Origin of the sequence: Azomonas macrocytogenes, assembly GCF_014191985.1 — a bacterium.
Lineage (GTDB): Bacteria > Pseudomonadota > Gammaproteobacteria > Pseudomonadales > Pseudomonadaceae > Azomonas > Azomonas macrocytogenes.
In genome coordinates this window covers 57,672-172,504 of sequence record NZ_JACHXI010000004.1, presented here as the reverse complement: position 1 = coordinate 172,504, position 114,833 = coordinate 57,672, and the positions used below count along the sequence as shown (strand labels likewise).

The 114,833-nt window shown below is 58.7% G+C and carries 107 protein-coding genes, 4 tRNA genes and 2 pseudogenes (2 of these 113 cut by a window edge); 42 read left to right on the top strand and 71 right to left on the bottom strand.

Translation table 11 applies throughout. The features are described from left to right. The 39 genes from rpsH to murJ form a co-directional block, all read right to left on the bottom strand. Window positions 1–135 carry the start of a 30S ribosomal protein S8 gene (gene rpsH / locus FHR87_RS06090; protein ID WP_183165823.1) on the bottom strand. 258 nt of this gene lie to the left of the window's left edge, so 135 of the gene's 393 nt are visible here — the first part of the coding sequence; its start codon is at window positions 133–135; its stop codon lies off the left edge, out of view. A 158-nt stretch (window positions 136–293) separates the two neighbouring features. Continuing rightward, window positions 294–599 carry a 30S ribosomal protein S14 gene (gene rpsN, locus FHR87_RS06085; protein WP_183165822.1) on the bottom strand — a complete coding sequence of 102 codons (306 nt, stop codon included), beginning with the start codon at window positions 597–599 and terminating at the stop codon, window positions 294–296. A gap of 13 nt (window positions 600–612) precedes the next feature. Continuing rightward, the gene (rplE, locus tag FHR87_RS06080; protein WP_183165821.1) at window positions 613–1,152 is read right to left on the bottom strand and encodes a 50S ribosomal protein L5; all 540 of its coding nucleotides are present in this window, start codon (window positions 1,150–1,152) and stop codon (window positions 613–615) included. Window positions 1,153–1,171: 19 nt separating this feature from the next. Next, entirely contained in the window at window positions 1,172–1,486 is a 315-nt protein-coding gene (gene rplX / locus FHR87_RS06075) for a 50S ribosomal protein L24 (RefSeq protein WP_183165820.1), read from the bottom strand. Between the two features lie 11 nt (window positions 1,487–1,497). Further along, window positions 1,498–1,866: a 50S ribosomal protein L14 gene (rplN, locus tag FHR87_RS06070; protein WP_120997520.1), complete on the bottom strand. Its 369-nt coding sequence runs from the start codon at window positions 1,864–1,866 to the stop codon at window positions 1,498–1,500. A gap of 22 nt (window positions 1,867–1,888) precedes the next feature. After that, the gene (gene rpsQ / locus FHR87_RS06065) at window positions 1,889–2,155 is read right to left on the bottom strand and encodes a 30S ribosomal protein S17 (RefSeq protein WP_183165819.1); all 267 of its coding nucleotides are present in this window, start codon (window positions 2,153–2,155) and stop codon (window positions 1,889–1,891) included. Between the two features lie 2 nt (window positions 2,156–2,157). Further along, complete coding sequence (gene rpmC / locus FHR87_RS06060; protein ID WP_183165818.1) at window positions 2,158–2,349, bottom strand: 50S ribosomal protein L29; 192 nt, start codon at window positions 2,347–2,349, stop codon at window positions 2,158–2,160. Further along, on the bottom strand, window positions 2,349–2,762 hold the full coding sequence (gene rplP / locus FHR87_RS06055; protein ID WP_183165817.1) for a 50S ribosomal protein L16: 414 nt from the start codon (window positions 2,760–2,762) through the stop codon (window positions 2,349–2,351). Before rplP ends, rpmC begins: the two co-directional genes overlap by 1 nt. 12 nt (window positions 2,763–2,774) lie before the next feature. Continuing rightward, complete coding sequence (gene rpsC, locus FHR87_RS06050) at window positions 2,775–3,461, bottom strand: 30S ribosomal protein S3 (RefSeq protein ID WP_183165816.1); 687 nt, start codon at window positions 3,459–3,461, stop codon at window positions 2,775–2,777. A 13-nt stretch (window positions 3,462–3,474) separates the two neighbouring features. Then, window positions 3,475–3,807, bottom strand: a complete 333-nt coding sequence (gene rplV, locus FHR87_RS06045) for a 50S ribosomal protein L22 (RefSeq protein WP_183165815.1) — start codon at window positions 3,805–3,807, stop codon at window positions 3,475–3,477. 11 nt (window positions 3,808–3,818) lie between these two features. Beyond that, window positions 3,819–4,094, bottom strand: a complete 276-nt coding sequence (rpsS, locus tag FHR87_RS06040; protein ID WP_003293029.1) for a 30S ribosomal protein S19 — start codon at window positions 4,092–4,094, stop codon at window positions 3,819–3,821. Window positions 4,095–4,110: 16 nt separating this feature from the next. Beyond that, window positions 4,111–4,932: a 50S ribosomal protein L2 gene (rplB, locus tag FHR87_RS06035; protein ID WP_183165814.1), complete on the bottom strand. Its 822-nt coding sequence runs from the start codon at window positions 4,930–4,932 to the stop codon at window positions 4,111–4,113. An 11-nt stretch (window positions 4,933–4,943) separates the two neighbouring features. Next, the gene (rplW, locus tag FHR87_RS06030; RefSeq protein ID WP_183165813.1) at window positions 4,944–5,246 is read right to left on the bottom strand and encodes a 50S ribosomal protein L23; all 303 of its coding nucleotides are present in this window, start codon (window positions 5,244–5,246) and stop codon (window positions 4,944–4,946) included. Further along, window positions 5,243–5,845 (bottom strand): 50S ribosomal protein L4, encoded by a 603-nt coding sequence (rplD, locus tag FHR87_RS06025; protein WP_183165812.1) that lies wholly within the window; start codon window positions 5,843–5,845, stop codon window positions 5,243–5,245. Before rplD ends, rplW begins: the two co-directional genes overlap by 4 nt. A gap of 14 nt (window positions 5,846–5,859) precedes the next feature. Further along, on the bottom strand, window positions 5,860–6,495 hold the full coding sequence (rplC, locus tag FHR87_RS06020; protein ID WP_183165811.1) for a 50S ribosomal protein L3: 636 nt from the start codon (window positions 6,493–6,495) through the stop codon (window positions 5,860–5,862). An 80-nt stretch (window positions 6,496–6,575) separates the two neighbouring features. Further along, window positions 6,576–6,887: a 30S ribosomal protein S10 gene (gene rpsJ, locus FHR87_RS06015; RefSeq protein ID WP_144573052.1), complete on the bottom strand. Its 312-nt coding sequence runs from the start codon at window positions 6,885–6,887 to the stop codon at window positions 6,576–6,578. A 149-nt stretch (window positions 6,888–7,036) separates the two neighbouring features. Then, window positions 7,037–8,230, bottom strand: coding sequence for an elongation factor Tu (tuf, locus tag FHR87_RS06010; RefSeq protein WP_183165799.1), 1,194 nt, complete (start codon window positions 8,228–8,230; stop codon window positions 7,037–7,039). A gap of 33 nt (window positions 8,231–8,263) precedes the next feature. Beyond that, window positions 8,264–10,366, bottom strand: coding sequence for an elongation factor G (gene fusA, locus FHR87_RS06005; RefSeq protein ID WP_183165810.1), 2,103 nt, complete (start codon window positions 10,364–10,366; stop codon window positions 8,264–8,266). Window positions 10,367–10,399: 33 nt separating this feature from the next. Then, window positions 10,400–10,870, bottom strand: coding sequence for a 30S ribosomal protein S7 (gene rpsG / locus FHR87_RS06000; protein ID WP_183165809.1), 471 nt, complete (start codon window positions 10,868–10,870; stop codon window positions 10,400–10,402). A 102-nt stretch (window positions 10,871–10,972) separates the two neighbouring features. Then, window positions 10,973–11,344 (bottom strand): 30S ribosomal protein S12, encoded by a 372-nt coding sequence (rpsL, locus tag FHR87_RS05995; RefSeq protein ID WP_183165808.1) that lies wholly within the window; start codon window positions 11,342–11,344, stop codon window positions 10,973–10,975. A gap of 141 nt (window positions 11,345–11,485) precedes the next feature. Further along, window positions 11,486–15,685 carry a DNA-directed RNA polymerase subunit beta' gene (rpoC, locus tag FHR87_RS05990; RefSeq protein WP_183165807.1) on the bottom strand — a complete coding sequence of 1,400 codons (4,200 nt, stop codon included), beginning with the start codon at window positions 15,683–15,685 and terminating at the stop codon, window positions 11,486–11,488. Between the two features lie 60 nt (window positions 15,686–15,745). Next, window positions 15,746–19,819, bottom strand: a complete 4,074-nt coding sequence (rpoB, locus tag FHR87_RS05985; RefSeq protein WP_183165806.1) for a DNA-directed RNA polymerase subunit beta — start codon at window positions 19,817–19,819, stop codon at window positions 15,746–15,748. 212 nt (window positions 19,820–20,031) lie between these two features. Next, entirely contained in the window at window positions 20,032–20,400 is a 369-nt protein-coding gene (rplL, locus tag FHR87_RS05980) for a 50S ribosomal protein L7/L12 (RefSeq protein ID WP_183165805.1), read from the bottom strand. A gap of 78 nt (window positions 20,401–20,478) precedes the next feature. After that, window positions 20,479–20,979, bottom strand: a complete 501-nt coding sequence (rplJ, locus tag FHR87_RS05975) for a 50S ribosomal protein L10 (protein WP_183165804.1) — start codon at window positions 20,977–20,979, stop codon at window positions 20,479–20,481. 198 nt (window positions 20,980–21,177) lie between these two features. Then, window positions 21,178–21,873 (bottom strand): 50S ribosomal protein L1, encoded by a 696-nt coding sequence (gene rplA / locus FHR87_RS05970; RefSeq protein ID WP_183165803.1) that lies wholly within the window; start codon window positions 21,871–21,873, stop codon window positions 21,178–21,180. Next, complete coding sequence (gene rplK / locus FHR87_RS05965) at window positions 21,873–22,304, bottom strand: 50S ribosomal protein L11 (protein WP_183165802.1); 432 nt, start codon at window positions 22,302–22,304, stop codon at window positions 21,873–21,875. The genes rplA and rplK overlap by 1 nt, the downstream gene beginning before the upstream one ends. 105 nt (window positions 22,305–22,409) lie before the next feature. Continuing rightward, window positions 22,410–22,943, bottom strand: a complete 534-nt coding sequence (nusG, locus tag FHR87_RS05960) for a transcription termination/antitermination protein NusG (RefSeq protein WP_183165801.1) — start codon at window positions 22,941–22,943, stop codon at window positions 22,410–22,412. 15 nt (window positions 22,944–22,958) lie between these two features. Then, on the bottom strand, window positions 22,959–23,327 hold the full coding sequence (gene secE, locus FHR87_RS05955) for a preprotein translocase subunit SecE (protein ID WP_183165800.1): 369 nt from the start codon (window positions 23,325–23,327) through the stop codon (window positions 22,959–22,961). A gap of 37 nt (window positions 23,328–23,364) precedes the next feature. Next, window positions 23,365–23,440: transfer RNA gene (locus FHR87_RS05950), tRNA-Trp, on the bottom strand. 52 nt (window positions 23,441–23,492) lie between these two features. Continuing rightward, entirely contained in the window at window positions 23,493–24,686 is a 1,194-nt protein-coding gene (tuf, locus tag FHR87_RS05945; protein ID WP_183165799.1) for an elongation factor Tu, read from the bottom strand. Window positions 24,687–24,774: 88 nt separating this feature from the next. Beyond that, a tRNA-Thr gene (locus FHR87_RS05940) sits at window positions 24,775–24,850 on the bottom strand. Window positions 24,851–24,859: 9 nt separating this feature from the next. Further along, window positions 24,860–24,933, bottom strand: a tRNA-Gly gene (locus FHR87_RS05935). Between the two features lie 23 nt (window positions 24,934–24,956). Then, window positions 24,957–25,041, bottom strand: a tRNA-Tyr gene (locus FHR87_RS05930). A gap of 437 nt (window positions 25,042–25,478) precedes the next feature. Next, entirely contained in the window at window positions 25,479–26,423 is a 945-nt protein-coding gene (ispH, locus tag FHR87_RS05925) for a 4-hydroxy-3-methylbut-2-enyl diphosphate reductase (protein WP_183165798.1), read from the bottom strand. Between the two features lie 140 nt (window positions 26,424–26,563). Next, the gene (fkpB, locus tag FHR87_RS05920) at window positions 26,564–27,001 is read right to left on the bottom strand and encodes an FKBP-type peptidyl-prolyl cis-trans isomerase (protein WP_183165797.1); all 438 of its coding nucleotides are present in this window, start codon (window positions 26,999–27,001) and stop codon (window positions 26,564–26,566) included. Further along, entirely contained in the window at window positions 26,998–27,498 is a 501-nt protein-coding gene (gene lspA / locus FHR87_RS05915) for a signal peptidase II (protein ID WP_183165796.1), read from the bottom strand. The genes fkpB and lspA overlap by 4 nt, the downstream gene beginning before the upstream one ends. A gap of 42 nt (window positions 27,499–27,540) precedes the next feature. Continuing rightward, the gene (gene ileS, locus FHR87_RS05910; RefSeq protein WP_183165795.1) at window positions 27,541–30,372 is read right to left on the bottom strand and encodes an isoleucine--tRNA ligase; all 2,832 of its coding nucleotides are present in this window, start codon (window positions 30,370–30,372) and stop codon (window positions 27,541–27,543) included. A 15-nt stretch (window positions 30,373–30,387) separates the two neighbouring features. Further along, the gene (gene ribF, locus FHR87_RS05905) at window positions 30,388–31,323 is read right to left on the bottom strand and encodes a bifunctional riboflavin kinase/FAD synthetase (protein WP_183165794.1); all 936 of its coding nucleotides are present in this window, start codon (window positions 31,321–31,323) and stop codon (window positions 30,388–30,390) included. 73 nt (window positions 31,324–31,396) lie between these two features. Then, window positions 31,397–32,944, bottom strand: coding sequence for a murein biosynthesis integral membrane protein MurJ (gene murJ, locus FHR87_RS05900; protein WP_183165793.1), 1,548 nt, complete (start codon window positions 32,942–32,944; stop codon window positions 31,397–31,399). Between the two features lie 316 nt (window positions 32,945–33,260). On the opposite strand from murJ, the gene rpsT reads away from it, so the two are divergent. Then, on the top strand, window positions 33,261–33,539 hold the full coding sequence (gene rpsT / locus FHR87_RS05895; protein WP_183165792.1) for a 30S ribosomal protein S20: 279 nt from the start codon (window positions 33,261–33,263) through the stop codon (window positions 33,537–33,539). A 118-nt stretch (window positions 33,540–33,657) separates the two neighbouring features. Here the strand turns inward: rpsT and FHR87_RS05890 are convergent, their stop codons facing one another. The 5 genes from FHR87_RS05890 to rplU form a co-directional block, all read right to left on the bottom strand. Further along, window positions 33,658–34,119: a CreA family protein gene (locus FHR87_RS05890; RefSeq protein WP_183165921.1), complete on the bottom strand. Its 462-nt coding sequence runs from the start codon at window positions 34,117–34,119 to the stop codon at window positions 33,658–33,660. A gap of 7 nt (window positions 34,120–34,126) precedes the next feature. Next, on the bottom strand, window positions 34,127–35,242 hold the full coding sequence (gene proB, locus FHR87_RS05885; RefSeq protein ID WP_183165791.1) for a glutamate 5-kinase: 1,116 nt from the start codon (window positions 35,240–35,242) through the stop codon (window positions 34,127–34,129). Between the two features lie 62 nt (window positions 35,243–35,304). Beyond that, a complete protein-coding gene (gene cgtA, locus FHR87_RS05880) occupies window positions 35,305–36,522 on the bottom strand; it encodes an Obg family GTPase CgtA (protein WP_183165790.1) in 1,218 nt (405 codons plus the stop codon). Window positions 36,523–36,723: 201 nt separating this feature from the next. After that, a complete protein-coding gene (gene rpmA / locus FHR87_RS05875; RefSeq protein WP_183165789.1) occupies window positions 36,724–36,981 on the bottom strand; it encodes a 50S ribosomal protein L27 in 258 nt (85 codons plus the stop codon). Between the two features lie 33 nt (window positions 36,982–37,014). Further along, entirely contained in the window at window positions 37,015–37,326 is a 312-nt protein-coding gene (gene rplU / locus FHR87_RS05870; RefSeq protein WP_183165920.1) for a 50S ribosomal protein L21, read from the bottom strand. A gap of 241 nt (window positions 37,327–37,567) precedes the next feature. Between rplU and FHR87_RS05865 the strand changes: the two genes are divergently transcribed. After that, window positions 37,568–38,536, top strand: coding sequence for a polyprenyl synthetase family protein (locus FHR87_RS05865; protein ID WP_183165788.1), 969 nt, complete (start codon window positions 37,568–37,570; stop codon window positions 38,534–38,536). A gap of 123 nt (window positions 38,537–38,659) precedes the next feature. Then, window positions 38,660–38,884, top strand: coding sequence for a PA4570 family protein (locus FHR87_RS05860; protein ID WP_183165787.1), 225 nt, complete (start codon window positions 38,660–38,662; stop codon window positions 38,882–38,884). A 28-nt stretch (window positions 38,885–38,912) separates the two neighbouring features. Here the strand turns inward: FHR87_RS05860 and FHR87_RS05855 are convergent, their stop codons facing one another. After that, on the bottom strand, window positions 38,913–39,530 hold the full coding sequence (locus tag FHR87_RS05855) for a BamJ family beta-barrel-assembly machinery protein (protein WP_183165786.1): 618 nt from the start codon (window positions 39,528–39,530) through the stop codon (window positions 38,913–38,915). A gap of 402 nt (window positions 39,531–39,932) precedes the next feature. Between FHR87_RS05855 and modA the strand changes: the two genes are divergently transcribed. The 3 genes from modA to modC all read left to right on the top strand — a co-directional run bounded on the left by modA (window position 39,933) and on the right by modC (window position 42,650). Then, the gene (modA, locus tag FHR87_RS05850) at window positions 39,933–40,700 is read left to right on the top strand and encodes a molybdate ABC transporter substrate-binding protein (protein ID WP_183165785.1); all 768 of its coding nucleotides are present in this window, start codon (window positions 39,933–39,935) and stop codon (window positions 40,698–40,700) included. 144 nt (window positions 40,701–40,844) lie between these two features. Beyond that, the gene (gene modB, locus FHR87_RS05845) at window positions 40,845–41,534 is read left to right on the top strand and encodes a molybdate ABC transporter permease subunit (protein ID WP_183165784.1); all 690 of its coding nucleotides are present in this window, start codon (window positions 40,845–40,847) and stop codon (window positions 41,532–41,534) included. A 48-nt stretch (window positions 41,535–41,582) separates the two neighbouring features. Then, the gene (gene modC, locus FHR87_RS05840) at window positions 41,583–42,650 is read left to right on the top strand and encodes a molybdenum ABC transporter ATP-binding protein (RefSeq protein WP_338021224.1); all 1,068 of its coding nucleotides are present in this window, start codon (window positions 41,583–41,585) and stop codon (window positions 42,648–42,650) included. A gap of 19 nt (window positions 42,651–42,669) precedes the next feature. On the opposite strand, the gene FHR87_RS05835 is transcribed toward modC, so the two are convergent. The 3 genes from FHR87_RS05835 to mscL all read right to left on the bottom strand — a co-directional run bounded on the left by FHR87_RS05835 (window position 42,670) and on the right by mscL (window position 46,358). Next, window positions 42,670–42,993 carry a PA4575 family protein gene (locus tag FHR87_RS05835; RefSeq protein WP_183165782.1) on the bottom strand — a complete coding sequence of 108 codons (324 nt, stop codon included), beginning with the start codon at window positions 42,991–42,993 and terminating at the stop codon, window positions 42,670–42,672. A 171-nt stretch (window positions 42,994–43,164) separates the two neighbouring features. Continuing rightward, complete coding sequence (locus FHR87_RS05830) at window positions 43,165–45,609, bottom strand: Lon protease family protein (protein WP_183165781.1); 2,445 nt, start codon at window positions 45,607–45,609, stop codon at window positions 43,165–43,167. Window positions 45,610–45,947: 338 nt separating this feature from the next. Continuing rightward, complete coding sequence (gene mscL, locus FHR87_RS05825) at window positions 45,948–46,358, bottom strand: large-conductance mechanosensitive channel protein MscL (RefSeq protein ID WP_183165780.1); 411 nt, start codon at window positions 46,356–46,358, stop codon at window positions 45,948–45,950. Window positions 46,359–46,560: 202 nt separating this feature from the next. Between mscL and radA the strand changes: the two genes are divergently transcribed. Continuing rightward, window positions 46,561–47,922, top strand: coding sequence for a DNA repair protein RadA (radA, locus tag FHR87_RS05820; protein ID WP_183165779.1), 1,362 nt, complete (start codon window positions 46,561–46,563; stop codon window positions 47,920–47,922). 76 nt (window positions 47,923–47,998) lie between these two features. On the opposite strand, the gene FHR87_RS05815 is transcribed toward radA, so the two are convergent. Continuing rightward, complete coding sequence (locus FHR87_RS05815; protein WP_183165778.1) at window positions 47,999–48,625, bottom strand: response regulator; 627 nt, start codon at window positions 48,623–48,625, stop codon at window positions 47,999–48,001. Next, the gene (locus tag FHR87_RS05810) at window positions 48,622–50,007 is read right to left on the bottom strand and encodes a cache domain-containing protein (protein WP_183165777.1); all 1,386 of its coding nucleotides are present in this window, start codon (window positions 50,005–50,007) and stop codon (window positions 48,622–48,624) included. The genes FHR87_RS05815 and FHR87_RS05810 overlap by 4 nt, the downstream gene beginning before the upstream one ends. Window positions 50,008–50,368: 361 nt before the next feature. On the opposite strand from FHR87_RS05810, the gene FHR87_RS05805 reads away from it, so the two are divergent. The 3 genes from FHR87_RS05805 to yjiA are packed head-to-tail and all read left to right on the top strand — an operon-like array spanning window position 50,369 to window position 53,756. After that, window positions 50,369–52,426 (top strand): carbon starvation CstA family protein, encoded by a 2,058-nt coding sequence (locus FHR87_RS05805; RefSeq protein ID WP_183165776.1) that lies wholly within the window; start codon window positions 50,369–50,371, stop codon window positions 52,424–52,426. Window positions 52,427–52,478: 52 nt separating this feature from the next. Beyond that, window positions 52,479–52,682 carry a YbdD/YjiX family protein gene (locus FHR87_RS05800; protein WP_183165775.1) on the top strand — a complete coding sequence of 68 codons (204 nt, stop codon included), beginning with the start codon at window positions 52,479–52,481 and terminating at the stop codon, window positions 52,680–52,682. A 54-nt stretch (window positions 52,683–52,736) separates the two neighbouring features. Next, window positions 52,737–53,756 (top strand): GTPase, encoded by a 1,020-nt coding sequence (yjiA, locus tag FHR87_RS05795; protein ID WP_183165774.1) that lies wholly within the window; start codon window positions 52,737–52,739, stop codon window positions 53,754–53,756. 12 nt (window positions 53,757–53,768) lie between these two features. Here the strand turns inward: yjiA and FHR87_RS05790 are convergent, their stop codons facing one another. Both FHR87_RS05790 and glyA read right to left on the bottom strand, forming a co-directional pair. After that, a complete protein-coding gene (locus FHR87_RS05790) occupies window positions 53,769–54,137 on the bottom strand; it encodes a PilZ domain-containing protein (protein WP_183165773.1) in 369 nt (122 codons plus the stop codon). 112 nt (window positions 54,138–54,249) lie between these two features. Continuing rightward, window positions 54,250–55,503, bottom strand: a complete 1,254-nt coding sequence (gene glyA, locus FHR87_RS05785; protein WP_183165772.1) for a serine hydroxymethyltransferase — start codon at window positions 55,501–55,503, stop codon at window positions 54,250–54,252. Window positions 55,504–55,840: 337 nt separating this feature from the next. Between glyA and ettA the strand changes: the two genes are divergently transcribed. After that, on the top strand, window positions 55,841–57,505 hold the full coding sequence (gene ettA, locus FHR87_RS05780) for an energy-dependent translational throttle protein EttA (protein ID WP_183165771.1): 1,665 nt from the start codon (window positions 55,841–55,843) through the stop codon (window positions 57,503–57,505). 242 nt (window positions 57,506–57,747) lie between these two features. Here the strand turns inward: ettA and FHR87_RS05775 are convergent, their stop codons facing one another. Continuing rightward, window positions 57,748–58,386: a superoxide dismutase gene (locus tag FHR87_RS05775; RefSeq protein ID WP_183165919.1), complete on the bottom strand. Its 639-nt coding sequence runs from the start codon at window positions 58,384–58,386 to the stop codon at window positions 57,748–57,750. 343 nt (window positions 58,387–58,729) lie between these two features. On the opposite strand from FHR87_RS05775, the pseudogene FHR87_RS19140 reads away from it, so the two are divergent. Further along, a pseudogene (locus FHR87_RS19140) lies at window positions 58,730–58,900 on the top strand (NADP oxidoreductase); the annotation flags it as partial. 299 nt (window positions 58,901–59,199) lie between these two features. Next, window positions 59,200–60,039 (top strand): DUF6683 family protein, encoded by an 840-nt coding sequence (locus tag FHR87_RS05770; RefSeq protein ID WP_183165770.1) that lies wholly within the window; start codon window positions 59,200–59,202, stop codon window positions 60,037–60,039. A 56-nt stretch (window positions 60,040–60,095) separates the two neighbouring features. On the opposite strand, the gene FHR87_RS05765 is transcribed toward FHR87_RS05770, so the two are convergent. Then, window positions 60,096–60,896 (bottom strand): DUF6683 family protein, encoded by an 801-nt coding sequence (locus FHR87_RS05765; RefSeq protein ID WP_183165769.1) that lies wholly within the window; start codon window positions 60,894–60,896, stop codon window positions 60,096–60,098. A gap of 268 nt (window positions 60,897–61,164) precedes the next feature. On the opposite strand from FHR87_RS05765, the gene cas1f reads away from it, so the two are divergent. From cas1f to FHR87_RS05725, 8 genes are all read left to right on the top strand, one after another. Then, window positions 61,165–62,142: a type I-F CRISPR-associated endonuclease Cas1f gene (gene cas1f, locus FHR87_RS05760; protein WP_183165768.1), complete on the top strand. Its 978-nt coding sequence runs from the start codon at window positions 61,165–61,167 to the stop codon at window positions 62,140–62,142. Further along, window positions 62,139–65,528: a type I-F CRISPR-associated helicase Cas3f gene (gene cas3f / locus FHR87_RS05755; protein WP_183165767.1), complete on the top strand. Its 3,390-nt coding sequence runs from the start codon at window positions 62,139–62,141 to the stop codon at window positions 65,526–65,528. Before cas1f ends, cas3f begins: the two co-directional genes overlap by 4 nt. A 181-nt stretch (window positions 65,529–65,709) precedes the next feature. Then, complete coding sequence (gene csy1, locus FHR87_RS05750; RefSeq protein ID WP_183165766.1) at window positions 65,710–67,083, top strand: type I-F CRISPR-associated protein Csy1; 1,374 nt, start codon at window positions 65,710–65,712, stop codon at window positions 67,081–67,083. Next, window positions 67,080–68,087, top strand: coding sequence for a type I-F CRISPR-associated protein Csy2 (gene csy2 / locus FHR87_RS05745; protein WP_183165765.1), 1,008 nt, complete (start codon window positions 67,080–67,082; stop codon window positions 68,085–68,087). The genes csy1 and csy2 overlap by 4 nt, the downstream gene beginning before the upstream one ends. Window positions 68,088–68,117: 30 nt before the next feature. Further along, window positions 68,118–69,137 (top strand): type I-F CRISPR-associated protein Csy3, encoded by a 1,020-nt coding sequence (csy3, locus tag FHR87_RS05740; RefSeq protein ID WP_183165764.1) that lies wholly within the window; start codon window positions 68,118–68,120, stop codon window positions 69,135–69,137. 3 nt (window positions 69,138–69,140) lie between these two features. After that, window positions 69,141–69,704: a type I-F CRISPR-associated endoribonuclease Cas6/Csy4 gene (cas6f, locus tag FHR87_RS05735; RefSeq protein ID WP_183165763.1), complete on the top strand. Its 564-nt coding sequence runs from the start codon at window positions 69,141–69,143 to the stop codon at window positions 69,702–69,704. Window positions 69,705–71,231: 1,527 nt separating this feature from the next. Next, window positions 71,232–72,461 (top strand): sulfatase-like hydrolase/transferase, encoded by a 1,230-nt coding sequence (locus FHR87_RS05730; protein WP_183165762.1) that lies wholly within the window; start codon window positions 71,232–71,234, stop codon window positions 72,459–72,461. Window positions 72,462–72,562: 101 nt separating this feature from the next. Then, a complete protein-coding gene (locus tag FHR87_RS05725; protein ID WP_183165761.1) occupies window positions 72,563–73,006 on the top strand; it encodes a GNAT family N-acetyltransferase in 444 nt (147 codons plus the stop codon). Between the two features lie 30 nt (window positions 73,007–73,036). Here FHR87_RS05725 and FHR87_RS05720 read toward each other — a convergent pair whose 3' ends face one another. The 4 genes from FHR87_RS05720 to msrB all read right to left on the bottom strand — a co-directional run bounded on the left by FHR87_RS05720 (window position 73,037) and on the right by msrB (window position 77,449). After that, window positions 73,037–74,281: a TIGR03862 family flavoprotein gene (locus FHR87_RS05720; RefSeq protein ID WP_183165760.1), complete on the bottom strand. Its 1,245-nt coding sequence runs from the start codon at window positions 74,279–74,281 to the stop codon at window positions 73,037–73,039. A gap of 73 nt (window positions 74,282–74,354) precedes the next feature. Then, complete coding sequence (gene msrA, locus FHR87_RS05715) at window positions 74,355–75,101, bottom strand: peptide-methionine (S)-S-oxide reductase MsrA (protein WP_183165759.1); 747 nt, start codon at window positions 75,099–75,101, stop codon at window positions 74,355–74,357. 28 nt (window positions 75,102–75,129) lie between these two features. Then, complete coding sequence (locus FHR87_RS05710; protein ID WP_183165758.1) at window positions 75,130–76,890, bottom strand: cytochrome c biogenesis protein DipZ; 1,761 nt, start codon at window positions 76,888–76,890, stop codon at window positions 75,130–75,132. A 43-nt stretch (window positions 76,891–76,933) separates the two neighbouring features. Then, the gene (gene msrB / locus FHR87_RS05705; RefSeq protein ID WP_183165757.1) at window positions 76,934–77,449 is read right to left on the bottom strand and encodes a peptide-methionine (R)-S-oxide reductase MsrB; all 516 of its coding nucleotides are present in this window, start codon (window positions 77,447–77,449) and stop codon (window positions 76,934–76,936) included. Between the two features lie 252 nt (window positions 77,450–77,701). Between msrB and FHR87_RS05700 the strand changes: the two genes are divergently transcribed. From FHR87_RS05700 to FHR87_RS05690, 3 genes are all read left to right on the top strand, one after another. Then, window positions 77,702–79,276, top strand: coding sequence for an MFS transporter (locus FHR87_RS05700; protein ID WP_183165918.1), 1,575 nt, complete (start codon window positions 77,702–77,704; stop codon window positions 79,274–79,276). Between the two features lie 300 nt (window positions 79,277–79,576). Beyond that, window positions 79,577–80,704, top strand: a complete 1,128-nt coding sequence (locus tag FHR87_RS05695) for an HlyD family secretion protein (protein ID WP_183165756.1) — start codon at window positions 79,577–79,579, stop codon at window positions 80,702–80,704. After that, a complete protein-coding gene (locus FHR87_RS05690) occupies window positions 80,701–82,104 on the top strand; it encodes an efflux transporter outer membrane subunit (protein WP_183165755.1) in 1,404 nt (467 codons plus the stop codon). Before FHR87_RS05695 ends, FHR87_RS05690 begins: the two co-directional genes overlap by 4 nt. A gap of 101 nt (window positions 82,105–82,205) precedes the next feature. Here the strand turns inward: FHR87_RS05690 and FHR87_RS05685 are convergent, their stop codons facing one another. Continuing rightward, entirely contained in the window at window positions 82,206–82,901 is a 696-nt protein-coding gene (locus FHR87_RS05685; RefSeq protein WP_183165754.1) for a Crp/Fnr family transcriptional regulator, read from the bottom strand. 308 nt (window positions 82,902–83,209) lie between these two features. On the opposite strand from FHR87_RS05685, the gene FHR87_RS05680 reads away from it, so the two are divergent. The 5 genes from FHR87_RS05680 to FHR87_RS05660 are packed head-to-tail and all read left to right on the top strand — an operon-like array spanning window position 83,210 to window position 87,716. Further along, entirely contained in the window at window positions 83,210–84,046 is an 837-nt protein-coding gene (locus tag FHR87_RS05680) for an ABC transporter permease (RefSeq protein ID WP_183165753.1), read from the top strand. Beyond that, a complete protein-coding gene (locus FHR87_RS05675; protein WP_183165752.1) occupies window positions 84,046–84,870 on the top strand; it encodes an ABC transporter ATP-binding protein in 825 nt (274 codons plus the stop codon). The genes FHR87_RS05680 and FHR87_RS05675 overlap by 1 nt, the downstream gene beginning before the upstream one ends. 2 nt (window positions 84,871–84,872) lie before the next feature. Beyond that, window positions 84,873–85,865 carry an ABC transporter substrate-binding protein gene (locus FHR87_RS05670; protein ID WP_183165917.1) on the top strand — a complete coding sequence of 331 codons (993 nt, stop codon included), beginning with the start codon at window positions 84,873–84,875 and terminating at the stop codon, window positions 85,863–85,865. Window positions 85,866–85,882: 17 nt separating this feature from the next. Continuing rightward, complete coding sequence (locus FHR87_RS05665) at window positions 85,883–86,839, top strand: TauD/TfdA dioxygenase family protein (protein ID WP_183165751.1); 957 nt, start codon at window positions 85,883–85,885, stop codon at window positions 86,837–86,839. Beyond that, window positions 86,829–87,716 (top strand): alpha/beta fold hydrolase, encoded by an 888-nt coding sequence (locus FHR87_RS05660; RefSeq protein WP_183165750.1) that lies wholly within the window; start codon window positions 86,829–86,831, stop codon window positions 87,714–87,716. Before FHR87_RS05665 ends, FHR87_RS05660 begins: the two co-directional genes overlap by 11 nt. Window positions 87,717–87,765: 49 nt before the next feature. Here the strand turns inward: FHR87_RS05660 and FHR87_RS05655 are convergent, their stop codons facing one another. Beyond that, window positions 87,766–88,689: a histone deacetylase family protein gene (locus FHR87_RS05655; RefSeq protein WP_183165749.1), complete on the bottom strand. Its 924-nt coding sequence runs from the start codon at window positions 88,687–88,689 to the stop codon at window positions 87,766–87,768. Window positions 88,690–88,838: 149 nt separating this feature from the next. Between FHR87_RS05655 and tesB the strand changes: the two genes are divergently transcribed. Both tesB and FHR87_RS05645 read left to right on the top strand, forming a co-directional pair. Then, complete coding sequence (gene tesB / locus FHR87_RS05650) at window positions 88,839–89,708, top strand: acyl-CoA thioesterase II (protein WP_183165748.1); 870 nt, start codon at window positions 88,839–88,841, stop codon at window positions 89,706–89,708. Then, a complete protein-coding gene (locus FHR87_RS05645) occupies window positions 89,705–90,295 on the top strand; it encodes an HAD family hydrolase (RefSeq protein WP_183165747.1) in 591 nt (196 codons plus the stop codon). Before tesB ends, FHR87_RS05645 begins: the two co-directional genes overlap by 4 nt. A gap of 35 nt (window positions 90,296–90,330) precedes the next feature. On the opposite strand, the gene ypfJ is transcribed toward FHR87_RS05645, so the two are convergent. Then, a complete protein-coding gene (ypfJ, locus tag FHR87_RS05640) occupies window positions 90,331–91,197 on the bottom strand; it encodes a KPN_02809 family neutral zinc metallopeptidase (RefSeq protein ID WP_183165746.1) in 867 nt (288 codons plus the stop codon). Between the two features lie 200 nt (window positions 91,198–91,397). Here ypfJ and FHR87_RS05635 point away from each other — a divergent pair, with 200 nt between their 5' ends. Beyond that, window positions 91,398–91,967 (top strand): DUF4345 domain-containing protein, encoded by a 570-nt coding sequence (locus tag FHR87_RS05635; protein WP_183165745.1) that lies wholly within the window; start codon window positions 91,398–91,400, stop codon window positions 91,965–91,967. Between the two features lie 173 nt (window positions 91,968–92,140). Here FHR87_RS05635 and FHR87_RS05630 read toward each other — a convergent pair whose 3' ends face one another. Continuing rightward, window positions 92,141–93,478, bottom strand: a complete 1,338-nt coding sequence (locus FHR87_RS05630) for an RNA helicase RhlE1 (RefSeq protein ID WP_183165744.1) — start codon at window positions 93,476–93,478, stop codon at window positions 92,141–92,143. 264 nt (window positions 93,479–93,742) lie between these two features. After that, on the bottom strand, window positions 93,743–94,108 hold the full coding sequence (locus FHR87_RS05625; protein ID WP_183165743.1) for a DUF2790 domain-containing protein: 366 nt from the start codon (window positions 94,106–94,108) through the stop codon (window positions 93,743–93,745). Window positions 94,109–94,757: 649 nt separating this feature from the next. On the opposite strand from FHR87_RS05625, the gene FHR87_RS05620 reads away from it, so the two are divergent. The 3 genes from FHR87_RS05620 (at window position 94,758) to FHR87_RS05610 (ending at window position 98,761) form a co-directional block, all read left to right on the top strand. Then, window positions 94,758–95,264 (top strand): sigma-70 family RNA polymerase sigma factor, encoded by a 507-nt coding sequence (locus FHR87_RS05620; protein ID WP_183165742.1) that lies wholly within the window; start codon window positions 94,758–94,760, stop codon window positions 95,262–95,264. Further along, window positions 95,261–96,235: a FecR domain-containing protein gene (locus FHR87_RS05615; RefSeq protein ID WP_183165741.1), complete on the top strand. Its 975-nt coding sequence runs from the start codon at window positions 95,261–95,263 to the stop codon at window positions 96,233–96,235. The genes FHR87_RS05620 and FHR87_RS05615 overlap by 4 nt, the downstream gene beginning before the upstream one ends. Window positions 96,236–96,343: 108 nt before the next feature. Continuing rightward, entirely contained in the window at window positions 96,344–98,761 is a 2,418-nt protein-coding gene (locus FHR87_RS05610) for a TonB-dependent siderophore receptor (protein ID WP_183165740.1), read from the top strand. Between the two features lie 530 nt (window positions 98,762–99,291). On the opposite strand, the gene FHR87_RS05605 is transcribed toward FHR87_RS05610, so the two are convergent. Continuing rightward, window positions 99,292–99,603 carry a hypothetical protein gene (locus tag FHR87_RS05605; RefSeq protein WP_183165739.1) on the bottom strand — a complete coding sequence of 104 codons (312 nt, stop codon included), beginning with the start codon at window positions 99,601–99,603 and terminating at the stop codon, window positions 99,292–99,294. A 516-nt stretch (window positions 99,604–100,119) separates the two neighbouring features. Between FHR87_RS05605 and FHR87_RS05600 the strand changes: the two genes are divergently transcribed. Beyond that, a complete protein-coding gene (locus FHR87_RS05600) occupies window positions 100,120–100,794 on the top strand; it encodes a thiopurine S-methyltransferase (RefSeq protein ID WP_183165738.1) in 675 nt (224 codons plus the stop codon). Window positions 100,795–101,219: 425 nt separating this feature from the next. Further along, window positions 101,220–101,879 carry a hypothetical protein gene (locus tag FHR87_RS05595; RefSeq protein WP_183165737.1) on the top strand — a complete coding sequence of 220 codons (660 nt, stop codon included), beginning with the start codon at window positions 101,220–101,222 and terminating at the stop codon, window positions 101,877–101,879. A gap of 17 nt (window positions 101,880–101,896) precedes the next feature. Here the strand turns inward: FHR87_RS05595 and hrpB are convergent, their stop codons facing one another. After that, a complete protein-coding gene (hrpB, locus tag FHR87_RS05590; RefSeq protein ID WP_183165736.1) occupies window positions 101,897–104,413 on the bottom strand; it encodes an ATP-dependent helicase HrpB in 2,517 nt (838 codons plus the stop codon). 208 nt (window positions 104,414–104,621) lie between these two features. Here hrpB and FHR87_RS05585 point away from each other — a divergent pair, with 208 nt between their 5' ends. Both FHR87_RS05585 and FHR87_RS05580 read left to right on the top strand, forming a co-directional pair. Further along, window positions 104,622–105,533, top strand: a complete 912-nt coding sequence (locus tag FHR87_RS05585; RefSeq protein ID WP_183165735.1) for a cation diffusion facilitator family transporter — start codon at window positions 104,622–104,624, stop codon at window positions 105,531–105,533. Between the two features lie 313 nt (window positions 105,534–105,846). Next, window positions 105,847–106,323 (top strand): Lrp/AsnC family transcriptional regulator, encoded by a 477-nt coding sequence (locus FHR87_RS05580; RefSeq protein ID WP_183165734.1) that lies wholly within the window; start codon window positions 105,847–105,849, stop codon window positions 106,321–106,323. Window positions 106,324–106,365: 42 nt separating this feature from the next. On the opposite strand, the gene FHR87_RS05575 is transcribed toward FHR87_RS05580, so the two are convergent. Together FHR87_RS05575 and FHR87_RS19135 are read right to left on the bottom strand one after the other, a co-directional pair. Continuing rightward, the gene (locus FHR87_RS05575) at window positions 106,366–106,992 is read right to left on the bottom strand and encodes a pseudouridine synthase (protein ID WP_183165733.1); all 627 of its coding nucleotides are present in this window, start codon (window positions 106,990–106,992) and stop codon (window positions 106,366–106,368) included. Between the two features lie 142 nt (window positions 106,993–107,134). After that, entirely contained in the window at window positions 107,135–107,281 is a 147-nt protein-coding gene (locus FHR87_RS19135) for a zinc ribbon domain-containing protein (protein WP_246335807.1), read from the bottom strand. A 267-nt stretch (window positions 107,282–107,548) separates the two neighbouring features. On the opposite strand from FHR87_RS19135, the gene FHR87_RS05565 reads away from it, so the two are divergent. From FHR87_RS05565 to FHR87_RS05555, 3 genes and pseudogenes are all read left to right on the top strand, one after another. Next, complete coding sequence (locus tag FHR87_RS05565) at window positions 107,549–107,779, top strand: ribbon-helix-helix domain-containing protein (RefSeq protein WP_183165732.1); 231 nt, start codon at window positions 107,549–107,551, stop codon at window positions 107,777–107,779. Between the two features lie 9 nt (window positions 107,780–107,788). Beyond that, window positions 107,789–108,193 (top strand): type II toxin-antitoxin system VapC family toxin, encoded by a 405-nt coding sequence (locus tag FHR87_RS05560; protein ID WP_183165731.1) that lies wholly within the window; start codon window positions 107,789–107,791, stop codon window positions 108,191–108,193. Window positions 108,194–108,263: 70 nt separating this feature from the next. Further along, a pseudogene (locus FHR87_RS05555) lies at window positions 108,264–108,510 on the top strand (DEAD/DEAH box helicase family protein); the annotation flags it as partial. A 46-nt stretch (window positions 108,511–108,556) separates the two neighbouring features. Here FHR87_RS05555 and FHR87_RS05550 read toward each other — a convergent pair. From FHR87_RS05550 to FHR87_RS05535, 4 genes are all read right to left on the bottom strand, one after another. Next, window positions 108,557–112,033: an acyl-[ACP]--phospholipid O-acyltransferase gene (locus FHR87_RS05550; protein ID WP_183165730.1), complete on the bottom strand. Its 3,477-nt coding sequence runs from the start codon at window positions 112,031–112,033 to the stop codon at window positions 108,557–108,559. Window positions 112,034–112,202: 169 nt separating this feature from the next. Further along, window positions 112,203–112,967 carry a class I SAM-dependent methyltransferase gene (locus tag FHR87_RS05545; protein ID WP_183165729.1) on the bottom strand — a complete coding sequence of 255 codons (765 nt, stop codon included), beginning with the start codon at window positions 112,965–112,967 and terminating at the stop codon, window positions 112,203–112,205. Window positions 112,968–113,037: 70 nt separating this feature from the next. Further along, on the bottom strand, window positions 113,038–114,192 hold the full coding sequence (locus FHR87_RS05540; protein ID WP_183165728.1) for an O-antigen ligase family protein: 1,155 nt from the start codon (window positions 114,190–114,192) through the stop codon (window positions 113,038–113,040). Beyond that, window positions 114,189–114,833: the 3' portion of a capsular polysaccharide export protein, LipB/KpsS family gene (locus FHR87_RS05535; RefSeq protein WP_338021223.1), read on the bottom strand. Its footprint extends 483 nt past the window's final position; the window shows 645 of its 1,128 coding nt (coding positions 484–1,128); its start codon lies beyond the right edge, outside the window — the gene reads right to left on this strand; the stop codon is at window positions 114,189–114,191. Before FHR87_RS05535 ends, FHR87_RS05540 begins: the two co-directional genes overlap by 4 nt.

Sequence of the window (114,833 nt, the reverse complement as noted above, 5' to 3'; positions counted from 1 at the left end):
GTAGCCTTCGTCTTTGAGAACATCGGCAACTGCCACCTTCAGCTTGGAAGACGGCATGCTAACTACAGCCTTCTCAGCCATCTGGGCATTACGGATACGAGTTAGCATGTCCGCTAACGGGTCCTGCATACTCATGGGCTTATTGCTCCTAAATTATAAAATCTTGTAACCCGTCCCCCGAGCAGGGAAAATTCAAACACCCACTCAGGAGAGCCGAGCATTCTAGATCGCACATACAAACGAATCAAGCCCCGATGGGGCTTGATTCGTTATTGGATGCACTGCGATCTATATTACCAGCTAGCCTTGACCAAGCCCGGTACATCACCACGCATAGCGGCCTGGCGAAGCATATTACGAGCCAGACCAAACTTACGATAGACGCCATGCGGACGTCCCGTAAGACGGCAGCGATTACGCAGACGTGATGAGCTTGCATCACGAGGCTGCTTCTGCAAGGCAACTTGAGCAGACCAACGGTCTTCCGGGGAAGAACTTGGATTAGCAATAGTTGCTTTCAACGCAGCGCGCTTTTGAGCATATTTTACAACCGTACGCTGGCGCTTGAGCTCACGGTTCTTCATGCTTTGTTTTGCCATATCCCTAATCCAATCAGTTGCGGAACGGGAATCTGAAAGCGCGCAGCAAAGCACGACCCTCTTCGTCCGTCCGAGCAGTTGTAGTCAAGGTAATGTCGAGGCCACGCAGAGCGTCGATTTTATCGTAATCGATTTCCGGAAAAATGATCTGCTCTTTGACGCCCATGCTGTAATTTCCCCGACCATCGAATGACTTGGCATTTAAGCCGCGAAAGTCACGTACGCGCGGTAGAGAGATCGAAAGCAGGCGATCCAGAAATTCGTACATCCGATCCTGGCGCAGAGTTACCTTGACGCCGATTGGCCAACCTTCACGCACTTTAAAGCCAGCAATCGACTTGCGAGCATACGTAACGATTGGCTTCTGGCCTGCAATTTTTTCAAGATCACCAAGCGCATGCTCAATGATTTTCTTGTCACCAATAGCTTCACCCAATCCCATATTCAGGGTGATCTTAGTGATACGCGGGACTTCCATTACATTCGTAAGCTTCAATTCATCTTTCAGCTTGGAAGCGATCTGGTCCCGATAAACAGCTTTTAGTCGTGCCATGGTCATTTACCTAACTGTTTCAAGCATCAACCGGTTTTTGGGTCGACTTGAAGACACGAATTTTCTTGCCATCTTCGAATTTAAAACCAACACGGTCTGCCTTGTTGGTTTCTGCATTGAAAATGGCGACGTTGGAAACGTGCAGTGGCGCTTCTCTTTCGACGATTCCGCCCTGCAGCCCCAGCATCGGGTTGGGCTTGGTATGGCGCTTGATGATATTTACACCACCTACGACAACCTTATCGTCAGCCAAGACTTTGAGCACCTTGCCACGCTTGCCCTTATCCTTCCCGGCAAGGACGATGATTTCGTCATCACGATGAATCTTTTGCATGACGATTCTCCTTACAGCACTTCTGGGGCAAGTGAAACGATTTTCATAAATCGCTCGGAACGCAGCTCACGAGTCACGGGCCCAAAAATACGAGTGCCTATAGGCTCCTGCTTGTTGTTCAGCAGAACAGCAGCATTACCATCGAAACGAATAATGGAACCATCGGGGCGGCGCACGCCGTGCCTGGTCCGTACGACAACAGCCGTCATGACCTGACCTTTCTTGACCTTGCCACGCGGAATTGCTTCTTTGACGGTAACCTTGATGATATCGCCAATGCCGGCATAGCGACGATGGGAACCACCAAGCACCTTGATGCACATGACACGACGAGCGCCACTATTATCAGCTACGTCGAGCATGGATTGAGTCTGGATCATATTCTTTCTCCGACCTTAGCCCTTAGACTTCGACGGCACGTTCAACGATATCGACCAACATCCAAGACTTGGTCTTGGCAAGCGGGCGAGTCTCGCGAATAGTGACTTTGTCGCCGATCCGGCACTGGTTGCTTTCGTCGTGGGCGTGCAGCTTGGTCGAACGCTTCACGTATTTACCGTAAATCGGGTGCTTGACGCGACGCTCAATCAGAACGGTTATGGTCTTGTCCATTTTATCGCTGACTACACGTCCAGTCAGGGTACGGACAGTTTTCTGAGCTTCAGCCATGATTACTTACCTGCCTGCTGATTGAGCACAGTCTTGACGCGAGCAATATCGCGCTTCACTTGCGAGAGCAGATGCGTCTGCGCCAGCTGACCGGTTGCTTTCTGCATACGAAGATTGAACTGATCACGCAGCAGGCCAAGCAGTTGCTCATTGAGCTGCTCGACGGATTGTTCACGAAGATCTTTCACTTTCATCACATCACCGTCCGCTTAACAAAAGTGGTGGCGAGTGGCAGCTTCGCTGCGGCCAAGGCAAACGCCTCACGCGCCAGCTCTTCGGAAACACCCTCAATTTCGTATAACACTTTCCCTGGCTGAATCTGAGCCACCCAGTACTCGACTCCCCCTTTACCTTTACCCATCCGAACCTCTAGAGGCTTTTTGGTAACTGGTTTGTCAGGAAATACTCGGATCCAGATTTTTCCGCCACGCTTGACATGGCGAGTCAGGGCACGACGAGCTGCTTCGATCTGACGAGCGGTCAAACGCCCACGGGAAACAGATTTCAATGCAAATTCGCCGAAACTGACTTTGCTACCACGATGAGCCAGCCCACGGTTATGACCGGTCATCTGCTTGCGGAATTTTGTACGCTTTGGCTGCAACATGTTGCGTACCCCTTACTTGACAGCTTTTTTACGAGGCGCAGGCGCTTGAGGCTTGAGCTCTTCATGCTGGCCACCGATGACCTCGCCTTTGAAGATCCAAACTTTTACGCCAATCACACCATAAGTGGTGTGTGCTTCGTAGGTGTTGTAGTCAATATCTGCGCGAAGCGTATGCAGAGGCACTCGCCCTTCGCGATACCATTCCGTGCGAGCAATTTCAGCTCCGCCGAGACGACCACTTACCTGGATCTTGATGCCTTTGGCACCAATGCGCATAGCGTTCTGGACCGCGCGCTTCATTGCACGACGGAACATCACACGACGCTCCAGCTGCTGGGCAACACTTTGCGCAACCAGCATGGCATCGAGTTCCGGCTTACGAATTTCCTCGATATTGATGTGCACTGGCACACCCATTTGCTTGGTCAGATCCTGACGAAGCTTCTCGACATCTTCACCTTTCTTGCCAATCACGATTCCCGGACGGGCAGTATGAATAGTGATACGCGCAGTTTGAGCGGGGCGTGCGATGTCGATACGGCTCACGGATGCATTTTTTAATTTGTCATGGAGATATCCGCGTACGTTCAAGTCTGCCAGCAGATAGTCCGCATAATTACGGCCATCCGCATACCAAACAGAAGTATGCTCCTTGACGATTCCCAGGCGAATGCCAGTGGGGTGTACTTTCTGACCCATCTGATCGACTCCGTTACTTGTCCGCAACCTTGACAGTGATATGGCAAGACCGCTTGACGATGCGATCAGCGCGACCTTTGGCTCGCGGCATGATGCGCTTGAGCGAGCGCCCTTCATTGACGAAGACTGTAGATACCTTGAGGTCATCCACATCAGCGCCTTCATTGTGCTCGGCGTTGGCGATAGCCGACTCCAGCAATTTTTTCACAATCTCTGCAGCTTTTTTGCTGCTGAAAGCTAGAAGATTGAGGGCATCCCCTACATTCTTCCCACGAATCTGGTCAGCGACCAGGCGAGCTTTCTGGGCGGAGATGCGAGCGCCCGACAGCTTAGCGGCTACTTCCATTTCCTTACCCCTTAACGCTTGCCTTTCTTGTCCGCAACATGGCCGCGATAAGTGCGGGTAGCAGCGAACTCACCAAGTTTATGGCCGACCATATCCTCGCTAACGAGAACGGGGACATGCTGGCGGCCATTGTGTACGGCAATGGTCAAACCGACCATTTGCGGCAGAATCATAGAACGACGCGACCAAGTCTTCACTGGTTTGCGATCATTCTTTTCCACCGCCGCTTCGACCTTCTTCAACAGGTGAAGATCGATAAAAGGACCTTTTTTCAGAGAACGCGGCACAGTCGTATCCCTCTAGTTACTTGCGACGACGGACGATCATGTTATCGGTGCGCTTGTTAGAGCGAGTTTTAGCACCCTTGGTCGGGAAGCCCCACGGCGACACTGGATGACGACCACCGGAAGTACGACCTTCACCACCACCATGCGGGTGATCGACAGGGTTCATCGCGACACCACGAACAGTCGGGCGCACGCCACGCCAGCGCTTGGCACCAGCCTTGCCCAGAGAGCGCAGACTGTGCTCGGAGTTGGAAACCTCCCCCAAGGTAGCGCGACACTCAGCCAACACTTTACGCATCTCGCCAGAACGTAGACGCAAAGTTACATAACTTCCTTCACGTGCGACCAGCTGTACGGAAGCTCCCGCTGAGCGAGCAATCTGAGCTCCCTTACCCGGCTTCAGTTCGATGCCGTGAATGGTGGAACCAACGGGAATATTGCGCAGCGGCAGCGTATTACCAGCTTTAATCGGTGCATTGACCCCCGAAATCAGCTGATCACCAGCTGTCACGCCCTTGGGTGCAATGATGTAACGACGCTCACCATCTGCATAACGCAGCAAAGCGATATGTGCAGTACGGTTAGGATCGTATTCGATACGTTCGACAACAGCCGGGATACCATCTTTGTTGCGACGAAAGTCGACCACACGATAATGCTGTTTGTGACCACCACCAATGTGACGGGTAGTGATTCGGCCGTTATTGTTACGACCACCGGACTTAGACTTCTTCTCGAGCAGCGGAGCGTAGGGAGCGCCCTTGTGCAACTCAGCATTGACCACTTTCACGACGAAGCGGCGGCCTGCGGAAGTCGGCTTGCATTTTACAATAGCCATGACGCCCTCCTTTACTCAGCAGCACTATTGCCGAAATCAAGATCCTGACCCGGCTGCAGAGCAACATAGGCCTTTTTCCAATCGTTCCGTTTACCCATACCACGCACAGTGCGCTTGGTTTTACCCTTGACGTTAAGGGTTGTGACATTAGCCACTTTCACACTAAACAGGGTTTCAACGGCTTTCTTGATTTCCAGTTTGGTTGCATCACTAGCAACCTTGAATACGAACTGGCTTTTCGAATCCGCGAGCAAAGTTGCTTTCTCGGAAATGTGCGGCCCCATCAAAACCTTGAATATCCGCTCCTGGTTCATCCCAGCATCTCCTCGAACTTCTTGATGGCGGAAACCGTCATCAGCACTTTGTCGTAAGCAATCAGGCTGACCGGATCGGAGCCGTTTACATCGCGCACATCGACGTGAGGCAAGTTACGGGCAGCCAGATATAGGTTTTCGTCAACAGAATCGGAAACGATCAGCACATCGCTCAAACCCAAACCGATCAGTTTACCGACCAGTATCTTGGTTTTTGGCGAATCAACGGCAAATTCAGGAACGACGATCAGACGCTCGGAGCGAACCAACTCAGCCAAAATGGAGCGCAAAGCAGCTCTATACATTTTCTTGTTGAGCTTCTGTTCGTGGTTCTGCGGACGAGCGGCAAAAGTTACACCGCCGCCACGCCAGATTGGACCACGCGTAGTACCGGCACGAGCACGACCAGTTCCCTTTTGACGCCAAGGACGCTTACCGCCACCCGAAACGTCCGACCGGTTTTTTTGCTGCTTACTACCTTGACGACCACCAGCCATGTAAGCCACAACAGCCTGATGCACGAGTGTCTCGTTGAATTCGCCACCAAAGGTATGTTCGCTAACATCGATAGCCGAAGCACCATTTACATTCAATTGCATGTCAGCACTTCCCCTTAACTGCGAGCCTTGACTGCGGGCCGGACGATTACATCGCATCCAGTAGATCCCGGAACGGCGCCTTTGATTAGCAGCAGGTTACGTTCAGTGTCGACCCGCACGATCTCCAGGGACTGTACCGTCACACGCTCAGCACCTAAATGACCGGACATTTTCTTGCCCTTGAAAACGCGGCCGGGAGTCTGACACTGACCGATGGAACCAGGAACACGGTGAGATACGGAGTTACCATGGGTATTATCCTGACCACGGAAATTCCAGCGCTTGATCGTACCGGCATAGCCCTTGCCTTTGGACTGACCAGTTACATCAACCAACTGACCAGTCTGGAAAAGCTCGACATTCAGCTGATCACCTGGCTGGAACTCGCCTTCATCGAGGCGAAACTCCCAGACACTACGACCTGCAGCGACATTCGCCTTGGCAAAATGGCCGGCCTGAGGCTTGCTGACACGCGAAGCACGGCGCTCGCCGACTGTAAGCTGAACAGCGCGATAGCCGTCGCTTTCTTCGCTTTTGAATTGAGTGACACGATTCGGCTCGACCTCAATCACGGTTACCGGGATGGATATACCTTCCTCAGTAAAGACGCGGGTCATACCGCATTTACGACCGACAACACCTATAGACATATGAAACCTCTCGAGTGTACGGGGCTTTCACCCGCTATGGCCGCCCATTTCAGAGCGTTACACGACTAAAACCCCTGGTTTTAGCCGAGGCTGATTTGCACTTCCACGCCAGCCGCAAGATCAAGCTTCATCAGCGCATCGACTGTCTTGTCAGTCGGCTGAACAATATCCAGCACACGCTTATGGGTACGAATTTCATACTGATCACGCGCATCCTTGTTGACATGCGGGGAAATCAGCACTGTGTACCGTTCTTTGCGGGTAGGCAGAGGAATCGGACCACGCACCTGAGCTCCAGTACGCTTCGCGGTATCCACGATTTCCTGGGTTGATTGATCGATCAGGCGATGATCAAAAGCCTTCAACCGAATACGGATTTGTTGATTTTGCATTTTGACCTCAGACTCCTAATTACCACCCTACTGGACGGATTACGCCCAATAAAAGGAGGCGCGATTTTACGGATAAGACATGAGTCTGTCAACGGAGCACCAGAAAAGGAAAAGGCTCCCGTAGGAGCCTTTTCCAGAGCAATCAACGATTACTCGATGACTTTGGCGACGACGCCAGCTCCGACAGTCCGACCGCCTTCGCGAATCGCAAAGCGCAAACCATCTTCCATCGCAATGGGGGCGATCAGAGTCACGACCATCTTGATGTTGTCTCCCGGCATGACCATCTCGACACCTTCCGGTAGCTCGACGTTGCCGGTCACGTCAGTAGTACGGAAGTAGAACTGCGGACGGTAACCCTTGAAGAAAGGCGTATGACGGCCACCTTCTTCCTTGCTCAGAACATAGACTTCCGCTTCGAATTTGGTGTGCGGCTTGATGGTGCCCGGCTTGGCCAGTACCTGACCACGCTCGACGTCTTCACGCTTGGTACCACGCAGCAGCGCACCGATGTTCTCGCCAGCACGGCCTTCGTCCAGCAGCTTGCGGAACATCTCCACACCAGTACACGTAGTCTTGGTGGTGGCACGAATACCAACGATCTCGACTTCCTCACCAACCTTGACGATACCGCGCTCGACGCGACCAGTGACCACCGTACCGCGACCGGAAATGGAGAATACGTCTTCGATCGGCATCAGGAACGGTTGATCGATGGCCCGAACCGGCTCGGGAATGTAGGAGTCCAGAGTTTCCACCAGCTTGCGCACGGCAGTGACACCGATCTCGTTATCGTCTTTGCCTTCCAGCGCCATCAGGGCGGAGCCGATGATGATCGGGGTATCGTCGCCCGGAAAATCATAGGTGGAGAGCAGGTCGCGAACTTCCATTTCGACCAGCTCAAGCAGTTCGGCGTCATCGACCATGTCGGCCTTGTTCAGGAACACGACGATATAGGGAACACCAACCTGGCGGGACAGCAGGATGTGCTCGCGCGTTTGCGGCATCGGGCCGTCGGCAGCCGAGCAGACCAGGATCGCACCGTCCATCTGGGCGGCACCGGTGATCATGTTCTTGACGTAGTCGGCGTGACCAGGGCAGTCGACGTGGGCGTAGTGGCGACTAGGCGAGTCGTACTCCACGTGCGAGGTATTGATGGTAATACCACGCGCTTTTTCTTCCGGCGCGTTATCGATCTGATCGAAGTTACGAGCTGAACCACCCCAGGTCTCGGCGCAGACCTTGGTCAGAGCAGCGGTCAGCGTGGTCTTGCCATGGTCTACGTGACCAATGGTGCCAACGTTGACGTGCGGTTTGTTGCGTTCGAATTTTTCCTTAGCCACGAGAGTAACCTCTTATTACTTTAAAGGGCTGAATCAACCTTGTTTTTTGATGATGGCTTCGGCGATGTTGGCCGGCGCCTCGGCGTATTTGGCGAACTCCATAGAATAGCTCGCCCGCCCCTGGGACATGGAGCGAACATCGGTAGCGTAGCCAAACATCTCGCCCAACGGAACTTCGGCACGGACGATCTTGCCGGAGATCGAGTCTTCCATACCCTGAATCAGACCACGACGACGATTCAGGTCACCCATCACGTCACCCATGTAGTCTTCAGGTGTTACGACCTCGACCTTCATGATGGGCTCGAGCAGAACAGCCCCACCCTTTTGCGACAGTTGCTTGGTTGCCATGGATGCTGCGATTTTGAAGGCCATTTCATTGGAGTCGACATCATGATAAGAGCCGTCAAAAACGGCAGCTTTCAGACCCAGCAGCGGATAACCGGCAACGACACCGTTCTTCATCTGCTCTTCGATACCTTTCTGAATCGCTGGGATGTATTCCTTTGGAATCACCCCCCCGACAACCTCACTGGTGAACTGCAGACCTTCCTGGCCTTCATCAGCAGGCTCGAAGCGAATCCAGCAATGACCGAACTGACCACGACCACCGGACTGCCGTACGAATTTGCCTTCGATCTCGCACTTATTGCGAATAGTTTCACGATATGCCACTTGTGGCTTACCGATATTGGCTTCGACGCCAAACTCGCGCTTCATACGGTCGACGATGATATCCAGGTGCAGCTCACCCATGCCACCAATAATGGTCTGACCAGACTCTTCATCTGTCTTGACTCGGAACGACGGGTCTTCCTGGGCGAGCTTGCCCAGAGCGATACCCATTTTTTCCTGGTCTGCCTTGGTCTTGGGCTCAACCGCCACATGGATTACCGGCTCAGGGAAGTCCATACGCTCAAGAATGATCGGTTTTTCGATCGAGCAAAGCGTGTCGCCAGTAGTGACGTCTTTCATGCCGATCAACGCAGCGATATCGCCAGCGCGAACTTCCTTGATCTCTTCGCGAGTATTGGCATGCATTTGCACCATACGACCAACACGCTCTTTCTTGCTTTTGACTGAGTTGATAACCGAGTCACCAGAAGAAAGAACACCCGAATACACTCGAGCGAAAGTCAGTGTGCCGACGAAGGGGTCGGTCGCGATTTTGAAGGCCAGAGCTGAAAAAGGCTCGTCATCGCTGGCATGACGCTCATCTTCAATTTCCTCATGATCCGGGTTGACACCCTTGATCGCAGGAACTTCGTCAGGCGCAGGCAGGAAATCGATCACAGCATCGAGAACCAGAGGAACGCCCTTGTTCTTGAAAGAAGAACCACAAACAGCCGGAACGATTTCGTTGGCCAGGGTGCGTATGCGCAAACCGGTCTTGATCTCTTCTACGGAAAGAACACCGTCCTCGAGGTATTTGTTCATCAGCTCTTCGTTAGCTTCGGCAGCAGCTTCGATCATGTTCGACTGCCACTCTTCAGCCAGATCCTGCAACTCTGCGGGGATATCCTCTTCGCGGTAGCTCAGGCCCTGATCATCGTCGTTCCAATAGATGGCCTTCATCTTGATCAGATCAATCTGGCCGAGGAAATTTTCTTCAGCGCCGATAGCCAGTTGAACAGGAACCGGTGTATGCCCCAGACGCTTCTTGATCTGCTCGATCACACGCAGAAAGTTGGCCCCGGCACGGTCCATCTTGTTGACATAGACGATACGGGGAACACCGTATTTGTTTGCCTGACGCCATACGGTCTCAGACTGCGGTTCAACACCAGAGGTGCCACAGAACACCACTACCGCACCATCCAGCACACGCAAGGAGCGCTCAACTTCAATAGTGAAGTCTACGTGACCGGGGGTATCAATGATGTTTACACGGTGGTTATCGTATTGCTTGGTAGAGCCCTGCCAGAAGGCAGTAGTAGCAGCGGAAGTGATTGTGATGCCACGCTCCTGCTCCTGAACCATCCAGTCCATGGTGGCAGCACCATCGTGAACCTCACCCATCTTATGGTTCACGCCGGTATAAAACAGAATCCGCTCTGTCGTAGTGGTTTTACCTGCGTCCACATGAGCACAGATACCAATGTTGCGGTAGCGGTTAATAGCGGTTGTACGAGCCACGATAAAGTCCTCGCTAGGTTGGCAACGCCGATATCAAAAACGGTAGTGCGAGAAAGCCTTGTTGGCTTCAGCCATCCGATGGACATCTTCACGCTTTTTGACAGCAGCGCCCTTGCCATCATTTGCATCAAGCAACTCACCAGCCAGACGCAAGGCCATGGATTTCTCACCACGCTTGCGTGCCGACTCCACCAACCAGCGCATGGCCAGTGCATTACGACGTGAAGGACGAACTTCGACCGGAACCTGATAGGTAGCCCCACCTACGCGGCGGGATTTTACTTCGACCAGCGGAGCGATGGCGTCGAGTGCTTTTTCGAAGATTTCCAGGGGGTCACTGTTCTTGCGCGACTTGACTGTATCCAGAGCACCGTAAACGATGCGCTCTGCAACGGATTTCTTGCCGCTTTCCATCACGTGGTTCATGAACTTGGCGAGGATCTGGCTACCATATTTAGGATCGTCAAGGATCTCACGCTTGGCAGCTACACGACGTCTTGGCATTGATAAGCCCTCAAACGGTCTTCAGGCTAGCTCGGGACGGTGAAAGCGATACGATCACGCCCGACCTTACTCTTATCGACTCAGATTAGTATGAAATTGCAATTATTTCGGACGTTTGGCGCCGTATTTCGAACGACCTTGCTTGCGGTCTTTAACGCCGGAAGTATCCAGCGAACCACGCACGGTGTGATAACGAACACCTGGCAAATCCTTTACCCGACCACCACGAATCAGTACAACACTGTGCTCTTGAAGGTTGTGGCCTTCACCGCCGATATACGAAGTAACTTCGAAGCCATTGGTCAGGCGCACCCGACATACTTTCCGCAATGCCGAGTTCGGCTTCTTGGGGGTCGTGGTATATACGCGGGTACATACGCCACGACGCTGCGGGCAGCTCTGCAGCGCAGGCACGTCGCTCTTGTCGACGAGACGCTTGCGTGCTTTGCGCACCAGCTGGTTAATCGTTGCCATCTACTTGCTCCACTGTTGTCATACGACACAAACGAAAAATGGCAGAGCGAATATGCCCCGCCAAATTAAGGGTAGGAGAGTCTAAAGAGCTCCCTATGCACCGTCAAGACGGCCCTCCGACAAAGCAAGGGCCGTCCAAACTCAGCTATTACCGGAATTCAGCGCTTCGGTCAGTGCAGCTTCCACTTCATCGGCGCTCACGCGCACCGGCTTGTCGGTGTCACGTTTGCGCTTGCGCTCGCTGTGGTAAGCAAGCCCTGTACCCGCAGGAATCAGACGGCCGACCACTACGTTTTCCTTTAGCCCTCGCAGATAATCGCGCTTGCCAGTAACCGCTGCTTCTGTAAGAACACGTGTGGTTTCCTGGAAAGAGGCTGCAGAAATAAAGGACTCGGTCGACAGCGATGCCTTGGTAATACCCAAAAGCACCCGTTCGAACTTGGCCAAAAATTTATCCGCGCTCCCCAGCAGTTCATTTTCTTCAAGCACCTGGGTCAACTCGACCTGATCACCCTTGATGAAAGAAGAATCACCAGATTCGCTTACTTCGACCTTACGCAGCATCTGACGCAGAATGGTCTCGATATGCTTGTCATTGATCTTCACCCCCTGCAAGCGATACACGTCCTGAATTTCATTGACGATGTATTTGGCCAGAGCGCTGACGCCAAGTAGCCGCAGGATATCGTGAGGGTTGCTAGGTCCATCGGAAATAACCTCCCCACGCCCTACTTGCTCGCCCTCGAAAACGTTCAAATGACGCCATTTCGGAATCAGCTCTTCGTAAGGATCACTGCCATCGGTTGGTGTTATGACCAAGCGACGCTTACCTTTGGTTTCCTTGCCAAAGGAGATGGTCCCACTGATTTCAGCAAGAATCGAAGGCTCCTTCGGCCGACGTGCCTCAAAGAGGTCTGCCACACGGGGAAGACCACCGGTAATGTCGCGAGTTTTGGAAGTTTCCTGCGGGATACGAGCGATGATGTCGCCCACCCCGACTTCCGCGCCATCCGCAACACCGACCAAAGCGTTTGCCGGCAGAAAGTACTGGGCTGGAACATCCGTTCCCGGCAATAGCAATTCTTTGCCATTAGCATCAACCAACTTCACGGCCGGTCGAATATCCTTACCGGCGGCCGGACGATCTTTCGCATCCATTACTTCAATATTGGTCAAACCCGTCAGTTCGTCGGTCTGGCGCTTGATCGTGATGCCTTCTTCCATACCAACGAAGGTTACCTGTCCTTTCATTTCCGTAACGATCGGGTGAGTGTGCGGATCCCATTTAGCGACGACGGTACCAGCATCAACCTTGTCGCCTTCCTTGATCGAAATCACTGCACCGTACGGCAGCTTGTAACGCTCGCGCTCTCGACCGAAATCATCCGCAACCGCCAGTTCACCAGAACGGGAAACCGCTACCAGGACACCATCGACCCGCTCGACGTACTTCAGGTTATGCAGGCGAATCGTACCGCCATTTTTGACCAGAACATTATCCACTGCCGAAGTTCGGCTAGCCGCACCACCGATGTGGAAAGTACGCATGGTGAGCTGGGTACCTGGCTCGCCAATGGATTGGGCGGCGATAACGCCGACGGCTTCACCGATATTCACCAAGTGCCCCCGAGCGAGGTCACGTCCGTAGCATTTGGAACAGATGCCATAACGAGTTTCGCAGCTGATCGGCGATCGCACGACGACTTCATCGATAGTGTTCAGCTCAATGAACTCAACCCACTGTTCATCAATCAAGGTTCCAGCAGGAACCAGAACGTCGTCGCTACCAGGCTTGATTACGTCACGAGCGATGACACGCCCTAGAACACGTTCACCCAGTGGCTCAACTACATCCCCGCCTTCAATATGCGGTGTCATGATCAATCCATGATCCGTTCCACAATCGACCTCGGTTACTACCAGATCCTGCGCCACATCTACCAGACGACGGGTCAGATAACCCGAGTTGGCGGTCTTCAGCGCCGTATCTGCCAGTCCCTTGCGCGCTCCGTGGGTCGAGATGAAGTACTGTAGAACGTTCAGACCTTCACGGAAGTTCGCGGTAATCGGTGTTTCGATAATCGAGCCGTCTGGCTTGGCCATCAGACCACGCATACCGGCCAATTGGCGAATCTGGGCAGCGGAACCCCGTGCACCCGAATCGGCCATCATGTACATGGAGTTGAAGGATTCCTGATCGACTTCCTTACCTTCGCGATCGATAACCTTTTCCTTGGAGAGGTTAGCCATCATCGCCTTGGAGACTTCATCGTTGGCTTTCGACCAGAGGTCGATCACCTTATTGTACTTCTCACCCTGAGTGACCAAACCGGAAGCGTACTGGCTCTCGATTTCCTTCACTTCTTCGGTAGCCGCCTCGATGATGCGCGCCTTCTCTTGCGGGATGACAAAATCGTTCACACCGATGGAGACGCCAGACATGGTGGAAAAGGCGAAGCCGGTATACATCAACTGATCAGCGAAGATAACGGTATCCTTCAGGCCCACCATGCGGTAGCAGTGGTTGATCAATCTGGAGATCGCCTTTTTCTTCATCGACTGGTTGACCACTTCGAAAGGCAGGCCATCTGGAACGATCTGGAACAACAGCGCGCGGCCAACAGTAGTGTCTACGATACGAGTATTGCGAATCAAAGAGCCATCTTTCTGTTTGACGACCTCATTGATACGTACCTTGACTCGAGCATGCAGCGAAGCGTCGCCCGCACGGAAGACTCGGTCAACCTCCTGAAGATCAGCGAATGCGCGCCCCTCACCCTTGGCGTTCACTGCCTCGCGGGTCATGTAATAGAGGCCAAGCACCACGTCCTGCGAAGGAACGATGATCGGCTCGCCGTTAGCCGGCGAGAGGATATTGTTGGTAGACATCATCAGTGCACGCGCTTCCAGCTGGGCTTCCAGTGTCAGCGGTACATGAACAGCCATCTGGTCGCCGTCGAAGTCAGCGTTATAGGCAGCACAGACCAATGGGTGCAGTTGGATCGCCTTGCCTTCAATAAGCACCGGCTCGAAGGCCTGGATACCTAGCCGGTGCAGCGTAGGCGCGCGGTTGAGCAGTACCGGATGCTCGCGGATCACTTCGGCGAGCACATCCCATACCTCGGGTAATTCGCGCTCGACCATCTTCTTGGCCGCTTTGATAGTGGTCGCCATACCACGGGCTTCCAATTTGCCGAAGATAAAAGGCTTGAATAGCTCCAAAGCCATTTTTTTCGGCAGACCACACTGATGCAAGCGCAAGGTCGGACCCACAGTGATTACCGAGCGGCCAGAGTAGTCCACACGCTTGCCCAGTAGGTTCTGGCGGAAGCGTCCCTGCTTACCCTTGATCATGTCAGCCAGAGACTTCAGCGGACGCTTGTTCGAACCGGTGATGGCTCGGCCACGGCGACCATTGTCCAGTAGTGCGTCAACAGCCTCCTGCAACATACGTTTCTCGTTGCGCACAATGATGTCGGGCGCAGCCAGATCCAGTAGGCGCTTCAAACGGTTGTTACGGTTGATGACACGGCGGTACAGGTCGTTGAGATCCGACGTTGCGAAACGACCACCATCAAGCGGCACCAGCGGACGCAGATCTGGTGGTAGTACGGGCAGAACGGTCAAGACCATCCACTCCGGCTTATTACCGGAGCCATAGAAAGCTTCCATCAACTTCAGACGTTTCGAAAGCTTTTTGATCTTCGTTTCGGAATTGGTTTGCGGGATTTCTTCGCGCAAACGACCAATTTCATGTTCGAGGTCGATCTGGTTGAGTAATTCGCGTACTGCTTCAGCGCCCATGCGAGCGTCGAAGTCATCACCAAATTCTTCCAGCGCTTCAAAATATTGCTCGTCGTTAAGCAACTGGCCTTTTTCCAGGCTGGTCATGCCTGGATCGATCACCACGTAGCTTTCGAAGTAGAGCACTCGCTCAATATCGCGCAAAGTCATATCCAGCAGCAGGCCGATACGCGATGGCAGCGACTTCAAGAACCAGATATGGGCGACTGGCGATGCCAGTTCGATATGCGCCATGCGCTCGCGGCGCACCTTGGCCAGTGCCACCTCGACGCCACACTTTTCACAAATCACACCACGGTGCTTGAGGCGTTTATACTTGCCGCACAGGCATTCGTAATCCTTCACTGGGCCAAAGATCTTGGCACAGAACAAGCCATCGCGCTCCGGTTTGAAGGTGCGATAGTTAATGGTTTCCGGCTTTTTTACTTCGCCATAGGACCAGGAACGAATCATCTCAGGCGAAGCCAGACCGATACGAATAGCATCGAACTCTTCGAGTTGACCCTGGTTTTTCAGAAGATTAAGCAAGTCTTTCAAAGCCTGTTCTCCTCACGGACCGGCGATACCTGCCATGCAGGCATCGCATTCTGGTGCGCGTTATTCGGTTTCCAGTTCGATATCGATGCCGAGCGAACGGATTTCTTTGATCAATACGTTGAAGGATTCCGGCATTCCGGCTTCCATCCGGTGATCTCCATCCACAATGTTCTTGTACATCTTGGTACGGCCGTTCACGTCGTCAGACTTGACCGTCAGCATTTCCTGCAGGGTATAGGCAGCGCCGTAAGCTTCTAGTGCCCATACCTCCATCTCTCCGAAACGCTGACCACCGAACTGGGCCTTACCGCCTAGCGGCTGTTGGGTAACCAAACTGTAGGAACCGGTAGAACGTGCGTGCATCTTGTCGTCGACCAAATGGTTCAACTTGAGCATGTACATGTAACCAACCGTGGTCCGACGTTCGAAGGCGTTGCCTGTCCGACCATCATACAGGCGCATCTGACCACTTTCCGGCAGATCGGCAAGCTTGAGCATGGCCTTGATTTCACTTTCCTTGGCACCATCGAAGACCTGAGTTGCGATGGGCACACCACCTTTCAGGTTATTCGACAAATCAAGGATTTCCTTGTCGCTCAAGTCATCCAAGCTTTCCTGGCGCCCGCCGACTTCGTTGTAGATTTCGTGCAGGAATTGGCGTAACTCCGCAATCTTCCGCTGCTCCTCAAGCATGCGATTGATCTTTTCGCCAAGCCCCTTGGCAGCCAGACCAAGGTGAGTTTCAAGAATTTGCCCCACGTTCATGCGTGATGGCACACCCAGTGGATTCAATACAATATCCACCGGTACGCCATTTTCGTCGTGAGGCATGTCCTCTACCGGCATGATTACGGAAACCACCCCCTTGTTTCCGTGGCGGCCGGCCATCTTATCCCCTGGCTGGATTCGACGCTTGATCGCCAAATAAACCTTGACGATTTTAAGCACGCCAGGAGCCAGATCATCGCCTTGCTGCAGTTTGCGCTTCTTGTCCTCGAACTTGTCATCCAACAGGTGGCGACGATCAGATAGATACGCTTGGGCTTTTTCCAATTGCTCGTTGAGCGCATCGTCAGCCATGCGGAGCTTGAACCACTGGCCATGCTCAATATCATCAAGGATTTCATCGGTGATGACCGTTCCTTTCTTTAGGTTGGCTCCACCTTCTGCCACTGCAGTCACAAGCGCTGAGCGCAGGCGCTCGAAAGTAGCACCTTCGACGATCCGGAACTCTTCATTCAGGTCCTTGCGGATTTCGTCCAATTGCATTTTTTCGATAGCCAGCGCGCGTGAATCGCGCTCGACGCCGTCCCTGGTAAAAACCTGAACATCGATGACGGTGCCTTTGGTACCAGTCGGTACACGCAAGGAAGTATCTTTCACATCCGAGGCTTTTTCGCCGAAGATCGCGCGAAGCAGCTTTTCTTCAGGAGTCAGTTGGGTTTCACCTTTCGGCGTCACCTTACCAACCAGGATATCCCCAGCCTGTACTTCGGCACCCACATAAACAATGCCCGCTTCGTCCAATTTGTTGAGTGCAGCTTCACCAACGTTTGGAATATCTGCCGTGATTTCTTCCGGACCGAGCTTGGTATCACGAGAGACGCAAGTCAGTTCCTGAATATGGATTGTGGTGAAGCGATCCTCTTGCACTACGCGCTCGGAAAGGCAGATCGAGTCTTCAAAGTTGAAGCCGTTCCAGGGCATGAATGCCACGCGCATGTTCTGGCCCAGCGCCAACTCACCCATATCGGTCGAAGGGCCATCGGCCATGATATCGCCACGCGCAACCTGATCACCCTTGCGAACCAGCGGACGCTGATTGATGCAGGTGTTCTGGTTGGAACGGGTGTACTTGGTGAGGTTGTAGATATCTACACCCGCCTCACCGGTTTCCACTTCGTCATTGTTCACACGAACCACGATACGACTGGCGTCGACCGAATCAATCACGCCGCCACGACGAGCAACCACACAGACACCAGAATCGCGGGCGACATTACGCTCCATACCGGTACCGACTAACGGCTTGTCGGCACGCAAGGTCGGGACTGCCTGGCGCTGCATGTTGGATCCCATGAGCGCACGGTTAGCATCATCATGCTCGAGAAAGGGGATCAGCGATGCCGCAACCGACACAACCTGACGTGGAGAAACGTCCATCAAGGTAACGTCTTCCGGAGCCTTCACCGTGAATTCGTTGAGATGGCGGACATTGACCAGTTCGTCAATCAGGCGCCCTTCGCTATCCAGAGTCGCCGATGCCTGCGCGATTACATGTTCGGCCTCTTCGATGGCTGAAAGGTAGACGATCTCCGTAGTGACCTTGCCTTCCTTGACTACGCGGTACGGGCTTTCCAGGAAACCATACTGATTGGTACGCGCATAAGCAGCCAGGGAATTGATCAGACCGATATTTGGACCTTCAGGCGTTTCGATCGGACAAACTCGACCATAATGCGTCGGGTGTACGTCACGCACTTCGAAGCCGGCACGCTCACGAGTAAGCCCGCCCGGGCCAAGCGCTGACACACGGCGCTTGTGCGTGATTTCCGAAAGCGGATTGTTCTGGTCCATGAACTGCGAAAGTTGACTGGAACCGAAGAACTCTTTCACTGCAGCAGCGACAGGCTTTGCATTGATAAGGTCCTGCGGCATCAAGCCTTCGCTTTCAGCCATGGACAAACGCTCTTTAACGGCACGCTCGACACGGACAAGCCCCACGCGAAACTGATTTTCCGCCATTTCGCCAACACAGCGCACACGCCGGTTACCCAGGTGATCGATATCATCGACAATGCCCTTGCCGTTACGGATATCCACCAGGGTTTTGAGAACAGCAACGATATCTTCCTTGCTCAACACACCAAGACCTTCGATCTCGGCCCGACCGATACGGCGGTTGAATTTCATCCGACCAACAGCCGACAGATCGTAGCGCTCGGCACTGAAGAACAGATTATTGAACAATGTTTCCGCCGCATCCTTGGTCGGCGGCTCGCCAGGACGCATCATGCGATAAATTTCGACCAGTGCTTCCAATTGATTGGCAGTCGAATCGATCTTCAGCGTGTCCGAAATGAAAGGACCGCAATCAATATCATTTGTATAAAGTGTTTCGAAACGGGTTACCTGGCATTTCACCACCTTGGCTATCAAGTCGACAGTCAGCTCAGTATTGCATTCGGCAATGATTTCCCCGGTTGCCGGATCCACAATAGCCTTGGCTGTGGTACGACCTAAAACATAGTCCAGCGGCATTTCCAACTCTTGGATGCCAGACTTATCAAGTTGGTTGATATGGCGAGCCGTGATGCGACGACCCTGCTCTACGATCACCTTGCCGCTGGAGTCCTTGATATCGAAGGATGCAATTTCCCCACGCAACCGCTGAGGTACCAGCTCCAGCGCCAGAATCTCTCCACGCACATGGAAAACGTTGGTGTCATAAAAGGAGTCCAGAACCTCCTCAGTACTGTAACCTAGCGCACGCAGAAGGACTGTCGCAGGCAGCTTGCGGCGACGGTCGATACGTACGAATACCGCATCTTTAGGATCGAACTCGAAATCCAGCCAGGAACCGCGATAAGGAATGACTCGAGCAGAATACAAGAGTTTTCCTGAGCTATGGGTCTTGCCGCGGTCGTGGTCGAAGAAGACACCTGGAGAGCGGTGCAACTGCGAAACGATCACCCGCTCGGTACCATTAATAATGAAAGTACCGTTTTCAGTCATGAGGGGAATTTCCCCCATGTACACTTCCTGCTCTTTAATATCCTTGATTGCCTTGTTCGAGGATTCTTTATCAAAAATGATAAGTCGAACCTTGACTCTAAGAGGCACGGCAAAAGTCACACCGCGTAAAACGCATTCTTTCACATCGAACGCAGGCTCTCCAAGCCGGTAGCCGACATACTCCAACGCAGCATTGCCGGAATAGCTGATAATCGGAAAAACGGATTTGAAGGCTGCGTGCAAGCCAACATCGCGCAATCTTTCTTTGGAAACGCCTGCCTGCAGGAATTCAAGATAAGAATCCAACTGGATGGCCAATAAATACGGCACATCCATTACGTGCGGCAACTTGCTAAAGTCCTTGCGGATACGTTTTTTCTCAGTGTATGAGTAAGCCATCAGCGTTCCCCAGCTTGGTCACCAGCTTGTTTGGCTTCTCCTCGACAGGAGCAGCCTGAAATCTCGCAATTTGTACTTTCTTTGCTACCGCAGAGCGGTTCGTTAAGCACTCAAAACAGACTGAGAGCCATAACGGAAAAAGGCCGGTGGCAAAAGCCACCAGCCACCAGCCATTTGCAGACTGCTTTGGCTGTATTGGTACAAAGTCGATGTTATTTAAGCTCGACTTTGGCACCAGCCTCTTCCAAAGATTTCTTGGCAGCTTCGGCTTCTTCTTTGGAAACACCTTCCTTGACGACACCAGGAGCTCCATCGACAACTGCCTTGGCTTCTTTCAAACCAAGGCCGGTCAATTCACGAACCGCCTTAATGACGTTCACTTTTTTGTCGCCCGTTTCAGCCAAGACAACCGTAAATTCAGTCTGTTCTTCAGCGGCAGCTGCTGCTGCCGCAGGAGCTGCTGCGACGGCAGAAGCTGCGGTTACGCCAAACTTTTCTTCCATCGCCTTGATGAGGTCAACAATTTGCATGACCGACATTTCGGATACGGCGCTGATGATATCTTCGTTGCTAAGAGCCATGACTCTATTTTCCTGTAATCTAAAGACGGCCTGCGGCCATCGAATTCAAATGATTCGAGAATAGTGAGCTACCCTTAATCAAGCAGCTGCACTCTCCTTCTGGTCGCGAATAGCCGCAATGGTACGAGCCAGCTTGCTGGTAGCACCTTGGATAACGCTCATTAATTGAGCAACAGCCTCGTCGTAAGTCGGCAGATTTGCCAAAACATCGATTTGGTTGGCTGCAATAAGTTGCCCTTCGAAGGCAGCGGCTTTGATCTCGAACTTATCCTGACCTTTGGCAAAATCCTTGAAAATCCGGGCAGCAGCACCTGGATGTTCATTTGAAAATGCAATCAGGGTCGGCCCTTTGAACGCATCGTTGAGCACTTCAAAACTAGTGCCTTCAACAGCGCGCCGAGCGAGGGTATTGCGTACGACTCTCACGTACACGCCCGCCTCGCGAGCCTCTTTACGAAGTCCAGTCATAGCGCTTACAGTCACACCACGAGCATCAGCTACGACGGCGGACAAGGCAACTTTGGCAGCCCCGTTGACTTCAGCGACAATGGCTTTCTTGTCTTCGAGTTTGATTGCCACGGGTTTCACTCCTGGATATTACCGGTGCTATCCGGCTGAGCGCCGGATCATCTTTGGTGTCTGATTCGGTATGAATCGGGAGCACCTCTGCGTAGGCTTTATCTTTTAAGGTTTGCACCACCTACGGTCTTGGAAAGCCCCCGCCCAGGCAGAGACCCCAATTTTCAAGTATTTCAGACAAAGTCGAAATACTATCTATCATGCATCAATCGAAGCTTGATCAATAATCAAGCCTGGCCCCATTGTAGAGCTCAGAGTTACGCGCTTGACATATACACCTTTGGAAGTAGAAGGCTTGAGGCGCTTGAGATCCGCCATCAAAGCTTCAACATTCTGCTTCAGTTTTACCGATTCAAAATCGATCTTGCCAACCGAAGCATGAATGATTCCATTCTTATCCGTACGGAACCTTACCTGACCGGCCTTAGCATTCTTAACCGCAGTCGCTACATCAGGAGTAACAGTACCAACCTTAGGGTTAGGCATCAGTCCACGCGGACCAAGAATTTGGCCTAGCTGTCCGACAACCCGCATTGCATCTGGCGAGGCGATAACTACGTCATAGCTCAAATCGCCGCCTTTCATTTCGGCAGCCAATTCATCCATACCAACTCTATCAGCGCCTGCTGCCAGAGCAGCTTCGGCATTCGCGCCCTGAGTAAAAACGGCAACACGAACAGCTTTACCGGTACCATTTGGCAGAACAGTAGCACCACGGACAACCTGATCTGATTTACGTGGATCAACGCCAAGATTGATAGCAATATCTATTGATTCTTTAAATTTGGACGCTGAGAGCTCAGATAACAATCTTGCTGCATCTTCAAAGCCATATTGCTTTCCAGCCTCGACCTTTGCAGCTATTGCTTTTTGGCGCTTGGTTAGCTTAGCCATTACACGCCCTCCACGTTCAAGCCCATGCTACGAGCAGAGCCTGCGATAGTACGAACTGCAGCATCAAGATCAGCAGCCGTTAGATCCGCTTGTTTGGCCTTGGCAATATCTTCGAGTTGAGTGCGAGTGACAGTACCAACCTTCTGGGTATTTGGACGCGCAGATCCCGAGGAGATACCGGCAGCCTTCTTGAGAAGAACCGAGGCAGGAGTACTTTTAGTCTCGAATGTGAAACTTCTATCGCTGTAAACAGTAATGATTACAGGAGTTGGAAGACCTGGTTCCATACCTTGGGTCTTGGCATTGAAAGCCTTGCAGAACTCCATGATATTCACACCATGCTGGCCCAAGGCCGGACCAACTGGTGGCGATGGATTAGCTTGTGCAGCTTTAACCTGCAGTTTGATATAAGCTTGAATTTTCTTGGCCATAGCCACTCCGTATGGGTAAAAGCGCCTTTCGGCTCCCCTTTTGCAGATTTATTTTCCTGCAACACAAACATCCTGCCTCAATAATGCTGATGGCAGGATATTAACTTAAACTTTCTCTACCTGACTGAATTCCAGCTCTACCGGCGTAGAGCGACCGAAGATAATCACAGCCACTTGAACACGACTTTTTTCGTAATTCACTTCTTCGACAACGCCGTTGAAGTCAGCAAAAGGCCCATCGACAACACGGACTACCTCACCGGGCTCGAAAAGAGTCTTGGGTTTGGGTTTTTCGCTACCATCGGCCACTCGGCGAAGAATTGCTTCAGCTTCTTTATCGGTAATGGGAGCAGGTTTATCGGCTGTCCCACCGATAAAACCCATGACTCTCGGCGTATCCTTCACCAAGTGCCAAGTTCCTTCATTCATGTCCATCTGAACAAGGACATATCCAGGAAAGAACTTACGCTCGCTTTTGCGCTTTTGCCCATTCCGCATCTCTACAACCTCTTCGGTCGGGACCAGAATTTCACCGAACTCAGCTTCCATACCAGCCAGCTTTACTCGGTCAATCAAAGAGCGCATTACATGCTTCTCGTAACCGGAGTAAGCATGCACAACATACCAACGCTTAGCCACGAGACACCCTTACTATTAACCTGCAACCATCGAGACCAGCCAACCAAGAAAAGAGTCCAACCCCCACAAGAGCAAAGCCATCACCAAAACCACAGCAACGACAATGAATGTAGTTTGTGTAGTTTCCTGGCGAGTCGGCCAGACCACCTTTCTAATCTCAAGCTTCGCTTCAACTAGCAAAGAGTAAAATGCTCGCCCTTTTGAAGTCTGAAAGACGACAAAAGCAGCAAAGACACCAACAGCCAACAAAGCCAAAACCCGATACAACAAAGGTGAGCCAGAGTAATACTGATTACCGACAACTGCTGCAACAACCAAAAGAACCACAACAGTCCACTTCAAAAAATCGAAGCGTGACGTACCAGCTTCAGCCTTTGCATTCATCTTTTAGAAACCTTGCGGACTGCCAGTCGATTAAAACTGGCAGGCCAGGAGGGAATCGAACCCCCAACCTGCGGTTTTGGAGACCGCCGCTCTGCCAATTGAGCTACTGGCCTAAAGAAAAAGTCAGGCCGAGTATAATACCCGACCCAACAAAAAAGATCTACATTACTCGATGACTTTGGCGACGACGCCAGCTCCGACAGTCCGACCGCCTTCGCGAATCGCAAAGCGCAAACCATCTTCCATCGCAATGGGGGCGATCAGAGTCACGACCATCTTGATGTTGTCTCCCGGCATGACCATCTCGACACCTTCCGGTAGCTCGACGTTGCCGGTCACGTCAGTAGTACGGAAGTAGAACTGCGGACGGTAACCCTTGAAGAAAGGCGTATGACGGCCACCTTCTTCCTTGCTCAGAACATAGACTTCCGCTTCGAATTTGGTGTGCGGCTTGATGGTGCCCGGCTTGGCCAGTACCTGACCACGCTCGACGTCTTCACGCTTGGTACCACGCAGCAGCGCACCGATGTTCTCGCCAGCACGGCCTTCGTCCAGCAGCTTGCGGAACATCTCCACACCAGTACACGTAGTCTTGGTGGTGGCACGAATACCAACGATCTCGACTTCCTCACCAACCTTGACGATACCGCGCTCGACGCGACCAGTGACCACCGTACCGCGACCGGAAATGGAGAATACGTCTTCGATCGGCATCAGGAACGGTTGATCGATGGCCCGAACCGGCTCGGGAATGTAGGAGTCCAGAGTTTCCACCAGCTTGCGCACGGCAGTGACACCGATCTCGTTATCGTCTTTGCCTTCCAGCGCCATCAGGGCGGAGCCGATGATGATCGGGGTATCGTCGCCCGGAAAATCATAGGTGGAGAGCAGGTCGCGAACTTCCATTTCGACCAGCTCAAGCAGTTCGGCGTCATCGACCATGTCGGCCTTGTTCAGGAACACGACGATATAGGGAACACCAACCTGGCGGGACAGCAGGATGTGCTCGCGCGTTTGCGGCATCGGGCCGTCGGCAGCCGAGCAGACCAGGATCGCACCGTCCATCTGGGCGGCACCGGTGATCATGTTCTTGACGTAGTCGGCGTGACCAGGGCAGTCGACGTGGGCGTAGTGGCGACTAGGCGAGTCGTACTCCACGTGCGAGGTATTGATGGTAATACCACGCGCTTTTTCTTCCGGCGCGTTATCGATCTGATCGAAGTTACGAGCTGAACCACCCCAGGTCTCGGCGCAGACCTTGGTCAGAGCAGCGGTCAGCGTGGTCTTGCCATGGTCTACGTGACCAATGGTGCCAACGTTGACGTGCGGTTTGTTGCGTTCGAATTTTTCCTTAGCCATCAAAACCGTCCCCCAAGACCAAATCCACTCGAAATCTTTATATTCATAAAGAAAGGCAGATACTTTCATATCTGCCTTTACCACAAGATGGAGCTCATGAGCGGATTTGAACCGCTGACCTCACCCTTACCAAGGGTGTGCTCTACCAACTGAGCTACATGAGCAAATCAAGCTGGAGCGGGTAGCGGGAATCGAACCCGCATCATCAGCTTGGAAGGCTGAGGTTCTACCACTGAACTATACCCGCGATTACAACACTCACCACAAATATGGTGGAGGGAGAAGGATTCGAACCTTCGAAGTCGAAGACGTCAGATTTACAGTCTGATCCCTTTGGCCACTCGGGAATCCCTCCACAGAGAGAGGCGACATCTTAACGCCTCAATCACTTCTGTCAATAGCTTTCTGTTTTAAAACATGCAGTTAGCTTTTGACGTAATTACAGAGCAAGCCGCTTCAAATCAAGCACCCTGTAAAGCGGGCGCATTATATTGAAAAGTAGCAATGCAAACAAGACTAATCACATGAACATCCAAGGCAAACGCGCTATACCCTTCTTGCAGCAGTGGGTAATTCCAAGTAGAGGAAGAGCTTTTCGAGCCACCTCATGCTTCCCAATCCTCAGCCCTACCTTTTGCACTGTACATGGCCACGCTGTCGGGCGTTCGCTAGGACCCGCTGATGCGAGCGCACCATTAACAGTTCAGAGCTATTGAACTCAAGCCAGGCTTGGAGCAGCACAAGGCCAGGTGATCCAGTTGTCAGTACGAAGACAAAAGGCAATCTGGCGAATCAAGCCTCCCGTAATCTGAGCTCTTTGGGTATTGAGAAAGTAACGTTCTCCACCTGGCCATCCAACTCATCAACACTACTGCCCCCCCAACCTCTCAGTTGCTCGATGACTCTTTGCACCAGAATCTCGGGAGCTGAGGCACCGGCAGTAATACCGACATGCTCGACGTCTGCAAACCATTCCCTTTTCAAATCCTCGACGTTATCGATCAAATGAGCGGGCGTCCCCAGACGCTCGGCCAGTTCGCGCAAGCGGTTGGAATTGGAGCTGTTGGGGCTACCGACCACCAGGAGCAGATTGCATTCGCTAGCCAGTTGCTTGATTGCATCCTGGCGATTTTGGGTGGCGTAACAGATATCGTCCTTACGCGGGCCGCCAATCTCCGGAAAGCGCTTGCGTAAAGCATCGATCACCCGAGCGGTGTCATCCATGGACAAGGTTGTCTGGGTGACAAAAGCCAGCTTGCCAGGATTACGCACAGTGAGGCGAGCCACATCTTCTTCGTTCTTGACCAGATAAATGGCTCCACCATTACGTCCGTCGTACTGCCCCATGGTCCCTTCGACTTCAGGATGTCCGGCATGGCCAATGAGAATGCACTCACAACCATCGCGACTATACTTGGCCACTTCCAGATGCACCTTGGTTACCAGCGGACAGGTAGCATCAAATACCTTGAGGCCGCGTCGTTCGGCTTCCTGGCGCACGCTCTGAGATACTCCATGAGCACTGAAGATGACGATGGCATTATCTGGAATCTGATCGATTTCTTCGACGAAAACAGCTCCTCGCGCACGCAGATCCTCTACGACAAATTTGTTGTGCACGACCTCGTGGCGCACATAGATGGGCGAGCCGAAAACCTCCAAAGCGCGATTGACGATCTCGATGGCTCGATCGACACCAGCACAGAAACCACGAGGATTGGCGAGCTTGATATGCATGATTGGCTCTCGATACGCGTCAGGGGCATGGAAACCGGCATCAACCTTGATCGCTTGAACAAACCGGTAAAGCGACTGTGGAATCACAACAATTAAAGCGAATTGAAATTAAAGAGAGCTTCTTCCGTATATTTAATTACCTAGAACGGATTGACCTCTATGATTTCCACATCGAAAGACAGCGCCTTACCGGCCAACGGATGATTGAAATCGACCGTAACTTGGTTGTCATCGAATACCTTGATCACTCCCGGCAGTTCGGCATTGGCTGCATCGTTGAAGATCACCAGCAATCCTTCCGAAAGCTCCATACTTTCAAATTGATTGCGCGACATGACCTGAACATTCTGAGGATTATGCTGGCCAAACCCCTGCTCTGGCAGGATGGTCAGAGTGCGTCTGTCGCCAGCCTTGAGGCCATAAAGCGCCTGTTCGAAACCTGGCAGCAGGTTTCCATCGCCAACCTTGAACGTGGCGGGTTTTTTCTCAAAGGTACTGTCGACCACTTCGCCATTGTCGAGCTTGAGCGCAAAATGCAGGGTGACCGCCTTATCAGGCCCGATACGTTGTTCAGTCATTGACTGAGTTCTCCGGATTTATTGCCTCTGAACATGTCCAACGCCAGCATCACGGCGCCGATGGTGATTGCGGTGTCGGCAATATTGAACGCAGGAAAGCGCCAGCGATCCTGCCAATGCACCAGAATAAAATCGATCACATGACCAAGCACAACACGATCATAGAGATTGCCTAGCGCACCACCAAGCACCAATGCAAGCGCGATCGCGACCCAAGTTTCTTCTGGTTTCAGACGTTTCATCCAGATTACCAGCATGGCACTGACCAATATGGCGATGGCTGCGAATAACCAGCGCTGCCAACCGGAATGATCGGCAAGAAAGCTGAAGGCAGCACCGGTATTGTAGGCCAGGGTCCAGCTGAAGAGGTCAGGAATTACCTGAACGCGCTGGTAAAGCGCCAGCGTGTTCTCAGCGTATATTTTACTAGCCTGATCGATAACGATGACCAGCACACTGAGCCAAAGCCAGGAAAGCTTGCCAAAGCGCGCGATCATGACGAGCCGCCTTGCGAAATGACATCTGCCGCTAGAAATTCGTCACGCATAGTGACGAACCTCGCCATCGCCATCGATATTTTCGATACAACGACCACAGAGCTCCGGATGATCGGCATGGGTTCCAACGTCCGGCAAGTGATGCCAGCAGCGGCCGCACTTGGCATGCTCGGTCTTTTTCACCAGTAATTTAAGCCCGTTCAACTCGCTGCTCACCGCTTCGACAGGAGCCTGGTTCAAAGGAGCCAAGGTTACGGCAGAAGCGATCAAGACAAAACGTAGCTCATTGCCCAATTTGGCCAACTCGACTGCCAGCGAATCTTCCGCGTAGAGCGTGATTTCCGCCTGCAAGTTGCCACCAATGATTTTGGCGGCACGCTGATTCTCCAACTCCTTGTTCACCGCCGACTTGACCGCCATCACCTTGTCCCAGAAGGCACGTCCCAGCTCGGTGTTTTCTGGCAGTTCAGCCAGCCCGTCGTACCAGGTGTTCAGCATCACCGATTCGTTGCGGCTGCCCGGCAGGTATTGCCAGATTTCATCGGCGGTGAAGGCGAGGATCGGCGCGATCCAGCGCACCAGCGCCTCAGCGATGTGGTACAGCGCGGTCTGACAGGAACGGCGCGGCAGGCTATCGGCGCCGGTGGTGTACTGGCGGTCCTTGATGATGTCGAGGTAGAAGCCGCCCAGCTCCTGCACGCAGAAGTTGTGCACCTTCTGGTAGACCACCCAGAAACGGTAGTCGTCGAAAGCTTCTTCGATTTCCCGCTGCAACAGCAGCGCGCGATCGATGGCCCAGCGGTCCAGGGCGATCAGGCGGTCATTGGGCAGCAGGTCCCTGTCCGGGTCGAAGCCGTTCAGGTTGGAGAGCAGAAAGCGCGCGGTGTTGCGGATGCGCCGGTAGGCATCGGCGCTGCGCTGGAGGATCTGGTCGGACACCGCCATTTCGCTGGAATAGTCGGTGGCGGCCACCCACAGGCGCAGGATGTCAGCGCCCAGGGTATCGGTCACCTTCTGCGGCGCGATCACGTTACCCAGGGACTTGGACTGCTTGCGACCCTGCTCGTCGACGGTGAAGCCATGGGTCAGCAGCGTCTTGTAAGGCGGATGGCCGTCGATGGCGCAGCCGGTCAGCAGGGACGAGTGAAACCAGCCGCGATGCTGATCGGAACCCTCCATGTACAGGTCGGCGCGCGGCCCGCTGGCATGGCCGAGCGGATGGGAACCGCGCAGCACATGCCAATGGGTGGTGCCGGAGTCGAACCACACGTCCAGAGTATCGCTGATCTTGTCGTACTGGGCGGCTTCCTCGCCCAGCAGCTCGGCGGCGTCCAGCTTGAACCAGGCCTCAATCCCCTGCTGCTCGACGCGCTCGGCCACCGCCTCTATCAACTCGACGGTGCGCGGGTGCAACTCGCCGCTTTCCTTGTGCAGGAAGAACGGAATCGGCACGCCCCAGTTGCGCTGGCGCGAGATGCACCAGTCCGGGCGGCCGGCGATCATGTTGTGCAGGCGCGCCTGGCCCCAGGCCGGGATGAAGCGGGTCTGCTCGATGCCTTTCAGCGCCCGCTCGCGCAAGGTCGCGCCCTGGTCGGGCTGCGTGTCCATGCCGATGAACCATTGCGCGGTGGCGCGATAGATCAGCGGGGTCTTGTGGCGCCAGCAATGCATGTAGCTGTGGCTGATGCTTTCGTGCTTGAGCAGCGCGCCGACTTCGGCCAGCTTGGCGACGATGTTCGGATTGGCCTTCCAGATGAACTGGCCGCCGAAGAACGGCAGCGACTCCACGTAGACGCCGTTGCTCTGCACCGGACTGAGAATCTCGTCGTTGTGCAGGCCGTAGCGCTTGCAACTGTAGAAGTCGTCCTCGCCGTAGGCCGGCGCCGAATGGACAATGCCAGTGCCGGCGTCCAGCGCCACGTAGTCGGCCAGGTAGATCGGCGAGAAGCGCTCGTAGAAGGGATGGCGGAAGCGGATCAGCTCCAGCGCCTCGCCCTTCGCGGTGGCGATCACCTGTCCTTGCAGGCCGTAGCGTTGTAGACTCGCCTCGACCAGTTCTTCGGCCAGCAGCAGCAGTCGCTCGCCGGTATCCACCAGCGCATAGTCGAACTCCGGGTGGACGTTGAGCGCCTGGTTGGCCGGAATGGTCCAGGGCGTGGTGGTCCAGATCACGATGGCGGTCGGCTTGGGCAGTTCGGCCAGGCCGAAGGCGGCGGCCAGCTTGTCGGCGTCTTCCACCGGAAAGGCCACGTCGATGGCGTCGGACTGCTTGTCCTGATACTCGACCTCGGCTTCGGCCAGGGCCGAACCGCAATCGAAGCACCAGTTGACCGGCTTCAGGCCCTTGAACACGAAGCCGTGCCTGACGATCTCGGCCAGGGCGCGGATTTCGCCGGCCTCGTTGGCGAAATCCATGGTCAGGTAGGGATTGTCCCAGTCGCCCAGCACCCCGATACGGATGAAGCCTTCCTTCTGCTCGGCGACCTGCTCGGCTGCGTAGGTGCGGCAGCGCTCGCGGGTCAGGTCCGCCGGCTGGTTCTTGCCGAAGGTGGTTTCGACCTTGTGCTCGATCGGTAGGCCATGGCAGTCCCAGCCCGGCACATAGGGCGCATCGAAGCCGCTCAGGGTCTTGGAGCGGGTGATCATGTCCTTGATGATCTTGTTCAACGCGTGGCCGATGTGGATGCTGCCGTTGGCGTAGGGTGGACCGTCGTGCAGGATAAATTTCGGGCGTCCCTCGCCAATACGACGCAGCTTCCGGTACAGGTCGATGCTGTTCCAACGCTGCAGGATCTCTGGCTCGCGCAGGGGCAGCCCGGCCTTCATCGGAAATTCCGTCGATGGCAAATTGAGGGTCGCTTTGTAATCGGTCATTTCGGTCCTGACTCGTTAAAGAGGGTTGGCACGCCAGTAGGCGCGAGCAGAGGCAATATCCATGTCGATAGCATTGCGCAGCGCTTCCAGCGAAGGAAATCGCTGCTCATCGCGTAACTTGCGCAGGAAGACCACCTCCAGGCGGCATCCATAGAGATCTCCCTGATAGTCCAACAGGTGCACTTCCAGATGAGGCAGCCCTTCGCTCTGTACCGAAGGCCGCATGCCAATATTGGCTATTGCCGGCCAGCGTCGGCCAGCCACCATCGCGGTAACGAGGAAAACCCCGGAAAGAGCCGTACGCCTGCGTTTCAACTGTATGTTGGCAGTCGGTGCATTCAGTTTGCGACCCAATTGCTGACCATACACAACGCGCCCGGCGATGCTATAAGGACGCCCCAACAGGGCCTCGGCCAACGCCAGATCACCATCAGCCAGAGCCTGGCGAACCCGAGAGCTGCTGACGCGCGCACCATCAACTTCGATAGTGGAAGCCGCTTCCACCGTAAAGCCCTCGGCGACCCCGGCCTTGACCAGAAAATCGAAATCGCCGGAACGATCACAGCCAAAGCGGAAATCGTCACCGACCTCCAGTTGCCGCACGCCCAGCCCTTCTACCAATACCGTATGCACGAAATCAGCGGCACCCAACTCGCGCAGGCGCCGGTTGAAAGCCAGGCACAAGACCCGGTCGACACCCTGCTCGTCGAGCAGAGTCAATTTCTCGCGCAATCGGGTCAGGCGCGCAGGGGCATGTCCCGGAGTAAAGAACTCGCGCGGTTGCGGTTCGAAGATTACCACACAGCCAGGCACGCCAAATTCCTGCGCACGCTCGCGCAGCCGCGCCAGAATGGCCTGATGTCCCCGATGCACACCGTCGAAATTACCGATGGTAGCAACGCACCCTCGGTGTGAAGGTTGTAAATTATGAATACCTCGAACCAGCTGCATACCGCACTATTTGCTCGTAAATTGATCGATTATACGCACGAGCCTGCTATCTCGGACAGGCTCAAGAAATCTGCTAATGTCGCAAATGATGCGGTCGCAATCCCAGAAGCAACAAACCAGCCACAAAGGCACCGATACCGACCGAAACCAGCAAGGTCAATTGCCAGACCCGCTGCTGCCAATTCCAGGCGAACCATTCGGCAGCCGGTGCATTCAGCCAGAAAATCACGGCTATCATGGCCACACAACCGCCGGCAAGGCGAATACTGAACGCCCCCCAACCCGGTCTCGGCTGAAATACCTTCGACCGATAGAGTCCCCAGAACAGCATGATGGCATTGAGCATGGATGATAGCGACGTCGCCAGCGCCAGCCCGACATGTTGCAACGGCCAGATCAGGATCAGATTGAAGCCCATGTTCGCCACCATACAGGTGATGGCAATGCGGACTGGCGTCTTCATATCCTGCCGAGCGAAAAAACCGGGGGCCAGCACTTTGACCAGCATGAACGCCAGTACTCCCAGGGAATAGGCCTCCAAAGCTCGCGAAGACTGTACCACGGCCTCCTCACTCATGGCGCCGTAGAAGAACAACCCGGTGATCAGCGGCGTGGAAAGGAACCCCAGGGCCAGTGCCGCAGGCACGCCTACCAGCAACACCATGCGCAGTGCCCAGTCGAGGGTCGCGGAAAACGCTTTGACATCCTCTCCTGCATGCTGTCGCGACAAACTAGGCAAGATCACCGTACCGATGGCAATCCCGAAGGCACCTAGCGGCAATTCCGACAAACGATCGGCGTAATACAACCAGGACACACTGCCAGTTTGCAGAAAGGATGCCAGCACAGTATCCAGCAGAAGGTTGATCTGACTAACCGATACGCCAAGCAGCGCCGGCACCATCAGCAGCAGAATGCGTCGGACGCCTTCATCACGCGGCTTCACCTGCGGCCTGGGCAACAACCCCAGGCTAGCCACATAAGGCAATTGGAAGCCCAGTTGGACAATCCCGGCGATGAATACGCCCCAGGCCAGCGCTGTAACAGGCTGATCTAAATATGGAGAAAGAAACACCGCCGAAACGATCATGCAGACGTTCAGCAATACCGGGGTAAATGCCGGCACGGCAAACTTGCCATAAGTATTGAGTACACCAGCAGTAAACGCCGTTAGCGAAATCAGCAGCAAGTAAGGAAAGGTAATCCGCAGCAGATCGCCTGCCAGTGCCATCTTCTCCGGCTCGTCGCGAAAGCCCGGAGCAAATACCATGACCAGATAAGGCGCAGTAATGACACCAAAAGCTGTGATGACGCTAAGAATCAGTCCAAGCATGCCGAAGGTGCGATCGACTAGCTCCTTAACCTCGATCTGGCTGCGCTTGGTGCGATATTCCGAAAGCACCGGGACGAACGCCTGGGCGAAGGCACCTTCGGCAAACAATCGGCGCAGGAAATTGGGAATCCTGAAGGCAATGACGAAGGCATCGGCCGCCGTTCCAGAACCGAAGTAGCTTGCAATCACCATATCGCGCGCCATGCCCAATATGCGGGAAAGCATGGTCATTACACTGACTACAGCACCTGAACGCAGCAAACCGCCCTTGCCGGAATTTTCGGACATTTTCCTTCCCAGTTAGCACCGCGATTGAACAGTCTGGATACAGCCTGACCGTAAATCGAAGAGATGCGATAAATCGGCAAAGCCAGCGAGTGTAGCCCTACCCCTGCCGCCAAGCCAGTACCGAAAGACCGTCGAATGTCCGAACAAATCAGCCATGTACTGAACGGGCATACCAGGCAAAGCGCTTCCCAGTTTATGCCAGGGAAACAAATACGCCACGATACTCAGCCGCCAGACTTGACAATGAAGCCTCGCCTCGGCATGCTTTGCGGCCTTAATTTAGCTGGTTAATCCAAGTTTCCCGAGGAGTTCGAAGGTGGCCAACAGCCCTTCCGCCAAAAAACGCGCAATTCAGGCTGAGAAGCGTCGCAGCCACAACGCAAGCTTGCGCTCCATGGTTCGCACTTACATCAAGAATGTGGTCAAGGCAATCGATGCCAAAGATCTGGAAAAAGCCAAAGCTGCCTATATTGTTGCTGTTCCAGTGATCGACCGCATGGCCGACAAAGGTATCATCCACAAAAACAAGGCTTCTCGTCACAAGAGCCGCCTGAATGCTCACATCAAGGCCCTTGGTGAAGCTGCTGCAGCCTGAGCGGGATGATCGAAAAACCGGCCGCGGGCCGGTTTTTTTATGCCGGTGATTTCTATCCCCCACCAATGGCCGAATCGTCATCGCAATATCAGCCTGATGATTCATTTCTGCCTGATTATTACTGCCCAGGCCACGGCATGATTGGAACAGCCGTTACCCCATTCTGCGGGCTACCGTCGATCACCTTGTCGCTGTACACCAGATAGATCAGCGAGTTGCGATCCTTATCGTGGAAGCGTACTACCTGCATGCTCTTGAATACCAGCGAAGTACGCTCCTTGAACACTACCTCGCCATTCTTGAACTCTTCCTTGAAGCGGATCGGTCCGACTTGACGACAAGCGATAGACGCTTCGGCACGATCTTCGGCCAAACCCAATCCTCCCTTGACACCACCAGTTTTGGCACGCGACAGGTAACAAGTCACGCCCTCGACGACGGGATCATCGAAAGCCTCGATCATAATCTTGTGATTCGGCCCGACCCACTTGAACGCGGTATCGACCTCACCCACTTCACGCGCCATACTCGATAACGGTAGAACCAGTAGAAAAGCGGCAAACGAACAAGCCAGACGCATAGTCACCTCAAAGCACGATCATGTTGTCCCGATGAATCAACTCGGGCTCATCGATATAACCCAGTACTTTCTCGACCTCATCGGTCGATCGACCAAGAATCCTTTGCGCTTCGAGAGCCGCATAATTGACCAGGCCACGCGCGACCTCCAAGCCGTTTGGGCCGATGCAGACCACCATCTCACCACGACGAAAGCTGCCTTCCACCGACTTGACACCGACCGGCAGAAGGCTTCGCCCCTGGCGCAGAGCATTCACGGCACCAGCATCGAGCGTCAGCCTGCCACGCATTTGCAGGTGCCCGGCCAGCCACTGCTTGCGCGCAGCATGCCGGGTGCGCTCGGGTGAAAGCAGAGTTCCCAGGCACTCACCATCCTTGAGGCGCGCCAACACCTGCTCGATACGCCCACCAACGATCACTGTATGCGCCCCCGAACGCGCGGCCAGACGGGCTGCGCGCAGCTTGGTCTGCATTCCGCCACGCCCGAGTATTCCACCACGGCCACCAGCCACCTCGTCCAGCAGTGGATCGTCAGCCCGCGCCTCACGAATCAATACAGCATCAGGCTTGATACCAGGATCGGCATCGAACATGCCATCTCGATCAGTCAGGATTACCAACAAATCGGCCTCGACCAGATTGGCTACGAGTGCCGCCAACGTATCGTTATCACCAAAGCGGATCTCATCGGTGACAACCGTATCATTCTCATTGATGACCGGCGTTACCTCCAGATCGAGCAGGGTTCGCAGAGTACTGCGGGCATTGAGATAACGCTTGCGGTCAGACAGATCATCATGAGTCAGCAGAATTTGTGCAGTATGCCGCCCATAATGCGCAAAACTGGACTCCCAGGCCTGCACCAACCCCATCTGACCAACTGCAGCCGCAGCCTGCAGCTCATGCACGGCCCTGGGTCGGGAAGACCAGCCCAGTTGGCTCATACCCGCAGCCACCGCTCCTGAAGAGACCAGAACCAGCTCGATTCCAGCCTCGCCGAGCCTGATCATCTGCTCGACCCAGACAGCCATGGCAGACCGATCCAAGCCACGGCCATCGGCCGTCAGCAAAGCGCTGCCGATCTTCACTACCCAGCGCCGTGCGCCGGTAACCTTGTCCCGCATGCTCATCCACCCTAAGGCGCGTTCACAATGAATAGAGTTTTAGCCGGCATTCCTGGCGTGCTTCAGCGCACATAGAAAATCTCCGCACCCTCTTCGTCATCATTATCATCGTCGTCGAAATCATCGTCGGCTTCATCAGCCGCTTTGACACCAGCACGCCGCAAGGCACGCCGATCATCCAGCTCCTGCAGGCGCGCCCGTGCTTCACTTTCGATGCGCAAATCAAGCTCAGCCAACGCTTCGGCAAACTCCGGCTCTTCTTCGAGACGCACAGCACGCTCGTCCAGATAGCGCATGATGGCCTGGCTAAGCGCCTCGGTTCCCTCACGCTCCAGAGCGGAAATCACGAATACCGGGCCTTTCCAATCCAGCCGCTCGACGACCGCCGCCAAGCACTCTTCACGCTCATCATCCAGCAATTGATCAGCTTTGTTCAGTACCAGCCAGCGCTCACGCTCCAGCAGTGCCGGACTGAACTGCTCCAATTCGCCCAGGATGGTTTCCGCCGCATCGGCCGGATCACTGCCATCCAGAGGTGCCATATCGATCAAGTGCAGCAGCACTCGAGTACGCGTCAAGTGCTTGAGAAAGCGTGTACCTAGGCCAGCCCCCGCGGCTGCACCTTCGATCAGACCGGGAATGTCTGCCACCACAAAACTCTTGTAGCGGCTCACACTGACTACTCCCAGGTTCGGCACCAGGGTTGTAAACGGATAGTCCGCGACTTTCGGCTTGGCCGCAGATACTGCACGGATAAATGTGCTCTTGCCGGCGTTGGGTAATCCTAGCAGGCCAACATCCGCCAGTACTTTCAATTCAAGCTTGAGATCCCTGAATTCACCCGGCTTGCCCGGCGAGGTCTGGCGTGGAGCACGATTGGTACTCGACTTGAAGCGAGTATTACCCAGGCCGTGCCAGCCTCCCTGGGCCACCCTGAGGCGCTGTCCCGCCTTGGTCAGATCACCGATGATTTCCTGAGTATTTGCATCGATGATGGAGGTACCTACCGGGACTGGCAACACCAGGTCGTTGCCTTTTGCTCCCGTACAGTCGGTACTACCGCCATTTTGCCCCCGCTGGGCTTCGAAACGCCGTGTATAGCGATAATCCACCAGCGTATTGAGGTTCTCGTCGGCCTCCAGAAACACGGAACCGCCATCACCGCCATCGCCACCGTTGGGGCCACCCTTTTCGATGAACTTTTCACGACGAAAGCTCATACAGCCATTGCCACCATCGCCAGCTTTTACAAATATCGATACTTCATCGACGAATTTCATGGGTACGCCTCCCGCCATGACAGCGGGTAATCAAGGGAACATAAGACGAAGCAAACTGCCAGGCACAATCGAAGCCATCTTCAAAATAACACTCACCCGGCTCACAACACTTATCCAGGCAGCTCCAACAAGGAACGACAGACAGGATACAGAAACGAAAAAGCCCCGTCGGCAGACAGGGCTTTTTCGATGAACCTGGCTTCAGGCGGTCGCGATGCTTACATACTTGCGACCGAACGCACCCTTGACCTCGAACTTGACCACGCCATTCACTTTTGCGAACAGGGTGTGATCCTTGCCCAGACCAACGCCATAACCGGGATGGAACTTGGTACCGCGCTGACGAACCAGAATGTTGCCGGCTTGCACAGCCTGGCCACCGAACATTTTCACACCGAGGCGTTTACTTTCGGAATCGCGACCGTTACGGGTAGAACCACCAGCTTTCTTGTGTGCCATGAGTCAATGCTCCTCTCTAGGATTCAGGCTGGTTCAGCCCTGAATACCGGTAATTTTGACTTCAGTGAACCACTGACGGTGGCCCTGACGCTTCATGTGATGCTTGCGGCGACGAAACTTGATGATGCGAATCTTATCATGACGACCCTGCTCCACCACCTCTGCAGTAACTTTCGCACCATCGAGGACCGGAGCACCGATCTTCACGTCATCGCCGTTGCCGATCAACAGGACGCGGTCGAAGACCACAGGCTCGCCGGTACCGACCTCAAGCTTTTCGATTTTCAGAAATTCGCCTTCGGCAACCTTATATTGCTTGCCGCCGGTTACAATAACTGCATACATCATGAATCTCCGTTAATCCTGCTCACCCAGCGCTTTGTCGGAATGATTGATGGCTGGCATGGCTGCATGAGGCCGAAGAGAGGCTCATGCAATTGCGTAAGGCAGGCTGTGCCTATGAAAAGTGAAGGGTCGTGATTCTACGCACCCTCTTATTACCGTGCAAGGGCCATTAGGCCTTGCCTTGACAGGCATCACCCTCACCCCTAGCATGCCGCGCATTCACCGAGGAGGCCCGTCCGCGATGCAGCCCCAGTCCTTCCACCAGATCGTGTCAGACGATTTTGCCGCTGTCGACGGCATCATTCGCCAGCAACTTTCTTCACGCGTACCTCTGGTAGAGAAGATCGGAGATTATATTGTGTCGGCTGGCGGAAAACGCCTGCGGCCGTTACTGGTCCTACTCTGCGGCAATGCTCTCGGCTTTTCCGGCGAGCGCTTGCGCCTACTGGCAGCGATCATCGAATTTCTGCACACCTCTACCCTGCTGCATGATGACGTGGTCGACATGTCGGGCATGCGCCGTGGGCGCTCCACTGCCAATGCACTCTGGGGAAACGCACCGAGCGTGCTGGTAGGTGATTTCCTCTATGCACGTTCCTTCGAAATGATGGTTACGCTGGGTTCCATGCCACTGATGCATATCATCGCCCAGGCAACCCGTGTCATTGCCGAAGGCGAAGTACTACAGCTCTCCAAGGTCCGCGATGCCACTACGACCGAAGAAACCTACATGGAAGTGATCCGAGGCAAGACCGCAATGTTGTTCGAGGCTTCGACTCATGGCGCTGCAGCGCTGGCCGAGGCCACCGAAAGACAGAGTGAAGCCCTGCGCTGCTTCGGCGATTACCTGGGAATCGCCTTCCAGCTCGTCGACGACCTGCTGGACTACCGGGGTGACGCCGAAACACTGGGCAAGAATGTGGGAGACGATCTTGCCGAAGGCAAACCTACGCTGCCATTGATCTATACCATGCGCGAAGGCAGCCCCGAGCAAGCCACCCTGGTACGCAAGGCGATCCAGCAAGGTGGAGTTCAGGATCTCAAGGCGATAGTGGCTGCGGTGGAATCCGCCGGAGCCCTCGACTATACGGCGAATCTGGCTCGTGACTATGCAAAGCGCGCCATCGCCTGCCTGGACGACATTCCCACCAACCCTTATCGAGATGCACTGGTCGAGCTTACCGAATTCAGTATCGCCAGGGTTTATTGAGAAATCCACAAATACCGGCTCAAGTCAATAAGACGATGCATACTTGTGCCAAACGGTGAATAGTGCTTGCCATTTCACCAATAAGAATTATTCTCACATGGAAGACTTATTGGAGATGGAACCATGACTTACCTGATCGATGCCTGGCTTGACCGTCCACAACCTTACCTGCGCATCCTGCATCGGGAAACGGGCGAAGTGTGTGCCGTCCTGGAAGCCGACGCACTGGAAGAGCTACGCGACCATGGCGGACTCGATATGAGCGAACTCACTTCGAATGAACCCTTGGTTCTCAAGGAGCTGGTACGCAACCTGTTCCTATTCTGCTACGCACGAGCCTTGCGCTGATCGCCAGAAGGCGACCAGCGCGGCGCGCTCAGAGAATATCGAGCAGCTCGACATCGAAGATCAATACACTGTGCGGTGGAATGCTGCCAATGGCCTGTCCACCATAAGCCAGCTCGCTCGGTACATACAGGCGCCATTTGCTGCCGCCGTTCATCAACTGTAGCGCTTCGGTCCATCCAGCGATCACACCACCCACCGGGAATTCGGCTGGCTGTCCGCGCTGGTAGGAACTATCGAATACCGTGCCATCAACCAGCGTACCGTGGTAGTGGGTGCGAACGCTATCGTCCCGGTTCGGCCTGGGCCCTTCTCCTGTACTCAGCACCTCGTATTGCAACCCGGAAGGTAGTACGACAATGCCTTCACGCGTGGCATTGTCGGCCAGGAAAGCCTGGCCGGCTGCGGCTGCAGCCTCGGATTTGCTGGCCTCTTCAGCCTGCATGCGCTCGCGGATAACCCGGAAGCTTGCATTCAGTACTTCTGGGTCGATCCGACTGCCAGAGCCGGCAAAAGCATCACGAACCCCGGCAAGCACGGCTTCCAGATCGACTCCCGGCGGCGGATTTTCGCGTAGCTGGCCACCGAGTTGCAAGCCGATGCCATAGCTAACGCGTGCTTCGTCGCTGGAAAGTTCGGGTAAGGACATGGGAAAAGCTCCAAAAGCTGGAAAAGGCCGGCCACGCTAACACAAGTTCGCGCAATCCAAAGCTAGGCGAGTCCTGAACACCAGCCAGGATGGGCAGCCAGGCCTTGGATTTGCCGACCCTTCATCACTCCACACCACACATCGTACATTTTTGAACACAAGGGTACGCCAGCGAACATCAAGGACTATCTGCCTTTCATCTTTTCTTCGTTTTTTCGACATTCAGGGACTAACTCAGAATTTAGCACCTGAATGTACGCTTTTGGCACTGGCATGAGCATTGCGTTGGGCTTGACGACATCACACAAAGGACAGTGCTTGATGCCAAGGACAAGCCTACCGGGATGTGGCTTCGGCAGCATCGAGCCGGCAGGCATACACTTATACGGAGCGCCTGCCATCATGAAAAAACCACTTGCATCGCTTGCTTTCACACTTGTCGCCAGCCTTCTTTCCCTTTCGGCCCAGGCCAAGGAGCTCAAGGCCGTCACCGCCACCAACTTCCTCGGCACCCTGCAAGTACTGGCTGCCGAGTTCAAGAAGGATACCGGACACGATATCGTCATCAGTTCTGCCTCTTCCGGCCCGGCTTATGGGCAGATCGTGAACGGCGCACCCTACGACGTATTCTTCTCGGCCGACGTCAAAAATCCGCAAAGACTCGATGAGGAAGGCTATGCGCTGCCGAATTCTCGCTTCACCTACGCGGTGGGCGTACTGGTGCTCTGGTCGGCGAAGGCCGACCTGGTGGATGATCAAGGCAAGGTGCTGGCCAAGGACAACTGGAGGCACATCGCCGTTTCCAATCCGGAAATTGCTCCTTACGGCCTGGCCGGCACCCAGGTACTGACCAAGCTCGGTCTGCTGGACAAACTGGTCGCACAAAAACGCATCGTGCAGCCCAATAGCGTCGGCCAGGTCCATAGCCAGACCGCCTCGGGCGCAGCGGACCTGGGCTTCGTCGCCCTGGCGCAAGTCATCCAGCCCGACAACAGCATTCCCGGCTCGCACTGGTTCCCACCGGCCAGCGATTACGGCCCTATCGTGCAACAGGCCATCATCGTGAAGTCCACCAAGGAAGCGGAACTGGCCAAGGCGTTCATGGACTGGGTCAAGGCTCCCAAAGCCGTGGAAATCATCAAGGCTGCCGGCTATTCGGTACCCGAGTGACCGACGACCGCCCCACACGGCTGCCGGCGAGCCCGGCCATGACGACTCCGGTGGTGCCCGAAAGGATGCCCCTCGCCCATCCGGCCGCGCGCCTTTGAGCCAACCCCGGATGCGTGGACGACCAAGCAACCTTGGAGAAACAGCATGTTCGGACTCACCGAGGCCGATCTCAGCACATTCTGGGTCACGCTGAAGCTGGCTACCGTCAGTACCCTGATCCTGGTGATCCTGTGCGCCCCACTGGCCTGGTGGCTGGCCCACACGCGCTGGAAAGGCAAGGTGGTGGTCGAAGCCCTGGTCGCCATGCCGCTGGTGATGCCGCCGACGGTCATGGGTTTCTATCTGCTGGTCTGGCTCGGCCCCCGAGGCTGGGTCGGCGGCTTCCTGGAATCCATCGGCCTGCACCACTTGGCGTTCACCTTCACGGGGATCGTACTGGGCTCCATGTTCTTTTCCTTGCCGTTCGTGGTCCAACCCCTGCAAAACGCTTTCGCATCAGCCGGCATCCGGGTGCTGGAAGTCGCCAATACCTTGAAGGCCTCGCCGCTGGATCGTTTCTTCACAATCATCCTGCCCCTGTCGCGACGAGGCTTTCTAAGCGCCTTCGTGCTCTCCTTCGCGCATACCTTCGGCGAGTTCGGCATGATCCTGATGATCGGCGGCAATATCCCCGGAGAAACCAAGGTGGCGTCCATCGCCATCTATGATCACGTGGAAACCCTGAACTATACGGCAGCCCATTCCCTGTCGCTGGTTCTGGTGCTCTCTTCTTTCTCCCTGCTGATGCTGATCTTCTTCCTCAACCGGCGTTTCAAGGTGGTCGGTGCCGCCTGAACCTCTCGTAACCCGATGGATCGACCTCCCCGGATTCAGGAAAACAGCGTGACTCTACAACTGGATTTCACCGTCAATCATGGCAGCTTCATCCTGGACACCAGACTGGAACTGCCCGACAAAGGCGTGACCGCCCTGTTCGGCCGCTCCGGCTCCGGCAAGACGACCCTGCTGCGCTGCATCGCCGGGCTGGAACACCCGCGCGGCGGACGTCTGGTTTTCCAGGGGGAAACCTGGCAGGACGAACGGACATTCCTGCCCACCTACAAACGCCCGCTGGGCTATGTTTTCCAGGAGGCCAGTCTGTTTCCCCACCTGAAGGTATTGCAGAACCTGGAATACGGCCTCAAGCGCGTTCCGCCCGGGAAACGCCGGGTCCGGATGGATCAGGTCATCCAGTTACTGGGGCTGGAGGGGTTGCTGGCACGCTATCCGGATCAAATCTCCGGCGGCCAGCGTCAGCGGGTATCCCTGGGACGTGCGCTGCTGACTAGCCCGGACCTGCTGCTGATGGACGAGCCCCTCGCCTCGCTGGACGCCACCAGCAAGGACGAGATTCTGCCTTTTCTCGAACGCCTGCGCGACGAACAGGCGCTGCCCATCATCTACATCAGCCACTCCATCGACGAGGTCATCCGCCTGGCCGACCATCTGGTTCTGCTGGACGATGGCAAAGTGGTCGCCCAAGGCGGCCTGCAAGCCCTGCTGACGGCCCGGGAGTTGCCCTTCATCCGGACGGAAAGCGCCTCCACCGCACTCCATGCTCAAGTATCCCACCCGGACGTGGGCGATGAGTTGACGGAACTGGCGGTCGAAGGCCAACCCTTGCTGATCGCCAAGTGTTCCGTGCCCACCGGGCAGCCTGTCCGGGTGAAGATCATGGCTCGGGATGTCGGCCTGGCGCTGACTCCGCCCACGGATACCAGCTTTCTGAACTGCCTGCGGGTGACGCTGCTGGACAGCCTGCCGGGAACGCTGCCCAGCCAGGCGCTGGTGCGCTTGAAACTGGGTGAGCAGATCCTGCTGTCACGGGTTTCCCGGCGTTCCGCCGGGCGGCTCGGGTTGCAGGCGGGACAAAGGCTTTATGCCTTGATAAAGGGCGTAGCGCTGAGTTGAGTCGAATTCGCCGTCGCTGCTACCAACCGCTCAGGAAACGTCCCTGGCCGGCATTGACCCGACGCAGCTCCGCCTGCATGTGCAACTGCCAGATGAAGGGTCCGCTGACCTGGCCGTAGCCTTGCTTGATGAGGTTGCCAATGACCGCGCCGAAGACCTCCTCGGCCTTGCGCATACCATGGAACGGTCCTTGGATCCGAACGGCAGTCGGCTGGGAATCGGCCACACCTGCCGCACATAGCAGGCTCCAGAGGCCCGTACCGCCTTTCAGCGGCCGGATTTCACATTCGATACGAGTTTCGAGGCCCAGGCATTGACGGGTCAGGCACATACTTCGCGGCATGATGGCAACCCTCGCTTCAGGCTGTCTCGCATCGCTCGACAAAAGCGTTCGGGACAGCCTGGGTACCGACAATAATGTCGGGAACCCTATTGATAAAAAATTAACCACATACACTTTCATGACCTGTTGCCTTTTCAATCGTTCCCGCTCTGGAGAACAGAGCGAAGCGGATCAGCCTTGCTCGATCTGCTGCTCGCCGGCAACCTTGGCCGCCAAAGCCGACAACGTAGTCCGATCCTCGAAAACCGGCTCCATCTCGGCAATATCCTTCAGCCGCTTTACGACCTTCGCATTGACGCTATGCTCCGGGAACAGGCCCTGCTCATCGGCTTGCCCAACCGCTTCGCCAACCAGCAGGGAAAGCGCCTCATCGACATGAGCCACGGCATATACGTTGAACACGCCTGCGCGCACCGCCTGCAGAACCCGCTCATCGAGCATCAGGGTAGACACGTTGGCCAAAGGAATGATCACCCCCTGCTCGCCAGTCAGCCCACGAGCTTCGCATAGCCGGAAAAAGCCTTCGGTTTTCTCGTTGACCCCGCCGACCGCCTGCACCTCACCGAACTGATTGATCGAACCGGTGATGGCGAAACACTGCTTGAGCGGTGTGCGTGACAGAGCCGAGATCAGCGTACAGACCTCTCCGAGCGAAGCGCTGTCGCCATCCACATAGCCATAGGATTGCTCCAGCGCAATGCTGGCCGAAATCGCCAGCGGAAACTCCTGAGCATAACGGCTGCCCAGATAACCAGTGAGGATCATTACGCCCTTGGAGTGAATCGGCTGCCCCAGATTGACCTCGCGTTCGATATCGACAATGCCGGAGGCTCCCGGATAGACGGTAGCGGAAATGCGCGCCGGTACGCCGAAAGCTGAATCGCCCACATCCAGTACGGTCAAGCCGTTGCACTTGCCGATGGCAGCGCCAGTCGTATCGATCAGGATGATGCCGGCCAGCATGTCATCGAGAATTCGCGCAGAAACGCGCCCCGTGCGGGTTGCCTTGGCCTTGATAGCGCGCTCGACATGCTCGGCATCGGTCAGCTCGTCCTTGGCCAGCGAACGAAGGAAGTCGGCCTCGCTGAGCAACTGAAACAGATCGCCAATGCGTGCCGACAAACGCCCCTGATGCTCGGCCAGACGAGCACTATAGGTTGCCAGCCGCGCGACGGCAGCAGCGGTCAAGGCTGCCATGCCTTCTTCCGAAGTACGGGTTTTCAGCAACTGGGCAAACTGCTCGAGCGTGTCCCCGGAAAGCCTGATGTCATCGTCGAAATCCACCAGAACCCGAAACATCTCCTGGAAGTCTGGATCTGCATCCTGCAAGGCGTAGTACAGCTGCCGCGAACCGATGATGACGACCTTCAAGCGCAGCGGAATGACTTCCGGGGTCAGGCTCATCGTAGCCATGCGCCCCAGTTCAGCCAGCGGTGACTCCATCTTCAGTTGGTTCGATTGCAAGGCGCGCTTGAGTGCCTCCCAGACGAAGGGTTCACCGAACAGCTTCTCTGCCTCCAGGATCAGGAACCCACCGTTGGCACGATGCAAAGCACCAGGGCGCAGTTGGCGATAACTGGTATACAGCGCGCCCTGATCGGTACCGTATTCGATTCGGCCGAACAAATTGTCGTAGGTTGGGTGCGATTCGAACACCACCGGCACCCCCCCTTGGGCATGATGGCCAACCACCAGGCTCGGGCTGTACTGCTCTTCCAGCAGGTTGCGCGCCTGGGTTTCGCTGCGCACCTCTTCGGCCAGGTGCTCGACGATGGTACGCAGCAGATCGACCTGCATTGCCTGCAGATAGCTTTCCACTCCGGCATTTTCTGCGTATTTCTGCGCCAGTGGCGACAATAACGGCTGCAGCGCCTGGGTAATGGTTTCCTCATTGAGCAAGCGCAACTGGTTGCTCGATTCACGCTTCCATTGCGGCAGACTGGACAGCTCATCGTTCAAACGCTCTTCCAGAGCGGTAATGTTTTCGTGATAGCGCTCCCGCTCGTCTTCCGGCAACTGGGCGAATTCCGCCTCGTCCATCGACTTGCCGTCTTTCATGGGGGTGAAGGCGATATTGGTGTTGTCGCGATAGAGCGCAATCTGCTTGTCCAGCGCCAGCCGCTCGATCACATCCAGCGCCTTGTCGTAGCGCTGGTTGAAGGCTCGATCGATCGCACTTTTCTTCTGCTGGTAGCTAGGATGCTCGAACACAGCCGGAAAGGTCGCCAGCAGATTGTCGATCAGCTGGTCGATATCGGCGATGAATTCACTGGCGCTGCCTGGCGGCAATTCCAGAGCTCGCGGCTCACGTGGTTCGTCGAAATTATTGACGTATACCCAGTCGGCCGGCGTTGGCATGCGCTTGCCTTCTGCCTTGAGGTAGCGCTGGACATAGGAAGACCGCCCGGTCCCCGACTCCCCCATGACATAAACGTTATAGCCATGACGAGGCATCGCCACGCCGAATTGCAGAGCCTCGACCGCCCGCTCCTGCCCAAGAACGCCGAGAAAAGGATCGAGCTCCTCGGTCGTAGCGAAAGAAAATTGTGCCGGGTCAAAGGGACGAGTCAGTGCATCGGGTGCCAGACGCAGGCTGGCGGAAGGCGTATCGGGCATCAGGAATCCTTGCGATGGTAAAGCTTGGTAACTTGCGGGACTGGATGATTCTGGCCCTGCCTGCAGGCTCCTGCAAGGCAACACCAACGCCATAAGCGAAAGCTATGGAAGATCGGTAAGCGGTAAAGACCGCCAGCAACGTTCAAGCGGAGGGTATCGACAGGTTTAGGTGCATACCGGCTTGGGGCACTACCGGCGGCAAGCACAGAATTCAGCTGAAAATCATCGCGCAGGCGCAGAGCAGTCGAGCAGCAATAGCCGGCCTGTTATCCCTCAGCCGGCCAGCACCTCGGCCAGGCGCCCATTTACAGATCGCCAGACCGCTTGGCCCTGTACGGTCAGGAGCTACGTTGCTCTTTCAGCAGGTCACGGATTTCTGTCAGCAACTGCTCTTCCTTGGTGGGCGCCGCCGGCTCGCTAGGTGCCTGTGCTTCTTGCTTACGCAGGCGGTTGACCAGTTTGACGCCCAGAAATACGGCAAAGGCAATGATAGTGAAATCGATCACTGCCTGTATGAAAGCGCCGTATTTGAGCATTACCGCAGGCGTACTTTCCCCCGCATCCTTGAGTACGACGGCTAGATCGGAAAAATCCACACCGCCGATCAGCAACCCTAAAGGAGGCATGATCACATCCCCGACGAAGGAAGAAACGATCTTGCCGAAGGCTGCGCCGATAATGATCCCAACAGCCATGTCCACGACATTGCCCCGAACCGCGAAGGCCTTGAATTCGCTGATAAAACTCATGAAACCAGTCCTTATTTCCTGAGCGGCGGCGCCGCTGGTTGGTATTGATCCATAAACTGACAATTTATCCTGACCGTGGCTTTTTGCCGTAGGTTCCCCCTTCGGACAGCCCCTCTATGCCCGGCCCCAGCGTGTCGACAGCTTCCTCGAAACGGGGTGCGAGCCGTTAGAATGGAGTTTTTAGCGAAAGCAGAAATCAGTCATGGCCAAAGCCAAGCGCATGTATGGCTGTACCGAATGCGGCGCGACCTTTCCGAAATGGGCTGGGCAATGCGGCGAATGCGGTGCCTGGAACACCCTGGTGGAAACGCTCGTCGAAAATGCCCCGGCAGCCGGAGGACGCTCCGGCTGGGCGGGCGAGCAGGCCAATATCCGCACCCTGGCCGAAGTCAGTGTGGAGGAAGTACCGCGCTTTCCCACCGGTTCCAATGAGCTGGATCGGGTGCTGGGCGGCGGCTTGGTGGATGGCTCGGTGGTGCTGATCGGCGGCGATCCCGGGATCGGCAAATCCACCATTCTGCTGCAGACCCTGTGCAATATCGCCTCGCGCTTCGCCGCACTCTACGTCACTGGCGAGGAATCCCAGCAGCAAGTCGCCATGCGCGCCCGGCGCCTGGATCTGCCCCAGGACAAGCTCAAGGTGATGACCGAAACCTGCATCGAATCCATCATCACCACCGCTCGCCGTGAGCAGCCCAAGGTCATGGTGATCGACTCGATCCAGACTATCTACACCGAGCAGTTGCAATCGGCGCCGGGCGGCGTCGCCCAGGTGCGCGAAAGCGCGGCGCTGCTGGTGCGTTTCGCCAAGCAGAGCGGTACGGCGATCTTCCTGGTCGGCCATGTCACCAAGGAAGGGGCGCTGGCCGGCCCGCGCGTGCTGGAGCACATGGTCGATACCGTGCTGTATTTCGAAGGCGAGGCGGACGGTCGCCTGCGCATGTTGCGCGCGGTGAAGAACCGTTTCGGCGCGATCAACGAATTGGGGGTGTTCGGCATGACCGACAAGGGCCTGAAAGAGGTCTCCAACCCCTCGGCGATTTTTCTCACCCGGGCCCAGGAAGAGGTGCCGGGCAGCGTGGTGATGGCCACCTGGGAAGGATCGCGGCCGATGCTGGTGGAAGTGCAGGCGCTGGTAGACACCAGCCATCTGGCCAATCCGCGCCGGGTCACGCTGGGCCTGGACCAGAACCGCCTGGCCATGCTGCTGGCGGTGCTACATCGCCATGGCAGCATCCCGACCTATGACCAGGACGTGTTCATCAATGTGGTCGGCGGGGTCAAGGTACTGGAGACGGCGGTCGATCTGGCGTTACTGGCGGCGGTGATCTCCAGCCTGCGCAACCGCCCGCTGCCGCACGATCTGCTGGTATTTGGCGAGGTTGGCCTGTCCGGGGAAATCCGGCCGGTGCCCAGCGGCCAGGAGCGTTTGAAGGAAGCAGCCAAGCATGGCTTCAAGCGCGCCATCGTGCCCAAGGGCAATGCGCCGAAGGAAGCCCCGCCGGGGCTCACAGTGATCGCAGTCACGCGCCTGGAACAGGCGCTGGATGAACTGTTCGAGTAGCGGCCCAAGAGTCGGCGCACAAAAGCTATCGATGTTATAGCGCTGGAGCGGCGCCACTCTTGAAAAGCGCCACTGCTCACAGTGGCGAAGACGCCAGCGCGTACTTGATCAAGGCCGTCGCGCCATCGATGTTCAGCTTGCGCCGGATGCTCAGGCGATGAGTTTCCACCGTGCGCACACTGATATCGAGCTCGCGCGCCATGGCCTTGCTGTCCAGTCCGCGCGCCAGCATCCGCAGAACCTGGCATTCCCGTGGGGTCAGGTTGTTGCGCTCCAGCTCCTGATCGGCCAGCTTCCTGGCCACTTCGGAGCTGTAGAAGGTACCTCCGGCAGCAATCGCCTCGATGGCGGCAATGATTTCCTTGGAGGAAGCATCCTTCAGGACATAGCCACGCGCCCCGGCCCGAATCGAGGTGCGTACGTATTCGCTATTGTCGTACATGCTCAGGATCAGCACTTTGAGCTGTGGATACAGCTGCCCGAGGGTTTTCGTCAGCTCCAGGCCATTGGTGTCCTTCAGACCGATGTCCAACAGCAGCAGATCCGGCTGCAGGCGAGCGAGCAGCTCGAGCGCATCGGCGCCACTTTCCGCTTCGCCGACTACCGCAATGCGCGGCATGACCGACAGCAGTGCACGGATACCGTCGCGTACCAGAGCGTGATCGTCGACGAGGACGATCCGGACAGGCTCATCGCAATTCATGCTTCAACTCTTCTTGCCGGAAAAGGTACGGCTCCGGATAAGGACACGGGCAATGCTACACCGATCCGGGTACACCCCGGAGTGGATGCCAGACTGAAGGTTCCGCCGAAGTGCTCGACGCGCTCACGCATATTACGCAAGCCGATACCTCCCTGGATTTGCTCGATCTGCCGCGGATTGAAGCCGATACCATCATCCTCGATCTCCAGTTGCACGGCACCAGCCACCTGCCCGAGGTCGATATGCGCCGTGCTGGCCATGGCATGCCGTTCGATGTTGGTCAGCGCCTCCTGCACGATACGAAACAGCGCTACCGCCACACCATCCGGCAGTTGGACAGCGTGCAAGTCATCCCGATAGAGCACCGTCAGCCCGCACCGTTGCTCGAACTCGGCGGCTAGTTGGCCGATGGCCGCCGATAATCCCAGAGTATCCAGCAGCGACGGGTGCAAATCGTGCGAGATGCGCCGTACTTCGCCAATGGCACCGCCAAGTCGCTCGATGGCACGCCGGAGCGTCTCCAACCCTTTGGCTTGAGCCGCATCCAGTTCGTGGCTGGCCAGTTCGAATTGAAACTTGATGGAAACCAGCAGTTGGCTGATGCCATCGTGCAGCTCGCGTGAAATCCTGGAGCGCTCATCTTCCTGCAGGTTGATGATGCGCCGGTTGAGTGACTGCAGCCGGCTGTCGGCCAGGCGATGCTCACGAACGTTCAAGGTCAGGCCGCAAGCAAAAACCAGCAGCACCGCCAGCAACGCCACGGCAGCGATGGCCAGCATTGTCGCGTGTACTTCGCTGGCGATTTCTTCGCGCGCCTGCTGGATCGCCTGCTGCACATCTTCAAGATAGATGCCGGTCCCGAGCATCCAGCCCCAACGCTGCAACATCACGACATAGGCCAGCTTGTCGGTCACCTGCCCGGTCGAGGGTTTCTGCCAGGCATAGCGCAGGAAGCCATCGTCTGCCCTGGCACTTGCCAAGAGCGCCTGCACAGCCAGCAGGCCATGGGGATCGGTCAAGTTCCACATGTTCTTACCCACCAGATCGGCTTGCCGAGGATGCATCAGATTGCGGCCTGCTTCGTCGTAAACGAAGAAATAACCATCCCGACCAAAATTGATCTCGGCCAGCGCCTGCAATGCCAACCGTTGCGCCCTCGCGTCACCTTGCCCGTCGGCATATAAAGGAGCGATGACGCTCAGCGCCATCGCGACATAATTCTTCAACTCGGCCCGCTTACTGGCGAGGATGCCATTTTCGATCAGTTGGGCCTGCTGCTCACCGAGTTTCTGATTCTGGAAAACGACCAGGGCACAGATAACCGCCACGGCCAGCAGCAGCGGAAGAATACCGAGTGCAACGATCTTGTATTTGAGCTGCATGGATAGGTTCATAGGCAAGAAGATGAGCGGCCATCGAGGATACGCAGGAAAAATCGCTGTGGCTGCAAATTTGCACCTACGCTTCAGACAGACGGACACATGCCGTCACATGTCGTATCAGCACAGTTGAACAACAGCTCTCTGTGGACTTGATAGCAACGCTTGCGATGCCCCGGAAATGACCCTATTGCTTTTGCCTTTTTCGCCTTCGACTACGTAATTCTACGTAGCCCGCCTGAGTAGCACTGCGAATATCGGTTATAGCGATATGCAGCCATAGTGGACAAGGCTCCTCCTCAGGAGCACCAACAATCTATAACAATGACGCCGTAGGCCCTTGGCCGCCGGCAGGAGGATTTCGATGACTCGCTCAGTCGGTCATATCGCCTGGTTTGCCCTTGCCGTGGTAGGTGCATTCGCCCTGGGTACCGTAGCCCTGCGCCGCGGCGAACCCATCAATGCCTTGTGGATCGTGGTTGCCTCTACCGCGATCTATTTGGTGGCCTATCGTTACTACAGTCTTTTCATCGCCGACAAAGTCATGCAACTGGACCCGAATCGGGCCACCCCGGCAGTAATCAACAATGACGGACTGGATTTCGTCCCGACCAACAAGCATGTCCTTTTCGGTCATCACTTCGCCGCCATCGCCGGTGCCGGTCCGCTGGTCGGCCCGGTCCTGGCTGCGCAGATGGGCTATCTGCCCGGCACCCTATGGCTGATCGCCGGCGTGGTGCTGGCCGGTGCGGTGCAGGACTTCATGGTCCTGTGCATTTCCACCCGCCGCAATGCCCGCTCCCTGGGCGACATGGTGCGTGAGGAGATGGGTCAGATCCCCGGCACCATTGCCCTGTTCGGTTGCTTCCTGATCATGATCATCATCCTCGCGGTGTTGGCACTGATCGTGGTGAAAGCCCTGGCGCACAGCCCCTGGGGCATGTTCACGGTCATGGCAACCATCCCGATCGCCATGTTCATGGGGATCTACATGCGCTACATCCGCCCGGGACGGATCGGTGAAATCTCGGTAATCGGCATTGTCATGTTGCTGGCATCCATCTGGGTGGGTGGAGTGATCGGTGCCCATCCCTACTGGAGCACCGTATTCACCTTCAGCGGCGAGCAAATCACCTGGATGCTCATCGGCTACGGCTTCGTCGCTGCTGTGCTGCCGGTGTGGCTGATTCTGGCCCCGCGCGACTACCTGTCGACCTTCCTCAAGATCGGCACTATCCTCGCCCTGGCCATCGGCATCCTGATTCTCAGCCCCGATCTGAAAATGCCGGCGCTGACCCAGTTCGTCGACGGCACCGGCCCGGTCTGGAAAGGCGCCCTGTTCCCCTTCCTGTTCATCACCATCGCCTGCGGCGCGGTATCCGGTTTCCATGCGCTGATTGCCTCCGGCACCACACCCAAGCTGCTGGCCTCCGAAGGCCATGCCCGCTACATCGGTTATGGTGGCATGCTGATGGAATCCATGGTCGCCATCATGGCCATGGTCGCTGCCTCGGTGATCGAGCCGGGCGTCTACTTCGCCATGAACAGCCCGCCGGCCGTGGTCGGTGCCGATACCATCAGCGTCGCGGCAGCGGTGAGCAGTTGGGGCTTCGCCATCACCCCGGCCGAGCTGGAAGGTGTTGCCCGCGATATCGGCGAAAGCACCATCCTGGCCCGCGCCGGTGGCGCGCCGACGCTGGCAGTGGGTATCGCCCAGATCCTCCATCAGGTGCTGCCGGGTGAAAACACCATGGCCTTCTGGTACCACTTCGCGATTCTCTTCGAGGCACTGTTCATCCTCACCGCGGTGGACGCCGGTACTCGTGCCGGGCGCTTCATGCTGCAGGATCTGCTCGGTAACTTCGTCCCGGCCCTGCGCCGTACCGACTCCTGGGGGGCCAACGTGCTCGCCACTGCGGGCTGCGTAGCGCTCTGGGGTTATCTGCTGTACCAGGGAGTGGTCGATCCGCTGGGTGGCATCAACACCCTGTGGCCGTTGTTCGGTATCTCCAATCAGATGCTCGCCGCCATCGCCCTCATGCTCTGCACCGTGGTGCTGATCAAAATGAAGCGCCAGCGCTATGTCTGGGTCACCATCCTGCCGGCTACCTGGCTGCTGATCTGTACCACTGCAGCGAGCCTGATCAAGCTGTTCGACCCGAATCCGGCAGTCGGCTTCCTGGCCCTGGCGAACAAGTACTCGACCGCCCTGGGCGCCGGCCAGATCATGGCGCCAGCCAAGGACCTGGCCCAGATGCAGAACGTGGTCATGAATGCCTACACCAACGCCGGACTCAGCGTACTGTTCCTGGTCGTGGTATTCAGCATCCTGTTCTACTCGGTGAAAGTTGGCTGGTCAGCCTGGCACCAGCAAGAGCGCACCGACAAGGAAACCCCCTTTCAAGCGCTGCCCAACGCCTGATGTCCACTCCGGGCTCCTGAGGGGCCCGGTTCTTTTCCAGGAGACAACAACCATGTTCAACGACCTCAGCCGAATGGGTAAATACCTGGGCCAGGCCGCCCGCTTGATGGTGGGCATGCCGGACTATGACAACTACATTGAACACATGAGTAACAAGCATCCGGACCTACCGGTGATGAGCTACGAGGAATTCTTCCGCGAGCGGCAGGAAGCTCGCTACGGTGGCGGGAAAGGCAGGCCGGTGCGGTGTTGCTGAAAAGCCGCCACAAGCGGCACGTTTCAAGCTAACCATCCGAAGCCCGGTAAACTTATGTCAGAACCCAGTTTTACCCCTATCCCCGTCACCATCCTCAGCGGTTTTCTCGGCGCAGGCAAAACCACTCTGCTTCGCCATCTGCTCAAGACCGAACATGGCCTGAAAATCGCCGTGATCGAAAACGAGCTTGCCGAAACCGGCATCGACAGCGAATTGCTTGGCGAACAACCCGTGCAGGTCGTGACCCTGGCTAATGGCTGCGTCTGCTGCTCGGTACGCAGCGATCTGGAAATGGCGCTCTTTACTCTGCTGGAACAACGCGATAGCGGGGTGATTGCCTTCGACCGGCTGGTGATCGAATGCACTGGCATGGCCGATCCCGCGCCGGTGGCACAGACCTTTTTCATCGACGAGGAGCTGCGCGAGCGCTATATCCTCGACGGCATTCTCACGCTGGTGGATGCGGCGCATGCGCCGTTCCAGCTCAACCTGTCCATCGCTCAGGCGCAAGTAGGGTTCGCCGACCGGCTTCTGGTGAGCAAGCGCGACCTAGTGGATGAAACAAACTTCGAGGCGCTGTGCCAGCGCCTGCAACGAATCAACCGGCGAGCACCGATCCGAGTGGTCGAGCATGGCCAGATCGACCTGGCCGAACTGCTCGATGTACGCGGCTTCAACCTGAACGACGATTTCGCTCCTGACCTCAAGGCCGAATCCAAACAGGCTGCCCCGTTCGTGTCTCTGCGCCCGGCGGAAAAATCCCGCGCCGAAGATCGTATCGCTTCCCTGGTGCTGCGCAGCGAGAAGCCGCTGGATATCGACCGCTTGAGCGACTTCATGAACAGCTTGCTGGAAGAGTTCGGCAATTCGCTGCTGCGCTACAAGGGCGTGCTGCATATCGCCGGCGAGCCGCGGCGGCTGGTGTTCCAGGGGGTGCTCAAGCTATATGGTTTCGACTGGGACCGGGAATGGGCAGCGGATGAAAAACAGGAAAGCGTTATGGTGCTGATCGGTGATTCACTGCCGGAAGCGCGGATTCGCCAGGAATTCATGCAGATGGTCGCAACGCTTTGAGCACGCGGCGAATCAGGCGCCACCAAGCGCGGCCAGATTCCGCTCCAGCAACCTCGTGTCTCCCAGGTTGAGCTCCACCAGGCGACGCAGATGAGTGATCGAATCGAGATCCACCTGCCGGCAGAAAAAGCCCAACCGCTCATCACTCGCATGGGCCAGCTCCACCTCCATCAGCAACTCGGTACCGGCCCCCAGATCCAAACGCACCCGAAAGGACCGGGAAGCGTCGCCGCGCCAATCATCGGGGCACTTCACCAGCAATCCTCTGAGCGAAATATCGAGTAATTCCACTGTCCAGCATCGCTCGCCCTGGACGAGTTCGGTATACGCATCGAACGGGATGCGGTGAAAGCGACGACGCTCTTGAGCAAATTCAGTCATGGAAAGCTCCCCGGTAATGCGCGGACTATAACTGATCGCCCATACTCCAGACGTGCCCCGCGCCCATATTAAAAAGCCCTGCCGAGGCAGGGCTTTTCAGGAAAGGCGACACTCAGCGGCCGTAGACCGGTAGCCTGGCGCAAATAGCCTTGACCTTCTCGCGCACGGCATCGATCACCGACTCATCGCCCATCTTGTCCAGGATGTCGCAGATCCAGCCAGCCAGTTCGCGGCTCTCGGTTTCCATGAAGCCGCGCGTGGTGATCGCCGGCGTACCGATACGCAGACCAGACGTGACGAACGGCGAACGCGGGTCATTCGGCACCGCATTCTTGTTCACGGTGATGAAGGCGCGCCCCAGGGCGGCGTCTGCATCCTTGCCGGTAATATCCTGCTTGATCAGGCTGAGCAGGAACAGATGGTTTTCGGTGCCGCCGGACACCACATCGAAACCGCGCTGGATGAATACTTCGGCCATCGCCTTGGCGTTTTTCACCACCTGCTGCTGATAGGCCTTGAATTCAGGCTGCAAGGCTTCCTTGAAGCATACGGCCTTGGCCGCAATCACATGCTCCAGCGGGCCACCCTGACCGCCCGGAAATACGGCGGAATTCAGCTTCTTCTCGATCTCTTCGTTCCGGCGCGCCAGGATCAGGCCGCCACGCGGACCGCGCAGGGTTTTGTGGGTCGTGGTGCTGACCACATCGGCAAAAGGCACCGGATTCGGATAGACGCCAGCGGCGACCAGACCGGCGACATGGGCCATATCGACGAAGAGATAAGCTCCGACCTTGTCGGCGATCTCACGAAAACGCGGGAAATCCAGCACCTGGGAATAGGCGGAGAAACCGGCGATGATCATCTTCGGCTGATGCTCGACGGCCAGACGCTCGACCTCGGCATAGTCGATGAAGCCATTGTCATCGATGCCATACTGCACGGCATGGTAGAGCTTGCCGGAGAAGTTCACGGCCGCCCCATGGGTCAAGTGACCGCCATGGGCCAGGCTCATGCCCAACACGGTATCGCCCGGCTTGACCAGCGCCTGGAACACGGCGCTGTTGGCCTGGGAACCCGCATGGGGCTGGACGTTGGCGTAGTCGGCGCCGAACAGTTCCTTGGCGCGATCGATGGCCAGTTGCTCGACGATATCGACGTATTCGCAACCGCCGTAGTAACGCTTGCCCGGATAGCCTTCGGCGTACTTGTTGGTCAACACGCTGCCTTGGGCTTCCATCACCGCCGGGCTGGTGTAGTTCTCGGAAGCGATCAGCTCAATGTGATCTTCCTGGCGCTGGGCCTCTTGTTGCATCGCTTCGAACAGCTCGGCGTCGAAGCGGGAAAGGGTCAAGTCGCGACTGAACATGGAAGTCCCCTGGCTCTGGCGAATATAGAAAGCGAAGCATTCTATTCTACTCCAAGGCCAAGGGGCGCGGATATGCGGCACATTCATCCGCATCAGGAGTATCGCTCAACTAGGCCGCTCATCAGAGAGTGAAGGTCATTTGACCCTTACCTGTGCATTCCGGTAGTTTTCGCGCATCGAACTATACTCCCTGCATACCGGACTTCGTCGCCAGTAGCTGCATGATCCTTCGGCCTTACCGCCACGAGCATCGGCCATCCCGGTTCTGCCGCGGTGTTACCACAGCGATGATAGCGGTGGGCAGCCTTCCCAATACCAACAGCGAAATCAGGTCACCATGGCTCAATACGTCTACTCCATGCATCGGGTCAGCAAAGTCGTGCCTCCGAAGCGTGAAATCCTCAAGGACATCTCCCTTTCCTTTTTCCCCGGTGCCAAGATCGGCGTACTTGGTCTGAACGGCGCCGGTAAATCCACGCTGCTGCGGATCATGGCCGGCATCGATACCGAGATCGACGGCGAAGCGCGGCCAATGCCCGGCATCAAGGTCGGTTATCTGCCCCAGGAACCGCAGCTCGATCCGCAAAAGACCGTGCGCGATATCGTCGAAGAAGCGGTCGGCGAGATCAAAGCGGCCCAAGCGCGGCTCGACGAGGTCTACGCAGCCTATGCCGAACCCGATGCCGACTTCGATGCACTGGCCGCAGAACAAGCCAAGCTGGAAGCGATTCTGCAAGCGTCCGACGGGCACAACCTGGAACGCCAGTTGGAGGTCGCCGCCGACGCGCTGCGCCTGCCGCCATGGGAAGCGCAGATCGAACACCTGTCCGGTGGGGAAAAACGCCGCGTCGCCCTGTGCCGCCTGCTACTCTCCGCGCCGGACATGCTGCTGCTGGACGAGCCGACCAACCACCTGGATGCCGATTCCGTCGCCTGGCTGGAACACTTTCTCCACGACTTCCCCGGCACCGTGGTAGCGATCACCCACGACCGTTACTTCCTCGACAATGTCGCCGGCTGGATTCTCGAACTCGACCGCGGTCACGGCATTCCCTACGAAGGCAATTACTCCGGCTGGCTGGAGTCCAAATCCACCCGTCTCACTCAGGAAGCCAAACAGGAAGCCTCTCACGCCAAAGCCATGAAGGCCGAACTGGAATGGGTCCGCCAGGGTGCCAAGGGTCGCCAGGCCAAATCCAAGGCGCGCCTGCAACGCTTCGAGGAAATGCAATCGCAGGAATTCCAGAAACGCAGCGAAACCAACGAGATCTATATTCCGGCCGGCCAGCGCCTGGGCGATAAGGTCATTGAGTTCAACGGCGTCTCCAAGGGGTATGGCGACCGCGTGTTGATCGACAATCTGACCTTCAGCGTGCCCAAAGGCGCCATTGTCGGCGTGATCGGCGGCAACGGTGCAGGCAAATCGACCCTGTTCCGCATGATCACCGGCAAGGAACAGCCGGACGACGGCCAGATCGAGATTGGCGACACCGTGCAGATCGCCAGTGTCGACCAGAGCCGCGACAGCCTGGAAGGCAACAAGACCGTGTGGGAGCAGATTTCCGACGGCTTCGACATCATCAAGGTCGGCAACTACGAAGTACCGTCGCGCAGCTACGTCGGGCGCTTCAACTTCAAGGGTGCCGACCAGCAGAAGTTCGTCAAGGATCTCTCCGGCGGTGAGCGCGGCCGCCTGCACATGGCGCTGACCCTGAAACAGGGCGGCAACGTGCTGCTGCTCGACGAACCGTCCAACGACCTGGATATCGAAACCCTGCGTGCCCTGGAAGACGCCCTGCTGGACTTCCCCGGCGCAGCCATCGTGATCTCCCACGACCGCTGGTTCCTCGACCGCATCGCCACCCACATCCTGGCCTACGAAGACAACTCGCAAGTGACCTTCTTCGAAGGCAACTACACCGAGTACGAAGCCGACCGCAAGAAACGCCTGGGCGATGCCGCCGCCCAGCCGCACCGGGTCAAGTACAAAAAGCTGGCTTGACAGCACGCTGAAGATGGCCAGCTTGCTCCCTTCTTCTGCCAGCGGGAGAAGGGACCAAAGGCGAATGAGGGATTCAAAATGACCGCAGCACAAGGCCAACCCTTAATAAGCTCCGGCAGAGTCAGGGCTTTTCCGCAAAACCCATAAAATTTGCGGCTTATAGCTGAGCCTGTAACCAAGAAGCCTCTGCCGAAATCGGTCAGAGGCTTCTCTTTTCTTTATAAAGCAGAATCCGCAGCAGATCAGTCGTCGAAACGCCTGCTCACTTCTTTCCAGTTCACCACACGCCACCACGCTTCGATATAGGCAGGACGCTTGTTCTGATACTTCAGATAATAGGCGTGCTCCCAGGTATCCAGCCCGAGGATTGGCTTGCCCTTGGTCGTGGCGACATCCATCAGCGGGTTATCCTGGTTCGGGGTGTTGGTGATGGCCAGCGAACCATCTTCCTTGGCAATCAGCCAGGTCCAGCCCGAACCGAAGTTCTTCGCCGCCGCCTCGCTGAACTGCTTGACGAATGCCTCCTGCGAGCCGAAATCCTTCTTGATCTGCGCGGCCAGCTTCTCGCTCGGCTCGCCCGTGCTGCCGATGGGGGCCAGGATGGTCCAGAACAGGCTGTGGTTGTAGTGGCCGCCGGCGTTGTTGCGTACCGCCGCGTCGTATTTGGAAACATGTTCGAGGATATCCTCGATGCTCTCCCCTTTCAGGTCCGGGTAGTCCTTGAGCTTGGCGTTCAGGTTATCGACGTAGGCCTTGTGATGCGCGTCATGGTGGATCTCCATGGTCCGGGCATCGATCGAAGGCTCCAGCGCATTGAACGCATAAGGCAGCTTGGGCAAGGTAAACGGCGCGTCGTCAGCGATAGCGGCGCCACACAACATGAGTGAAACAGCAACAGCTTTAGCGATATGACCCAATGATCTGTGCATTCGATTCTCCGTTTTATTCCAGATAGACAAAACTCCATAAAACCTTAGCCATTGAACCGCATTTGTGCCGAATCGTTCTGCTACGGCGAAATTGCGCCTCACTCGATCATCAGCTTGTAATACTGCTGAACAGCCATTTACCGTCGATATGGCCATGTATGTGCCAAGAGTTGATCATTTGTGTGGGTAGCCGATTGGTTCAAACCGAACGGAAGCGATCATTAAAAATCCTGGCCAAACGCTGACACTGCCACATCAATGAAAGCCCGGAGCTTTGCGGTTTTCTGGCGGTCAGCTGGAAACACCAGGTGCAGACGCCGTCGAGGCCGGATCACTTGCCGATAGCTGGCGCTTCGAACGAGTTAAACCGGCTTATTGCATTCCGCTTGATCGTTTAGGGCTGAAAAAGGCGTTGGCCGCCGCAGAGTGGGATGTTGAAGTTCAACATGGTTCATGGCGACACTGAGCAAGCGTTTTCTTGCAGCACACCGATAATGATCGGCACGTCCATACAAGGTCAGGAATTCTTGGGTGTCTTTTCTGAGAGTTTCATTGCGTAAACGCCCGTTCCTGCACACCAGGCCCACATCCCGATCAAATCGCCTGCAAAGCCATAATCAAGTGCAGGCCATTTCGCCTGTTGCGTATCACAGCATCACGAAATCCCGGATCGCCCGGCATCATCCTTCAGCCAAGCGGAACGATCACCTGCCCGGGACGGTCTCCACAACGACCCGGGCGAAAGCCGGACGGCGACCAGGTTCGGTGGAACGTCGCCCCGGCATCGCGCGCATCGAGCCACACACCACAACAGCGACGGAGAATTTTGCCTTGATCGACAAGAGTACCTGCCCCACTTTCAACCCCATGCGCAGATTTCCGCTCAACCTGAAGACCTGGCTGCTGCCGATCGCTCTGATAACGATTTCGGTGCCCCAGGTTCAGGCAGCCGACCAGGCCCGGGCCACGCAGCCGTCAGCCGCCGCATCCCCTCAGAAGAGCAGCGATGCGAGCCAGGCCCTGCGTGAGGCGATCGGCGCTGCTCTGGCCAAGGGCGCATCGGCTTCTGACAGAAAATCGCCCAAAGCCCTGGATTTCGACCGCGACCCAGGCAAGACGCAGACGAGCCTGGAACAGTTTCTGGCAGCCAACTTCACCGATCCGGATTCGCGCAACATCGTGCAGCAGGCTTTCGGCAACGGAAAGCTGATGAACAACTACGACAGCCTGCTCAAGCACTATGGCTACTCGCCGACCAACCTGGCGGATGTGACCGCGGCCTACCTGATCGTTGCCTGGGAAGTCGTCAACGGTCGCGATTCCAGCAGCGAGCCAGCCGGACAGAGCGCCGTGCGCCAGCAGCTCGGCCCGGCCTTCGAACGAACCAAAGCACTTGCCGGGTTGCCGGAAGACGTGAAGCAGAGCATGGCTGACCGGCTCATGTTCTCCACCATGGTGGCCGGCTATTCGTACCAGCGGCTGGAAAAAGAAGGCAAGACCCAGGAACTGAACATGCTGCAGGACAAGCTGCGCCAGAACGTACTCGGTGCCGGTGTCGACTTGACTCAACTCGACCTGACCTCAGCCGGGCTGGTCAAGCGCTGAGCTATTTTCCGGGCGGCTCGTACGACCACGGGCAGCCCCGGTGCCAGGCTGGCCGCTCAGCTTTTGGGTATGAAGCCATTCTCTGTCAGCACGATCTCGTCCAGGTCCGTGCCCATGTTCTTCACCATCTGCCGCACGCCGCGCTGCAAGTTTTGCCGATCCACGCCAAGCCCCTGCTCACTGGCCGCACCGATCAGCAGCGTCATGATCGCAAAGGATTCGGCTGAGGCCTGTTTTTCCTCATCGCCGATCCGGGTGATCTCGTCGCCTCGCTCATGCCGCGCCATGATCGCGCGCGCCGCCTCGAAGGCCCCCTGGGGAATCGTCAATTGATCATGAACGATCGACCAGGCGCAGATCATGAACAGCGCAGCCGCATCACCCACATCGTTCTCGTGGTAACCCGCCGCGTCGAGCATCTTGCGAAATTCACTCTGCACCTTGCCCGAGGCCAGCGAATCCAGCATTTGTTCCCGCGATGTCCCCAGTGGCCGAGCCAGCATCCGGCGGAACATCTGGTCGTCCAGCGCACCGGGCGCCATCTGCCGCACCACATCCGGCCAGGCCGCCTCGTCTCCTGAAGCGAAACCGTCCGCCAATTGCCGGTTGACCTCTGCAGTGATCCGGGGCGAAGGCTTGAAAGCCAGGATCGGCGCAGCCACTTCTGCATTCGCCGATGCGGGCCGGTGGGCACTGCCGCCTTCCAGCCCGGAAGCCTCGCTCCCTCGCAGGCTCTGCGTAGCCTGCCAAGGGGCAGCTTCATCGGCATGGGCCACACCCTGCATCCCGGCGAGCGCCAGCAAGATCACAGAACCTGCCCGCCCCATCGCAAACAGGGTTTTCACTAGCTTCGACATTCGATCATCTCCTTACCTCCGTACGATCGCCATAACCGGTCATTCATCAGCACGTTGATGAACAGCTAAAAATCAGGCAGATACGAATAATTCGCAAGAGCACATCGACGAGGGCGACCTCGAGCCGCACAGCCTATCGGCAGGTTTCGTCGGCAAAAACGGGCGATCCGGCCAATAATGAGAACCTTATCCGATCACGGACACGACAGTCTTTTTCGAGGACAGAAGGTCGGCATAGCATGCCGATCCCTTTCAGCGAATCGATATCATGGACGATCTTTCCCCCTCCGACCTGAAAACCATTCTCCACTCCAAGCGCGCCAACCTCTACTACCTGGAGCACTGCCGGGTGCTGGTCAACGGCGGCCGCGTCGAGTACGTCACCGACGAAGGCCGGCGCTCGCTGTACTGGAACATCCCCATCGCCAACACCACCAGCCTGCTGCTGGGCACCGGCACCTCCATCACCCAGGCGGCGATGCGCGAGCTGGCCAAGGCCGGCGTGCTGGTGGGCTTCGCCGGTGGCGGCGGCACGCCGCTGTTTTCCGCCAACGAGGTGGATGTCGAAGTCGCCTGGTTCTGCCCGCAGAGCGAATACCGGCCCACCGAATACCTGCAACGCTGGGTGTCCTTCTGGTTCGACGACGGCCGGCGCCTGGAGGCGGCGAAAGCCTTCCAGCGGGCCCGGCTGGAACTGATCGAGCGGCACTGGCTGAACAGCCGCGCGCTGCGCGAGGCCGATTTCGCCATCGACGAAGACCAGTTGAAAGCTCTCCTGGCCCGCTCGCTCAAGGCTCAGGCGCAAGCGCCGGACACCACCTTCCTGCTCACCGAGGAAGCCCGCCTGACCAAGCAACTGTTCCGTCTGGCGGCACAGGCCGTCGGCTACGCGGACTTCGTGCGCGCCAAGCGTGGCAGCGGCGGCGACCCGGCCAACCGCTTCCTCGACCACGGCAACTACCTCGCCTACGGCCTGGCCGCCACCGCCACCTGGGTGCTGGGCATCCCCCACGGCCTGGCGGTGCTGCACGGCAAGACTCGCCGTGGCGGCCTGGTGTTCGACGTGGCCGATCTGGTCAAGGATGCGCTGATCCTGCCGCAGGCCTTCATCTTCGCCATGCGCGGCGACGAGGAACAGGAATTCCGCCAGGCCTGCCTGGAAAGCCTGGCGCGCAACGAAGCGCTGGACTTCATGATCGCCAACCTGCAAGCCGTCGCCCAGCGCCTGGGCGGGGCGCAGCCATGAACATCCTGCTGATCGCCCAATGCGACAAGCGCGCCCTGACGGAAAGCCGGCGCATCCTCGACCAATTCACCGAGCGCCGTGGCGAGCGCACCTGGCAGACGCCGATCACCCAGGCCGGCCTCGACACCCTGCGCAAACTGTTGCGCAAGACCGCGCGCAAGAACACCGCAGTGGCCTGCCACTGGATTCGCGGCAAGGATCACAGCGAACTGCTGTGGATCGTCGGCGACGCCAGCCGCTTCAACGCCCAGGGCGCGACGCCGACCAACACCACTCGGCGCAACGTGCTGCGGCGGGAGGATGAGAACGACTGGCACAGCTTGCAGATCATCCGCGCGCTCGCCGCCCTGGCCGCACTGCTGCACGACCTCGGCAAAGCCTGCCTTGCTTTCCAGGACCGGCTGCGGTCCGACGCGCCGCTGGAGCGCAACCTGTACCGTCACGAATGGATTTCGCTGCGCCTGTTCCAGGCCTTCGTCGGCGACAGCGACGACGCCCAATGGCTGCAACGCCTGAGCGACCCCTCCGCTGCGGATAATGCAAGCTGGCTGGACCGGCAGCGCCTGCGTCGCGATGGCCTCGACCCCGCCGCCCCGGGCGACAAGCCGTTCGCCCGCCTGCCGCCGCTGGCCCGCGCCCTGGGCTGGCTGGTGCTCAGCCATCACCGCCTGCCCATGCTACCCGCCGAGGACGACAAGGGTGGCTATCGCCCTCAAGGCGTCAAGGTGTCGGACTTTCGCAGCGAACAGCTCGTCGGCCTGCTGGAGCGGATCGACGCCACCTGGAACGAACCGCACAACAGCACCGACACCCAGGCCATCGAAGCCTATTGGCGGTTTCCCCACGGCCTGCCGGTCACCACGCGGGAATGGCGTAAACAGGCCAGCCGCCTTGCCCGACGCCTGCTGGAGCTGAGCGGCCAGCTCCACCCCAGGCCCTGGCTGGACGATCCCTACGTCATGCACCTGTCGCGCCTGGCCCTGATGCTGGCCGACCATCACTATTCCAGCCTGACCGATCCTTCGGATCGCCCCCAGCGCAACGCCGACTATCCATTGCATGCCAACACCTGCCGGGACGCCAGCGGTCGTCCGAGGCTCAACCAGACACTCGACGAACACCTGCTGGGGGTCGAGGCCCACGCCAGCCTCGTCGCCCATGCCCTGCCCGGCTTCGAGCGGCACCTGCCGCGCCTGGCACGCCACAAGGGCCTGAAAAAACGCAGCGCGGACCCACGCTTCCGCTGGCAGGACCGCGCCGCCGACACCGCCACGGCGATGCGTGAACGTGCCGCCCGCCAGGGGGCCTTCCTTGTCAACATGGCCTCCACCGGCTGCGGCAAGACCCTGGCCAACGCACGCATCATGAACGCGCTGGCCGATCCGGCCAAAGGCCTGCGCTGCGCCTTCGCTCTGGGCCTGCGCACCCTGACCCTGCAAACCGGCCGCGCTTTTCGTGAAACCCTGGGGCTGGGCGACGACGAACTAGCGATCCGGGTCGGCGGCGCGGCCAGCCGCGAACTGTTCGAGCATTATCAGCAACTGGCCGAACGCAGCGGCTCCGCCTCTTGCCAGGAACTGCTGGAGGAAAACGGCCATGTGCTGTTCGAAGGCAACGACCAGCATCCGCTACTGCAACGTCTGAGCCGCGACCCGCAAGTACGTGCATTGCTCGCCACGCCGTTGCTGGTGTGCACTATCGACCACCTGACCCCGGCCACCGAAAGCCAGCGCGGTGGACACCAGATCGCCCCCATGCTGCGCCTGATGAGCGGCGACCTGGTGCTGGATGAACCCGACGACTTCGACATCGACGATCTGCCGGCGCTGACCCGCTTGGTGCACTGGGCCGGCCTGCTCGGCAGTCGCGTACTACTCTCCTCCGCCACCCTGCCGCCGGCACTGGTGGAGGGCCTGTTCCTCGCCTATCGCAATGGCCGCCAGTGGTTCCAACGCAACCGCGGCGAGCGCCCCGGCGAGACGCCGAACATCTGCTGCGCCTGGTTCGACGAATTCAACCAGGCCGGCCAGGACTGCACCGACGCGGAAACGTTCCGCAACGCCCACCAGGCCTTCGCCCGCAAACGCCACGAACGCCTGAGCCAGGAAGCCGTGCGCCGCCGCAGCCAACTGCTGCCCCTCGACTTCACCACTCAGGACAAGGCCGAGCGCCGCTGCCAATTCGCCTTACAGATTCGTGATGCAGCGCTGAGCCTGCATGCCCACCACCACAGCATCGACCCCCATAGCGGCAAGCGAGTCAGTTTTGGCCTGGTGCGCATGGCCAACATCGACCCACTGTTCGACGTGGCCCTGGCCCTCTATCGGCACGGCGCACCGGCAGGCTGGCGCATTCACCTGTGCGTCTACCATTCCCAGTTCCCGCTGCTGATCCGCTCGGCCATCGAGCAACGCCTGGATGCCGCGCTCAATCGGCGCCAACCGGAGGCCGTGTTCGAGCTGCCGGACATCCGCCAGCGGCTCGATCACGACGACGAACCCGATCACCTCTTCATCGTGCTCGGCTCGCCGGTCACTGAAGTGGGTCGCGATCACGACTACGACTGGGCAGTGGTGGAGCCTTCCTCCATGCGCTCGCTGATCCAACTCGCCGGACGCATTCGCCGACACCGCTCCGGCGCCGTCGAACAGCCCAACCTGGTAATCCTCGACAGCAACCTGCGCTACTTCGAACAACCGGGCAAGGCCGCCTTCTGCAAGCCCGGCTTCGAGCGTGACGAAGGCGATTTCCGCCTCACCGCCCACCGCCTCGAACAATTGCTCGACGCACAGGAACGCCAGGTCATCGATGCCCGCCCGCGCATCCTGCCGCGCACCGAGGCCGACCTGCGCCCCCGGGAACGCCTGGTGGACCTGGAGCACGCTCGTCTGCATCAACAGATGCTGCCCCCCGCCATGTCAGCGCCCGCCACTGCGCACCGCGCGCGCTTCGCCGCCAAGGCGCCCTCCGCCCCGCTCAACGCTGCCAGCCATTGGCTGCACGAACACCTCTGGCTGACCGGCGTACTGGCGCAGCAACAACCCTTCCGTTATGACCCGCAGCCACGCCTCGATCTGGTGCTGTTGCCCAACGACGACGAGGACGACTACGCCCTGCATCGCTTGGTCGATGGCAAATGCAAAGGAGAAACCCTTTACGTTAAGGTGGAAAACAGCCTCAACTACCGCGCCCCACCCGAGGCCGTGCAGGGCGAACGCATCGCCCCCTGGAGTGAGGTCGATTTCATGCAGGCGCTGACGGAACAGGCGACAGCCCTGGACATGCCGCTGCTCGACTGCGCCAGGCGCTTCGCCACCGTCAGTCTGCCGAACGCGACCCAGGGCTGGCGCTTTCATCCAGTGTTAGGGTTTACCAAGGAAAAGTGAGGATTCCGCGTAACCGTTCATAAGATATTGAAAGAGCACACGGAGTCATTTGCGAAAGCCAGACACATACAAATGTGTGACATGCCGCATAACAGGAACGATTTTGTGGCAACTCACCACTATTTACCCAGAGCATTACCTGAAATCCCGTTTTTGCTTTACCAATTGAAAAGGAGTTCTTATGCCTGATATCCCACAGGACAAACGGTGGGAGCGAATTCGCGCAGCCATCGAAGTCTTTCTCCACGAGCGCCTGATAGGCAAACTCGACAAGCTCGCTCCCGATGACCCCAGACGCGCCGGACTGATCGCCCAGCATGCACGCCTCGCCTGGCTAGCCGATGCGGCACGCCGCGTCCGCCAGATCCAGGCCGTCACCCACACCCTCAAACCCATCCACCCGGATGCGCGCGGCACCAACCTCTACGTCACACCGAACCTGTTGCCCTCCCATGAGGAAATCGGCAGCCACAGCCTGGGCACAGACTTCGCCAGCGATATTGTCGGCAATGCCGCTGCATTGGATGTCTACAAGCTGCTCAAGCTGAAGGTGGACGAACGCTCCCTGCTCGATGACCTGCTGGCTGATGATCCGGACGCCTTGACCGCACTGAGCGATGACCTCAAGCAGGCACAGAGGTGGCGGGAAGCGTTCATCAGCCTGACGCAACCGCGCGCCGGCGGCTTGTCTTCCCATACCCGCACCAAACAGCTCTACTGGCTGACAGGCAGCGACCCGACAGATAACGGAGCCTATCTGCTGCTCTCGCCCCTGTATGCCAGCTCGCTGGCCCATGCGGTGTACCAGACCATTCAGGAAGACCGCTTCGGCGAAGCCAACAAGATGGCGCGACAGGCGCGGCGCGAGCACCATCCCCATGAGCGGGCTTTTCGCGATTACCCTGGCCTGGCAGTGCAGAAACTCGGTGGTACCAAGCCACAGAACATCTCGCAGTTGAACAGCGAACGCAACGGCAACAACTACCTGCTGGCCTCGTTGCCGCCCGACTGGAAACCTCGCGATGTACGCATGCCATGGCATATGGATTCGGTATTGGAGCGTATCTACGGAGGCAGGGAAGGCGTACGCGACGCAATCCATGAACTGCGCCGCTTTCTGGAAAGCGATCCACCGCCGAACCAGGCGACCCGCGATCGCGTGGATGCTTGCCTCGACAGCCTGATCGATGAACTGGTATGCCTGGCCGGCGAACTCCAGCACGCCCTGACACCGGGCTGGAGTCGCGATCCGCACTGCCAACTGGCACGCGCCGAACAACTCTGGCTGGACCCGCGGCGAGCCGAACAGCCTGATGAAGAAACCTTCCTCGCGGAATGGCTGCGCCAGGACTGGCCCGCGCACATCGGCCAACGTTTCGGCAACTGGCTCAACAGACAACTGAACGGCAAATTGCTGGTGGGCGACGCCGAACAGCGCCACTGGCAAAACGAGCTACTGCTCGATGAAGCTCAGGACGGCTGGGCACAGCAGCTCCATCACCTGCGCCGGCGACTGGATGCACCCACGTATATTCCCGCACGGGAGGGCGTATGAACCCCGCGCTTCCTGAGAGCCAGGGCCTGCTGATCCTGCCGCACCTGCGCATCCAGAACGCCAACGCCATCTCCAGCCCACTCACCCATGGTTTTCCCTCGATCACCGCCTTCCTCGGCCTGATGTGGGCGCTGGAGCGAAAGCTGGCCGAACAGGACATGGCCCTGGCCTTCGACAGTGTCGGCGTCATCTGCCACGAACACACCGAGCAAACCCACAACAGCGGCTACGTCCAAACCTTCCGCCTCACCCGCAACCCCCTGGACAAGGATGGCAGTACCGCCGCCATCGTCGAGGAAGGCCGTATCCACCTCGATATCACTCTGGTGTTTGGTGTGACCGGTGATTCCCAGAACAACCCGGTCCTGCAAGAGCTCGAGCAACGGCGGAAAACCGCGCAACAGGTAGGCGACACGCTCGCCACCCTGCGCGTAGCCGGCGGCACGCTGCTGCCCTCCAGGCCCGGACCGGGACGGCGCATTTACCCGCAACTGATCCGGCTGGCCGAAGACGCGCAAGAGCGCGGCAAACAATTCCGCTACCTGCGCCGCCAGTGGCTGCCCGGCTTTGCCCTGGTGAGCCGCGACGACCTGCTGCAACAGCGGCTGACTGCCTTGCAGGCCGAAGCCCCCAACAGCACCGCCCTGGATGCCTGGCTGGACCTTTCCCGCCGCAACTGGCGCCCCAGGCCCGATCAAGCGAATGAGTCCGGCAAGGTGGAATGGCAGCATGACCGCCCCGCCGGCTCCGGCTGGATCGTACCGATCCCAGTGGGCTACGGTGCTCTCACCGATCAGTATCCGGCCGGCAGCGTACAAAATGCCCGGGACCGCAACATCCCGTTCTGCTTCGTGGAAAGCCTTTACTCCATGGGCCAATGGATCAGCCCCCATCGCCTGAGCGACGCACGCGAACTGCTGTGGTACGCCCACACCGATGAATCCCAAGGCCTGTACCGCTGCCGCAACGACTTCGCCCAACTCAATCCCGCTTCAGGCAACTGACCGCCATTCGATCACACAAGGACTTTCAGCATGGCACTCAAGACCGCATCCGTTCTCGCCTTCGAACGCAAACTCGACCCTTCCGATGCTCTCTTCTTCGCCGGCGACTGGAACGCCCGCGACGACAGTCGTCCGTGGACAGCACTGACCATCCAGAAAAAATCCGTGCGCGGAACCATCTCCAACCGCCTCAAGACCAAGGATCAGGACCCGGCCAAACTCGACGCCGCCATCGAGAACCCCAACCTGCAAACAGTGGACGTGGCCGCCCTCCCCGCCGAGGCCGACACCCTGCGAGTCACCTTCACCCTGCGCGTGCTCGCGGGCACTGGTAAACCTTCCGCCTGCAACGATACCGACTACCTGCAGAAACTGTTGGATACCGTGAATGGCTATAGCGCAGTCAACGGCTTTGGCGAACTGGCCCGACGCTATGCCTTCAACCTCGCCAACGGCCGCTTCCTGTGGCGCAACCGCATCGGTGCCGAACACGTGGAAGTCCGCATTGCCCACCTGGTCGACGGCAGTGCACAGGCAAGCTGGACTTTCGACGCCCTGTCATTGCCGCTGCGCAGTTTCGAAGCCCCGGCCGACGCGGCCGCCTCACTGGACGAACTCGCCACGCTGATCGTCAACGGCTTCGCCGGAAACCGTCACGTGCTGCTGCACGTCACCGCCTTTGTACGGGTTGGTGCCGGGCAAGAGGTATTCCCCTCCCAGGAGCTGATCCTCGACCGAGGTCGCAGCGACAAAAGCAAGACCCTGTATCAGATCGGCGACATCGCCGGCATCCACTCGCAGAAAATCGGCAATGCCCTGCGCACCATCGACACCTGGTACGCCGGCGCAGACAGGCTCGGCCCAATCGCCGTGGAACCCTACGGCTCGGTGACGACCCAGGGCAAAGCCTACCGCCAACCCAAGGACAAGCAGGACTTCTACAACCTGCTCGACAACTGGATCATCAAGGACAAGGCACCCGAACTGGAACAACAGCACTTCGTCATCGCCACCCTGATTCGTGGCGGCGTCTTCGGCGAGGCGGGCTGAAGCATGGACCACTACCTGGAAATCCGCCTGCTGCCGGACCCGGAGTTTTCCGCCACGCTGCTGATGAACGCCCTGTTCGGCAAACTGCACCGAGGCCTGGCCGAACACAGCGCTGGCCGCATTGGCGTCAGCTTCCCCGATGTCCGCGACGACAGCCATGCACTGGGCCAGCGGCTGCGCCTGCATGGCGACGCTGCGGCATTGCAACAGCTGATCCGAGCCGACTGGACAACCGGCCTGCGGGACCACATCGCCAGCGGCGACATCGCCCCCGTTCCATCCCAGGCGCGGCAACGAATCGTCCGCCGCGTCCAGGCCAAGAGCAACCCGGAACGCCTACGCCGCCGCCTGATGGCCCGCCGGCAAATCGACGCCGAAGCCGCCCGCCAAGCCATTCCTGACCACCTCGCCGAACGCCTGGAACTGCCCTACGTCGTCCTCGCCAGCCACAGCACCGGCCAGCGCTTCCGACTCTTCATCGAACACCTGCCAGTCCAGGACCTGGCAGTACCCGGCCCCTTCACCAGCTACGGACTCAGTTCCACGGCAACCGTACCCTGGTTCTGACCCTTTTTCGGCATAAGCTGCGCCTCCTATGTAAATCAACCACTTGGAGGCGCCCCGAAAACTTGGGCTACTGCTTACAAACTGGTGATTTTTCTTTAACAATCAATTTATTAAGATGCAGGCTTTGTACTTCACTGCCGCGTAGGCAGTTCAGAAACAGCGGCCCCAGGCGTAGAACGTCTCACGCACCTTCACTGCCGCGTAGGCAGTTCAGAAATGAGAGGTTTCAAATGTTCAAACGTGCATCTTCTTCACTGCCGCGTAGGCAGTTCAGAAAATCGCAAGCACAGGAAAAAACGCAATAGATGCCTTCACTGCCGCGTAGGCAGTTCAGAAAATTCGGCAATGTCATCCGCTAAATCTTTTCGGCTTCACTGCCGCGTAGGCAGTTCAGAAAGGATACTAGTCGCAAGCGATCCGGGGACGATTCTTCACTGCCGCGTAGGCAGTTCAGAAAATGCCCGAAGTGCAATGCGGCGGAGTACAGCACTTCACTGCCGCGTAGGCAGTTCAGAAATGATGAGCAGTCTGGCGCGAAATACGGGCCAGCTTCACTGCCGCATAGGCAGTTCAGAAAAATGCCATCGGCTGTTCGTTTGGTGTTTTTGGCTTCACTGCCGCATAGGCAGTTCAGAAATCCCGGATCAACTCGGCTGGAACCTGCACCACCTTCACTGCCGCGTAGGCAGTTCAGAAAAGGCCATCAAGCACGCCCGCCAGGCCATAAATCTTCACCGCCGCGTAGGCAGTTCAGAAACTTGCCATTATCTTTTGAGATTAAAGTTACGCTTTCACTACCGGGCAGGTAGTTCAGAAAAAGCTCCCTCGAAACAAGGGATCAAAGCCATCTTTACTGCTGTATAGGCAGTTCAGAAACTTATCAGTATCCTTTGGAATACAAGTGACGATTTCATTGCTGCGTAGGCAATTCAGAAACCATCGGGGCCTGCGTCGTGTCTGATCTGTTGTCTTCACTGCCGCGTAGGCAGTTCAGAAAGCTTTGAAAAAGAATCTTCTGCAAAATATAAACTTCACTGCCGCGTAGGCAGTTCAGAAAAACGTCTCCTCGAAGAAACCAGGGGCCAAAGCCATCCTTCTTCACTGCCGTATAGGCAGTTCAGAAAATGATAGAAGCTTGCGTGTTCGCAATTGTATTCTTCGCTGCCGTGTGGGCAGTTCGGAAAAGGAAAATATCGAGTATTTCTGCGCCATAGTCCTCACTGCCGCGTAGGCAGTTCAGAAATGTCAGTTAAACCCCGAATCTGACCAGGGTCTTTTTCACTGCCGAATAGGCAGTTCAAAGTTGAAGTGGCGCAAGGCCAGTGACTGGCATCTTTTCACTGCCGGACCAGGCGGTGCAGAAAACCGAGTGTAAGATGAAGAACGTGGCCACACCTTTGCCCGAACAGTTCCCCAGGCCAAAGCGCGTAAATGAATTTTTACTGAAAAACACAGCAACTCGTTGACTTTCCGTTTGTCGGAGGGTGTCTTTAGCAGCCCCGTATTCAGATGATTCAAGGAAAGACGATGAACCTACCTCAGTTGTCCGCTGCCGCCATGGTTTTGCTGTTTGCTTCGGCAATCGCCATTTGCAGCACGGTAGAGGCGGACACGGAGGCAAAGCCCAAGCGGGTCGTCGTCGTCCAGTTCGACGGTCTGCACTACCAGGCGCCGGAAAAGCTGGGCCTGACCAACGTTCTGGAGTTGAAGAAGGAAGGTACGTCGGTCGATGAGGCGCTGGCGATCATTCCCTGGCATCCGACGACGGGCGAATACGGGCGCCATTACCTTTCCTCGCTGCCCAATCCGGTCGGCATGGCCGGCACAGTGCTGTTGACCGACAAGTCACGGATGATCCAGCAGAGCTTCGGCGAGCGTTATACCGCGCACATTGCCAATTCCAGGGCCTACGATTCGCTCAATGAGGGATTCACCTATTCCAAGCTGGATCCGGCCATGCGCGATGAGGATGTGATCGCGCTGAGCAAGCAGGTGATCGCGGAATACGATCCGACGTTTATCCGCATTGCCCTGCAGGATACCAATGATCGCGGCGCGCTCCCGGTCGCCCTGGCCACGCCGGACAAGCCGTGGAAGAACAACCTGTACGCCGAAGGTTCGCCCTTCATCAAGGAGGCCAGGGAGGCGGACCGGTTGCTGGGCGATCTGGTGACCTATCTCAAGGTCGAGCGCAAATGGGACGACACCCTGTTCGTCCTGCAGGCGGCCGGTGCTTCGGTGTACGGCGGACACCCGATCCTGTTCGAGGATTCCGCACGCATTCCGCTGATCTTTCACGGCCCGGGGATCGCCAAGGGCAAGACCATTCCCTATGCGGAAAATATCGATGTGACCGCTACCATCGTCGAGATGATGGGGGTCGATGCGCCCAACCAGGACGATGGTCGCGGCCGCGTGCTGAAGGAGCTGGCAGCCGACGTGCAAGCTCCCGAAACGTCGAAGTACCTCAAGCGTTTCAACGCCGGTATTCGGCAATACCAGACGCTGGCTGCGCAAATGACTCAGCTTGCCCCCAAGCACCCGCGGCTGGATATCGCGCTGATGCAGTTGCAGAATTCCTACAATGGCAAGCGCACCTTCTACGGCATCGAGCATATCCTGGACTGGCAGAAAGCCGGGAGCCTGAAGAATCTGGTGGAAAACAACGAGAAGACCCTGGAGTGCATGCACGGCCTGATCGCCCAGGAAACCGCAGCCGACCCTAAAAGCGTGGCCATGCAGGAAGGTTGCTGGTAATAAACGCAGCGTCGGAAGCGAGGACTTCCGGCTTAATTTTCTTCCTGCCATGTCGACTGCCTTGCCGTAGAACGTTCATGGCAGGCCCACGGAGCCGAACCATGCAAATCCATAGCGCCACACCGGCGGACATTCCCGAGCTGGTCGTACTGCTCGGTCACCTGTTTGCCCAGGAAGCGGAATTCCAGCCGGATATCGACGCCCAGACGCGCGGCCTGACGCGCATCGTCGAGGATGCCCGGGTCGGCACCATTCTGCTTGCCAGGCAGCAGGATAAGGTGATCGGCATGGTCAATCTGCTTTACACCATTTCCACCGCGCTCGGCGAACCAGTGGCGCTGCTCGAGGACATGGTGGTGGCGCCGGATGCCCGGGGCGTCGGAGCCGGTTCGCAGTTGCTGCAGGCAGCCATCGCGCACGCCCGGGAAAAGGGTTGCAAGCGCATCACGCTGTTGACCGATACGACCAACGCAGCCGCCCAGCGCTTCTATGCCCGCCACGGTTTCGAGCCTTCCAGCATGCTGCCCATGCGCTGCCAGCTCTGACGCAGTCCCTGCGGCAAAGCCCTGTCCGGCTTATTCGTGCCGGGTGTGGGTGCCAAGCCAGGCGAGCATTCCGGCACCGGCGGCACGCCCGGTCGCCAGGCAGGCAGTCAGTAGATAACCGCCGGTGGGTGCTTCCCAGTCCAGCATTTCTCCGGCGCAGAACACTCCCGGCAGCTCACGCAGCATCAAGCGCTCATCCAGCGCCTCGAACGGCACGCCACCGGCGCTGCTGATGGCCTCATCCAGCGGGCGCGGACGCACCAGCACGATCGGCAGCGCCTTGATTGCCGCCGCCAACGTCTGCGCAGTAGCGAAGGTTTCGGCAGCGGCCAGTTCGCGCAGCAGCGCCGCCTTGACGCCATCCAGCCCCAGCTGGCGCTTGAGGTGGCTGGCCATGGAGCGTTTGCCACGCGGCTTTGCCAGGGCGGCGGTGAGATTATCCAGCGAACGGTCCGGCAACAGATCCAGCCGCACCAGCGCCTGGCCATGCTGTTCGATGCGGTCACGGATAGCGGCGGACCAGGCATACACCAGGCTGCCTTCGAGCCCGCGCGCGGTCAGCACGAATTCGCCTTTGCGCATGGGTTCGCCATCCAGCCCGAGCGCAACATTCTTCAGCGGCGCACCTGCGCAGCGCTCGCGTAGGTACTCGCTCCAGGTGGTTACCTCGAAGCCGCAATTGGCCGGTTTCAGCGGTGCGATCGCGATGCCGCGTGCCTGCAACAGCGACACCCAGGCAGCGTCCGAACCCAGCCGCGACCAGCTGCCGCCGCCCAGGGCCAACAGCGTTGCAGCGGGCTTCAGCAACTGCTCGCCCTGGGCCGTGGCCAGGCGCAGCTCACCCTGTGCCGTCCAGCCCAGCCAGCGCTGGCGGCTATGGATACGCACGCCCGTTTCGCGCAACTGCCTGAGCCAGGCACGCAGTAGTGGCGCAGCCTTCATCTCGCGGGGAAACACCCGCCCGGAACTGCCGACGAAGGTTTCGATACCCAGGCTGTGGACCCACTCACGCAATGCCGTGGGCGAAAATGCTTCGATCATTGGCCGCAACTGTTCGCGGCGCACACCGTAGCGCTCGAGAAAGGCCGCGAGCGGTTCGGCATGGGTAATGTTCATCCCGCCGACTCCCGCCTGCAGGAATTTGCGCCCCACCGATGGCATGGCATCGAAGACATCGACCTGGACGCCGGCCCGGCCCAGCACTTGCGCGGCCATCAATCCGGCAGGCCCGGCGCCAATCACGGCGATCCGACAGGAAGGGAAGGTGTGCGGCATGGACAAATACATCTGGCGAAAGGGCGCTCATTCTAGTGATCTGTACGGTTAATCACACGTCCCCTGGGCCAGCTCAGGGTGAAGTCCCAAGCACTGGCGTTTCCCGATAGCGTTGCGGGAACAACTGCTTGAGTTGCGCGATTTTCGGCAGATCGTTAGTGACGATGTAAGGGTGATGCGGATTTTTCGCCAGAAAATCCTGGTGATAAGTCTCGGCGGGATAGAAGCCGGTATTGTTCTCGATGCGGGTGACGATGGGGCGGCGGTAGGCATGACCCGCGTCGAGCTGGGCGATATAGGCCTGGGCAACCTGTTGCTGCAGGGTATCGACCGGGAAGATGGCCGAGCGATACTGGGTGCCGACGTCCGGTCCCTGCCGGTTCAACTCGGTCGGGTCGTGCGCAACCGAGAAGAAGATTTGCAGCAGCGTGCCGTAGCTGACCTGTTCAGGATCGAAGGTGACCTCCACCGCTTCGGCATGCCCGGTCCGGCCGCTGCTGACAGCGCTATAGCGTGCGCTGTTCGCCGTGCCGCCGGCATATCCCGACAGCACCTGCCGGACGCCTTGCACATGCTGGAATACACCCTCCACTCCCCAGAAGCAGCCGCCCGCGAAAATAGCTATCGCCTGGTTTGCACCGCTTGCCGGAATATCCTGCACCGGTGGGGCGATGACCACCGCTTCCGCAGCCCAGGCGAACGAATCGTCAGAGTATTGCCAGAACCACAGACCGCTGCCGAGCGTCAGGCTGCCGGCGAGCAACAACGCCAGGGTGCGTTTCGGCCTGGCATCCGGGGAGACGGGTTTTGTGGTGAGCATGGTGATGTTCTCCAGTGAACAACGGACTTCAGCCAAACGTGAAGGCATATGCCGACACATCCGGGTCGAGAAACTCGATACTGAATTCATGTTCGCTGACAGCGCCACCCTGGCGGATGAGCTGGTAAAGGCGCTGTTCAGTGACGGTCCCGCTACCATCCGTCGAGACATCCAGGCCATGGGCATCCCCTGGCGCCTTGCCGTCCAGCGTAACCTTGAAGCGTACCGGCTGGCCGTCCCGGCCGGGGCCGAGCACCAGATGCAGATCGCGCGCATGGAACCGATAGACGATGCGCCCGGGTGCACTGGCCAGGGTTGCGCGTTGCGTGCCGATATTCCACTGCCCCGCCAGCCCCCACTGGTTGAGCGTGAGGTGCGCCGGTACGCGGTAGGTCGATGGTTGATCCTGCACGGCAGCACCGGAGGCGAAGTTTTCCGCTCGCTCGTACCCCAGGTAGGTCTCGGGGGAACGGATCTGGCTCAGGTCGGTCGCTTGCTGGATACCCTGCCCTTGCACATCGCTCAGCCCGGCGGTGACGTGCGCGCCTGTTTCACGCAGAAGCTGCTGGATCACCCGTTCCGATTCGTCGTATTCCCCCTCACCGAAATGGTGGTAGCGAATCCGCCCCTGGGCATCGATAAAGTAGTGAGCAGGCCAGTACCGGTTGTTGAAGGCCCGCCAGATCGCATAATTGTTGTCGATGGCTACCGGGTAGGTGATGCCGAGCTTGCGCATGGCCAGGGTCACATTGTCCGCATCGCGCTCGAAGGCGAACTCGGGAGCATGCACGCCGATCACCACCAATCCCTGCTCGCGATACTTCTCAGCCCAGGCCTTCACATAGGGCAGCGTGCGCAGGCAGTTGATGCAGGAGTAAGTCCAGAAATCCACCAGCACGACCTTGCCACGCAATGCCGGCAACGACAGTGGCGCAGAATTGAGCCATTGCACGGCGCCATCGAGGGCAGGCGCCGGGCCTTCGTCAGGCAGTTCCACGGCCAGATCCGACGCGGCCATCATCGCCGTAGGCGAACCTTGCTGCATGGCGCCACCGCCGGGTGTGTCGGAGTCAGCGAAACGGTCGACCAGCGCTTGTTCGATCCAGCCCGTGGAAGCCGTTGATATCCGGGCCAGCACACCCGTATCCAGGCCCAGGGCGATAGCGGCGACACCGACCAGCATCGCCGCGCCCAGACCGCGCCGCAGCCATTCGCCGGCGCCGAGCGAATGCTTCAGTGCGGCGAAGACCTTTCCCCCCAGCAGCAACGCGCCCGCCAGGGAAGTCGCCGCGCCTGCCGCATAGGCCAGCAACAACAGCGTGGAATTCAGGTTCGCGCCTTGCAGCGCCGCGCCTGTCAGGATCAACCCGAGTATGGGGCCCGCACAGGGTGCCCACAGCAATCCCGTCGCAATTCCCAGCAGGAACGACAGGCCGGGGCGTGATTGCCCATCCGCCTGGACCGAGGCCGCCAGGCGATTGCCGGCTGCAACCAAGGGCTGGGTCAACCACTCGGCTACACGCGGCAACAGCAGCGCCAGTCCGAACAGTGCGACCAGCGCCAACGCCAGCCAGCGGCCATATTGGTTGGCCTTGACGACCCAGCCACCGCCCACCGCGGCCAGGGTCGCGACAGCGGCGAACATCAGCGCCATCCCGCCCAGCAGCGGCAGCCCGTTGCGCGAGAACGGCTGGCCGGCGCGCGCGAAGACGAACGGCAGCACCGGCAGAATGCAGGGGCTGATGATGGTCAGGACACCGCCCAGGTAGGCAAGGAGAAGTAGCAGCATGATGATCGTGGCCGGCTTGTCGAAATGGGAAGAATGCCCAAGGCTACACCGAAGGCATGAATTGCATGGCAAAACCATTCATGCAGTAACGCAGCCCAGTGGGTTTCGGGCCGTCGTTGAAGACATGCCCCAGGTGCCCGCCGCAGCGGCGGCAATGGACTTCCGTGCGGCTCATGCCGAACGAGGAATCGGCCCGGGTGCCGACGGCTCCGTCGAGCGGCGCCCAGAAGCTGGGCCAGCCCGTATGGCTGTCGAATTTGGTCCGCGAGGAAAACAACGGCAGCCCACAGCCGGCGCAGGCAAATACACCACTGCGGTGTTCGTCATTGAGCGCGCTGCTGTAAGGCCGCTCGGTCCCCGCCTGACGCAAGATGTAGTATTGCGCCGGCGTGAGCCGGGCACGCCACTCGGCGTCGGTGCGCTTCACCTCGAAGGTTTCCGGCGCGCCAGCGGGCTCCGCCGATACGGCCAGTGCCGCAAGCCGGGGAAACAGCCCTACCGCCAATGCCGCCGCCGCGAGGCCGCCGCTGGCGAAAACAAATTGCCGCCGAGATGCCATGTTGCCCCTCCAGCCCCACAAGGAGCCTTCATGATGGTTACCGCCTGCGAGCACAGCAGCCCCGAAATTCCCGATCTGTGACCATGCGCTGGCGTGGAGTTTCAGCTACCGGTAATTAGAGCAGCAAACAGCAGCAGTCGTTTCCGCGTGACGGCAGCATCTAGTAAGGTTCCCGGCATTGGACAGGAGACTGCCGGCGTGCCCACCTATCTCGACCCTCTTCCCCCCTGGGAGCCACACGAGCGGCCCAGTATGCCAGGCTCGCCGTCCACGCCGCTGCATCCGCCGCCGATCCGGGCCGCCTATGCGCTGGGGTCGATCCTGCTGGGGATCACCGGCGGCCTCGGCAATGCGCTGGTCACCGCCAACCTTCCCTACATCCAGGGCGATCTGGGCCTGACACCCTCCCAGGGCGCCTGGCTGACCGCCTCCTACCTGATGGTCAATGTCTCGGCCAATCTGGTGCTGGTCAAGTTTCGCCAGCAGTTCGGCCTGGTCCGCTTCGCCGAAATCGGGCTGAGCTGTTATGCGGTGCTGACGCTGCTGCATGTGTTCGTCAATACATTTTCCATGGCCGTGGCAGTGCGCGCCGCGAGTGGTTTTGCCGGGGCGACGCTGACGACCCTGGCTACACTCTACATGCTGCAAGCCTTCAGGAAGGCCCAGGCCGGCAAGGCGCAGGTTCTGGGGGTCGGCGTTTCCCAACTCGCCACGCCGCTGGCCTGGGTGCTGTCACCGCCCTTGCGCGATATGGGCGAATGGCATCGCCTGTATATCTTCGAATCGGGTCTGGCGTTGTGCTCGCTGGCCTTCATCACCCTTCTCAAACTGCCTCCGGGCATTCGCATCAAGGCTTTCGAGTGGATGGATGCGCTGACGATTGCCCTGCTCGCCCCGGCGCTGGCGCTGATCGCGGCGGTGGTGGCGCAGGGACGCATTCAGTGGTGGTTCACGCAACCCTGGATCGGTTACAGCCTGGTCGCGGCCATCGTATTGCTGATCGCGGTCTTGTTGATCGAACGCAACCGGCACAATCCGCTGATCCAGACACGCTGGCTGGGTACGATCGAGATGCTGCGTTTCACCCTCGGGGCCATCATGCTGCGTTTTCTATTGTCCGAACAGACGTTCGGCGCCGTGGGCCTGTTGCAGTATCTGGGGATGAACGCCGATCAGTTGCAGGCGCTGTATACGGTGATCCTGCTGTGCGTCATGGCCGGGATCGGCATCAGCGCACTGATCTTCAGCCCGCAGACCCAACTGCCGCAGATCGTCGTCTCGATCGTGTTGATCGGCATCGCCAGCTTTCTGGATAGCCACTCCAGCAGCCTGACCCGCCCGCACGACATGTATTTCAGCCAGGGCCTGCTGGCACTCGCCAGCGGCATGTTCTTTGGCCCGCTGATGCTCATCGGCTTCATGCGCGCGGTGCAAAACGGGGCGAATTACCTGGTCAGTTTCACGGTGCTTTTCGCACTCACCCAAAGCCTCGGCGGCTTGGCCGGCCCGGCCCTGTTCGGCACCTTCGAGACGGTGCGCGAGAAATATCATTCGAGCTATCTGGTAGAACAGATCGACCCGACCGATCCACGAATCGCCCAGCGCTTGCAGTTACAAGGCCAGGTCTATGGCTCGACCCAGGGCGATCCAGTCTTGCGCCAGGCAATGGGTAGCGCGCAGTTCGGCCAGATCGTGACTCGCGAGGCCAACGTGCTGGCTTTCAACGATGTCTTCCGCCTGATTGGCCTTACCTCGACCGGCTTTCTGTGTTGGTCGCTGTACCATACCGTGCGTGATATACGCCGGAAAAGGCAAACTGCCGCCTGAGAGCCTGTTACAGGCCCTGAGAACGTTTGCACCCATCGGCGCGCTAAGAGCCTGTTCAAAGTCTCGCGAGCTAAGGCGAAAATGGCTGAGGAAGCGGACCGGGCTCGCGTGCGAGTTTACAGGTAGTAAATGAGCATTCCGACCGGGCTGGCGATCCAGGCCATTTTCAACGCGGTATGGCCAACGCGCAGCAGTCTTTGAACAGGTTCTAAACTCCAAAGCGAATCCGGCTCGCATCCCCAGCCGCTTTGCCTTGCCCAGCCCTTGCTCGCCAGCCCCCCAACCAGCCCCAAGAAATCCATGCCCGACCAAGAAAACCCACCACAGGCCAATCAGAGCGCGGCTCTCCCGGATGCCGGGGCCGCCGCGCTATCCCCACCCAAGATCCTCAAACCCGGACGCCGGACCGTGATCGGCATGCTCGGCGTCGCCCTGGTCGGGGTTCTCGCCGTGCTCTACGCCTGGGGGCTATGGCCGTTCACCAGCAGCATCATGATCACCGACAATGCCTATGTCCGCGGACAGGTCACGGTCCTGGCGCCACAGGTGAACGGCTATGTGGCCGATGTGCTGGTACAGGATTTCCAGCAGGTTAAGCAGGGTCAGTTGCTGGTGCGCATCGACCAGAGCATCTACCGCCAGCGGGTCGAACAGGCCCAGGCGGAACTGGCCGCCCACCAGGCCGAGCTGAAGAATAACGAACAGAGCCTGGCCTCCAACCGGGCGACCCTGGCGGCGCGGCAGGCCGACCGGCTCTCGGCCCAGGCCGAATACGAACGCGCCCGTACCGACAAACAGCGGGTCGATGAGCTGGCCTCGCGCGGCTCGGTCTCTCTGCGCGAGCGCGACCAGATCCGCGCTACCGCCCGCGTGGCGGCGGCGAACCTGGAAAAAGCCGACGCGGCGATCAATATTGCCCGGCAGGCCGTGACGGCAGCCGAGGTTTCTCGCGGCAGCCTCGAAGCCCAGGTACAGATGGCCGCAGCAGCGCTGCATCTGACGCAGATCGATCTGGACCATACCCTGATCAGCGCGCCACGCGACGGTCAGTTGAGCGAGGTGTCGGTCCGCCAGGGACAGTACGTGACAGCCGGCTCGCAGCTGTTCTATCTGGTTCCCGAGCAGCTCTGGGTGATCGCCAATTACAAGGAAACCCAAACCTGGCTTATGCAACCCGGTCAAGCCGTGACCCTCCGGGTCGATGCGCTCGACGATGCCCTGCTCACCGGCCGCATCGAGCGCCTGGCACCGGCCACCGGCTCGGAATTCAGTGTGCTGCGCTCGGACAACGCCACCGGCAACTTCACCAAGGTCGTGCAGCGCATCCCGGTCCGTATCGCCCTCGATCCAGACCAGCCGCTGGCCAGTCGGTTGCGGCCCGGCATGTCGGTGGTCACGCACGTCGACACGGCGAGCGAACCTCGATGAACGCTCGAACCGCATTGCTGTTCGGCACCACCCTGCTTCTTGTCGCTTGTGTCCCGGCAAAAGAACCCATCCCCTGGGAGGCCAAGGTAATCGCACCGACCCACTGGCGTACCGCTGGCGAGCCGCTCGCACCTATCCCTGACCATTGGTGGCAAACCTTCGACGACCCGCAACTCACACTGCTGGTGGAAACCGCGCTGCGCCATAACACCGATGTGCTGGGTGCCGTCGCTCGGGTCGATGAAGCCTACCAGCACATCGCCCTGGCCCGCTCGGCCTGGTGGCCGGATGTGGCCGCAGCGGTCACCGGGCAGCGCCAGCGCAGCCTCAGCGCGCTCGGTACGGTCGCTCATCCGCGAACGGTGCAACCCCAGTTGCAGGTCGCCTACGAGGCGGATATCTGGGGCCGGTTGCGCAAGCTGGAGCAGGCCCAGCGCAATCAGTATCAGGCCAGCCTGGCCGAACGCGACGCGGTCCGCCTGACCGTTGCCAGCACCACCGCCCGCGCCTATATCACGCTGCTGTCGCTGGACGGCCAACTGGCGGTGACCCGCGAAACCGTCGCCTCGCGCGTCGGCGCCCTGCGCGTTGCGGAGGATCGCGCCGCCGTCGGTTATACCTCGCAGTTGGAGCTGACCCAGGCGCAGTCGGAATACGAATCCGTGTTGCAGAGGATCTTCCAGCTGGAACAGGCCATCCGCGAGCAGGAAGACGCATTGCGGGTGCTCACCGGAGCTATGCCTGGCCATATCCGGCGCAGCCAGCCTCTGGACGCGGTGCAGTTACCGAAAGTCCCCGGCATGCTGCCTGCGCAACTGCTGCGTCGACGCCCGGATATCGCCCAGGCCGAACAATTGCTGGCCGCTACTGATGCGGTCCTGGAATCGCGGCGCGACGAGTTTCTGCCGCGCGTGCAGCTCTCCGCCAGCATCGGCCAGCTGTACACCAACTCGCTGGACTACAACCCGGTCAAAGTCTGGAGCCTGGGCAGCAGCATCCTGACGCCGATCTACACGTCCGGCCGTCTCCAAGCCCAGGTCGGCATCGCCAGCGCCCAGCGCGACCAAGCCGCCTACGCCTATCGCGCCACTACGCTGCAGGCTTTTGCCGAAATGGAAGATGCCCTCTCGGGTGTCATTCGCCTGCAGCAGCAGATCGACCACATTCTCGCCCGGCGTACAGTGCTCTACCGCTCCCTGGAAATCGCTCGCGACCGCTACCGCAACGGCTACTCCTCCTACCTGCAGGAACTTGATGCCCAGCGCAACCTGTTCGAGAACGACCTCTTGGCAGTGCAGGTGCGCGAAGGCCAGTTGAACAACCTGATCGACCTGTATCAGGCGCTGGGCGGCGGCTGGGCGCCGGCGTACGGAAAAGCGGAACAGGCTGCGGAACGCTGAACAGCCAGCCGGGGTCATGCCATCAGCCAGACGGAATCAGCGCCGCCGATGGCAGTGCGAAAAGCATGACGGTTGCATGGCAGGCGTACCGTAGCCAGCAGTCAATCATCCATCCGCGCAATCAGGAGCTCCGGCCTGACGACGACCAAGATGCGCCGCTCGAAGCGGATCAGTCCCTGGCGCATGAAATCGCTGAGGATGCTGCTCACCGTCTGCCGGCAGGAGCCCGCCAGGTGGGCGAGCTCCTGGTGGGTGATGCGCACGCGAAAGCGGATTTCCTCACCCTGCAGTTCGCCCCAGTTGCGCGCCAGGCGCACCAGGATACGGGCCAGACGAGCATCGGTGCGACGGGTGATCTTGTCGGTCACTGCGTCGCAGGCCAGGCGCAGGCGGCCGCTCACCTGCTTGATCATGTTGATGGCCAGGCGCGGATGCTCATGCAGCAGGCATTCGAAGTCGGCCCGGCTCAGGGAATGGACCACCGAGCGCTCCAGGGCCTGGGCGAACACCGCTTGCTCGCTGGCACCGGAAATGCCGCCGGCGCCAAAGGGATCGCCGGGTACGCAGAACCAGAAGATGGTGATCTCGCCCTGGCCGGAGAGATGGAAGATCTTCACCAGGCCCTGCTCCAGGAGGAATATCCGGGTGGCCGGATCGTTGGCCCGGAAGATGGTAGCGCCACGCCGGAACTCGTGACGTTCGGTGCGCGCCATGACCTTCTCGCGTACCTCGCTGGAGGTTCCCTCAAAGAAGTCGAAACGATCCCAGTACCAAGGCAATTCGCCGAGTGTGCTCATAATCTTTGCTGCCATGCATAGGCGGATTAGGTCTAAAATTTGTCGCATAGACGACAGATTTTGCCTCAGTCTATCCGTAAAACTGCAAGCGCATGACCTCTGTGCAACCGCTCCCATCAGGGATGCGGCAGCGCGGCGAAGCCCTTTCCATTAATCCAGCCAATCCGCATCCGCCATGGGCGATGAATGCGGAGGCAGGTTGACGTTTGCGTACACATATTACCTTTAAGAATTAAAGAAAATAAATATATTCAATTTTTACATATACGACACCTCAACCATCTTGTGTGCCGTGAAGGATGCCAAGCATGCTCAAAAGCAAATCCTTGAATCTGGACGATTCGGACAGTGCCGGTTGCCGAACCAGGAGCGGGTTCGGACGCCTGCGGGCCTGGCGTCGTGTGGCGCTGCTGGTCTCACCCTGGTTGGTCCTGTTGCTGATCTGGAGCGCCATCCGCATGGTCAGCGACAAGTACGCCGGCCTGATCCCCTCCATCTCCAGCGTGCTCGGCCAGGGCTATGAACTGCTGCTCGACGGCACCCTGGCCAGTCACTGGGCAGCCTCCACGCTGCGCGTGCTGGGTGGCGTGACTCTCGGCGTACTGCTGGCGATCCCAGCGGGCTTCGCCCTGGGCTGGTATGCCGGAGCGCGGCGGGTGATGACGCCGGTGCTGAATTTCTTCCGCGCCCTGCCGCCGATCGCCTTGATTCCACTGATGATCGTCTACTTCGGCATCGGCGAGCCGGCGAAGATCCTGGTGCTGGTCTACGCCGCCTTCTTCACTTCGGTGGTGGTGCTCTACGAGGGCATCTCGCGCATCCAGCCAATCTACATCAACGTCGCCCGCACCCTGGGTGCCAGCGAGCGCGAGCTGTTCGTGCGAGTGATCCTGCCGCTGGCCCTGCCCCATGTGCTGACCGCGTCGCGGGTGGCCCTGGGCGTGGGCTGGATGACCCTGGTGGCCTCGGAGCTGATCTCGGCGCAGCAGGGGCTGGGCTCGATGATCCAGATCGCCGCTTCCTACTTTCAGTTGGAAACCATCTATCTGGGGCTGTTCAGCATCGGCTTTACCGCAATGCTGATGGACTTCCTGCTGGTCCGCTTGAGTGCCCGCCTGGTCGGCTGGCAGGAGCAGGTGAAGTGATGACGAGCGAACGCGAAATCCAGTTCCGCAATGTCTCGGTGCGCTACGCCGGCGCACCCAACGATGGCTGGGTGGTGCGGAATGTCTCCCTGGATCTGGGTCGGGGCGAGTTCGTCTCGCTGATCGGCCCTTCCGGTTGCGGCAAGACCACCCTGCTGAAACTGGCCGCCGGCATGAGTACGCCGACCCAGGGCAGCGTGACCCTCGGCAGCCAGCCGATTACCGCTCCCGGCCCGGAGCGGGGCGTGGTGTTCCAGGAGTACGGCGTGTTCCCTTGGCTGAGCGTGCGCGGGAACATCGAGTTCGGCCTGACCCTGGCGGCCAACCGCCGCGATGCCGCTGAACGCGCGGTGATCGTCGACAAGTACCTGGCGCTGATGGGGCTGGGCGATTTCCGCGACGCCTTGCCCAACACCCTGTCCGGCGGCATGCGTCAGCGCGTGGCACTGGCCCGCGCCTATGCGGTGAATCCCGAATTCCTGCTGATGGACGAGCCGTTCGGTGCCCTGGACGCCCAGACCCGGCTGGTAATGCACGACCTGCTGCTGGATTTGCAGCGCCAGGAGGAGAAGAGCGTGCTGCTGATCACCCATTCGGTGGACGAGGCGCTCTACTTGTCCTCGAAGATCGTCCTGGTCAGCGCCCGCCCGGCGCGGATCACCGAAATCATCGAAGTGCCCTTCGCCTATCCACGCGACGAGTCAGTGCGCGCCACCTCCGAATTCGTCCGCCTGCACGCGCATCTGCGTGCCCGGGTGATGGCCGAATACGCCCAGCAGCAACGAGAAGACATCGCCAACACCCTGCACCCGGAGAACCGTTGAACATGCAACGCAGACATTTCCTTCAAGGCATCGTTGCCACCAGCGCCCTCGGCCTGCTGTCCCCGCGCCGGTTCGCCCAGGCTGGCGATACCCTCAAGGTCGGCTACCTGCACACCCTGTCCGCCGACGGCCACCTGTGGCTCGGCGAGCACCTCGGCGCCTGGAAGGCGCAGGGTCTGCAGCTCGACACCGTGCAATTCGTCACCGGCCTGGAGGCCTACCAGGCGCTGGCCGGCGGCAGCATCGACCTGGTCACCACCGGCGCGGTGATCTCCAATTTCCCGGCGCGCGGCCAGGGCAAGGCGTTCCTGATCAACGCCCTGGAAACCGGCATCGCGCAGATCTGGGCCGATCCGGACCAGGGCATCCACAGCCTTGCCGACCTCAAGGGCAGGCAGATCGCCACTACCCGCGGCACCACCGCGCATTTCTTCCTGCACCGGGCGCTGAAGAGCGTCGGCCTGGACAGCACCAAGGACGTGGAAATCGTCCACCAGCGCCTGGATCAGGCGGTGATCTCGTTCATCGCCGGCTCGGTGCCGGCCACCGCCTTGTGGGTGCCGTTCGACACGCCGATCCGCCAGCGCCGGCCCGACTCGCTGCTGGTCGCCCAATCCTCCGACTTTCCCGATGCCACGGTGGTGGACGGCTGGTCGGCGCGTAATGGACTGCATGCCAGCCAGCCGCAACTGCTGCAACGCTTCATCCGCGGCTGGGCCAAGGCCAACGACTTGCTCACCGGCAGCCCGGACGAGGCCCTGGCGATCCTCGCCAAGGACAAATACAAGGAATTCGATCTGGCCGAACTCAAGCGCCAGTACGCCCTGGTGCAGTGGTATGCCACTGCCGAGTGGCCGCAATACTACCGGGACGGCTCGGTGCAGCGCTGGTTGAACCAAGTCACCGACTTCAATCAGGAAGTCGGAGCGATCAAGGAGCCGATCCGCGCCGAAACCTACTTCGATCCCAAACCTTTCCTCGATACCTTCGCCTGAGTGGCAGGAGACACCTGATGAGCGATTACAAAAAAGCCAAGTCCGTCGAGCAACTGATCCCCATCGAAGAGCGCTACCGGCATATCCGTCCGCGCCCGCAACTGCCGAACTTCGCCGCCCATATCGACGGCGTGGACCTGACCCGGCCGTTCAGCGACGCAGTGCGCGCGGAGCTGTACCAGGCCCTGCTGGACTTCGAGGTGCTGTTCTTCGCGCCCCAGGAACTGACCCCGGAGCAGCATCTGGAACTGGCTGCGGTGTTCGGCCCGGTGGCCCAGGGCGCTTACTTTCCGCGCAAGGACTCGCACCCGCAGATCGAGGTGCTGGCCACCGACGCCGACCACCCGGCTTCGGTGGACCACTGGCACAGCGACCTGAGCTGGCTGGAAAACCCGCCGGCCGGCACGGTGATCCAGCTCACCGAAGTGCCCGAGGTGGGCGGCGATACCGCCTGGGCCAGCATGAGCAAGGCCTTCGCCGCGCTTTCGCCGGGCCTGCGAGACTACCTGCGTGGCCTCGATGCGACCCACACCTGGGAGACCAGCCAGTGGCGCAACTACCTGGCCAACCTCGGCGAGGAGGTCCTGATCAACTCGATTCGCCAGTTCAAGCCGGTGGTCCATCCGGTGGTACTGAAGCATCCGGAATCGGGCAAGGAGCTACTCTTCGTCAATGAAACCTTCACCCGCCAGATCAACGGCGTGTCGGCCCTGGAAAGCCGCGAAATCCTGCGCTTGCTCACCAGTTGGGTAAAACAGCCGGAGTTCATCTACACCCACAAATGGCAGGCCAACGGCATCGCCGTGTGGGACAACCGCAGCACCCAGCACTACGCCCTGGCCGACTACTGGCCGCAGCGCCGGCTCAATCATCGGGTCACCTTCAATGCCCGTGGCCGCGCCGGCGAGATCGACAACACCCTGGCCGCGGTGGGTGGGCTCGGTGTGACCTCGAAGGTCGCCTATGGCTACTGACAATCTGCGCGTCCTGCGTACTTCGCGGCTTGAACAGCACTATGCCGACAGCGGCCCCGCCGCTGGCCCGGTCGCCGTGCTGCTGCACGGCTGGCCGGACGCCATCGCTACCTGGGCTTCCCAGGTGGCGGCCCTGAACGACGCTGGCTGGCGCACCCTGGTGCCCTACCTGCGTGGCTTCGGGCCGAACCGCTTCCTCGCTGCGGCGACACCGCGCAGCGGCCAGCTCAGCGCCATCGCCACGGATATCCTGGAACTGGTGGATGCCCTCGGTGTGCAGCGCTTCGCCGTGATCGGCCACGACTGGGGCGCGCGGGCCGCCTATATCCTTGCCGCGCTGCGGCCCGAACGGGTCAGCCACTGCGTCGCGCTGTCGGTGGGTTACGGCGCGCCGGGGCCGCTGAGCCTGCGCCAGGCACAGAATTACTGGTATCACTGGTACTTCGCCGTGCCCCGTGGCGAAGCGGCGTTGCGCGCGGACCGACGCGCCCTGTGCCAGCACCTGTGGCGCGAATGGGCGCCGGGCTGGGCCTTCGACGAGGCGCTCTTCGCGGACACAGCGCAGGCTTTCGACAACCCCGACTGGCTGGCCATCACCCTGCATTCCTACCGCCAGCGCTGGGGCCATGCCGAGGGTGATCCGGCCTATGCCGAGTGGGAGGCGCGCCTACGCGGCACACCGGTCATTACCGTGCCGACCCTGGTGCTGCATGGCGTGGACGATTGCTGCAATGATCCCTCGACCTCGGCTTCCCGCGAATACTTCAGCGGCCGCTATCATCGAATTCTGCTGCCCGGTATCGGCCATTTCCCCCAGCGCGAGGCGCCAGCAGCCGTGGGAGTCGCCATACTCGACTGGCTGGACTTGCCTGGCTAGGGCCTGTTGACGCTACTGATACGGCTCGCGACAGTCGTGTCAACAGGCCTTAACCCAACCCATAGCGTTGCCATGCCCTGGCCGCCGCGAAATGCAGGCTCGAATGCCGTCGTGCCACAGCCGCGTGGTCCCTGTCGTAGCCGCCACCGATCACGCCGCAGACAGGAATATCCCGCCCCAGGCAATGCTCCAGCACGGCATCGTCACGTGCGGCCAGGCCGGCGTCGGTCAACTCCAGCAGGCCGAGGGCATCGTCGCGATGTACATCGACCCCGGCGTCATAGAGCACCAGATCCGGCTGGTAGAGCGGCAACAGGTAATCCAGCGTTTCGTTCACCACCTTGAGATAGTCGCTGTCGCCCATGCCGGCCGGCAGCGGGATGTCCCAATCGCTCTGTGCCTTGCGCACCGGGAAGTTCTTCTCGCAGTGCAACGAGACAGTCACCGCCGCGGGGATTCGTTCGAGGATGCGCGCCGTACCGTCGCCCTGGTGCACGTCGCAGTCGAAGATCAACACTCGGCCGACCCGCCCGCTTTCCAGCAGATAGAGCGCAATCACTGCCAGGTCGTTGAAGATGCAGAAGCCCGAAGCCTGATCGTAATGGGCATGGTGGGTGCCGCCGGCCAGATGACAGGCCAACCCATGGCGCAGCGCCAATTCCGCCGTCAGCAGCGAGCCGCCCACGGCACGCAGGGTGCGCTGCGCCAGTTGCGGCGACCAGGGCAAGCCAAGGCGCCGCAGCTCCTCGCGACTCATCTCGCCGCTGCAATAGCGCCGGATGTAAGCCGGATCGTGAGCCAGGGCGAGAATCTCGTGCGGACACAGCTCAGGGCGTAACAAGGTTGCATCGGTGGTCAGGCCGCTGGCGACCAGATGCTCACGCAGCAGGCGGAATTTCTCCATGGGGAAGCGGTGGCCTTCCGGCAGCGGCGGGCTGTAGTCATCGTGGAATACCAGCGGTAGAGAAGGCATGCAGACTCGGAATCGGTTGAACGCCTGCCAGTATGGCGGCAGCACCATGCGCCCCTCAAGAAGCCGCGACGAGCGTCGGGACTGGTCAGCAACCCTGGCTTGACGCACCATTGAACAAGCCTTCGCGACCTTGTAAGGAAGAACGCCACATGAGCCAGACACTCGACACCCTGGTAGGGCTGCTCGCCCTGGAGCCTCTGGAGGACAATCTCTTTCGCGGCGCCAGCTATGATCTGGGCTTTCCCCAGCTGTTCGGCGGTCAGGTGCTCGGCCAGGCACTCTCGGCGGCCAGCCAGACGGTCGAGGGGCGGCAGGTACACTCGCTGCACGGTTATTTCCTGCGGGCTGGCGATGCCCGGCTGCCGGTCGTTTACCAGGTCGAACGACTGCGCGATGGCGGCAGTTTCAGCGCCCGCCGGATCAGCGCGGTCCAGAAGGGCCAGATTCTCTTCAGCTCCATCGCCTCGTTCCAGAACGCGGCAGAAGGCTTCGAGCACCAGGCGAGCATGCCCGCCGTACCTGACCCGGACGACTTGCCAAGCTATGCCGAGCTGATGCAGCAGTGGGCCGCGCAGGCTACCGAACCGCTGCGCCGCCACCTTCCCGGACGCCGGGCCATCGAGCATCGGCCGGTAGGCATGCAGAATCCATTCAAGCCACTGCAACCGCAGGAGCCGTTCCAGCACATCTGGATGCGCGCCGCTGGCCGCTTGCCGGACGATCCCGCCCTGCATCGCTATCTGCTGGCCTACGCCTCGGATTTCTTTCTCATCGGCACCGCCCTGCTGCCCCATGCCGCCTCGCTCTGGCAGAAGGACATCAAAATGGCCAGCCTGGACCATGCCATCTGGTTTCATCGCGAATTTCGCGCCGACGAGTGGCTGCTCTACAGCCTGGAAAGCCCCTGGACCGGCCACGCGCGCGGGCTCGCCCGTGGCCGAATCTTCGACCGCCAGGGCCGGCTGGTCGCCTCCGTGGCCCAGGAAGGGCTGATTCGCAAACGCGAGGAACGGACATGAAACTTGCCAACGTACACCACTGGGTGTTTGACATGGATGGCACGCTGACCATCGCCACGCACGACTTTCCGGCGATCCGCCGGGCGCTGGAGATTCCTGCAGAGGCGGACATCCTGAGTCACCTTGCCGCCCTGCCGGAAGTTGAAGCCGCCCCCAAGCGCCACTGGCTGCTGGAGCACGAGCGCGAACTGGCGCGCGCCGCCCGCCCCGCGCCCGGCGCCTGCGAGCTGCTGCAAGAGCTCTGCGCTCGCGGCTACCGCCTGGGCATGCTGACCCGCAATGCCCACGAACTGGCGGTGATGACGCTGAAAGTAGTCGGCCTGGATCACTGCTTCGCCAGCGACGACATCCTCGGTCGCGACGAAGCCCTGCCCAAGCCCGATCCGTGTGGCCTGCTGCATCTGGCCCGCAAGTGGAATGTCACGCCGAGCGACCTGGTGATGGTCGGCGATTTCCGCAACGATCTCGAATGCGCCAGGGCTGCCGGTGCCTACGGCATTCTGGTCAACACGCCGGAAAATCTCTGGCCGGAGCTGGCCGATCTGTATGTACGCGATTGCGCGGAGCTGAAGCGGCTCATCGGATAGCGGCTGGAGTCTGGAGGCTCCAGCGCTTGCAGCCCTTACAACCGTTGCGCAGCGAACGTATCGCAGCTATCCGGATCACCGCTCTTGAACCCCGTGCTGAACCAGCGCACACGCTGGGCCGAGCTGCCATGAGTGAAGGCATCCGGGACGACATGGCCCTGGGCCTGGTGCTGCAAGCGGTCGTCGCCGATAGCGTTGGCAGCGTTGAGTGCCTCTTCCACATCCCCTTCTTCCAGCCAGTTGTGCCGCTGCTGGCCATGGAAGGCCCAGACGCCAGCCAGGCAATCAGCCTGCAGTTCCTGGCGAACCAGCAAGCCCGTGGCGCCCTCCATCGACGCCCCACCCTGGCGGGCGCGCTCCATACTGCCCGGAATGCCGATCAGCGTCTGTACATGGTGGCCGACTTCATGGGCGATCACATAGGCCTGGGCAAAATCACCGGCGGCAGAGAAGCGCGTCGCCATATCCTGGAAGAACTGCAAATCCAGATAGACCCGCTGGTCGGCAGGGCAGTAGAACGGCCCCACTGCCGCCGTGGCGAAGCCGCAGGCGGAATTGACGCCACCGCGAAACACCACCAGTGTCGGGTCCCGGTATTGCTTACCTGCCTGGCTGAACAGCGCCTGCCAGGTATCTTCGGTATCGCCGAGAATAGAGCGGACGAAGCGCATTTCCGGGTCGTTGGCAGCGGGTACCGCCTGCGGTTGCGCCCCCTGTTGCGATGAAGTCGTCACCGCGCTCTGGCCGATCAGTTGGTCGAGAATCTGCATGGGATTCTGGCCGCTCAACAACCCCACCACCACCACGATGGCAATGCCACCCAGACTCAGGCGACCGACCGGTACGCCGCCACGTCTGGCATCCTCCACGTTATCGCTTTCTCGTGCTTTTCCCCAACGCATAGCATCACTCCATTGCTCGCTCTGTTTCTCCTTGGAGAATAGGCTACGTCACATGTTCAGTGCAGCAGCAGCCTCGATAATGCAATCTGCGGCAGATGACCACCCATGCCGAACGAACGGCAGCCGATCTGGTCTGTGTGTCGTTTGGCAGGCTCGAGCCGTTGCGGGCCGACTCGCCGTTTTCCAGGAGATATAAATCGATGCGTTTTGCCCGGTTTGTGCTGGCCCTGCAGGCGTTGGTGATGGCGGCGCTTGGCCTGGCCTACAACTTCTTTCCCTACGAAATGGCCAACCTGAATGGCATGCTGCTGATGGAAAGCCAATCGATCGACCAGATGCGCACCTGGTATGGCGGGCTGCAAATGGGACTGGCTCTGTTTCTGCTCTGGGCCTTGCGTACCCAGGAGCGTGCCCGGGCGGCGTTGGTCATGCTGATGTTCAGCATGGCGCTACTGGTGGTCGCACGGCTGACGTCGCTGCTGGTAAATGATGGGGCAATGGTGTGGTTCGATACGCTCTGCCTGGCCTGGCAAGCCATCGCCCTGGCCTTGTCGGCCATTGCCTGGTGGCCGATCCGCGAAGAACCTTCCAGCACTGAAGAGCCTTCCAGCACTCTGGAGGCCGACGCAAACGCGGAATACTTCGACGAACCGCCCAAGCCATTTCGGGTCGGCAACGATGAACAGGAGCAGTTGTCGATCCCTCCGACTGCTTGCGTACCGGCTTTGTCGCCACCCGAGACGACAACGACATCCCAACAAATTTCTTAGAGCCTGTTACCCGTGGAAAACCGCTACGCGGGTCTTCCCCCGCGTAGGGTGAACAACGCCGAAGGCTTGTCCACCGAACGAGCAAGCGGCGAACTGCCCGGCCTCTCCGGTGGAAAACCGCTGCGCGGGTTTTCCAGCCTACGGCTGGCGAAAGACGTTGAAAGATATGCGCCTTAGCGCTTCTTGGGGCGAGGTTCGCCCTGCCGTGGGCCACTCAGCTTCGGTGCCTGGCGTACCGGCCGGGCGTTGGGTTTTTCACCTTCCTCGAACCAGCTACCCAGGTGAACACGGCCTTTGGCTACCACTTCCTCGGGTTGTTTCGGCTTTTTCGGTTTCTTGATGACCTGGCCACCGGGAGCCGTAAGCGGCACGCGGTGTTCAGGGCTGAATTCTGCCTCCTCATGGCGCGGCAGTACCTGGCGGATCAGCGTCTCGATGGCGACCAGCAGGTCCACTTCGTCGGCGCAGACCAGCGAGACCGCTTCGCCACTGGCCCCGGCGCGACCGGTGCGGCCGATGCGATGTACGTAGTCTTCGGCAACACCGGGCAGGTCGAAATTGACCACCAGCGGCAGATCCTGGATATCCAGGCCGCGCGCGGCCACATCGGTCGCCACCAGCACCTGAACCTCGCCATCCTTGAAACGCTGCAGCGCCCGCAAGCGGGCGGGCTGTGGCTTGTCGCCGTGGATTGCATCACTGTCGAGGCCTTGCGCCTGCAACTCGGCCACCAGTTGGTCGACCCCCTTGCGGGTCTTGGCGAACACCAGCAATTGCCCCCAGCCCCGCACCCGCAGCAGATGCAAGAGCAGCTCGCCCTTGCGCTTCTTGTCCACCGGAATCAGCCACTGCCTGACCGAGCGCGCCGCCGCGTTGCGCGGACTGACCTCGACAGATAGCGGATCGCGCAGCATTTCCCCGGCCAGTTGCCGGATCGCAGCGGAAAAGGTCGCGGAGAAGAGCAGCGTCTGGCGCTGCTTCGGCAGTGCAGCGAACAGCTCGTCCAGTTCGCGGGCAAAGCCCAGATCGAGCATACGATCAGCCTCATCCAGCACCAGGATCTGCAACTGCTCGAACCCAACGGCGTTCTGTCGGTAGAGATCGAGCAACCGGCCCGGCGTGGCCACCAGCACATCGACACCCTTGCGCAGGCGCATCATCTGCGGGTTCAGGCTGACGCCACCGTAGACCGCATAACTGCCCAGCGGCAGATCGCGGCCATAGACCTGCAGGCTCTGCTGAATCTGCTCGGCCAGCTCGCGGGTCGGCACCAGCACCAGGGCGCGCACCGAATTGCTCGCCACGCGCGGGCCTTCCAGAGCCAGCCGCTGCAGCAACGGCAAGGCGAAACCGGCGGTCTTGCCGCTACCGGTCTGGGCCGAGGCAAGCAGGTCGCGGCCCTTGAGCACGGCCGGAATGGCTGCGGCCTGGACCGGCGTCGGAGTGCGGTAATCGAGGGCTTCCAACGTCCGCAAGAGCGGTTCGATCAGGCCCAGGGAGGCGAAGGTCATGTGGGGCTCGCAGCGATGCAAATAAACGGGAGCGGATTCTAGAGTGTTTGAACGATACGTTGGTAAAACCCGCCAAACGAGCGCGCCCGGATCAAGGGACTGCACAGGTGGTTCAAGCTGCCTGGCCAGAGATGCCAGATTGTCGCAAGGACTGACGTCCACTCCGGGCGATGTGCTCTTGCCACATCGCCAAGGTACGGAGCACCTACTTCATTCACTGGATAATCTGCCGGATTGCCGGCGAATGGCAGAACACGACTCGAATCAACCGCGACAACCGCCACCCATGACTTGATAGCGCAGCAAATGCCTTTCGCCATGCGAGTCTTCATAAAGCATGTAGGCCGGCACGACAGCGCACACAGTCGAGTCGCTCTCAACCGAAATGACTTTCTTTATATCCGGCTTCATACCGTAGTGATACTCCTCGGCCTCGAGCGCTTGCGGGTCACCTTCGTCGACTACATTATCCCTTTTATCGGAAACAATATTTTCCGTATTCAAATTAAACCGGGTGCCTGTCGTTACCGAGGCTGGCGCCGTGGTCACCTCTTCCTCACCGGCTTGTAACACATCAGCCATAACCAGACAAGGAAGAGCCACCATCATCACTGTTGCAAGATTTTTCATGATTTTCTCCACTTTTTACAGACAAAACGGCACCCTCACGCGAAATTCCAGTGATGCTCGGAAAGATCGTTTAGCGAATCCGGGAAGGTTTGCCTCGTGGAAGAATCTATTTTCCGAACCTTAATCCGACTTGAATAAGCGGTAGGGTCAGGAGGAACATGATTTTTACCGATTTGGAAATAATCGACTAAGCTTATAACCAAACAATACCAATGGCCTCCTGCATCAAGCCTGGAGCGGGCCTATCGAGCACTGATGGCTGGCGATGAAAACGAGCCCTCTTGCAGAGCGATCCGATCAATGCAGATAATGAGATGAATTATCATTTGATGGCGCATCTTCATGAATACGGGTCCATTGAAAGCCGGCCGGCTGATGACAAGGCCTGACAGGTATTTCACTCCCCATAGACTCATGTAGCCCCTGCGCCTGTATTGGGTAAAACGCCCTCAGAGCCTGTTCACGATCTTGCGAGCTAGAGCTAAACGGTGGCAAAAATACCTGAGAAAGCGGACCGGGCTCGCGTGCGAGTTTACAAATGGTAAATGAGCATTTCGACCGAGCTGGCGATCCAGGCCGTTTTCAACGCCGTTTGGCCGACGCGCAGCAGATCGTGAACAGGTTCTCTCTGCTACGGAAAGCGTCGCCAATGTTATCCCGTGACTCCAGCATCACCCATCTGTATGCCCAACACCAAGGCTGGCTCCAGGGTTGGCTGCGACGGCGGCTGAACGACTCCAGCGATGCCGCCGACCTGGCTCAGGATACCTTTTTGCGGGTTCTGCAACGCCGGCAGAATCTCTCGCTCGAAGAGCCGCGCGCCTACCTGCGCACCATCGCCCACGGCCTGCTGATCGACCTCTGGCGCCGCCGCGACATCGAGCGGGCCTGGCTGGAGACCTTGCAACAGTTGCCGGAGCAGCAGGCGCCGAGCCCCGAGGTCAGTCTCCTGATGATCGAAACGCTGGTAGCCATCGACAACCTGCTCGACGAACTGCCGCCGGCGGTGCGCGAAGCCTTCCTGCTGGCCCAGCTCGAAGGCTTGAGCTGCCCGCGCATCGCCGAGCGTCTCGGCGTGTCCCTCTCCACCGTCGAACGCTACATCGCCAAGGCGCTGCGCCACTGCTATCGGCTGGCGTTCGAGCAAGAGCCATGAGCCGCACCCCGCAAGAGCGCCTGCCGGAGGCAGTGATCGAGCAGGCCATCGACTGGGCGGTCAGGCTGACCTACAACGAAGCCGATGCCAATACCCAAAGCGCCTTTCAGGCCTGGCACGAGGCCAGCGAACAACACCGCCAAGCCTGGCAGCGGGTGCAGAGTCTGCATGGCCGCTTCGCTGGTGTGCCGGCCGATTTGGCCATGCAAACCCTGGGCAAGCTGCCAAAGGCCCAGCTCAGACGCCGCCAGCTCGGCAAACTGACGCTATTGTTCGGCGCGTTGGGGGCCACCACTTGGGGCGCCAGCGAAGTCACCCCCTGGCAACGCCTGGTGGCCGATCACAGCACCGCCGTCGGCGAACGCCGCCGCTGGCGGCTGGCCGACGGCAGCCAGCTCGATCTGAACACCGATAGCGCCGTCAGCCTGCATTTCGACAGCGAGCAGCGCCTGCTGCGCTTGCTGCGTGGCGAACTGCACCTGATCAGCGACAGCGATACCGGGCAGTTCGCCGAACGGCCGTTGCGCGTACAAACTCGCGACGGCCTGCTGGAAGCCCTGGGCACCCGCTTCAACGTGCGCCTGGACGAACAAGCGACGCGGCTGATGGTGGAAGAAGGTACAGTCAGTCTGCACCCCGCCGGCAATGGCGAACCTCGGATCGCCCAGGCTGGCCAGCAATGGCTGCTGAACTCCGGCCAGGCCCTGCAACTGCCCCAAAGCCACAGCGTGCCGAACGGCTGGCTCGACGGCCAGTTGATCGCCCGTGAACTGCCCCTGGAAGAGCTGCTCGCCGAACTGTCCCGCCATCGCCACGGCTACCTCGGCTGCGACCCGGCCATCGCCCGACGGCCGATCAGCGGCAACTTCCAGTTGAGCGATATCGACGCCACTCTCGATTTCATCGCCCAAAGCCATGGTTTGTACCTGCACCGCCTGACCCGCTACTGGGTTCGTCTGGGCGCTGCCTGAGCAAAATAGGGACGACAGCGAAAATAGTTCACCGGTAAGTGAAGGAATTTCGATTCTCATTCGGCACTCAGGTCGTGACATTTCGCTCACTGCCAACGAGAGGCCCCCATGAGCTTGCGCAAACAGCCGTTGCCCCACAGTTCCCGACCCGCCACCCTGGCCGCCGCGGTGCGCGGCGCCCTGCTGTATCTGCCGCTGGCGAGCGTGATCCTGAGCATGCCGGCCACAGCTATCGCCCAGCAGACCGCCAGCCAGGAGTTTTCCATCGCCCCCGGCAGCCTGGATGCTGCCCTGTCTCAGTTCTCCCGCCAGGCCGGCGTGAGCGTCGCCTTCGACGCTAAACTGCTGGCCGGCAAAAGCACCCCGGGCCTGCAAGGCACCTTCGCCTCGGACGAAGCCCTGCACCGCTTGCTGGCCGGCAGTGGCTTGCAGGCAGAGCGGCAAGACCGTGGCGGATATGTGCTGGTGGAAACCGAATCAGCCGGGTCGATAAGCCTGGATGCGATGCGGGTAGTCGACAACTCACTCGGCACCATCACCGAGCAGACCAAGTCCTATACACCTGGCACCATTGCCTCCGCCACCCGATTAGTGCTGACACCACGTGAAACCCCACAAATGGTCACTGTGGTTACCCGCCAGCATATGGATGATTTTAATCTGACTAATGTCGATAAAGTTTTGGAACATGCGCCGGGTATTACTGTAACTAAACAGGATAACTTACGTTCCTTTTATTATGCGCGCGGCTATCAAATCCGTAACTTTCAGTACGACGGAATCCCTGTAATAAGTGATGGCGTAAACTTTATGGGGCAGACTACAAGCGATATGATCCAATACGATCGCGTAGAGGTTATTAAAGGTGCTAGCGGTTTAACCACCGGTGCAGGTGGTCCTGGCGCTACACTTAATCTAGTACGCAAAAAGCCTACCTATGAATTTTCTGGACACGCTACCGCCGAAGCAGGCCGCTGGGATAATTACCGCACTGAATGGGATGCCGGTGGACCTTTGAATGAAAATGGTAGCATTCGTGGTCGTGTCGCCGCTTCCTTTCAAGATAAACAATCCTTCCAAGATTATGCCAAGGAACAAACCCGGGCGCTCTATGGAATATTAGAAGTGGATTTGTCTCCACAAACGATGTTGACCTTAGGTGGTAATTACGACAAAAAAAGGCCAAGAGGAACTATGTGGGGTGGGGTTCCATTCTGGGATAGCTATAATAATACAATCAAGAAGTCTCGTTCTTTTAATCCTTCAGCAACCTGGAGCCATTCTGATCAGTTCAGTCATGCTTTATTTGCTCAGTTGGATCATGAGTTCGACAATGGTTGGACTAGCCGAGTTTATTACACCTTTCAAAGAAATGCGCAAAATGGTGAATTCGGAGGCATTCTATATGCCCCCAATGCTGATAATGGAAGTGCTAACTTACAGAGTAACGTGGCCAGATACAAAACAAGAAGCGGAGCGCTGGAGGCTTATGCCCGTGGTCCTTTCGAACTCTTTGGCCGCACCCATGAGCTGGCAGTAGGTGTTAGCGGTTACCATAATCATCTCAAAGGATCAGTGCATAGATACACAGTGATACCCATTGATAATTTCTGGGACTGGAATGGTCATGTACATAAACCGGACTGGGGAAGAGTTACCTGGAGTACGGAGGATATAATCAACCAACGCGCCTATTATGCCAGTGCCCGTTTCAGCCTAACCGATGATCTTGCTGTGATTCTGGGTAGTCGAGTGACTAATTATCGTAGAGGTGGTACTAGCCATATGCGTGAAACGGGAGAAGTGGTTCCTTTTGCAGGTATTACTTATGACCTAAACTACAGTTTCTCGGTTTATGCCAGTTACACCAAAATCTTCCAACCACAAGATGCCCGGGACGAAAACTATGGCATCCTTCAACCAGATGAAGGAGATAGCTACGAAGGTGGTTTTAAGGGCGAATGGTTCAATGGCCGCTTGAATGCCAGCTTGGCCTATTTTGAAATTCGCCAGGATAATCGCGCCGAATATGTCGGCTACGACTATGATCGAAACTATAGTATATATAGAGGAGTAAAAGCCAAAAGCAAAGGCGTGGAACTGGAAATAACAGGTGAGTTGACACCGGGATGGAATATTCAAGCAGGCTTCACCCATCAGGTTATTCGAGAGGACAGAACCAATGAAAAGCTGTCGACGGAGCAGCCGGAAAACATGCTCAAGCTCTACACGAATTATCGCCTGCCTGGAGCCTTGAGTAAGTTTACCATTGGTGGTGGCGCCAATTATCAGGGTACAACCTGGAGAAATGGTACAGACTATCTCAGCAATGCTCATCAATACAGGCAGGAAGCTTTCTGGCTACTTAATTTCATGGGTAAATATCAGGTTACCAACAACATTTCCGCAACTCTCAATATAAACAATTTACTGAATAAATATTATTATGTTAATTATGGAGCGGCAAATAGTTATATGTATGGAGAACCCCGCAACATGATGCTAACTACCCGCTGGGACTTTTAAGCCCATAGATAGAATGGCGCAAAGTAATATCCATCGAACAAAATTGACCATGATGGATATCGCTTCGCCCTCGTCCATCCTTATGGCGTATCGAGGCCGGCATACACGGAAAGCCCCGTAGGGCTGTGGCCGTAGGGTGAAAAACCCGCGTAGCGGTTTTCCACCGGGGACGCCCAGGCGGAGGTGAATAAGCAGAGCGTTATCCACCCTACACCGGGAAAAATCCGCTAAAGGGCTGACCCTAAAACGGCCTGGATCTCAATACCTCCACGAACCGGAAGGCGATCAGGCCATACAACTGGCTACACGTTGGGATTGTTAAAACCATATATCTCGCGCCATCGACGCTCGATGCCAGGGAACACCAGCCACGACCAGAACTTCAAATCCGCGCCAGGACCAGGCTGGCTGCCCCATGCCTGGATTCCAGGCCGAATGATCGCTTTGTCACGTCCAACGCCTCTGGCCGACGGCCGGATTCCGCCCGATCAGGCTGTCCAGAATCATTAGGCCGCATTGCCTGAACTCGATTAGTCATTCGACACGATCAGGCGCAAATGCGGACCTTTGCCGGGCCCGGGATACAGCTTTTCCGCCGTTGCCTCACCCTTGGCGCTTGTGATGCTGTATCCCGCGAGCGCGGACTCATCGAAAGCCGGGCGCGATTCGGCATCTTTCTCGCCGGCAGCGACAAGGTAAAGCCGCGGAGCCTGCCCCTGGCGTTTCAGCGCGTTTGCTGCAGCGCTTCGCCGCTGGTCATCCTGGGTACACCGCCAGAAGCGAGTTATCCAATTTATCGCGGCAGTCATGATCTTGCGGTTCAAGGTTCGTTCCTCTGGCATGATCGGTTCATGGACCGGATGGAGTCAGTGTATGGATCGCAAGGTCAAGCGCGGTCAGGCGGTGGTAAACGATTGGTAAATGGCGTCGAAGCATGCGCATGGATTGATCTCCGGTGACGATCGGCCACGGGAGGCGCGCTCGCACGGCCCATGCATACCCACGTGGGCAAACAACACCCGCCGCGCCGGCAACAGCCCCTAAAACGCTGCCCTTTCAAGATGTTTGGTTTCAAAAAGCGGGATTTCCAGGCGACACCCAGTCCCGCTCAGGAGGCTGGGTAGCGGCGTTGCGCAGGAGGATGCGAGGCATGGATGCCGAGCAAGGAACGAAGAGACGGGGCCACCAAGGTTGTGCAGAATCTGGCGCGATGCCAATGCGGGCGTTTGTTTATCGCCTATTTCATAAATAGCTCGCCACTCTATATTTTGCGTGATAGGTTCAATGCTTACTTCATGGCACATAGCTTGTTGAGCTTTGTGAACTTATAGCTTGCAAAAGCCTCCCGGATAAAGTTCATGAATAATCAGCAGCGCTGGAAAGCAAAATGGAAAAAGAATGATATTGCCTTTCATCAAGATAATATCAATCCCTTGCTGGAACAGTTTTGGCCGCAATTATCTTTATCAACAGGTGACACTGTCCTGGTTCCACTATGTGGAAAAAGTCTCGATATGAACTGGCTATCCTTGATGGGGTATAAGGTTATTGGTATCGAATTCAGTGATATTGCGATCAAGGCTTATTTCGATGCCTTGAGCGTAACGCCCTCACGCCAGCAACAGGGACGGTTCACACGGTGGTGGCATGGCGATACAGAAATATGGCGCGGTGACTTATTCAACCTGGCTGAAAATGATGTCAGAGAGGTCAGTGCCATTTATGATTGTGCAGCTTTAACGGCTTTATCGCCTTCCCGTCGAATAAAATATGTTCAGCATATTGCAAATATATTACCTGAACATGGCCAGATATTATTATTGACCACTGAAAGCACGAATGAAGAGCAAATTGATTCTGCGTCTGAAATAGATGAAGAGGTCAACGATTTATACAAATCACTCTATACAATCAAGTTACTATATGGTCAGCACTGTATAAAAAAAGATCCTGCATATCCTGATGAACCTGCTTCCGCTCTCGAAGAAAAAGTTTATTGGATGAAAACGCATACCCATAACTATTCCCACTAGATTTTGTACAGACAATCGCTGAATTTAGCTGTAAATAAACAGGTGTTTTCCAGTAACTATTTTACAAACGCCTCAACATCTTTCATCGGCCCGTAGAGTGGAAAACTTGCGTAGCGATTTTCCACCGGGGATGGCCGGGCGACTTTTCTGCTTCCCTGTGCCTCGTACCGGCCATGAGCCTGAGAGCCTGTTCACGATCTGCTGCGCGTCGGCCATACGGCGTTGAAAATGGCCTGGATCGCCAGCCCGGTCGGAATGCTCATTTACAACGCGTAAACTCGCACGCGAGCCCGGTCCGCTTCCTCAGCCATTTTCGCCTTGCCTGGCTCTAGCTCGCGAGATCGTGAACAGGCTCTGAAAGCACATGTAGAGATCCGGCGCATCGGCTAAAGTGTGGCTCTTCGACTGTTCGATGCCTCGATAAAATGCAGCTACTGTCTACTCTCCGCGAAGCCTGGTATTTCTATTCACGCCATCTGGGTTCCATCGTTCTGCTTTGCTTGCCGCTGATTCTGACGGAAAGCGTCGCTCGGCTGGCGATCACCTACTTCACCGGTAGCCAGGACGACCTGCAGCTCCAGGATTTGCTGGTCAGTCTGCTGTTCTACCCGATCTACACAGCGGCGCTGATTCTGTTTCTCGATGCACGCAGCCGTGGCCTTGTGCCGCACAACAACGAGCTGCTGCGCCAAGCGCTACAGCGCTGGCTACCGCTGGCGATACTCTCTGGCTGCAGCGCCATGTTGATCATGCTCGGTTCTTCGTTGATGGTCTTGCCGGGGCTCTGGGTGATGGTCAAGGTGATCTTTGCCGAATACCTGCTGGTGCTGCGCGGCCTCTCACCACTAGCGGCGCTGAAGGAAAGTTTTGTCGCCACGCGCGGGCATTTCCTGCAGATATTCAGCGTCGTGCTGGTGGTGGTGCTGCCGTTATGGGCCTTCGACTTCTGGCTTGGCGGCACTCTCCAGACTACCGCCAATCCGCTGTTGATCGTGCTGAGCGATGGGCTCTCCGGCCTGCTCCAGCTGTTCGCCACGGTGGTGTTCTTCCGGGTCTATATGCTGCTGGTACCGCCTCGCCCCTGAGCTGCCAGCGCGCCAGATCAGGTACCGCGCGGTTTGGCCCGCGCCGTCGGCGCGGCGATCAGTGGATCGTCCGGCCAGTAGTGCTTGGGGTAGCGCCCCTTCAGATCCTTCTTCACCTCGGCGTAAGTGCTGCGCCAGAAGTTCGCCAGATCCTGGGTGACCTGTACCGGGCGGCGCGCCGGCGACAGCAGGTGCAGCTTGACGGGCTGGCGCCCGCCGGCGATGCGCGGCGTGTCGGCCAGGCCGAACAGCTCTTGCAGACGCACCGCCAGTACCGGTGGCGCCTCGTGATAGTCGAGCCGAATGCGCGAACCGGAAGGTACAGCAATAGCCACTGGTGCCAGCTCATCCAGTTTCTGCGGCAAAGGCCAGGGCAGTAGTGTGGCAAGCATGCCGGCAAGGTCCAGTTGGGCGAAGTGCGCCAGCCGTGTGACCCGGCCCAGGTACGGCAGTAGCCACTCGTCCAATCGTTGCAACAGAGCGATATCGCTCAGATCAGGCCAAGCGCTGTCGCTGCCCTGTTCCAGATCGAGGTGGCGCAACAGCAACACCCGTGCCTGCCACTGACGCAGTTCCGGCGTCCAGGGCAACAGCTCCAGCCCCTTGCGTCGGACCAGTTCGAGCAAGGCACGATCACGGGCATTGTCGTCCAGTTCTGCCAGCGGCTCGCGCGCCAGCACCAATTCACCGACTCGGCGCTGGCGTTCGGCACGCAGCACCCCTTCGCGTTCGTCCCATTCCAGCTGTTCATGCTCTTGCACCTGCTCGGCCAGGATGCTCTCGAACAACGCCGGGTCCAGCGCAGCAGCCCGATAGATACGCTCCTCGCGATGACCCTGCCGACTGCCCAGCTCGGCAATCACCAGCCAGGCTTCCTTCATCAACGAATCGGTCTCGCTGAACTGCGCAGCGCGGCCATTGGCCAGGCGATAGTCGGCACCGCCCTCGCGCCGCTGGCGGGCGATGCGGTCGGGATAAGCGAAGGCCAGCAGCGCACCGATCCAGCGCGGATCGTCCTCTACCTCCGGTGTAGTACCTGCCGGGCCGCGCAACAGACGGTGAAACTGTCTGGCCAGTTGCCTCACCCGCTGCACCGCACCGCTGCCACGCCCGGCCTGCAGCAGATTCAGGCGCGTCGCCAGATCCACCCCGCCACCTTTCTGAATATCCCGCTCTACCAACAGGGCAGCGATATCCGCCGCCAGCCGGCCCAGTCCCAGCGCCTGTCCGCGCAATAGCAGATGGGCAATGCGCGGATGCGCTGGCAGCTCGGTCAATGCCTGGCCATGGGCAGTCAACTTCCAGTGGCCCTGGGCGCTACGCTCCAGGGCGCCGAGGCGTTCGAGCAACACCTGGGCCAGAGCATGCGCGGCGGTGGGCGGTAGATCCAGCCAGACGAGGTCGTCCGGTTCGGCGCCCCAGCGCGCCAGTTGCAGGGCGAGACCGGCCAGGTCGGCCTGGAGAATTTCCGCTTCGCCATGCGCCGCCAGTTGGGCGTGCTGTTCTTCCGACCACAGCCGATAACAGATGCCGGGCTCCAGACGCCCCGCCCGCCCGGCGCGCTGGGTTGCCGAAGCACGGGAAATCCGTCGGGTGTCCAGGCGCGTCATGCCACTCCCGGGGTCGAAACGCGGCACGCGGGCAAGCCCTGCATCCACCACCACGCGCACGCCTTCGATAGTCAGGCTGGTTTCGGCGATATTGGTGGCCAGCACCACTTTGCGCTGACCAGTCGGCGCCGCTTCGATGGCCGCGCGCTGGGCCGTCAGTTCCAGTTCGCCATGCAGCGGACAAAGCAGGATGCCAGTGCGCCCGATCAGTTGTGCTTCGAGCGCTTCCTGCACGCGCCGGATTTCCGCCTGGCCAGGCAAAAAGACCAGGATGCTGCCACTTTCCTCAGCCAATGCCTGCAATACCGTTTGCACGACGCGCAGCTCGATGCGTTCGCCCGGCTGCCCGGGTCGCCCCCAGCGAGTCGCCACCGGATGCATACGCCCGTCGCTGCGTACCACCGGTGCTTCGTCCAGCAGCGCGGACAACCGCTCACCGTCCAGCGTGGCGGACATCAGGAGTAGCTTGAGCGGCTCCTCACGCAGCAGCAAACGGGCATTCAGGGTCAACGCCAGGGCCAGGTCGGCATCCAGGCTACGCTCGTGGAACTCATCGAAGATCACCAGGCCCACGCCTTCCAAGGCCGGATCGTCCTGCAACCGGCGAGCAAGAATACCTTCGGTGACCACTTCGATACGGGTATCCGGTCCAACCCGGCTTTCCAGACGGATGCGATACCCCACCGTTGCGCCGACCGGTTCGCCCAGCTCGCCAGCCAGCCGTTCCGCCGCCGCCCGTGCCGCCAACCGGCGCGGCTCCAGCATGAGGATGCGTTGCCCCGCCAGCCATGGCTCACCCAGCAGAGCCAGCGGCACTCGCGTGGTCTTGCCGGCACCGGGCGGCGCTTCCAGGACCACTTCGTCACGCCGCAACAACGCCTCGCGCAGGACCGGCAAGGTTTCGTCGATGGGCAGGATCGGCATGGGGAGCACTCCACAAAAGGGAGCAGGATTATAGCGGCAGGCCAAGGCTGGGGGCTGATCCTGCCCTCACTGTTACCTGTAGCCGGTATGCCGCCCGCTACTCCGGTATAGTGGCAGCGGTTTTTCTGGAGAACCCCATGGGTACTGTTGTCTGCAGCGTTCTGACCCTGTATCGCGGGTTCTCGCCGCCTGAAATAAAAGCCTGACCATGACGAACATTCCTGCCGAACACGCCCGTCTGCTGCGCCTTGCTACCAATGCCGCCCTGGGCACTGCCATTCTGCTGGCCATCTGCAAGGCAGTAGCCTGGTGGCTCAGCGGCTCGGTGAGCCTGCTGGGCGGGCTCACTGATTCGCTGCTGGATGGCGTGGCTTCCTTGCTCAACCTGCTGGCCGTACGCTATTCACTGCGCCCGGCTGACGACAATCACCGCTATGGTCATGGCAAGGCCGAGGCGCTCGCCGGGCTTGGGCAGGCGGCTTTCATCTGTATCAGCGCCCTAATCGTGGGCACCCAGGCTATCGACCGCCTGTTCCATCCCGAGCCATTGGGCAGCCCGACCGCCGGCATCGTGGTAATGCTCCTGTCGCTGGCGGTAACCGTCGCCCTGCTGGCCTACCAACGGCACGTAGTAAGAATCACCGGCTCCACGGCAGTACGCGCCGACTCCCTGCACTACCACTCGGACCTGCTGCTCAACGGCAGCATCCTCCTGGCCTTGCTACTGGCCAGCGTCGGGTTGAATCGGGTGGATGCCTTCTTTGGCATCGGCATCGCCTTCTATATCCTCTGGAATGCCATCGGCATCGCTCGCGAAGCCAGTTCGATACTGATGGATACCGAGTTGCCGACGGAAATCGGCCAACACATGCAACAGCTGATCAACGCCGTGCCCGACGTGCTCGGTTGCCACGATTTGCGCACCCGGGCTTCGGGAATGAATTGGTTCGTCCAGTTGCATATCGACCTGCCCGACGAGATGCCGCTGCGGCGTGTGCATGCCGTTTGCGAAGCGATAACGCAGGCGATACGCCAGGAATATCCGAATACCGAAGTGCTGGTGCATGCCGATCCGCTGCACCTGCGCAGCCGATGGCAGTCGGCCGGAGCGAAGCAGTGAGCGATTCCAGAAACAAGCAGGGAGACCTTGCGGTCTCCCATGCGTCTTCGCTGGCAAAGGGTGGCTGGTTTCACCCTGCTTCGCCTGCCGCCTCGTGAGCGTGGCGACTTCCGGGCCGCGCCCCTTGTGAGGTCTGCGGCAGCTCGAACCGGGGTACGGATCGGCAGTGTTTCGCCAAAAACGGAAGTTGGGAAAAGCTTACGCCAGAGGCCGCGCCATTAATTTCTTAAAACCGTCCGAAAAATCATCTATTGCGCAAGTATCTAGTACTGGATTATTAATTAAAGCAATTTCATGCCAAGACATACCGATCATGAGCAAGCTTGACCGATACGATCTGAAAATCCTCGCCGAATTGCAGCGTGACGCCAGGATCTCCAACCAGGAGCTGGCCGAACGCATAGGCCTCTCTCCATCACCCTGTTCGCGTCGGGTCAAGCAACTGGAAGATGACGGCTATATTGTCCGCCAGGTCGCCCTGCTCAACCGCAAGCACCTCGGCCTTACGCTTACCGCCCACGTGCTGATCGGCATGGACCGCCACACGCCGGAACGCTTCGAGCATTTCGAAGACGTGATCGGCAAATGCCCCGAAGTGATGGAATGCAGCCTGATCACAGGCATGGACGCAGATTACCAGCTCAAGGTGGTGGTGCCGGACATGGACCACTACCAGCAATTTTTGCTTGGCACCCTGACCCGTATCGAAGGCGTCTCCAGCGTGCGCTCCAGCTTCGTGCTGCGCCAGGTGATCTCCAGCACGGAACTGCCGCTGACACACTTGCGCTGATGAGTTTGTCGCGCCATCCGTGGCCCAGGCGGGCTTCGCGTCCTACTTGAGCTGCGCCGGCACTTCCCGCCACTCGCCCGGTGCCAGCCCATCCAGTGTCCAGGGGCCGATACGGACCCGCACCAGACGCAAGGTCGGCAGGCCGACGGCTGCGGTCATGCGCCGGACCTGGCGATTGCGACCCTCGCGGATGACCAACTCCAGCCAGCTGCTGGGCACGGTCTTGCGAAAACGTACCGGCGGCTCGCGTGGCCAGAGCTCTGGCTCAGCCAGACGCCTCACCTCGGCTGGCAAGGTTAGGCCATCGTTGAGCTGGACACCTTCGCGCAGTCGCTGCAACTGCTCGTCGTCCGACTCGCCTTCCACCTGAACCCAGTAGGTTTTCGCCAACTTGTGGCGCGGATCGGCGATCCGCGCCTGCAAGCGGCCATCGCTGGTCAGCAACAACAGCCCTTCGCTATCGCGATCCAGGCGACCGGCCGGATAAACCCCGGGAGCCTTGATGAAATCCTTGAGCGTGGCACGACCATCGCCGCCGCTGAACTGGGTCAGCACATCGAACGGCTTGTTGAACAGCAACAGTCGCGGCTCGGCCGGCGGCGGCTTGGCAATACGACGCGGTGTGGATAGCGCCGGACGGGACACCGGGCGATGGGGTTGGCGGGCCATGTAAAAATCATCGGCAACAAAGGCCAGGCATGCTAGAGCCCGACCGGCATCCCCGCAACCCTCAGCCGAAGGTCGGCACCACCAGCCCGGCGGCTTTTATATTGAGTGCCGCGTTGATATCGCGATCATGGTCAATCCCGCATTACGGGCAGGCCCACGAACGAACATTAAGTGGCAGGGATGCAACGAGATACCCACACCCCGAACAGCGCTTCGAGCTTGGATAACAGCGGTCGATCTGAACGATCTGCCGTCCAGCCCACTCGCCTTTGTACTGGATCTGGCGCATCAGTTCACCCCATCCCGCATCGGCTCGGTGGACATATATCACGCCAGGGGAGACAAACTGGCCTATACCCGGCAAGTCGGTTTCAGCCAAGTGCAACACCCGGAAATGGTGCTCAACTACGTTCGGCAGCATGGGTGCATCCAGTGAAATTGTGCAAGCCAACCAGCGCCTGCACAGGGCGCCGCAGATATGGCCCTGCTTGACGCATCGACCGCAAAAAATATACTTGCAAATATAATTGCCTCACCCATGACTGGAGGTGCCGTCATGTCACAAATCACCCTCTATCTCGATGACGCTACACAGGCGCTGGTGGAGCAGGCCGCGCAGGCCAATGGCATGTCGAAAAGTCGCTGGGTGGCAGAGATCATCCGCAAGTATGCCGCCCAGGAATGGCCCAAGGACTGTTTGGAACTGGCCGGCCGGTTTGCCGATTTTCCCTTGCGCGAAGACAGCCCCGTCACAGCGCCTGCCGATGTGCCGCGGCTGGGTTTTTGAGGACTTGCCTTGCTGATTCTCGACAGCAACACCATCAGCTACTATTTTCGCGGCGATCCGCAGGTGGTGCCGCGCCTGCAAGCCCTGCCTCCTGCCGATATCGGCGTGCCGGCCATTGTCGAATACGAGCTGCGCTACGGTCTTTTGCGCTTGCCGCAGGAGGCCGCAGCGCCCCGTCTGGCAGCATTGGCGCAACTGCTGCGGCCCATGCAGCTTTTGCCGTTCGACAGTGAATGCGCTGCGCAGGCTGCCCGTATTCGCGCCGACCTGGAGGCCGCAGGCACCCCTATCGGCCCGCACGATACGCTGATCGCTGCCACGGCAGTGCGCCATCAGGCCACGCTGGTGACGCGTAATGTGCGCGAATTCTCTCGTGTGTCGGGCTTGCAGTGGCTGAACTGGCACGAAGCCTGACCAGCGGCGATATATCCACGGAGAACGCTTTGCAATAACCGACCCGAGCAATCCCACCAACGCCGACACAGTGCCATCCGTATATCACCACGGCGCGCACCGGCGCATCCTGCAAGGCCAACGAACTGGGCATGCGCGCCATGCAGGAGCGCGCCTATGCCAAGCGCGGTGAGCAGTGCCTGCTGATCAAATCGCCGCCGGCATCAGGCAAATCCCGTGCACTGATGTTCCTCGCGCTGGACAAGCTGCATAACCAGGGCTTGCAGCAAGCCATTGTCGTGGTGCCGGAGCGCTTCATTGGCGGTAGCTTTGCCGATTAGCCTCTGAGCCAGCAGTCCGGCTTCCATACCCGTGACCAGGCTATCAGCCTTCTGGCGATACCGTTTTCGCCCCTTCGGCCGCCAGCTTTTTCGCCGTCGCGATATCCGCCTTGCCCGAACCCAGCCTGGGCAGCTCCTCTACCTGGAGCCAGGCAGCGGGAATCATCAGGGGATTGCAACCGGCGGCCTGCAGCTTGCGTTTCAATTCGCTGCTGTCGAGCGGCTGGTCATGCAGCAGGACGATTCGTTCTCCCTTCTTCTCGTCCGGTACGTTGACGGCCATGATCGCCACTTGCGCGTCACCAATGGCCTGCTTCACCGCCTCTTCCACCTGGCCGAGGCCGATCATTTCGCCGCCAATCTTGGCGAAGCGCGAGTAGCGGTCGATGATGGTGAGGAAACCGTCTTCATCCAGATGCCCCTTGTCGCCGGTGATGTACCAGCGCAAACCGTCCAGTTCGTGGATGACCTTGGCGGTCCTCTCGGGGTCGTGCAGATAGCCTTGCATCACCTGCGGCCCGCCGACCAGGATCATACCGTCTTCACCGGTCTTGAGTTCGGCGAAGCTGTCCGGGTCGACGATCTTCAGGCTGGTGCCGGGCAGCGGCATGCCGACGGTGCCGATCTTGCCGCCGCGCTGGACTTGCAGATAGGTCACATCCAGCGCATCGGGCAGGTTGACCGAAGCGACGGGGGCGGTCTCGGTGGCGCCGTAGCCTTCGTAGATATTCTTGTTGAACCTGAGCTTGAAGCTCTCGCGCACCTCGCTGTCCATCTTTTCGGCGCCGGCCACTACCACGCGAATGCTCTCCAGCATCAGCGGCTCGATCTTCTTGTTGCGCACGAACAGGCGCAGGAAGGTGGAGGTGCCGCACATGATGGTGGCGCGGTAGGTGGCGATGGATCTGGCGATGCCGAAGACGTCGGTCGGGTCGGGATGGCAGACCACCGGCAGCCCTTCGATCAGCGGCAGGAATTGCGTCACCGTCAGGCCGAAGGCATGGAACAGCGGCAGGGAGGCCATGACCACGTCTTGGTATTCGGTGTTGAGCACGTCCGAGGTCTGCTTGAGATTGGCCATGATGTTGCGGTGACTGAGTACAACGCCCTTGGGTGTTCCTTCGCTGCCACTGGAGAAAAGGATCGCTGCCGTGGCACGCGGGTTTTTCGCCCGGCTGAACAGCGAGCAGAGCATATGCGTCGGTAGCAGGCGAATTGCCAGCCAGGTCAGCAACAGCTCGGCCTTGCCGAATTCTTCGCGCAGGTCTTCCAGATAGATCACTCGGCGTCCGGCCAGTACTTCGCTGGCCGGCAAGCCACGCTGGTCGAGTTTGCCGATAAAGCGCCTGGAGCTGTAGATGGTCTGAATTTCGGCCTGCTCCAGGGCTGACCTGAGCGCTTCCTGGCTGGCCGTATAGTTGAGGTTCACCAAGGTCTTGCCGGCCAGCAACCCTGCCATGTTGGCCAGCATGCCGCCGCTGCTGGTGGGCAGCAGCAGCCCGATATTCTGTTCGGGGCTGAGCTTGCGCAAACGCCGCGCCATGACACAGCTGGCCGCCAGCGCCTGGGCGGCCTTCAGCGGTTTGCTCAGATTGTCGGCCAGGGCCAGCTCGCCGGGACGGCGCTTGACGCAATCGATCCAGGCATCGGCAAGCGATGGCAGTTCCTCTACATAATGCAGCCAGGAACGAATGGTCTGGTCAAAGATGCGCCGCTTGACCACATCCGCCGTGGTGTCTTTGGGCAGTGGCTCGCCGAAGGCGACGATGACCGTACGGTGCCAGGCGGATTCGCGCAGTTCCTTGAGTTTGCCGGAAGAGCGCGAGAACTGGCTGCCCCACAGACCACGCAGATAGAACGGCACGATTACCAGATCGGACTTGGCCTTCTGGCAGGCGCGCTCGTAGCCACGGCGGAACTCCCCTAGTTGCCCGGTGCGGCTGATGGTGCCTTCCGGGAACAGGCAGACGACTTCGCCAGCATCCAGCAGATCAGCCACCTTTTCCAAGGCATGTATGGCGCTGGCGCCCTGGTTGATCGGGATACAATTCATGGCCTTCAGCAGCCAGCGCAGATACCAGCGGTCGTAGATGCTTTTGAGCATCACGAAGCGCACCGGGCGCGGGCAGGCAATCTGCACCATCGCCCAATCCACCCAACTGATATGGTTGCCCAGCAGCAGCACGCCGCCTGTCGGTGGCAGGTTCTGCATGCCGTACACCTCGACACGGTAGCGCCGTAGCATCAACTGGGCGAGCATGAAACGCACCAGGCTCTGCGGCAGCTTGCCTACCGTGTAGATACCCCCCACCAGCGCCACCATGGCGATCATCAGCAGCAGATAATGGCTGTTGACGCCAGCCAAGGCGAATAGCGCGGTCAGTATCAGGAAGCCGAGCATCGCCACGTTCTGTACCCAGTTGTTGGCGGCCAGAATGGTACCCAGCTCATCCTCACGCGCATGGAACTGGATCAGCGCGTTCAGCGGCACGATGAACAACCCGCCCATCACCCCGATAAAGACGAAGTTCAGCGCATGGGTGATCGGCGAATCGAACAGCGACAGGCTCCAGAGGCCGATCGCGATACCGAGAGCGCCAACTGGAATCAGCCCGGTCTCGATGCGGTTGCGCGACCAGCGACTGGCCAGCGCCGAGCCCAGCGCGATACCAATGCCGCTGGAAGCGAGAATGCCCTGGATCACCAATACGCTCTGGATATCCAGTGTGTCCTTGCCGTAGGACGGAAAGGCCGCCAGTAACACCTGCCCCACCGACCAGAAGGTCGCCAGGCCGATGATGGACAGACGGATGGTTGGCCGCTTGCGCAACATCTTCAGGTCGGCAGCGCCCAAACCACTGCGCAGGTAGTGACGCCAATCGAAGCGTTCCCGCCGGGCCGGCGTGTCGCGGTCTTGCAGGCGATAGAGCAGTGCCACCTCGACCAGGCTGCTCGCCACCAGCAGCCAGCCAAGCGGCGCCACATCGCGCAGCATCTCATGCGGGGTTTCGTGGTCCTGCGCCAGCCAGGCCTCGAACAGGCCGGTGAAGACGAAAGTACCGGCCAGGATCGCAATGATCGATACCGCCTGCACCAACCCGTTACCCTCGGCCAGGTGTGGCTTGCCGAACAGGGTCTTGATATAGCCGTATTTGGCTGGCGAGTAGAAGGTCGCCTGGATCGCCAGCAGCAGCGTCATACCGAAAGCCAGCCAGAACCAGCCGGCATAGTAGGCGGCGGTGATCACTGCGGTAATCGCCACGGCGACCCAGGCCGAAATACGCATCACCTTGACCTTGGAGCGCGAATCGGACACATGCCCGGCCGGGCTGAACAGGATAATGAAAGGCAGCAGCATCAGGCCATTGACCAGTGCGGTCAGTACAACCTGGGTAGAACCATCGTAGATTTTGAAAACCGTGTTCTGAATGACGATCTTGTGTCCCAGATCGACGAACGCGTTGATGAACATCGCGATCAGGTAAGGCCAGGCGCCCGGCATGCGGTGCAGTTTGTCCATGAACAAGCCTCGGAAAATACGAAAGATACGCAGACTGACCGTGAGAGCGGCATTTCGCAAGCAGTGAGGTCGACCTGAAAGGGGTCAGCCTGTAGTGAAAATCGTCAGACCCAGCGAATTCGTTCCGCACGGGCCTGATGCTGGATTGCCTGAGCAATCGGCAACCGATTCAACCTGAAGCGGCGGCTCTGCCGACCCGCAGCGCCAACGGCCAGCACACCTTCCGCTCCAGCTCAGGCACGCCCCAGACGGGGCGCAGGCGCTGCGCCAGAGCAGCAACCGGATCGTCAGCACAATTTTCGCGATACCGTGCGGTCGCCGACCAACTGCGGAAATACCCCAGCAATCGCTCGAGATTCCAGTTGATACGCATGGTGAAAGTCGGTGCGGCAATCGGCTGGAACGGGAATTCCAGTTCGCGATAACCGTTTTCCACATGCCGGCGCTCGGCTGGCCACCAGGGGCCGACGACATCGTGATAGAAATGCTGGACCAGGGCATCGACTTCCGCGCCTTCGACCGTGAGCACGCCGTAGGACCATTCGGCGATTACGCCACCCGGTTTCAGCACCCGCGTCGCCTCGGCATGGAAGCGTTCGACAGCGAACCAATGCAGAGCCTGCGCAACCACCACCAGATCGATACTGCCCGCCGCGAGCCCGGAAGCCTCGGCCGGCGCGACTCGATAATCGATCCGCTCATGCCGTATAGCCTGCCCGATCTGCGCGGCGCTGGCGTCGGTGGCCGTTACTTGCTGGAAGTGCTGTGCCAGATCCAGAGCGGCCTGGCCGTTGCCGGTGGCGCAATCCCAGGCATGGCCGGTGGCTGGGCTTTGCGCTGCCAACCATGCGAACAATTCGGGCGGATAGGTTGGCCGGCTTTCGGCGTACTGCCTGGAAACGTTCTTGAAATGATCGGAAAAGGACGTACTCATGTGTTCCCCTTCGCTTGTGTGTCAGGCCTGGCAGAACCAAGCCGAGCCGGTTTGCCAGTCGACTAGTGGTTTACGGCTTTTTTACCCCCAACCCCAGCGCCATGAACACAGGTAGCCAGAAGGTGAACCAGGTTTCATTCGGTTTGACCCAGGGACCTTCCCCATCAGTCAGCAAGGCCAGAAAAGCGAAGATCGATAAAGCCACCAACGCCCTGCCCTTATCTGCTGCGAAGTGCTGGCGGGCCTGGAGAAGAACGGCATATTGCACACATCCCCAGCCGAACAGGCCGATCAACCCGAACTGGATCGCCAGGTGCAGGAAGAAGTTATGCGCATGGTGCAAGGGCTGCTCCAGCGACGGAATAACGATCAGGTAATTCACATTCAAGCCGATGCCGGCAAAGGGGTTTTGCCGCAGAACCTCGACAGCGGCATCCCATACTTCGGGCCGGTACGACATACCGCCCCGCAAGGCGTACTCGGGGAAGAAATAGGCATAAGCCAGCAGCGCGGCGCAAATACCGGCAACGAGCAGCAGAGCCCGTCGCCGGTAGATAATCACCAACAGAAACAGCAGGGCAATCAGCAGCGAAATGATCGGTCCCTTGCTCTTGGAGAGCAGCAGGTAAGCGCAGTAGCCGGATAGGGACAACAGCCAGACCCACCCTTGCAAAGCCTGCCGCAAGCGGCCGCGGAAGCAATACAGCAGAATGCCGAGCGCCCCCATGTAGTGCGAGGCGATGATGGTGTCTTCCAGGGCTCCCGGCCCGATGAGCCGTTCGGAAAAGTCATGGCCATCGACCAGGAAGAAAATTCCGATGCCATACCAGGCCAGCCCACCACCGACCAGCACGGCATAGGCCATGATCTTCCACAGGCGCTCCTGGTCGAGCCAGGCCAGGACCAGTATCGAATTGAACGCCAACAACAGGTAAAAGACTTCCTTTATCCGCGTATCGCCCTGCGCCCAAAGCACGCTCAACATCGACCAGGCGGCGAAGCCAAGCAGAAATAGCGGCAACCGTGCCAGCCACAGGCGCAGCACCTGCGGGTTGACGAACAAATAGAGGAATCCCGGCACCCAGAACAGAATCTGGATCAACTGATGATAAACCTTGCTGGAGGAGGAAAGCTGCAGCCCCAGCAAATACCAGGCGAAGCCAATGCTCATGATGACCAGGAACTTGCCATCGAGCTGGTCACCCAAAAATCGTTTTACATTCAAGCATCATGCTCCATGAGTTGCCCCTGCATCCGTTGTGCGACATCCAGCAAATGAGTCTTTCCCGAACGCTTCCAGGCGCCCGGTACGCAATAGGAATTTTTCAGATAGTGCAGAAACGCTTTGCGCAACGATTCATCGAGCGGCCAGTCGGGATAACGCCGGACGAGACTGACCACTTCTTCAGTCGAATCGGCATGCATGGTCACCCCACCAATGTTGAAGAAGGCCTGCCCGAGCGTCAGCACCGGCTTGCCGAGCAACAGGCTTTCCAGGCCGACCGTGGAATTGAGGGTAATCACCAGCAGGCTGGCTTCGATCAGCTCCTGCGTGCCGTTGCCGTTGGCGAAAAGTAGCTGCTCGCTGGCTCGCGCATGCAGATCCGGATACGACTCGCGGCTCGACGGATGTTCCTTGAAGACAACGCAGATCCCCGTTTCCCTGGCCAACCTTTCACCAATGGCGAAAAGCTCCCGCATGTTGCGTACCCAGGGTGAAAACAGCCGGACCTGACTATCGATATCGACCTGGAAGGGGATAAAGATGAAACGCTCCGGCAGCTCGATCGCGGTCTTGCCAGCAGAGCGATTCTTGCGTGGAACGAGCACGACGGGCGCAGCCTCGGCAGCGATATTTCGCTCGGC

Excerpts from the sequence above, each read along its gene's own strand:
- rpsN (WP_183165822.1), bottom strand. The coding sequence starts at position 599 with ATGGCAAAACAAAGCATGAAGAACCGTGAGCTCAAGCGCCAGCGTACG.
- rplE (WP_183165821.1), bottom strand. The coding sequence starts at position 1,152 with ATGGCACGACTAAAAGCTGTTTATCGGGACCAGATCGCTTCCAAGCTG.
- rplX (WP_183165820.1), bottom strand. The coding sequence starts at position 1,486 with ATGCAAAAGATTCATCGTGATGACGAAATCATCGTCCTTGCCGGGAAG.
- rplN (WP_120997520.1), bottom strand. The coding sequence starts at position 1,866 with ATGATCCAGACTCAATCCATGCTCGACGTAGCTGATAATAGTGGCGCT.
- rpsQ (WP_183165819.1), bottom strand. The coding sequence starts at position 2,155 with ATGGCTGAAGCTCAGAAAACTGTCCGTACCCTGACTGGACGTGTAGTC.
- rpmC (WP_183165818.1), bottom strand. The coding sequence starts at position 2,349 with ATGAAAGTGAAAGATCTTCGTGAACAATCCGTCGAGCAGCTCAATGAG.
- rplP (WP_183165817.1), bottom strand. The coding sequence starts at position 2,762 with ATGTTGCAGCCAAAGCGTACAAAATTCCGCAAGCAGATGACCGGTCAT.
- rpsC (WP_183165816.1), bottom strand. The coding sequence starts at position 3,461 with ATGGGTCAGAAAGTACACCCCACTGGCATTCGCCTGGGAATCGTCAAG.
- rplV (WP_183165815.1), bottom strand. The coding sequence starts at position 3,807 with ATGGAAGTAGCCGCTAAGCTGTCGGGCGCTCGCATCTCCGCCCAGAAA.
- rplB (WP_183165814.1), bottom strand. The coding sequence starts at position 4,932 with ATGGCTATTGTAAAATGCAAGCCGACTTCCGCAGGCCGCCGCTTCGTC.
- rplW (WP_183165813.1), bottom strand. The coding sequence starts at position 5,246 with ATGAACCAGGAGCGGATATTCAAGGTTTTGATGGGGCCGCACATTTCC.
- rplD (WP_183165812.1), bottom strand. The coding sequence starts at position 5,845 with ATGCAATTGAATGTAAATGGTGCTTCGGCTATCGATGTTAGCGAACAT.
- rplC (WP_183165811.1), bottom strand. The coding sequence starts at position 6,495 with ATGTCTATAGGTGTTGTCGGTCGTAAATGCGGTATGACCCGCGTCTTT.
- rpsJ (WP_144573052.1), bottom strand. The coding sequence starts at position 6,887 with ATGCAAAATCAACAAATCCGTATTCGGTTGAAGGCTTTTGATCATCGC.
- rpsG (WP_183165809.1), bottom strand. The coding sequence starts at position 10,870 with ATGCCAAGACGTCGTGTAGCTGCCAAGCGTGAGATCCTTGACGATCCT.
- rpsL (WP_183165808.1), bottom strand. The coding sequence starts at position 11,344 with ATGGCAACGATTAACCAGCTGGTGCGCAAAGCACGCAAGCGTCTCGTC.
- rpoB (WP_183165806.1), bottom strand. The coding sequence starts at position 19,819 with ATGGCTTACTCATACACTGAGAAAAAACGTATCCGCAAGGACTTTAGC.
- rplL (WP_183165805.1), bottom strand. The coding sequence starts at position 20,400 with ATGGCTCTTAGCAACGAAGATATCATCAGCGCCGTATCCGAAATGTCG.
- rplA (WP_183165803.1), bottom strand. The coding sequence starts at position 21,873 with ATGGCTAAGCTAACCAAGCGCCAAAAAGCAATAGCTGCAAAGGTCGAG.
- rplK (WP_183165802.1), bottom strand. The coding sequence starts at position 22,304 with ATGGCCAAGAAAATTCAAGCTTATATCAAACTGCAGGTTAAAGCTGCA.
- secE (WP_183165800.1), bottom strand. The coding sequence starts at position 23,327 with ATGAATGCAAAGGCTGAAGCTGGTACGTCACGCTTCGATTTTTTGAAG.
- tuf (WP_183165799.1), bottom strand. The coding sequence starts at position 24,686 with ATGGCTAAGGAAAAATTCGAACGCAACAAACCGCACGTCAACGTTGGC.
- ispH (WP_183165798.1), bottom strand. The coding sequence starts at position 26,423 with ATGCATATCAAGCTCGCCAATCCTCGTGGTTTCTGTGCTGGTGTCGAT.
- fkpB (WP_183165797.1), bottom strand. The coding sequence starts at position 27,001 with ATGACTGAACAACGTATCGGGCCTGATAAGGCGGTCACCCTGCATTTT.
- lspA (WP_183165796.1), bottom strand. The coding sequence starts at position 27,498 with ATGATCGCGCGCTTTGGCAAGCTTTCCTGGCTTTGGCTCAGTGTGCTG.
- ileS (WP_183165795.1), bottom strand. The coding sequence starts at position 30,372 with ATGACCGATTACAAAGCGACCCTCAATTTGCCATCGACGGAATTTCCG.
- ribF (WP_183165794.1), bottom strand. The coding sequence starts at position 31,323 with ATGCAGCTGGTTCGAGGTATTCATAATTTACAACCTTCACACCGAGGG.
- murJ (WP_183165793.1), bottom strand. The coding sequence starts at position 32,944 with ATGTCCGAAAATTCCGGCAAGGGCGGTTTGCTGCGTTCAGGTGCTGTA.
- FHR87_RS05890 (WP_183165921.1), bottom strand. The coding sequence starts at position 34,119 with ATGCGTCTGGCTTGTTCGTTTGCCGCTTTTCTACTGGTTCTACCGTTA.
- proB (WP_183165791.1), bottom strand. The coding sequence starts at position 35,242 with ATGCGGGACAAGGTTACCGGCGCACGGCGCTGGGTAGTGAAGATCGGC.
- cgtA (WP_183165790.1), bottom strand. The coding sequence starts at position 36,522 with ATGAAATTCGTCGATGAAGTATCGATATTTGTAAAAGCTGGCGATGGT.
- rpmA (WP_183165789.1), bottom strand. The coding sequence starts at position 36,981 with ATGGCACACAAGAAAGCTGGTGGTTCTACCCGTAACGGTCGCGATTCC.
- rplU (WP_183165920.1), bottom strand. The coding sequence starts at position 37,326 with ATGTATGCAGTTATTGTAACCGGCGGCAAGCAATATAAGGTTGCCGAA.
- FHR87_RS05865 (WP_183165788.1), top strand. The coding sequence starts at position 37,568 with ATGCAGCCCCAGTCCTTCCACCAGATCGTGTCAGACGATTTTGCCGCT.
- FHR87_RS05860 (WP_183165787.1), top strand. The coding sequence starts at position 38,660 with ATGACTTACCTGATCGATGCCTGGCTTGACCGTCCACAACCTTACCTG.
- FHR87_RS05855 (WP_183165786.1), bottom strand. The coding sequence starts at position 39,530 with ATGTCCTTACCCGAACTTTCCAGCGACGAAGCACGCGTTAGCTATGGC.
- modA (WP_183165785.1), top strand. The coding sequence starts at position 39,933 with ATGAAAAAACCACTTGCATCGCTTGCTTTCACACTTGTCGCCAGCCTT.
- modB (WP_183165784.1), top strand. The coding sequence starts at position 40,845 with ATGTTCGGACTCACCGAGGCCGATCTCAGCACATTCTGGGTCACGCTG.
- FHR87_RS05835 (WP_183165782.1), bottom strand. The coding sequence starts at position 42,993 with ATGCCGCGAAGTATGTGCCTGACCCGTCAATGCCTGGGCCTCGAAACT.
- FHR87_RS05830 (WP_183165781.1), bottom strand. The coding sequence starts at position 45,609 with ATGCCCGATACGCCTTCCGCCAGCCTGCGTCTGGCACCCGATGCACTG.
- mscL (WP_183165780.1), bottom strand. The coding sequence starts at position 46,358 with ATGAGTTTTATCAGCGAATTCAAGGCCTTCGCGGTTCGGGGCAATGTC.
- radA (WP_183165779.1), top strand. The coding sequence starts at position 46,561 with ATGGCCAAAGCCAAGCGCATGTATGGCTGTACCGAATGCGGCGCGACC.
- FHR87_RS05815 (WP_183165778.1), bottom strand. The coding sequence starts at position 48,625 with ATGAATTGCGATGAGCCTGTCCGGATCGTCCTCGTCGACGATCACGCT.
- FHR87_RS05810 (WP_183165777.1), bottom strand. The coding sequence starts at position 50,007 with ATGCAGCTCAAATACAAGATCGTTGCACTCGGTATTCTTCCGCTGCTG.
- FHR87_RS05805 (WP_183165776.1), top strand. The coding sequence starts at position 50,369 with ATGACTCGCTCAGTCGGTCATATCGCCTGGTTTGCCCTTGCCGTGGTA.
- FHR87_RS05800 (WP_183165775.1), top strand. The coding sequence starts at position 52,479 with ATGTTCAACGACCTCAGCCGAATGGGTAAATACCTGGGCCAGGCCGCC.
- yjiA (WP_183165774.1), top strand. The coding sequence starts at position 52,737 with ATGTCAGAACCCAGTTTTACCCCTATCCCCGTCACCATCCTCAGCGGT.
- FHR87_RS05790 (WP_183165773.1), bottom strand. The coding sequence starts at position 54,137 with ATGACTGAATTTGCTCAAGAGCGTCGTCGCTTTCACCGCATCCCGTTC.
- glyA (WP_183165772.1), bottom strand. The coding sequence starts at position 55,503 with ATGTTCAGTCGCGACTTGACCCTTTCCCGCTTCGACGCCGAGCTGTTC.
- ettA (WP_183165771.1), top strand. The coding sequence starts at position 55,841 with ATGGCTCAATACGTCTACTCCATGCATCGGGTCAGCAAAGTCGTGCCT.
- FHR87_RS05775 (WP_183165919.1), bottom strand. The coding sequence starts at position 58,386 with ATGTTGTGTGGCGCCGCTATCGCTGACGACGCGCCGTTTACCTTGCCC.
- FHR87_RS05765 (WP_183165769.1), bottom strand. The coding sequence starts at position 60,896 with ATGTCGAAGCTAGTGAAAACCCTGTTTGCGATGGGGCGGGCAGGTTCT.
- cas1f (WP_183165768.1), top strand. The coding sequence starts at position 61,165 with ATGGACGATCTTTCCCCCTCCGACCTGAAAACCATTCTCCACTCCAAG.
- cas3f (WP_183165767.1), top strand. The coding sequence starts at position 62,139 with ATGAACATCCTGCTGATCGCCCAATGCGACAAGCGCGCCCTGACGGAA.
- csy1 (WP_183165766.1), top strand. The coding sequence starts at position 65,710 with ATGCCTGATATCCCACAGGACAAACGGTGGGAGCGAATTCGCGCAGCC.
- csy2 (WP_183165765.1), top strand. The coding sequence starts at position 67,080 with ATGAACCCCGCGCTTCCTGAGAGCCAGGGCCTGCTGATCCTGCCGCAC.
- csy3 (WP_183165764.1), top strand. The coding sequence starts at position 68,118 with ATGGCACTCAAGACCGCATCCGTTCTCGCCTTCGAACGCAAACTCGAC.
- cas6f (WP_183165763.1), top strand. The coding sequence starts at position 69,141 with ATGGACCACTACCTGGAAATCCGCCTGCTGCCGGACCCGGAGTTTTCC.
- FHR87_RS05730 (WP_183165762.1), top strand. The coding sequence starts at position 71,232 with ATGAACCTACCTCAGTTGTCCGCTGCCGCCATGGTTTTGCTGTTTGCT.
- FHR87_RS05725 (WP_183165761.1), top strand. The coding sequence starts at position 72,563 with ATGCAAATCCATAGCGCCACACCGGCGGACATTCCCGAGCTGGTCGTA.
- FHR87_RS05720 (WP_183165760.1), bottom strand. The coding sequence starts at position 74,281 with ATGCCGCACACCTTCCCTTCCTGTCGGATCGCCGTGATTGGCGCCGGG.
- msrA (WP_183165759.1), bottom strand. The coding sequence starts at position 75,101 with ATGCTCACCACAAAACCCGTCTCCCCGGATGCCAGGCCGAAACGCACC.
- FHR87_RS05710 (WP_183165758.1), bottom strand. The coding sequence starts at position 76,890 with ATGCTGCTACTTCTCCTTGCCTACCTGGGCGGTGTCCTGACCATCATC.
- msrB (WP_183165757.1), bottom strand. The coding sequence starts at position 77,449 with ATGGCATCTCGGCGGCAATTTGTTTTCGCCAGCGGCGGCCTCGCGGCG.
- FHR87_RS05700 (WP_183165918.1), top strand. The coding sequence starts at position 77,702 with ATGCCAGGCTCGCCGTCCACGCCGCTGCATCCGCCGCCGATCCGGGCC.
- FHR87_RS05695 (WP_183165756.1), top strand. The coding sequence starts at position 79,577 with ATGCCCGACCAAGAAAACCCACCACAGGCCAATCAGAGCGCGGCTCTC.
- FHR87_RS05690 (WP_183165755.1), top strand. The coding sequence starts at position 80,701 with ATGAACGCTCGAACCGCATTGCTGTTCGGCACCACCCTGCTTCTTGTC.
- FHR87_RS05685 (WP_183165754.1), bottom strand. The coding sequence starts at position 82,901 with ATGAGCACACTCGGCGAATTGCCTTGGTACTGGGATCGTTTCGACTTC.
- FHR87_RS05680 (WP_183165753.1), top strand. The coding sequence starts at position 83,210 with ATGCTCAAAAGCAAATCCTTGAATCTGGACGATTCGGACAGTGCCGGT.
- FHR87_RS05675 (WP_183165752.1), top strand. The coding sequence starts at position 84,046 with ATGACGAGCGAACGCGAAATCCAGTTCCGCAATGTCTCGGTGCGCTAC.
- FHR87_RS05670 (WP_183165917.1), top strand. The coding sequence starts at position 84,873 with ATGCAACGCAGACATTTCCTTCAAGGCATCGTTGCCACCAGCGCCCTC.
- FHR87_RS05665 (WP_183165751.1), top strand. The coding sequence starts at position 85,883 with ATGAGCGATTACAAAAAAGCCAAGTCCGTCGAGCAACTGATCCCCATC.
- FHR87_RS05660 (WP_183165750.1), top strand. The coding sequence starts at position 86,829 with ATGGCTACTGACAATCTGCGCGTCCTGCGTACTTCGCGGCTTGAACAG.
- FHR87_RS05655 (WP_183165749.1), bottom strand. The coding sequence starts at position 88,689 with ATGCCTTCTCTACCGCTGGTATTCCACGATGACTACAGCCCGCCGCTG.
- tesB (WP_183165748.1), top strand. The coding sequence starts at position 88,839 with ATGAGCCAGACACTCGACACCCTGGTAGGGCTGCTCGCCCTGGAGCCT.
- FHR87_RS05645 (WP_183165747.1), top strand. The coding sequence starts at position 89,705 with ATGAAACTTGCCAACGTACACCACTGGGTGTTTGACATGGATGGCACG.
- ypfJ (WP_183165746.1), bottom strand. The coding sequence starts at position 91,197 with ATGCGTTGGGGAAAAGCACGAGAAAGCGATAACGTGGAGGATGCCAGA.
- FHR87_RS05635 (WP_183165745.1), top strand. The coding sequence starts at position 91,398 with ATGCGTTTTGCCCGGTTTGTGCTGGCCCTGCAGGCGTTGGTGATGGCG.
- FHR87_RS05630 (WP_183165744.1), bottom strand. The coding sequence starts at position 93,478 with ATGACCTTCGCCTCCCTGGGCCTGATCGAACCGCTCTTGCGGACGTTG.
- FHR87_RS05625 (WP_183165743.1), bottom strand. The coding sequence starts at position 94,108 with ATGAAAAATCTTGCAACAGTGATGATGGTGGCTCTTCCTTGTCTGGTT.
- FHR87_RS05620 (WP_183165742.1), top strand. The coding sequence starts at position 94,758 with ATGTTATCCCGTGACTCCAGCATCACCCATCTGTATGCCCAACACCAA.
- FHR87_RS05615 (WP_183165741.1), top strand. The coding sequence starts at position 95,261 with ATGAGCCGCACCCCGCAAGAGCGCCTGCCGGAGGCAGTGATCGAGCAG.
- FHR87_RS05610 (WP_183165740.1), top strand. The coding sequence starts at position 96,344 with ATGAGCTTGCGCAAACAGCCGTTGCCCCACAGTTCCCGACCCGCCACC.
- FHR87_RS05605 (WP_183165739.1), bottom strand. The coding sequence starts at position 99,603 with ATGCCAGAGGAACGAACCTTGAACCGCAAGATCATGACTGCCGCGATA.
- FHR87_RS05600 (WP_183165738.1), top strand. The coding sequence starts at position 100,120 with ATGAATAATCAGCAGCGCTGGAAAGCAAAATGGAAAAAGAATGATATT.
- FHR87_RS05595 (WP_183165737.1), top strand. The coding sequence starts at position 101,220 with ATGCAGCTACTGTCTACTCTCCGCGAAGCCTGGTATTTCTATTCACGC.
- hrpB (WP_183165736.1), bottom strand. The coding sequence starts at position 104,413 with ATGCCGATCCTGCCCATCGACGAAACCTTGCCGGTCCTGCGCGAGGCG.
- FHR87_RS05585 (WP_183165735.1), top strand. The coding sequence starts at position 104,622 with ATGACGAACATTCCTGCCGAACACGCCCGTCTGCTGCGCCTTGCTACC.
- FHR87_RS05580 (WP_183165734.1), top strand. The coding sequence starts at position 105,847 with ATGAGCAAGCTTGACCGATACGATCTGAAAATCCTCGCCGAATTGCAG.
- FHR87_RS05575 (WP_183165733.1), bottom strand. The coding sequence starts at position 106,992 with ATGGCCCGCCAACCCCATCGCCCGGTGTCCCGTCCGGCGCTATCCACA.
- FHR87_RS19135 (WP_246335807.1), bottom strand. The coding sequence starts at position 107,281 with ATGCGCCAGATCCAGTACAAAGGCGAGTGGGCTGGACGGCAGATCGTT.
- FHR87_RS05565 (WP_183165732.1), top strand. The coding sequence starts at position 107,549 with ATGTCACAAATCACCCTCTATCTCGATGACGCTACACAGGCGCTGGTG.
- FHR87_RS05550 (WP_183165730.1), bottom strand. The coding sequence starts at position 112,033 with ATGGACAAACTGCACCGCATGCCGGGCGCCTGGCCTTACCTGATCGCG.
- FHR87_RS05545 (WP_183165729.1), bottom strand. The coding sequence starts at position 112,967 with ATGAGTACGTCCTTTTCCGATCATTTCAAGAACGTTTCCAGGCAGTAC.